Below are 115,343 nucleotides of genomic sequence, written 5' to 3'. Positions count from 1 at the left end.
GGTACGGCAACACAAGTTAGCTTTATACATAAACCCAGTATCCCCTTCAAAAGAAACATTTCGAATTCCAATTTCAATGGATGAAGCTCCGAGTTGACGAAGTTCATTGGCTAGGAGTTCCTCCATTCCAAAAAGGGTTTTTGCTACCATTTTAAAATTCATTGCCATACGATATTACAAGTTTTAAACGCAAAAATACAGTATTTTTGCAGGGCGAAACGATAACTATGCAAAAAGAAACCGAAGCTTGGTACGCGTCGTGGTTTAATACACCATATTACCACCAACTTTACAAGGACAGAGATCATCGAGAGGCTGCCGAGTTTATGAATACGCTAACAAGCTATTTGAAACTAGAAAAAAACAGCACCATCCTTGATCTTGCTTGTGGAAAAGGACGGCACGCCAAATATTTGTCAAGAAAAGGATTTGATGTTACTGGGGTAGACCTTTCGGAGGAGAGCATTGCGTATGCAAAACAATTTGAAAACGATAGGCTACACTTCGAAATCCACGACATGTGTGAACCCTATCCGAAGAAGTTTGACGCCGTTTTCAATCTTTTTACGAGTTACGGATACTTTGAAAATGACATCGATAACCTACGGACAATCCAAGCTATCAATGCCGAATTGAAACCTGATGGCTACGGTGTAATCGACTTTTTAAACGTGAAGCTAGCTATCAAGAATTTAGTTCCTTCGGAAAAAAAGAAGGTTGACGACATCGTTTTCGATATTGAAAAATATGTAGAGAACGGATTTATAGTTAAAAACATTCGCTTTAATGACAAAGGAGAAAACTTTTTCTTTACAGAGCGTGTGAAAGCTTTAACTCTTGATGATTTCAAAGCCTTTTTTAAAGAAGCAAACGTAGAATTAAAGGCAGTTTTTGGAGATTATCACCTAAATGAATTTGACGAAAACACTTCTGAAAGATTGATACTAATATTTCATTGATGAATTATATTTTACTGTTTTTAGCGGTGGTTACCGGATATATTGTAGCCCGCATTCTTCAAAAAAAGGATTTAAAAAACATGGAGGTCTTTATGGCATTTAGCGGTGCTTTTCTACTCTCCATTACAGTCTTCGAACTTTTACCACACGTATTTGAAACGCCTTCAAAAAGCATCGGCGTATACATAATGCTGGGGATTCTATTACAGATTTTTCTTGAATTTTTTAGTAAAGGAGCCGAACACGGCCACATACACCTACATTCAGAAAACAAACATTTTCCTTGGATTTTATTCTTAAGCATAAGTATTCACGCCTTTATGGAAGGCTTTCCTATATCTGAACATAATAATTTATTAGCAGCGATAATAATCCACAAAGTTCCTGTGGCTATAATACTTTCTTTCTTTTTTATTTCTGCAGGTTACAAGCAATCGACAACGCTGTTTTTCTTGTTCTTTTTTGCGCTAATGACGCCTTTAGGAAGTTATATTTCTACCCATTACGACTTGGTCCATCAATACGAAACTCAAATAACCGCGGTTGTTATAGGTATATTCTTACACGTTTCGACCACAATTCTATTTGAAAGCTCAAAGAATCATAAATTCAATCTATCAAAGATGACGGCTGTAATCGTGGCAATTGTAATTGCCTATTTTATCTAATTGGTTTTAGACGAATCTTTTTCCGCCTGAGTTTCTTTCTCATACTGAAGGGTATTAAGAACCATTCGCAAATCGCTATACGAAAACGTATCGTCAATTTTACTCTTTAAGTCGCTGAAACCTTCATAGGGTATGGTTTCTATAATGTTTTTTATTTCTAAGAACTTCTTCTCTGGCATCAATTCTGTTATTTCAATTTCTCCCGAAGCCAAGAAGGATGTGAGATGACCTTCAATAGTTCCAACAGTTAAGTTTCGCTCTAAAGCAATTTCTGAAATGCTTTTTCCTGCTTTGAATAAATCAAACGAAATCTGTTTCGTACCGCTCTTTTTAGGAATTTTCTTTGTCGGTTTTTTAGCCACTATATTATTTTCTTCACAATATTCTCGGATAACTTCAAGTATTTCAGCGCCATACTTTTCAAGTCTAATCTTTCCTATATCTGATATTTTTCGCAATTGGCTGGCATTTGTTGGCAGAACCTCGCACATTTCATACAGTGCTTTTTGGGTGAAAACCTGATAGGGCGGAATGCCTTCTTCTTCGGAAAGAACACTTCGCAGTTCTCTAAGTGTTTCAAACAATACCATATGTTCAGTTGTAGCAACAAAATCTGCTTTATTGCGCCGCGGTTGTTCTTCTTTTTCAAGGGAAGCCTTTGCCCGTAAATCGAGATACTTGAGTGTTTCAAAGCCACTTTTTAGACCTTTAAAACAATAGATCTTAATACCCAGCAAGTCTTCTAAGGTATCAAGATGTTTCGTTATTTCTTGCTTTACAGCTTTGTTGTCTGTGGTAAAACGAAGCTCGTTTAACGGTTTTTTAATATGGTTTAGTGTATGCTTTTCAAAATATGCAATCGCCTTTTTAAAACGCTCTTGAAGTATTGGATTGTTTACCGGAGCTTCTTCTTCACTAAGTTTTTGAAGTTGAAATTTAAAGCTGTGGTTGATTTTTAAGAGTTCGGTTATGCCTCTTTCTTTCAGAAGCGTTAACTGATTTAGGAGATTCCCCTCAACACTTCCTTTGTTATTATAATAGATGTCAATAATACGGCTGACAGGGTGCAGAAAAGCGTAAAAATTAAAAACTTCACCAATCAAGTTAAGCTGATATGCTTTTTGCGAATCATTCAGGACAGTAACATCAGGTTGATTGGCTTCAGCATCTTTGTTAAAGGAAGCGACTTGCTGATTATTAATTATGCTTTTTTGAGAAAGTGGCCCAGTCAAAACAATGCCTTCCAACGTTTTACAACGGCTTAAGGCCACATACGTTTGTCCGTGAGCAAAAGCTTCTTGAGCATCGATAATTACTTTTTCGAAAGTAAGGCCTTGACTTTTATGTATGGTGATAGCCCAAGCCAAGCGCAATGGGATTTGAGAAAATGACCCAATTTCATCTTCTTTAATCTCCTTAGACTCTGGGTTAATTGAGTATTGAATATTTCTCCATATTTCAGGAGTCGTAACAATATTAAAGTTATCACCAGGACATCGCACTAGGACTTCTTTTTTGTCCAAACTGACTATTTTTCCAATTTTACCATTAAAATATCGTTTTTCGGGGGAACTATCATTTTTAACAAACATTACTTGCGCGCCAACTTTTAGCTCTAAATCTAAATGGGTAGGAAATGTGTATTCAGGAAATTTCCCCTCTATTTCCGCTTCATAAATCAAACTTTTTTTCTTTAGCTTTTTCAATTCTGCAGAGTTAATTCTATCTGCCCGATTGTTATGTGTAGTTAGCGTGATATACCCTTCCCCTTGACTTGCAGAAAAACCAGGAACGAATCGTTTATTCAGTGTTTCTGAAGATTCGGGGGTTAAGCAGTCGTTCCTAATTTCGTTTAATATTTTTATGAAATCTTCGCTTTCTTGCCTGTAAATATGTTTCAGCTCAATACAAAGTGCGTTGGAGCTTTGAAAAACTTTACTTCCGAAGAAAAACCCAGTAGTGTAATGTTGCTTTAGAAGTTGCCATTCGTCATCTTTAATAACTGGTGAAAGCTGCTGTAAGTCGCCAATCATTAAAAGTTGCGCCCCGCCAAAGGGTTTAGTTCTATCCCTAAATCTACGCAGCACTTGGTCTATTCCGTCTAACAAGTCGGCACGAACCATACTAACCTCATCAATCACCAACAAGTCCAAAGACTTAATGATATTGATTTTATTTTTACTGAATTTTTTAGAAAACGAATTGCCTTGTGTAGATGTAGTTTCGGGTAAAATTGGACCAAACGGCAATTGAAAAAAGGAGTGGATGGTAACACCTCCAGCATTGATAGCAGCGACACCAGTGGGTGCTACCACGGCCATTCTTTTTAAAGATTCTGCTTTTAATCTATGGAGAAATGTAGTTTTTCCCGTTCCGGCTTTTCCTGTCAAGAAAATATTCCGATCGGTATTATTTACAAATTCCCACGCCAGCTCTAGTTGTGGATTACTATCCATTCTAAATTATTTATTAACTTATTTCAATAAATATAATTAAAACGGAGTAGACGTAGCACCCGTTCTATGAATTTAAAGATAGTATGAAGTAGTTGTAATTTGCAAAGCGGACTTTAAATTTAATAATAACGCTCTTTTCCATTGATTTAAATTAAAACAACCTCAAACAATTTTTAAAACCTGAAGAAGTTTGATTTATGTCGTTTTCTTGAGAGTTGGGATATATTTCCGGCTTATACCGCGCTGTGAATTGCGAAAAATAGGTATTTTTAATTTTTCAAAAAAGAAAAAACAATATGCTACCATGGCACCAATATTTATTAGGAGTACTTTTTGTTTTAGCTGGGATGAACCACTTTTGGAAACCTAAGATATACGAACGGATTATCCCTCCATATATTCCTGCACACGGGAGTATGGTCATTATTACAGGGATTATAGAAATGTTATTGGGGTTTATGTTAATGAACAAAGCCTCTCAAGATGAAGCTGCTTGGGGAATAATTATTTTATTAATTCTTTTTATTCCTGTTCATATCTATATGCTTCAAAATGAAAAGGCGGCTATGAAATTACCAAAGTGGGCTTTAATTATCCGATTGCCATTACAATTTGCCCTGATGTATTGGGCTTACTTGTATACCTAGTTTTTAGGTTTGTCTATTTAATCGAAATTGACACCAAAGGTAGTTTCTTTAAGCTGGTTTAACACTCACAATTGTCACGCTTAAACGAACGGACAGAGTTTTCTGAAGCTAAAACAATAAATTTATCAGCCAAATATTTCATTAAGAAGGTTAGCAAGTCGTATTCCTCCTTTTTGCAACTGAAATCGAACAGTATCCATATATTTATACATATAATTATAGCTTAATTTTTCACCAATCTCGCTGTGTTCATATATGTTTTCACATAAATTACGGCTTTCGTACATCCAATCTATCACAGTGCCTTTTTTTATTTCAGCTACTTCTTCCTCGGATTGGACACGTGCATTTGCGGCTACTTCGGTATAAGACATTTCATAACTATCTAACAAATCAGAGTCCCATACGGCGTGAAGGTTGGTACCTTTGCCAAACCATCGAACTTGAAAATCATTTCCGCCTTTGTCATCTGCTTTCCCAACATGTAAAGGCTGATGAAGGTCGCCAACAAAATGAACCAACATTTTTAAGTAGAAAGCTTTTTCTTCCTTAGTGCTTTTCGCGTCCTTCAAAACTTCAACACACTTAAAAATTCCTTGAACAATATCGCCGTGTTCGTTTTTGGGATGTGTTTCATAAGAATCTCCAAAAGGAAAATTGACATAATGCCAAGGTTTAAACGAATCGTATTTTCTATCGCTTTTTATTTCATCAGCAAAAGGCCCTACAAAAGCAAGCGAATGACCATCTAACAGCGAGTTGATCGTTTTTCTAGCTTTTCGATCTAGATGTTTATCTGCAATCTCACCTACTACCCTATGACCAGTTTTACCCCAATCATCGGCAAACGTATGTAAAGGAATCAATATTAAAAAAGTGAAAAGAAATACGTATTTATACATTTGATACTATTTTTAAATCTAAATTTCAAAGATAGTGTCACTCTTTCATTTTGAATAGTTAATTCTTACAATAAGAATGCTATGAAAATTAATTTTGTTGAAGTATCATATACTAGAACAACATTCTAACAAATTTTCGATTAAATTTGATATAACTGAATTATAATATAAAAGAAGATATTACTATGAAATATACACTTTATATACTCCTGCTATTCTTTGGAATTGGCACCGCACAAAATAGTGATTTCCATTCAGAAGATTTAAGTATTACGTCTCTTATTGATGGCACTTTACTGACTCCTGATATCAACAAAAAAATGCCTTTGGCTATAATTATTGGCGGAAGTGGTCCAACAGATCGTGACGGAAATCAACAAATGATGAAAAACAATTCGCTAAAGTTCCTTGCCGAAGGTCTATATAAAAAAGAAATTGCTTCGTTTAGATACGACAAACGTATTGTTAAGCAAATGAACAACAAGTCAATCGATGAGAAAAACATTCATTTTGGAGATTTTATTGAAGATGCTGTTGCAGTTTTAAATTATTTTAAAAAGGATAAAAGGTTTTCAAAAATCTATATAATTGGGCACAGTCAAGGGTCGTTAGTAGGTATGGTTGCAGCCCAAGAAGGTGCCGATGGCTTTATTTCGATTGCTGGAGCTGGACAAGAAATTGACGATGTTATTATAGACCAACTTGCCAAACAAGCTCCCGGTTTAGTCGATAATGCGCGAATGTCATTCGATGATTTACGAGCAAATGGGGTTTCGTATAATTACAATCCTGGCCTGGCTTCCATTTTTAGAAAAGAAATACAACCATTCATATTTAGTTGGATGCTATACAATCCGCAAGAAGAAATTGTAAAAATTGAGAGTCCTGTTTTGATAATTAATGGCGATAATGACATTCAAGTACAAATTTCGGAAGCAGCCTTACTTCAAGAAGCAAAGCCCAATGCTGAGTACAAAATAATTCCGAATATGAATCATATTTTCAAAGAAGTTGAAGGCAATGACTTGGAAAACAGCAAAACGTATAATCAATTCGATCTCCCTGTGATGCCCGAGCTAATAAATTTAATTGCGGATTTTATCAAAAAATAAATCAGAATAAAAATTAATTGTATTTTGCGATAAAATCAGTTAAAATGCAAGAAACCGCTACAGAAATTATACGGGACACCACTCCTCTATTTACCAACGACACCATTGTTTTTGGAGTTTTAATGATTGCCTTAGGCTTCATTTTTTATACTTCTAATAAAACCTCCGGGTTTTGGAGTAAATTTTACGCAGTTGTTCCCGCATTATTCATGGCGTACTTTATTCCCGCACTGCTCACAACATCTGGAGTTATAAGTCCTGAATGGATTACAATTACTGAAACAGGAGAAGCCAAAGCTGGTAGCACCAGTTTATATTATATGTCGAGCCGTTACTTATTGCCAGCAGCGTTAGTTTTAATGACCTTGAGTATTGATTTGAAAGGAGTCTTCAAGTTAGGCCCTAAAGCCTTAATTATGTTTTTAACAGGAACTGCCGGAATTATCATTGGTGGGCCTATAGCTGTTTTAATCGTTGGGACTATTCATCCCGAAGCTGTGGGTGGCGAAGGAGCCGATGCTGTGTGGCGCGGACTCTCCACCCTCGCTGGAAGCTGGATTGGCGGAGGAGCAAATCAAACGGCAATGCTCGAAATCTATGGTTATAATCAAAAGCTCTACGGAGGGATGGTTTTTGTCGATATCGTCGTTGCAAACATTTGGATGGCAATAATACTTTTCGGAATAGGAAAGTCTGCTAAAATCGACAAGTGGCTTAAGGCAGACACATCTGCCATTGAAAGCCTCAAGGAAAAAGTTTCGGATTATAGCAAAAAAGTAGATAGAAACCCGAGTTTAACCGATTTAATGATGCTGGCTGCCATCGCATTTGGAACAGTTAGTTTTGCTCATTTTGGTGCTAATTATTTAAGTACATTTTTCACCTCAATTGTAGATGGCCTACCAAAGGGAATTGTCCGCAATATTTTCACGTTTTTAGATTCTAGTTTCTTCTGGATGATATCTATAACCACGATCATAGGAATCCTTCTCTCCTTTACCAAAGCAAAAAGTTATGAAGGAGCTGGCGCTAGTAAATTTGGGAGTGTTTTTATATATATCCTTGTAGCAAGTATAGGTATGAAAATGGATCTAACTTTAATCTTTGACAATATGTGGCTTATTGTAATTGGATTAGTTTGGATGGCTACTCACGCTGGTTTGTTGATTTTAGTGGCAAAACTAATTCGAGCGCCGTATTTCTTTCTTGCGGTTGGAAGCCAAGCAAATGTAGGAGGAGCAGCCTCGGCGCCTATTGTTGCTTCAGCATTTCATCCATCATTGGCAACAGTTGGTGTGTTATTGGCGGTCTTTGGATACGCTGTTGGAACGGTTGGCGCAATTTTATGCACCGTCCTCATGCAATTAGCATCCGCAGCATAGATTTTTAAAAAATTTCTACCATATTTGCAGCTTCAAAAATCGAGGTACCATTCTTCTTTGGATGGTCAATAAAAAACAAAAAATGCGTTATTCTATTTCAATCTTAATTGTATTCTTGACCCTCATAGGATGTTCTTCCGATACAGAGATGATGAATATTTCTGGATCTGTTAAAGGTTTAAAAAAGGGAACTTTATTGCTTCAAAAGTTTGAAGACACTGTTCTAGTTACAATAGATTCTTTAATTATAGATGGTAAGTCGGATTTTCACTTTTCTCAAAAAGTTGAAAGTCCAGAGATTTATTATCTCTATGTTCGATTAAAAGATGGAACGTTACGTGATGACAGGATTACATTTTTTGGTGAAACTGGAAATTTAAATATTCAGACAAATTTGGCGAATTTCGGAAATGCAGCTAGAGTTACAGGTTCACGAAACGATAGTATCTTAAAAAGCTATAATAAAATAAAGCAACGATACGTTTCTAAAAACTTAGATCTTATTGAACAAAGATTAAAATCACAAGTATCTAAAAATGAATCTATTATTGCTGATATTGATAAAAAGCAACAGTCATTACTTGTGAATAAATATTTTGCTACGATTAACTTTGCTTTGAATCATAAAGATGCTGAAGTTGCACCTTACCTAGTTTTGAGTGAGGCTTACAATGCCAGTGTAAAATATTTGGATACGGTATATAATGGACTTACTCCAAAAATAAAAGACTCCAAATACGGGAAGGAATTGGAGTCGTTTATTATAGAAAGAAAAAAATTAGATTCAACTAAAGTGAATTAATTTTCTCTATTAGTTTTCTGCCTCTTTCCTCTAACTCGGCATTGATCGCCTTAAAATGTTTCTTTTTATTTTCAACATTTTTTTGGTTCACTTTCGCGATTAGCTCATCAAATGTTGTGATTGCCTCATCGATAATTGCTTCTCCACCTTTTTCTTGTTTAGGATTGGTTAGCTCCCAGATGTAGACGGCTTCAATAATATCGCCCAACACATAGTTGATGTCTTTCTTTAAATCTCTTACGTTTGCCATTGTATTGTAAATGTATTACTTGTTAAATATTAATTATTCAAAATTTTGCGCAAGGTACGAACTATTACGGTATATAGACCTCTAAAAATGAAGCTGTTTGTGTATTAAATTTTATATTTTTTAACTGTGCGGGTATAAGTACTGTTTCCCCCTTACTTACTATTTCTGAAAAACCATTTGCTTCAATAACCGTCTCTCCTTCAAGGCACATATACACAGTAAAGGAAGAAAAATCGTCGAGGTTACGAACCATAGGTTTTGTAAGATTTAATTTATTGACTGCAAAAAATTGAGTTTCACCAAGATGAATTGGGCTGTCATTTTTTGAATGATTTACAATTTTTTTCGAAACTGTAGTATAATCAATCGCGTCCAAAGCTAAATCGGTATGTAGTTGCCGCATTTGGCCATCAGTTCCAGGCCTATCCCAATCGTAAATACGATAGGTAATATCTGATGTTTGTTGAATTTCTGCTAACAATACCCCCGCTCCAATTGCGTGGACCGTTCCTGGTTTTATAATAAAGGTATCTCCTTTTTCGACAGAAACAGAATTCAGGATCTCAGTTATCCGATTTTCTGAAAGTGCTTTTAGATAATCTTTTTGACTGTATTCATCATTGAAACCAACAATTAACCTAGCATTTTCATCTGCTTGAAGAATATACCACATTTCGGTTTTACCAAAGGAGTTATGTCTTTGTTTTGCAAGAACATCTTCTGGATGCACCTGAACCGAAAGATCTTGAGCAGCATCAATAAACTTAAATAACAACGGAAAAGTGTTTCCAAATTTTTGGTAAACCCGTTCCCCAACCAGCTTATTTTTATATTCAGATAAAAGCCAATCTATATTTTTTCCTTTTAAAGAGCCATTGCTTACAACTGAAATATCATCGTCTACTCCAGATAATTCCCAGCTCTCTCCAATGTTTTGGTCGGAATTCTTCTTTAAAAGTGTACGCAGTTTAGAACCTCCCCATACCTTCTTTTTAAGAATAGGAAAAAACTTTAATGGATATAATTCGGGTTTACTATTTTTCATTTTCCAGAATATACCACAAAGTTCCGTGGAGTTTCATATAATTTAACTGAAATTTCAAATTTATCTTCTATTCTATTTCGTAATTTATTCCAAATTACGATGGCAATATTCTCTACTGTAGGATTGAGGTATTTGAACTCAGGCACTTCGATATTCAAATTTTTATGGTCAAACTGATCTTCTATTTCTTCCTCTATAATCTGACTTAAGATTTTAAGGTTTATTAAAAAGCCAGTTTCAGGATCAATTTCGCCAGATATTCCAACTTCGAGTTCGTAGTTATGTCCGTGATAATTCGGATTACTACATTTACCAAACACCTTTAAATTTTTGGCGTCGTCCCATTCTTTTTTATAAAGTCTATGGGCTGCATTAAAATGGGCTTTTCTAAATACGGTTAAACTCATACGGCAAGATGTTGGTAGAATTTATCAAAAATAATTTTAAACCACTCTGTATAAATATCAGGGTTAGCCTTTATATCGGTTTTTACCATGTCGAGAGCCATCCATTTCCAGGCAGCGACTTCATCTGGATTTATTTCTGGAGAACCATCAAAAGTTCCAACCAAAATATGATCAAGTTCGTGCTCAGTCAGACCATTATCGAAAGGTGCTTTATAAATGAAGGTTGTGGTTTCTTTTAAATCGGTTGTAAACCCCATCTCTTCCATCAGTCTACGTTTACCAGCATTTACAGAAGATTCACCATCACGTTGGTGACTACAACAAGTATTAGCCCAAAGTCCAGGTGAGTGGTACTTATCTAACGCTCTTTGCTGTAACATAAGTTCATTTTTATCATTAAAAACAAACACCGAAAAAGCGCGATGCAGAAGTGCTTTTTCATGCGCTTCTTGTTTTCCCATCAAACCAATTTTTTCGTCATTTTCATTAACCAATACAACTTGTTCTTCCTTCATTTTAAATAGAATCTTAACCTTCAAAAATACAAAAAGGTAAGTTGTTATAAAAGCTAAAACCACGATTCTACTGAATATCGCACTTCCTTCGCATAGAATTATTTAGGTCTAATTGAATATGAGTTTTAAATTCTTCAGGATTAAGTTTGCTGTGCAAAAACAAAGAATATCTACTAAGACTCATTTTATTCACGCAAACAAACTTTATCTTTACAACCACAATAATTTTACGAAATGTCTTTACAAAAAGAAATTAAACGCAGACGAACATTTGCGATCATTGCACACCCTGATGCTGGTAAAACAACCTTAACCGAAAAACTTCTACTATTTGGAGGGGCAATTCAAGAGGCGGGAGCTGTAAAAAACAACAAAATCAAGAAAGGCGCTACAAGTGACTTTATGGAAATTGAGCGCCAACGTGGAATTTCTGTGGCGACATCTGTACTTGCATTTGAATATGAAGGCATTAAAATAAATATTCTAGATACACCTGGCCACAAGGATTTTGCCGAAGATACATTTAGAACTCTAACCGCTGTTGATAGTGTTATTGTAGTTATAGATGTTGCTAAAGGAGTGGAAGAGCAAACCGAAAAGCTCGTTGAAGTGTGTAGGATGCGCAATATTCCAATTATTGTATTCGTCAACAAGATGGACCGTGAAGGCCGCGATGCATTTGATCTTTTAGATGAAATAGAACAAAAGTTAAACCTTAGAGTGACTCCATTAAGTTTTCCTATAGGAATGGGATACGACTTTAAAGGAATTTATAATATTTGGGAAAAAAATATTAATCTTTTTAGCGGCGACAGTAGAAGAAATATAGAGGAAACAATTGAAATTGAAGACACTGACAGTCCTGAACTAGATAAGCTTATAGGTGAAAAAGCTGCAAACACCCTCCGTGAAGAACTAGAACTTGTTTACGAAGTATATCCAGATTTTGACAAAGAGGAGTATTTAGATGGAAAGCTGCAACCCGTTTTCTTTGGATCGGCTTTGAATAATTTTGGTGTTCGTGAATTGTTAGATTGTTTTGTTGACATTGCTCCCACGCCAAAACCTAAAGAGAGTGATACACGGCTGGTAAGCGCTGATGAAAAAGAATTTAGTGGATTTGTTTTTAAAATTCACGCAAACATGGATCCTAAGCATCGCGATCGTTTGGCATTTGTGAAAATTGTTTCGGGTATTTTTGAAAGAAATACGCCTTATCTGCACGTTAGACATGGCAAAAAGATGAAATTCTCAAGCCCTAATGCCTTTTTTGCCGAGAAAAAGCAAATTGTTGACACCTCGTACGCTGGTGATATTGTGGGACTTCACGATACAGGCAACTTTAAAATAGGTGATACACTCACGGAAGGAGAAAAAATGAACTATAGAGGAATTCCTAGTTTTTCTCCAGAACACTTTAAATATATCAACAATGCCGATCCGATGAAAAGTAAACAGCTTGAAAAAGGAATCGACCAGCTAATGGATGAAGGAGTTGCTCAGCTATTTACTTTAGAGTTAAACGGTAGAAAAGTTATTGGAACAGTAGGTGCGTTACAGTTTGAAGTTATACAGTATCGCCTTGAACACGAATATGGCGCCCAATGTTCTTATGAAAATTTAAATGTTCATAAGGCATGCTGGATAGACCCTGTAGATCCAAAAAGTGAAGAGTTTGCCGATTTTAAACGTGTAAAATCTAGGTTTCTAGCCAGAGATAAACGCGGCCAATTGGTATTTTTTGCCGACTCGGCGTTTACGTTACAAATGACACAATCTAAATATCCAAATGTGAAGTTACATTTTGTTAGTGAATTTGAGAAAAGCAGTAAAACGAAACGAATTAATCCATAAGCTAAAACAATTGTTTTTAAGCATTCAAAAAATTGCAAAATAACACTAAATCAGTACATCAAGCCTTCAGTAAATTGGGATGAGAACGTTAAAAACGTTTCTCAAAAATTCTCAATAAAAAAGAGCGATTAAAATTCATTTTGGATTTTTTTAATCGCTCTTTCAAATTTTACTCAAAAATGATTTTTGCGAAACGCAGCTTTATTTTGGCCGACAACTCGCTAGAATCTTTACACTATTTTAAAAGTACATTATAAGCTCTCATCATTTTGTTGAGGCACTTATTAATTTCTATTTAATAATGTAATATTTAACGAAGCATCAGATAAACGCGCTGTTTGTCCGTCAGAATAAATATACAATCTTAAAACATCACCTTGATTAAAATATGCTAACCGGGTATACAGCATTGTCCATCTATCTGAACCACTGGCATATACATTGGTTTGCCAAATACCATCTGGAATATCTATGTTTGATGTATGAACTGATTGAAATATATTCCTGGAAATACTGCCATCTACTAATCGAACACTTGACTTAATTAAATATGTTCCACTAATAGGAACTCTATATGTATAATTTGAAGTGTTCCAAGTACCACCACCCAAATTTTTAGTGACATTTGGTAATGGAACTGTATTGAATCCATTAGCGGCGAGCGTAGCATTTGTAGTACCTCCTGCCCCTGTACCTAAGGATGCGGTAAATACTACTTCGGTGAAAGCCCCAGCAACCGTAATTACGTTCCCAGAATTATCTACTCCAAGGGCAGATCCTGAAGATATGGGGGTTGCTGCATTTAATTGAGTAAATTTAAGACCAGAAGTATTCGAAACAGTACTGTTTAAAACCAATTTTGCATCAGGGTTAGTTACTCCAATCCCAACACTCCCATTATCTAGAATAACAAATTCACTACCAGAAGAGCGTTGGGAAACTCCGTTACTTTGCTTACCAAGTAAAATTCTTCCAGTACCATTAATCCACTCATCATTAGTTTTATCGGTACTTTCTACCACAAGGTTATCGGCAAACCTTACCCATCTAGAACCATTATTAAAATAAAATCCAGGAGATACCGAAAAAGTAGAACTACCAGATGTACTTGTATTATAAACCACCATACCATTAACGTGGGCTGATAGTGGCGTAGGATTATTTGTAGCTGTTAACGCTAATCGGGGTAATAAAAGCCCTTGATTTGAAGATGTAATGTCAAGCGCAGCATCAGCATTAGGGTTTGTAGTACCAATACCTACTTGTGAATAAGCAGTGCTAATAGCAATTAGAAAGAATAAAAGAAATTTAAATTTTACGATCATAAATAAATAATTAAGGTGTTAATAATAAGATAAGTTTGTTTTGCGATAATAAAAGTATTTTTTTTTAAGCAGCTTAAATGTTTCATATTTTACTAACAAAAAAAGCATTATTTCAATCGAGGTTTCGATTGAAATAATGCTTTCCCATAATGTAAGTAAATTGAGGGCAGAAACATAAATAAGAAAAAAATGCTTTTATGCTTCCCCAGTAGGACCAAAGTTTAGAGGAATTGGAGGTTGCTCATAGTCTTTAATCTCACCGTGAGCTTTTTCAAATCGGTGTACATTATCTCCCAATGCCTTTAAAAATCGTTTAGCATGTTGCGGTGTAAGAATAATTCTAGACTTAACCTTGCTTTTCGGGATTCCTGGCATTATGGTAACAAAGTCTACTACAAATTCAGAAACCGAGTGATTAATTATAGCCAAATTACTATAAATACCTTGTGCTACAGCTTCATCCAATTCTATATTTATCTGTCCTTGTTTGGGTTGTTGTTTTTTTTGATCTGCCATTATTATGCATTTTTAAACGTCTAAAAATAAAATTTAGACAAAATTAGTTTGTAAATAAAAAAGGGTGCGTATTAACAACGCACCCTTTTTTTATATTCAATAATTAATTGTAATTCACTTCTTGCTTTATACGATTCATTTCCTCTAGTTCTTGTTTAGAACCAACAATTATAGAATCGTATGCGCGCATACCTGTTCCTGCTGGGATTTTGTGTCCAACAATAACATTTTCTTTCAAGCCTTCAAGTGTATCAACTTTACCAGCAACAGCTGCTTCATTTAACACCTTTGTAGTCTCTTGGAAGGAAGCTGCAGAAATAAACGACTTTGTTTGTAACGATGCTCTCGTAATACCCTGAAGAACCGGAGTTGCCGTTGCAGGAACTGCGTCACGCGCTTCAACCAATTCTTTATCGTTTCTTCTCAATAGTGAATTTTCATCTCTAAGAGCACGAGCTGTAAGTATTTGACCCTCTTTCAAGTTAGCTGAATCACCAGAATTGGTAACTACTTTCATTCCGAAGATTTTGTCGTTTTCTTCAATAAAATCGTCTTTATGAGCCAATTGATCTTCCAGGAATGTTGTGTCCCCTGAATCTTCAATTTTTACTTTTCGCATCATCTGTCTAACAACAACCTCAAAGTGCTTGTCGTTAATCTTCACCCCTTGCAGACGGTATACCTCTTGAACTTCGTTTACAAGATATTGCTGTACTGCTGAAGGCCCTTTAATTCTAAGGATGTCTTCTGGAGTAATGGAACCATCAGAAAGTGGCATTCCCGCTCTTACGTAATCGTTTTCTTGAACAAGAATTTGACTTGATAGTTTTACCAAGTACTTCTTCAAATCGCCTAGCTTAGACTCAACGATAATTTCGCGATTACCTCGTTTTATTTTTCCGAAAGAAACTACACCATCAATTTCGCTAACAACAGCAGGATTGGATGGGTTACGTGCTTCGAAAAGTTCAGTCACACGAGGAAGACCTCCAGTAATATCACCCGCTTTTGCAGATTTACGTGGAATTTTTACAAGTACCTTACCAATTTTAATTTTCTCGTTGTCGTCCACCATAATGTGCGCTCCAACAGGCAAGTTATACGAACGAATTACTTCATCTTTCTTACCTAGGATAAGAAGGGTTGGAATTCGTTTTTTATCCCTAGATTCTGAAATAACTTTCTCTTGGAAACCAGTTTGTTCGTCAATTTCGACTTGATAGGTAATCCCTTGAACGATGTTTTCGTATTTAATTTTTCCAGCAAATTCTGAAATAATTACACCGTTATATGGATCCCAAGAACATACTACATCTCCTGCCTTAAGCGTATCGCCATTCTTCACGTTTAAAGTAGATCCGTAAGGAATGTTATTAGTACTTAAGGTAATTTTTGTTTTCTTATCAATCAATTTTAACTCTGAAGTACGCGAGATAACAATATCTACTAGATTTCCTTGAGCATCTTCCCCTTTTACAGTTTTTAGATCATCAATTTCAACTATCCCATCAAATTTAACAGTCAGTTTATTCTGTTCTGAAATGTTACCTGCAATACCCCCTACGTGGAAAGTACGCAGTGTAAGCTGGGTTCCTGGCTCCCCAATTGACTGTGCTGCCACGACACCAACGGCTTCACCTCTTTGAACCATTTTATTGGTTGCTAGGTTACGACCGTAGCACTGCGAACAAATTCCGTGTTTAGCTTCACAAGTAAGCGCTGAACGTACTTCGACAGTATCTAAAGGAGAGGCTTCAATTGCATCTGCTATTTCTTCAGTAATATGATCACCTGAAGCAACTAATAATTCTTTTGTAAGTGGGTTTATTACGTCGTTAAGTGCTGTACGCCCAACTATTCTTGCTCCTAGAGTTTCTACAACCTCTTCGTTTTTCTTTAAAGGAGAAACTTCAATTCCTCTAAGCGTACCACAATCCTCTATATTTATAATAACATCTTGTGACACATCAACCAATCGACGTGTTAGGTAACCAGCATCTGCAGTTTTAAGTGCAGTATCCGCAAGACCTTTACGCGCCCCGTGAGTTGAGATAAAATATTCAAGAATTGAAAGACCTTCCTTAAAGTTAGAAAGAATTGGGTTTTCAATAATCTCACCTCCACCGGCACTCGATTTTTTTGGCTTAGCCATCAGACCACGCATACCTGTTAACTGACGAATTTGCTCTTTAGAACCCCTCGCACCAGAATCAAGCATCATATACACAGAGTTGAAGCCTTGCATATCTTCACGAATACGTCGCATCGATAGCTCTGTTAATTCAGCGTTTGTTGCAGTCCAAATATCAATTACCTGGTTATAACGTTCGTTGTTGGTAATAAGCCCCATATTATAGCTATTGATAATACCATCTACTTGAGAATTAGCGTCATCAATCAGTGCTTTCTTTTCTTCTGGGATAATAATATCACCAAGGCTAAATGAAAGTCCACCTTCAAAAGCGAACTTATATCCTAAGGTTTTAATTTCGTCAAGGAAAGCTGATGTTGTTGGAACATCTGTAACTTTCAAAATCTTTCCGATAATATCACGAAGCGATTTTTTAGTCAATACTTCGTTTATAAAACCTGCCTCTACAGGAACTTTTTCGTTAAAAAGAACTCTTCCTAAAGTAGTAGTGATAATTTGTTTTACCAATTTACCGCTTTGGTCGAAATCGTCTGTACGTATCTTAATTTCAGCATTCAGTTCTACCTGTCCTTCGTTATAAGCTATTATAGCTTCTTCAGCCGAATAGAAAGTTAGACCTTCACCTTTTACTTTAACATCTTCTGTAGATTTTCTTAGTTTGGTCATATAATAAAGACCTAAAACCATATCCTGAGATGGTACAGCAACTGGTGAACCGTTAGCCGGATTCAGAATGTTGTGAGATGCAAGCATCAATAACTGACATTCTAAAATTGCTTCTGGTCCTAATGGAAGGTGAACCGCCATCTGGTCACCATCGAAATCCGCGTTAAACGCAGTACACACTAATGGATGTAACTGAATAGCTTTACCTTCAATTAATTTAGGTTGGAATGCTTGAATACCCAGTCTGTGCAAGGTAGGGGCCCGGTTAAGCATAACTGGGTGACCTTTCAATACGTTTTCAAGAATATCCCAAACTACAGGTTCTTTTTTATCTATAATTTTCTTTGCAGATTTTACAGTTTTTACAATTCCTCTTTCAATCAATTTACGGATTACAAAAGGCTTGTAAAGTTCGGCTGCCATATCTTTAGGGATACCGCATTCGAATAACTTTAATTCTGGTCCAACAACAATTACCGAACGAGCAGAATAATCTACACGTTTACCAAGCAAGTTTTGACGGAAACGACCTTGTTTCCCTTTCAAAGAATCTGAAAGCGATTTTAGCGGACGGTTACTGTCAGTTTTTACTGCTGAAGACTTACGTGTGTTATCGAACAATGAATCAACAGATTCTTGAAGCATACGCTTCTCGTTTCGAAGGATTACTTCTGGAGCTTTAATCTCCATCAATCTTTTTAAACGGTTGTTACGAATAATTACACGACGGTAAAGATCATTCAAATCTGACGTCGCGAATCGACCGCCATCGAGTGGCACCAATGGACGTAATTCTGGTGGAATTACCGGTACAACTTTCATAATCATCCACTCCGCTTTATTTTCGCGAGTTTTGTTTGCATCACGAAGTGCCTCTACAACTTGAAGACGCTTTAACGCTTCAGTTTTACGTTGTTTTGAGGTTTCATTGTTAGCCTTATGACGCAAATCGTAAGACAGTGTATCTAAATCGATTCTTTGTAAAAGATCGATTAAACACTCAGCACCCATTTTAGCTATGAACCTGTTTGGGTCTGTTTCTTCTAGATATTGGTTGTCTTGTGGAAGCGTATCTAGAATAGCCAAATATTCTTCTTCCGTAAGAAAGTCTAATTTCTTTACAGCCTCTCCTCCTTCATATTTTGCTATACCTGGTTGAATTACTACATAACGTTCGTAGTAAATAATCATATCTAGCTTCTTAGAAGGTAATCCAAGAAGGTAACCAATCTTGTTTGGAAGACTTCTAAAGTACCATATATGTGCTACAGGGACAACCAAATTGATATGTCCAACTCTATCACGACGTACTTTCTTTTCAGTTACTTCAACCCCACATCGGTCGCATACAATTCCTTTGTATCGGATTCTTTTATATTTACCGCAGGCACATTCATAATCCTTTACGGGACCAAAAATACGCTCACAGAAGAGTCCGTCGCGCTCTGGCTTATGCGTACGGTAGTTGATTGTTTCGGGCTTTAGCACCTCACCACGAGATTCAGCTAAAATAGATTCAGGGGAAGCCAAGCCAATAGAAATCTTATCGAATTTCGGTACTGTGTTTTCTTTATTTCTATTCATCATGTTGAAAAAATGATTATTTGTGTTATAGACACAATTTCTTATGTCTGTTCAGGTGTGTTTTTAAAACACCTTTTTGCAGAGGCGCAACGCATTGCGCCTCTACGGGGAATAATCCAAAAGATTATTCCTCTAATCTAATGTCTAGTCCTAAACCTTTCAATTCGTGCATTAATACGTTGAAAGATTCTGGTAGTCCTGGTTCAGGCATATTTTCACCTTTTACGATTGCCTCGTAGGTTTTTGCCCTTCCAATAACGTCATCAGATTTCACAGTCAATATTTCTCTAAGGGTACTTGAGGCTCCATACGCTTCTAAAGCCCAAACCTCCATCTCTCCAAATCGCTGACCACCAAACTGTGCTTTACCACCAAGAGGTTGCTGCGTAATAAGTGAGTATGGTCCAATAGATCGTGCGTGCATTTTATCGTCAACCATGTGTCCTAGTTTCAGCATATAGATCACACCCACAGTAGCAGGTTGGTCAAAGCGTTTTCCAGTTCCACCATCAAATAAATACGTATGTCCAAATCTTGGGATTCCCGCTTCATCAGTAAATTCGTTGATTTGGTCTATTTCGGCCCCGTCAAAAATAGGAGTAGCAAATTTGCGACCTAACTTTTGTCCAGCCCACCCAAGCACTGTTTCATAAATCTGCCCAATGTTCATACGAGATGGTACACCAAGCGGATTCAACACGATATCTACAGGAGTTCCGTCCTCTAAGAATGGCATATCTTCATCACGAACAATACGAGCAACAATACCCTTGTTTCCGTGACGTCCCGCCATCTTGTCTCCTACTTTCAGCTTACGTTTTTTAGCAACATAAACCTTAGCAAGTTTTAAAATTCCAGAAGGAAGTTCATCCCCTACAGAAATAGTAAACTTCTCACGACGCAAGTTACCTTGAAGGTCATTTTCCTTGATCTTATAGTTGTGCATCAAGTCGGCAACCAATGTATTGGTTTCTTCGTCTGTTGCCCAAGTTCCTGATGTAAGGTGCGTATAATCATCTACGGAGTTAAGCATTTTTAAGGTGTATTTTTTACCTTTTGGAAAGATTACCTCTCCTAGGTCATTACTTACTCCTTGTGCTGTTTTTCCTCCTACAATAGCGAATAATTTTTCAATTAAAACATCTTGTAGGGCAACGAATTTTGCTTCGTATTTTGCTTCCAGTTCTGCAATATCTTCCTTGTCTTTTGCACGCTTACGCTTATCCTTAACGGCACGCGCGAACAATTTCTTATCGATAACTACACCATGTAATGAAGGTGAAGCTTTAAGGGAAGCATCTTTAACATCTCCTGCTTTGTCACCAAAAATAGCGCGAAGCAGTTTTTCTTCCGGAGTTGGATCGCTTTCTCCTTTTGGTGTGATTTTCCCGATAAGAATATCACCAGGCTTAACCTCTGCACCAATTCGGATCATACCGAATTCATCCAAATCTTTTGTAGCTTCTTCTGAAACGTTTGGAATATCATTTGTTAGTTCCTCGTTACCTAATTTGGTATCACGAACTTCTAATGAATACTCATCAACGTGAATAGATGTGAATATGTCTTCACGTACTACTTTTTCAGAAATAACAATCGCATCCTCGAAGTTGTATCCTTTCCAAGGCATGAAGGCTACCTTCATGTTTCTTCCTAAGGCAAGTTCGCCTTTTTCGGTTGCATATCCTTGACAAAGAACTTGACCTTTTTTAACTCTATCGCCTTTACTCACGATAGGTTTAAGGTTAATAGAAGTTCCTTGGTTTGTTTTTCTAAATTTAACTAATTGATATGTTTTTGAATCACTTTCAAAACTAACCATACGCTCTTCCTCGGTACGGTCATATTTAATTGTAACTTCATTTGCATCAACGTACTCAACCACACCATCTCCTTCAGCATTAATAAGGACACGGCTATCTGAAGCAACTTGTCTTTCCAAACCAGTTCCAACAATTGGTGAATCAGCAATTAATAAAGGTACTGCTTGACGCATCATGTTAGACCCCATCAGTGCACGGTTGGCATCATCATGTTCCAAGAAAGGAATTAGGGATGCCGAAATAGACGCTATCTGGTTTGGTGCAACATCTGCATAATTAAGCGTTGTTGGCTCAACCAAAGGGAAGTCGCCTTCCATTCGCGCAATAACCTTATCGGTGTCTATTTCGCCGTTATCTGCCAATGGAATGTTAGCCTGTGCAATGTGCATATCTTCCTCTTCTTCAGCTGAAAGATAGATAGGCTCATTTTTAAAGTCGATTTTGCCCTCAGTGACCTTACGGTATGGCGTTTCGATAAACCCTAAATTGTTCACTTTTGCATATACCGAAAGTGAAGATATCAAACCAATGTTTGGTCCTTCAGGAGTTTCAATCGGACATAATCTACCGTAATGTGTGTAGTGAACGTCACGAACCTCAAATCCAGCTCTTTCACGTGATAGACCTCCTGGCCCAAGTGCAGATAAACGACGCTTATGCGTAATTTCCGCTAGTGGGTTAGTTTGGTCCATAAACTGAGACAACTGGTTTGTACCGAAGAATGAGTTAATTACCGAAGAAAGTGTCTTCGCATTAATCAAGTCTATTGGCGTAAACACCTCATTATCCCTAACGTTCATTCGTTCGCGAATAGTACGTGCCATACGGGCAAGACCTACTCCGAATTGTTGTGACAACTGTTCTCCTACGGTTCGCACACGTCGGTTACTAAGGTGATCAATATCATCAATTTCAGCTTTCGAGTTGATAAGCTCAATTAGATATTTTACTATAGTAATGATATCTTCCTTGGTAAGCACTTGCTTTTCCATTGGGATATCAAGATTCAGTTTTTTATTCATTCTGTAACGCCCTACTTCCCCAAGGTTATACCTTTGGTCGCTGAAGAAAAGCTTGTGGATAATTCCACGTGCTGTCTCCTCGTCTGGCGGCTCAGCGTTACGTAATTGTCTGTATATATGTTCAACCGCTTCTTTTTCGGAGTTGGTTGGATCTTTTTGCAAAGTATTGTGGATAATAGCGTAATCACCTAACTGATTATCCTCTTTATGCAATAGAATAGCTTTCGTTCCTGAATCTAGGATTTCGTCAATATGTTCTTTTTCAAGCACAGTATCACGATCCAAAACGATTTCGTTACGCTCAATCGAAACAACTTCACCAGTATCTTCATCAACGAAATCTTCGTGCCAAGTTTTCAGGACACGGGCAGCTAATTTGCGGCCAATATATTTTTTAAGACCGGTTTTTGTGGCCTTTACTTCTTCCGCCAGGTCAAATATTTCAAGAATATCTTTATCCCTTTCAAACCCAATAGCACGGAAAAGTGTAGTTACAGGTAACTTTTTCTTACGGTCGATATAGGCGTACATAACGCTGTTAATATCGGTTGCGAATTCAATCCAAGATCCTTTAAAAGGAATTACACGAGCAGAGTACAATTTGGTTCCATTTGCGTGAAATGACTGACCAAAGAAAACTCCAGGTGAACGGTGAAGTTGTGATACAACAACACGCTCGGCTCCGTTAATGCAGAAAGTTCCGCTCGGAGTCATATAAGGAATAGTACCTAAATAAACATCCTGTACAATTGTTTCAAAATCTTCGTGTTCTGCATCTGTACAGTACAGTTTCAATCTTGCTTTAAGAGGAACGCTATAAGTAAGTCCACGCTCAATACATTCTTGGATAGAATATCTTGGTGGATCTACGAAATAGTCTAAAAACTCTAAAACAAATTGGTTCCGGGTATCGGTAATTGGGAAGTTTTCCAAAAAGGTTTTATACAATCCTTCTTGGCCTCTTTCTTCTGATTTGGTTTCCAATTGGAAAAAATCCTGGAAGGATTTTATCTGAATGTCCAAAAAGTCGGGGTAAGCCGGCTTATTTTTTACAGAGGAAAAATTCAATCTTTCAGTTTGCGTTGCTGACATCTATGGACGGAATTTTAATTAAAATGAAATTATAAATCGTATAAAAAGGCATTAACCGTTATATACGCAAAATGGTTTAGGTCTTTCCCGACCATTCGGGAAGACCTAAACCTAAAGGCTTGAGTATTTGTAAAGCTTACTTAAGCTCAACCTCTGCTCCTGCTTCTTCCAATTGTGCTTTTAAAGCCGTAGCTTCATCTTTGGAAATTCCTTCCTTAATTGGAGAAGGAGCGTTGTCTACTAATTCCTTTGCTTCTTTAAGACCAGCACCAGTTAATTCTTTAACTAGTTTTACTACTGCTAATTTAGAACCACCTGCAGCCTTAAGAATTACGTCGAATTCTGATTGCTCTTCAACTTCTTCACCAGCAGCTGCACCACCAGCGGCAACAGCTACAGCTGCAGCAGCAGGCTCGATGCCGTACTCGTCTTTTAATATAGTAGCTAACTCATTAACTTCTTTTACTGTTAGGTTAACTAATTGTTCTGCGAAATCTTTCAAATCTGCCATTTCTATCGTTTTTAAAAATAATTGTGTTTATAAATATTAATTAGTGCAATGTTTGTTTTATCCTTCTCTTTCGGATAAGGTTTTAACAAGTCCTGCAATTGTACTACCACCACTCTTAAGAGCCGAGATAACATTTTTAGCAGGTGATTGTAATAACCCGATAATTTCTCCAACAAGCTCGTCTTTAGATTTAAGCTCTACCAAGCTATCCAATTGATTGTCGCCAACATAAATTGACTCTTGGATATAGGCACCTTTCAAAAGAGGCTTATCAGATTTTTTTCTAAATTCTTTAATTACTTTAGCAGGTGCATTACCTGTTTCTGAGAACATTAAAGAAGTGCTTCCTTTAAGAACTTCTGTCAATTCTCCAAAGTCTTTATCAGAACTTTCCATTGCTTTTTTAAGCAAGGTGTTCTTAACTACCGCTAACTGAACTCCTGCTTTAAAACAAGCACGACGTAAGTTAGTAGTGTTTCCTGCGTTAAGACCTGAAATGTCAGCCAAATAAATATTAGCATTATCAGATAACTGGGCAGTCAACGTTTCAATTACTTGTGATTTTTCTTCTCTAGTCATAATTTCCAGTTTTTACTGCTCAGTAAACCTTTTAGTATCCACTTCAACTCCTGGACTCATTGTGCTAGACATATAAATACTTTTAATGTAAACACCTTTGGCAGCCTGTGGCTTAAGTTTAACGAGGGTTGTTAATAATTCTCTTGCGTTTCCAGCGATTTTTTCGGCATCAAAAGATACTTTTCCAATAGCTGCGTGAACGATACCGGTTTTATCAACTTTAAAGTCAATTTTACCAGCTTTTACATCGGAAACTGCTTTAGCAACATCCATTGTTACTGTACCAGTCTTTGGGTTTGGCATAAGACCACGAGGCCCTAATATACGCCCTAATGGACCTAATTTACCCATTACACTCGGCATAGTTACAATAACGTCAACATCTGTCCATCCTCCCTTAATTTTATCGAGGTACTCATCAAGACCAACGTAATCTGCTCCAGCTTCTTTAGCTTCGGCTTCCTTATCTGGAGTTACCAATGCTAAAACCTTTACATCTTTTCCTGTACCGTGTGGAAGTGTTACTACACCTCTAACCATTTGGTTCGCTTTACGTGGATCCACGTTAAGACGAACTGCAATGTCCACAGAAGCGTCAAATTTTACGCTGGTGATTTCTTTTATTAAAGCAGAAGCTTCAGCTACAGTATAGGTTTTATCCTCTACCTTTAGTTTAGCTTCCTTTTGCTTTTTAGTTAATCGTGCCATTTTCTAGATTCTTTTTTCAGATTAAAAAGGTGCGTCACCTTTTACTTTAACTCCCATGGAACGTGCCGTACCCGCTACCATCTTCATTGCTGATTCGATAGTAAATGCGTTAAGGTCTGGCATTTTGTCTTCGGCAATTGCCCTAACTTGTTCCCAAGAGATTGTGGCTACTTTTTTTGCATGTGGCTCACCGGAACCTTTTTTTGCTTTTGCAAATTCTAGGATTTGAACAGCAGCGGGTGGAGTTTTAATAACGAAATCGAATGATTTGTCTTTAAAAACTGTAATCGCAACTGGCAAAACCTTTCCTTGCTTATCTTGGGTTCTAGCATTAAACTGCTTACAGAACTCCATGATGTTAACTCCGGCAGCACCAAGAGCAGGCCCAACTGGTGGTGATGGGTTAGCAGCACCTCCGCGAACTTGCAACTTAACTACTTTACTGACTTCTTTTGCCATTTTTTAATTTTTAATGTGGTTTTTCAAAAGTGGAAGCCTAAGAAAAAACCTATTAAGCGTAACAATTAAACTTTTTCAACTTGCATATAACTGAGCTCCAATGGTGTTTTTCTACCGAAAATTTTAACCATAACCTCTAGTTTGCGTTTTTCTTCATTTATCTTTTCAACCGTGCCATTAAATCCGTTAAACGGACCATCGATAACTTTTACGGTTTCACCAATTACATAAGGAATACTAACACTGTCATCTTTTACAGATAATTCATCAACTTTACCTAGCATTCTGTTTACTTCAGACTGTCTAAGCGGTACAGGATCACCTCCCTTGGTTTCACCCAAGAAGCCAATTACGCCATTAATAGATTTGATGATGTGAGGGATTTCCCCTCCAAGATTAGCCTGAATCATTATATATCCAGGAAAGTAAACACGTTCTTTATTTACCTTTTTTCCGTTACGAATCTGAATTACTTTTTCAGTAGGTACAAGTACCTGTTCTATATAATCCTCTAACTCTAACCTTTTAATTTCGGTATCGATATAGGATTTAATTTTGTTCTCCTGACCACTGACAGAACGAACAACATACCATTTCTTTGTTTGCGATTTTTCAGTCATTTCTTACGACTTGATCCATTCAAAATACAAACCTACCACTTCACCGAAAACAGTGTCGACTCCCCAAATAGCTAGAGATAGCAAAACAGAAAATACCGCAACAATAACGGTTAATCTTTGTGCCTCTGCCCAAGAAGGCCAGGTAACGTGGTTTCTAAGTTCTTTATAAGATTCTGTAATATAGTTTACCATTTTGTCGCCGTATAATATTTTCGAAAGATCCTATTGGATTTCCAGTGAAGAATATCTATTTTTATATCAAATCAAGCTTGAAGCAAGGTATTTACTTCAATTTCACTAAACATTCCTCGAATTCATCACGTTTATACTAGATAAGCATTCGAGTAATATAAATCTGATTATATTCAAATTCGCTTTTATTTGCACGGGAGGAGAGACTCGAACTCACGACACCTGGTTTTGGAGACCAGTGCTCTACCAACTGAGCTACACCCGTTTTTCAGATTCAGCAATCAAATTGAGAACCCTGAATAAAACACCTTAATTTCAAAATGTTGTTTAAATAAATAAAATCCTTATGGATTTATCATTACAAACAACCAACTTATTTTTTATAAAAGCTCTAGACATTTACCGATAAGTAAACATCTAGAGCTTATAAATTTTAAAATTATTCTATAATCTCAGTAACCTGACCAGCACCTACTGTACGACCACCTTCACGAATAGCGAAACGAAGACCTACATTCATTGCGATTGGTTGAAGCAACTCAACATTAATTGTTAAGTTATCACCAGGCATTACCATTTCAACACCATCAGGAAGCATAATTGTTCCAGTTACGTCAGTTGTACGAACGTAGAACTGCGGACGGTAGTTGTTATGGAATGGAGTGTGACGACCCCCTTCTTCCTTCTTAAGGATATACACCTCAGCTTTAAATTTAGAGTGTGGAGTTACAGATCCTGGCTTCACGATTACCATACCTCTAGATATTTGAGTTTTCTCAATACCTCTTAACAAGATACCAGCGTTATCTCCAGCCTCACCTCTATCAAGGATTTGACGGAACATCTCGATACCAGTAATAGTAGAAGTTAATTTCTCAGCACCCATACCGATGATTTCTACTGGATCTCCAGTTTTTGCAATACCAGTTTCGATACGACCTGTAGCTACAGTTCCACGACCAGTAATAGAGAATACATCTTCGATAGGCATCAAGAAAGGCTTTTCGTTATCACGAACTGGCTCTTCAATCCAAGCATCAACCTCTTCCATTAATTTAAGAAGTGCATCAACCCACTTTTGCTCACCATTAAGTGCACCTAAAGCAGAACCCTGAACAACAGGACCATTATCACCATCATACTCGTAGAAGCTTAGAAGATCACGGATCTCCATTTCAACTAATTCAAGTAATTCTTCATCATCAACTAAGTCAACTTTGTTCATGAAAACAACAATTCTAGGAATACCAACCTGGCGACCTAAAAGGATGTGTTCACGTGTTTGTGGCATAGGACCGTCTGTAGCAGCAACTACAAGAATAGCACCGTCCATTTGAGCAGCACCAGTAACCATGTTTTTAACGTAATCCGCGTGACCAGGACAGTCAACGTGTGCGTAGTGACGGTTAGCAGTTTGATACTCTACGTGAGAAGAGTTAATTGTAATACCCCTTTCTTTTTCTTCTGGCGCATTATCAATTTGATCAAATGATGTCGCTGCAGAGAAACCTGCATCAGCCAAAACTTTAGTAATAGCTGCAGTCGTGGTTGTTTTTCCGTGATCTACGTGTCCAATTGTACCAATATTCAAGTGTGGTTTTGACCGATCGAATTTTTCTTTTGCCATTTTGTATTAATTTTAATCTTAGTTTATATTAGTGTTCTATTGTATTAAAGTATTCAAAATTTAACCTACGAGGGATCTACTATTTTTGGAGAGACTCGCAACCTAATATTAAACATGTTTAAATACAACACAACATATTAGGCTCTGATATTGTTTTGAGCCAATGATGGGAATTGAACCCATGACCTCTTCCTTACCAAGGAAACGCTCTACCCCTGAGCTACATCGGCTTATGACGGTTTCAAGCTTCAGGGCAGTAACTTGCAGCTTTACAACTTGCAACTCATTTTGAACAGGAAGCTAAGCCCACATTGATTACACTAAGCCAACCTTTAACCCTATTCTACATCCTTAAATGAAAACATAGTAAAAACCACACCTTCAATTTCAAAAAGAACTTTAGAGCGGGAGACCGGGTTCGAACCGGCGACATTCAGCTTGGAAGGCTGACGCTCTACCAACTGAGCTACTCCCGCATTTTTAATTATGAATCACTGAGTCATAATTATGGATTTAATTTCAATGTACTAATGAACAAACTCAGATACAAAACAAATCTGAGATTTTCGTTTTCACGAACATTTTTAGTGGGGAGAGCAGGATTCGAACCTGCGAAGACGTAGTCAGCAGATTTACAGTCTGCCCTCGTTGGCCGCTTGAGTATCTCCCCAAACTAGGATTTCTCTAAAAGAAAAATCCAAATTTCAAAATTTCAGAGCCGATAGAGGGACTCGAACCCACGACCTGCTGATTACAAATCAGCTGCTCTAGCCAGCTGAGCTACATCGGCTTTTCAATTCATTTTTAAACCAAATATTAACAAAAAATATCAATATTTATTCGGCTTAAAAAAGCCCGCTATTTCTAACGGACTGCAAATGTAGAAAAAATTATTTTTCCACAAAACTTTTTTAGAGAAATTATTCTATAAATATGCTTTTTCTTTCTCTTTTCTTTTCTTCAACTGACGCTCTAAGGATTTTACACCTTCATCCAAACCCTCTTCAAAAGTCTTTCCTTCCTTCTTCATCATTATATCACCACCAGGCACACTTAATAAAATCTCCACGCTTTTATTCTGTTTCTCACTGGTTTGCAACACTTTTAAAAAAACATCGGCAAAAATTATTCTGTCATAAAACAGCTCCAACTTTGATAGCTTCTTTTCAACAAAAATTAAAAGCTCTTCTTTTGCCGTAAAATTAGGGGTTTGAATATTTACTTTCATACTAAATAAAATTTTTGAGTTAATTATAATAAGTAATTCTAAACCATATAAAATTTTTCGTTTTTAATTCCTAGGATGCGTCTTTTTGTACACCTCTTTCAATTTAGCTATACTATTTTGAGTATACACCTGCGTAGATGCCAAACTTGAATGCCCCAAAAGCTCTTTTACAGAATTAATATCAGCCCCTTCATTTAAAAGATGGGTCGCAAAAGAATGTCGTAAAATATGAGGACTCTTTTTCACCTTTTCAGACACCAGACCAAAATAGGAATTTATAACCCTGTACACAAGAGTTTCATACACTTTAACGCCCTTTAATGTCAAGAAAAGGTATTCAGGCTCCTTTATTTCTACTAATTTCCCTCTACAAAGGAGATAATTCTGAATAGAGCTTAAAACAGTTGGAAGCAATGGAACAATCCGCTCCTTATTTCTTTTACCTAAAACCTTAAGAGTTTTTTGAGCAAGAGAAATATCGCTTATCTTAATGTTAATCAGTTCCGCTCTTCTAATTCCAGTAGAATAAAAAAGCGCTACAATTAATTTATCCCTGCTGCCTTTAAATGAATTATCAACTTTCATCACAGCCAATGCATTATCGATTTCCAGTTTTGAAAATGGCACTTGAATTTTTTTAGATGTTTTTAAAGTTTTGTGCTTAGCCAAAGGATTTTCATCTATTTGACCAATTTTTAAAAGAAATTTATAATAGGTTTTAAGTGAAGAAACCTTACGATTGACAGCTCTATTTGTAATATCTGCATCAACAAGCGAGACTATCCAGCTTCGTATAACAGCATAATTCACATTTACGATATCGACATACTGAAACTCGCGTTTAGCAAACTCTTGAAAATCGCGCAAATCCTTTGCATAGGCCGTTACCGTATTTGCAGAATACTTTTTTTCGAGCTGCAGGTAAGCAACGAAAGATTTAAAAGGCATCGTTTTAGTTTTTACATCATCTTAGAGAAGCAAGAAGACTCACATTAAAAAAATAGTTCAATTATTTCGGAGAGCAGAAGTTTTATATTTATTCAACCTACCAGCTACTAACAAAATAAACAAAATATAAATTAATACTACGCCTTTAGGCATAAAAAAAATCCGTTGGAGTTTATTTCCAACGGATTTCTATTTATGTAATCGCAAGATAACTTAGACTAAATCTCCTCCTGATCCCTAAGATTTTGGATGTATTGAGCCTTTTGCATCTGCGCTCTTTTTCTTACTGAAGGCTTCATAAAAGCTTGTCTTGCTCGAAGCTGGCGCATTGTGCCTGTTCTGTCGAATTTACGCTTAAAACGCTTTAGCGCTCTATCGATATTTTCTCCGTCTTTTACTGGTATTATTAACATAGTGTCATCACCTCCTCTCTTTAAGTCGGCAAAAATAAGTAAAATTAGTATAGTGTCTCAAATTTTTGAAGAAAAAAGTAAAATATTTTTAGATGAGCAAGAGAAAACCTGTTTGCCAAATCTTCAATATCAAATATGAAATGCTAAACAGTTAAACGATTTATTAAAAAAAATAAAAACCTGATATTTATTTCTTTGTTATAGACTTTTTCATTCTTTTCCACAGCGATGGCTTCTTAATAGCTTCGTGATAACCATTGCCGTAAGATTTGTACGAGCTTCCGCCATACCCATAGCCGTAACCATAACCGTAACCTTTCCCAGATTTTTCAACATATTCATTAATAACAATGCTAATATGTTTTACTTCACCTCGCCTAAACTTTTCGTTTACAAAGGTCAACATGTTCTTGTGAGTATAATTTTGACGCACCATATAAAGTGTTGCATCAACGTGCTTAGTAAGAACCAAAGCATCTGAAACTAGCCCCATTGGAGGCGAATCCAAAATAATATAATCATATTGATCCTTAAGTAAACCTAGCAATTGATCAAGCCTCTCACCTAACAGCAATTCTGAAGGGTTTGGAGGGATTGGTCCTGATGTAATTACATCTAAAGTATCAATTTCGGTTTTTTGAATAATACCATCTAGGTCAGCCTCATTGATAAGGTAGTTAACCACTCCCATCGAATTTTGAATATTAAAAGCGGCTCCAACTTTCGGCTTACGCAAGTCCAAATCAATTATAATAGTTTTTTTATCGCTCAAAGCAAAAATTGATGCTAGGTTTATAGAACAAAAAGTCTTACCCTCACCACTTACCGAAGATGTCAATAAAACTGTTTTAGCGCCTGTTATTCCTTGCTGTTTATATAAAAACTGAAGACTAGATCTCAGGCTTCGAAAAGCCTCTGCAATTGCAGATTTAGGCTTACTGAGCACAGCTAAGACAGTTTCGGAATGATTTTTACCAATAACACCAATCATTGGGATTGGAGTAATAGCCTCTAAATCCTTCACACTTTCAACTTTAGTATCAAAAAACGCTCTTACAAAAATTAATAAAATAGGAACAAAAAATCCTATTAAACCAGCCATCATATAATTTAGCTGAGTATTAGGACCAATTTGCCCACCTCCTGTATCTTTAGCTGGATCTATTACTAGAACATCGCTAACATTTGCAGCTTTTACTAACCCCGCTTCACTTCTTTTAGCCAAAAACATATTGTAAGTACCTTCACTTAGGTTGTACCTTCGTTCAATTTTGAGCAGCTCTTGCTGCTCTTTAGGCAACTTTCGAATCTCGGCTTCGTATCTACCTATATCTCTGTTAATAGTGCGAATTTCTTCATTCATCAAACTCTTAGACGACCGAATATTTTCAAGAAGTACTATTTTAACCGCATCAATCTGCCTATCAATATCATTAAAAACAGGTGCATCTTCTTTAAAGGAATACTGAAGTTTATTTCGCTGCTCAGCTAGAGATACAATCTTCCCTACACCTGCTACGACACTACTCTCGGAAATCCCTGCTACTGAAGGTGCTGGCACATCTCGATAGTCTGAACGAGTCACTAAATATTCTTGCAGTGTATTATAATAATCAAGCTCGCGGGCAGCAGCTTCTTTCCTTAGATCTAATGCATTTAATTTCTCATTGAGTTCAGCACCTTCAATATTTAGATCAAAAATTACATTATTTCTTCTAAAATCATTCAATTCATCTTCCACCAAAGACAACTCAATTGACTTCTCTGCCAAACTACTATCAATAAAACGTATGGTTTTTGTCGCAAATAGGTTCTTTCTTTCAAGCATATCCTCGCTTAAAACTTGAACCGACATATTCAGGTAATCTACTAGCTTCGCTTTATTATGACCCGTCATTCGCATTTGTAAAACCGAGGAACCTGAACTTAGTGGCGCTATATTTATATCTAAATATCTTTTAACAGTTGCATCATACTCACTAAAAACAAGATAATAAGGTGTACCCATTTTAGATATAACATCTGGGTTGGGCACAAAAATACCATTAAAAAAAGGAGTGTTTACAGGCTCACCAATTTTGAAATCCTTAGAAAAATCTCCTGCCTCTACGAACAAACTCTTCTTTTCTTTAGAATTATAATTTTGAAGATTTATGTTTTTAGCCTCCTCGAAAGATACAGATAAATTAAATGTCAACGAATCTTTAAAAACGACTTTGATTTGATGATTAAGCATCTGGCTCTTTGCCGTGTCCACTTCAACAAAGAATGGTGTTTGCTTATAAGCATCTTCCTGTTGGTATTCACCATCACGCAAGTATGTTAGGTAATACTGTGTACGCTCTACAACTTTTTCGTTGTGCGATCGAGACCTTAGTGTAATTACAGATGTATTGACTTTGTCACTTGTCCCCCCCCAATTAAATACTAAACTAGTGTTAGAAGTAAAAAAAGGATTTTGATCGTCTCTAATTGAAACTAAGTTTTCAATTAAATATACGGGTAGCTTCCTAACATTTATATAATAGGCAATAGAAAATGTAATCGCCAAAAAGATTAAGAAAAGGGGCCAATTACGTAAAAGTCTAATTAAAAACCCTTTAAAATCAAAAGTTGTACCCGCTTCGTTCGTTTCAAATTCTTCACTCATAGTTGTTTATAATCGCGTGATTAGTAATAGAGTGGTTGATAGCGCTGCAATTATAGTAGCAACTGTAGTTATAGATTGCAACCCCGTCGTTCCAGTTCCCCAAGACTTTTGCGGTAAAGGATTGATTAAAATTAAATCATTTGGTTTCACGTAATAATATGGTGAGTTCATAGCTTCCAGTTGCGTCAAGTCTATATGATGAACTTTTTGACCCGCTGGATATTGCCGGATAATCACGACATCTTTTCGATCTCCCGTAATTGTTATATCACCACTGTTTGCAATAGCCTCCATAATACTTACTTGATCACGATAAATGATTTGCGATCCAGGTTTACCAATTTCACCGTTAATAGTGTATCTAATACCAGCAAGCTTTACTGTAACAAAAACATTCGCTTCTTCCTTAAAATAATCTTTTAATAATCGATCTTCCAACATTTCGCGAACCTCATCTACTGTGTATCCAAGAACATTGACCTCTCCCATACTAGGAATACGAATATTCCCGTGATCATTAACCACAAAGCCATCGTAATATAATCGTTCCTCACCAGTAGCATTTGGATTAGCATCACTAATAGGGTTAAAAATCCCAACAAACTCCTGATCTAGTGTCTTTACACGAATACTCAATAAATCATTAATTTGTAAACGATACGGCTCTTGTCTTTTCTTCATAATGGCCAAAGTATCAGTATCACTGGCATTCTCTTGCAAGTATGTAAGTTGCTTCCTAGAAACACAAGAAGAAACGGTAATTACAACGAAAAGAAACAAAAAGGGGTAGATAAACTTCATTAAATGGTAGTATTGTCAGCCGACAAATATAAAGTAACCTACTTAATAATGAAATATATTTTTGACTTTATACATAAGGCTTCAAAACCAACATCATTATTCGTTCAAATAACCTTTAAAAAAAATATAGAACACTATTTGTTAGAAACCTACATAAGTTTTGTAACCCTATGTAGTCGTTAAAACCCAAACGCAGATTAAACAATTAGCAAAAACACGTAATTAGAAACCGAGGCCTTATTTTTTATAAAACACCATTTAATCATATTCTGGTTTTAGAAATAACATGCTTGCTTTAAAAATTCCTTTTTGATAGAACACCTATCCATTAACTATATTCGCTTACTTTTACAAAAAAAACAATTGTGAATTATCTTTCAGTAGAAAATATATCGAAATCCTTTGGAATGCGAGTGCTTTTTGAAGGTATATCCTTCGGAATTAACGAAGGGCAAAAAATAGGTTTTGTTGCTAAAAACGGGACTGGCAAAACTTCGCTTCTAAACATAATTGCTGGAAATGACCTTCCCGATTCTGGCAACGTAACTTTTCGCAAAGGATTAAAAGTTGCCTATCTCCCTCAAGAACCCAATTTAGACGCTCAATTATCTGTCGAACAAGCAATTTTTTCTGCAGACAACCCAATTCTCAATGTAATAGAAACTTACGAAAAGACACTCGAAAACCCTGATGATAGCGAAGCGTATCAAAAAGCATTTGATGCTATGGATGCACACGACGCCTGGGATTTCGAAACAAAATACAAACAAATACTTTTTAAACTAAAACTTGAAGATTTTGACGCCAAGGTTTCTAGCTTAAGTGGCGGGCAAAAAAAACGCTTGGCATTAGCAAATGCCATCCTAACAACTCCAGACCTATTAATAATGGATGAGCCCACCAACCATTTGGATCTTGAAATGATTGAATGGCTGGAAAATCTATTTGCGAAAGAAAACTTTACCTTATTTATGGTTACTCACGACCGTTACTTTCTAGAGCGGGTCTGTAATGAAATTGTAGAGCTAGATGAAGGCCAACTTTATAATTACAAAGGAAATTATAGCTACTACCTGGAAAAGCGCGATGCCCGAATTGAAAATGAAGCCACAGAAACTGCAAAAGCGAAACACCTTTTCAAAAAAGAATTGGACTGGATGCGCCGACAACCAAAAGCAAGGACCACTAAGAGTAAAAGTCGAATTGACGACTTCCACGAAATAAAAGATCGCGCCAGCAAACGCAGAATTGACCATGAAGTACAATTAGAACTAAACATGGAGCGTATGGGCACTAAAGTGGTTGAATTGCATAACGTTTCTAAATCTTTCGGCGACAAAAAACTACTTGACAAATTTGAATACCATTTTAATCGTGGAGAACGCATTGGTATTATAGGTAAAAACAGTACAGGAAAATCTACATTTCTAAATATTATTACTGGTGCTATTCAGCCTGATTCAGGAAAAGTTGTAATTGGAGAAACCGTACAATTTGGATACTACACCCAAGCAGGAATAAATATCAAGGAAGGACAAAAAGTAATTGATGTAATTCGTGAGCACGGTGAATACATACCTCTGAAAAAAGGCAAGCAAATTTCCGCCAGTCAACTTTTAGAACGCTTTCTTTTCGACCGAAAAAAACAATACGATTTTGTAGAAAAACTGAGTGGAGGAGAACGTAAACGACTATACTTATGCACTGTTTTAATCAAGAATCCAAATTTCTTGATACTTGATGAGCCCACAAACGACCTCGATATTGTAACACTCAATGTTCTAGAAAGTTTTCTCCTAGACTTTCCTGGCTGTCTACTGGTTGTTTCGCACGACAGGTATTTTATGGACAAAATCGTGGACCATTTATTTGTTTTTAGGGGAAATGCGGAGATAGAAGATTTTCCAGGAAATTACAGCGACTTTAGAATCTATGAGGACAGTCAACCCACAGAAAAGAAAGAGGTTGAAATTGGTTCTAAAACTAAAAATGATTGGAAAGAAGAAAAACCGAAAGCAAAATTAACCTACAACGAGCAGAAGGAATACAATAAAATTGAAAAAGAAATTGCTAACCTCGAAGAAAAACGGGAAGCGCTACAAAATAAATTTGCAACAGAAAACTGGGATGGCCCCGAAATTGACAAACAGTCAATAAAATTACAAGAAATAATTGACGCCATTGAAGAGAAAACAGAACGATGGTTTGAATTATCAGCAAAAGCAGAAGAATAAAGAGCCTGATTTTGGATGATAAATACCGATTAGTTTCTTAATTTTGAAAGACAAATTAAGATTAGCTCTACAATGATATTGTTCAGTTAAATCTCGTTATAACCCAAAAAGTAAAACGATGTACTTTAGAATTGCTTCTAGCCTATTATTACTTATTGCTTTCTCATGTTCAAAACCCAACCCAGAGGCTCAAAAACAAAACCTCGAGGGATATTGGGAAATTAAAGCCGTTGAAATGCCTGACGGATCCAAAAAACAATTCGGTGTGAATACAATCGTTGATCATATTGAAGTAAAAGCAGACAGTGGTGTTCGCACTAAAGTATCACCAAAACTAGACGGTTCCTTTACTACAAACGGAGTTTCAGAAAACTTCATATTAAAAATTGAGGATGACAGCTTGCGAATGCATTACAAAACTCCATACGACGAATGGACAGAAACCATACTAGAATCAAAAGACAGTACATTGATTGTGAAAAACAGACAAGACCTAGTTTACACTTACAGAAAGTTTAAGAAATTTGATTTAGTGAATTGACAACAGTAAACTTCTTGTGTTAAGACGAATAAACACATAATTCCAACAATTCAGTAATTTACAAACTCTTTTATAAAATGGCAAAACGACACGCCGAAAACATATCAATAGGTGATGCGCTTAAGGAATTTATCGAGAAGAATCGCTTAGAAAAGGGCCTCGACAAGGTAAATGCCAAAGAAGCTTGGGATAAAGTAATGGGTCCTGCAATTTCAAAATACACTACAGATCTAAAACTAGACAGAGAAACGTTGTTTGTTCAACTATCGTCTTCAGTATTAAGGGAAGAACTTAGTTACGGAACAGAAAAAATAATCAAACTCCTTAACGAAGAACTCAAAAAAGAGCTTATAAAAAAATTAGTATTACGCTAACATACACGATTAACATAAACATAAAAACGCCCTCCAAACGGAAGGCGTTTTATATTTATAATAGTTTTGAAGCGCTTAAAACATCTCGCGACCCGCAAAATGAAAAGCACCTTCAATAGCTGCGTTTTCATCACTATCACTTCCGTGAACAGCATTTTCACCTATAGAAGCTGCATATAATTTACGAATTGTTCCTTCTGCTGCATCTGCAGGATTTGTAGCCCCAATAAGGGTACGGAAATCTTCAACTGCATTTTCCTTTTCAAGAATAGCGGCAACAATTGGCCCGCGAGTCATATATTCAACTAATTCGCCATAAAATGGACGTTCGCTATGTACGGCATAGAATTCTTTTGCGTCAGCAGTAGTCATGTGAGTTAATTTCATGGCCACGATTCTAAACCCTGAAGCGTTAATTTTTTCAAGTATTGCACCAATGTGTCCTTTTTCGACTGCATCGGGTTTCAACATTGTGAATGTTCTGTCTGTTCTCATTGTATTTTTAAAATTTCGGCAAAAATAACTATTTGAAATGTAAAAGACACACATTATTAAAAGTTTAAATTCGGTCTGTAAATCAAGAATTCAACAATAAGTTTTACAAAATCATTCCAAATTAAAGTTAATCAATCAAAAAATATAGATTCTCAACCCAGTCAGACACACTTAACCTTAAACAATTACTAAGCTACATTATTTTTTAAGTTTAAATGCGTTTATTGTATCTTCGCCCACTTATGGATAAAAAAACCACTCAAATAGTAAAAGAATTGCTTGTCAAACCTCAAAATATTGTGGTCGTAGGTCATAAAAATCCTGATGGCGATGCAATTGGTTCTTGTTTAGGGCTCTCTTTTCTGTTAAACAGTTTAGGCCACAAAGCCACTGTTTTAATGCCGAATGACTTCCCTGATTTTTTGAAGTGGATGCCTGGAGTAGATGATATTATCATATACGAAAAAGAGACTCAAAAAAGTCTTGATATCCTTGAGCAAACTGACCTAATTTTCACCCTAGACTTTAACAGTTTAGACCGAGTTGGCGATTTACAGAAACCATTGGAGAACAGTAAAGCTCAATTTGTAATGATTGATCATCACCAGCAACCTGCAGCCTATGCAGTTGCAACTTACAGCGATGTTTCGATGAGTTCCACGGCCGAAATGGTATTTCATTTTATTGAAGCTATTGGTAAGAGCGAAATGCTTTCAAAAGAAATAGCTACTAATTTATATACAGGAATAATGACCGATACTGGCTCATTTCGATTTCCTTCCACTACTCCAACAACGCACCGTATAGTTGCTAGATTAATTGAAGCTGGCGCCGAAAGCGCAACCATTCATCAAAACGTATTCGATACTAACAGTGCAGAAAGATTAAAACTGCTTGGAGTTGCTCTTAACAATTTAAATATTCTTCCAGATTATAACACCGCATACATTACCTTGTCTCAAAAAGAATTGGATGAACATAATTTTAAGAAAGGCGACACAGAAGGGTTTGTTAATTATGCGCTTTCTGTAAGTGGGGTTGTTTTTGCAGTTATTTTTATAGAAAACAAGCACGAAAACATAGTCAAAATGTCGCTAAGAAGTAAAGGCGATTTTTCTGTGAACCACTTTGCTCGCAACCATTACAGCGGTGGAGGTCACAACAATGCAGCCGGCGGAAAAAGTTCGCAATCCCTTAACAAAACCGTAACTGAATTTATTAGTATCTTGCCACGTTATAAAGATGAACTTACACATGCTTCATAAGCTGTTTTACATTACTTTTTTCTCGCTCCTCATTGTTTCGTGCAAAAGCCCTGAGGCTCGTCGACCAGTGCAAAGTCAAAGCGGAACCTTCATAAAGGAATCGGCACAACGAAACAAAGAAATTTACGAGGCAGAAAAAAAATACATTGAAAACATAATTGCAATAGACACTTCAAAAACGTATTATTCTTCCGAAAACGGATTTTGGTATTACTATAACAAACGCGACACAACCCAAGCTCCAAAGCCTAAAACAGGAGATTTGGTTGAGTTTACCTATAGCATTAAAGATTTAAACGGAAACAGCATTTTAACCGAAAAAGAAAATGGTCTTCAACGCTACAAAATAGACCAAAGTAATCAGGAACTTATTTCTGGTGTTAGAGATGGTATAAAACTGATGAACGAAGGAGAAGTGGTAACCTTACTACTACCTTCCTATAAAGCGTATGGATACTACGGAATTGAAGGAAAACTAGGGACCAACATCCCTGTACAAAGCACCATTACCTTACGTTCCATTCAATATATAAATGAAAAATAAATAAGTGCCCAATAACCTAATTCCAACTAAATCAAGGAAGTGCAGGGGCCTTGCATAATCTGGTTTTAAGCCAGTCTTCCTCTAAAAACTAAAAACATATGAAAAAACTAACATTTTTTGTTTTATTTCTAACGCTTGCATTTGCATCTTGTCAAGAAAAATATCCAGATCTCGAAGACGGTGTTTATGCAGAGTTTATAACAAATAAAGGCACGTTTATGGCCAAGCTTTATAACGATACTGCACCTTTAACTGTTTCAAATTTTGTGGCTCTAGCCCAAGGAACAAATGGAATGGTAGATTCTACTTACAAAGGAAAACGCTTCTATGACGGTCTTGTATTCCACCGTGTAATTAAAGATTTTATGATTCAGGGTGGTGACCCAAAAGGAGACGGTTCTGGAAACCCAGGTTACAAATTTCCTGATGAAATTGTAGATTCTATTCAATTTGATAGAAAAGGACTTTTGGCAATGGCGAACGCTGGCCCAGGAACCAATGGAAGCCAATTTTTCGTAACGTTAAAAGAAACACCTTGGTTAAATGGACGACACACTATTTTTGGTGAAGTAATTGAAGGACAAAGCGTAGTTGATTCAATTGGAATTGTAGAAACAGAAAAGCCAGGTGACAAGCCAAAAGAACCAATCATTATCGAAAAAGTGAATATAATTAATAAAGGAAAAGTAAAGGTTCCTTATTTCACGGAAGAGATGGGAAAGATTGAAAAAGAAAAGAAAGAAAAGGAAGAGCGCATCAATAAAGTAGCTGATAAGAAAGCGAAAGAACTTGAAGCTATTCGAACAAAAGCAGATTCTTTACCATCAGGACTTAAAATATTTTTTACTGAAAAAGGTGAAGGTGTTCAACCACAAGAAGGCGACAAAATTTTAATGAACTATGCTGGTTACCTAACTGATGGCCATCTTTTTGATTCAAACATTTTTGAAAATGCCGAAAAGTACGAAATGGTAGACGAAATGAGAAAAGCTGCTGGTCAATACATTCCAATCCCAACAGACTACAGTAAAGACGCACAACTTATTCCAGGTTTTAGAGAAGGATTATTGAATATGAAAGTTGGTGATAAAGCCACTTTATTCATTCCAGCTCATTTGGCGTATGGAGCAAGAGGAATTCCTGGTGTAATCCCACCAAATTCAGAGTTAGTTTTCGAACTTGAGCTTGTCGATATGGCCAAGTAATCACAGAATGGCTTTATTAAAAATAGGAATTAGCGTAAAAACTAATTCCTTTTTTTATTAAAAGTGTTTTCTAAAAAACAAGTGCCATTTATAAAACTAACAATAGTACTATTAGAGATTCATATTGACAGTTTCTGACAAAACCTCAATATTGAAAAAGTACTTTTAATGCTACCTATTTGTTTGGATGGAAACTATCGTATAAAAACCGGCTCATTTTCTTTCTCTGTAAAATCTTCACTAAACCTATAACCATCATAATCAAACGCTTTTACCTCATCTAAGGTCTTAACCTCCTGATCTATCGCAAAACGAGCCATGCTGCCGCGGGCTTTTTTTGCAAAAAATGAAATGATTTTCAGTTTCCCATTTTTAAAATCCTTGAAAACTGGTGCTATCACAGGAACTTTCAACTTTTTCTTATCAATAGCATTAAAATATTCTACACTAGCGAGGTTTAAGAAAAGTTCGTCATCTTTCAATTCATCATTCAAGGTTTCGGTAAGTGTCTTTTTCCAAAACGCATACAAATCCTTCTTTCTGTCAACGGCCAGCTTCGTGCCCATTTCCAAGCGGTATGGCTGCATCAAATCTAATGGTCGTAGCATTCCATACATTCCCGAAAGTATGCGTAACGAATCCTGCAAAAAATCTAATTTTTCTGAAGGAATTGTATACGCATCCAAACCAGTATAAACATCGCCAGCAAAAGCATAAACCGCTGGGCGGGCATTTTCTTTAGTAAACGGCGTGCTAAATTCCTTATAACGCTGATAATTCAATTCTGCCAGTTTATCACTAATACTCATCAAATCAGAAATCGCCTTTTTACTTTTGCGTTCTAGTTTGTTGTTGATTAGTTCAGCTTCCTTTAAAAACTGGGGTTGAGTGGCACGGCTGGTAGGAAGTTTAGACTTTAAATCCAGTGTCTTTGCTGGAGAAACAACTATTTTCATTTTGTTACTTTTTGTTCAAAAATAACGAAAAGAAACAGAAATAAAGTTTCAAATCTGGTATTCACAATTTCGAAATACTAAATCCTTAATGAGTTTATTTAAGCACGTGAGTTTCTTTAATATGAACTTAAAAGAAGAAGAAAATTACGCTGCAGAAAACTCCCGAATATTTAAGGCTTTAAAGACTTTTTTAATGCCTTTTTCATTTTCAGAAAGAACTATGAGTAAATCATCCGCTTCGATAACAGTGCTGCCGTTGGGTGCAATATACTTATTGCCCCTTTTTATCATTGCGATTATTGCAGTTTTTGGGAATTCTAAATCGACAATCTGTTGACCTACCACCTTGCTTCCTCTGGCAATACCTATTTCGCGCATCTCGGTTTTTGGATGCTCTTCTAAAAATTTTTCTGAAGGAGTAAGAATTTTTTCACTACTCGGAATACTAACGTTTAACCATTTTGCCACAACAGAGAGCGTAGTTCCTTGGATTAAAATAGAAGTAAGCGATATAAAAAATACAATATTAAATATCATATTTGCTTTATCTATTCCCGCTAACAACGGATAGGTTGCAAATACGATTGGAACAGCGCCACGCAAACCAACCCACGAAATATAGAACCGTCTGCGCAACTTCATTTTAAACGGAATCAGACTTAAAAAAACCGCTACTGGCCGTGCGACGAATATTAAGAAGAGTGATATAACCAACCCAATACCTATTACAGGAACAATTTGTGAAGGAAACACCAAAAGGCCTAAAGTTAGAAAAAGTACAATCTGCATTAGCCAGGCCAGCCCATCGTACATTTTTAAAATAGTTTTCTTGTGAATTAAATACTGGTTACCCAAAAAGACAGCACAGATATAAATGGCTAAAAATCCGTTTCCGCCCACAAAATCGGTGACTGAAAAGGTTATAAACATCAAAGCTATAACAAGCACAGGGTAAAGCCCTTCAAAGTCTAATTTTATTTTATTGATAATTATCTTACTTAATTTTCCAAATCCAAATCCCGCAATCGTACCAAGAACCATTTGCTGCAAAAACAACGGAATCATGGAAGCTATTCCTTGATCTTGATTAATAACCAATCCTAAAAAAGCAATAGTGAGCACATACGCCATGGGGTCGTTACTCCCGCTTTCTAACTCTAGCGTTGGTCGTAAATTTGCCCGTAATGCAAGGTTTTTCGCACGAAGAATCGAGAAAACCGCAGCAGCATCTGTAGAAGAAACAATACTTCCTAAGAGTAAACTTTCATAAATTGTAAAGTCGGTAACGTAATAAACGAAAGTACCTAATCCTATTGCAGTTAGAAAGACCCCAATAGTAGAAAGCGCGAAACCTTCTTTCATTATAGGTTTTACAGACTTCCAATCGGTGTCGAGGCCACCAGAAAACAAAATGAAATTTAACGAAATCACCCCAATTAATTGAGCAATTTGCGGATTGTTAAAACTAATTCCGATACCATCTTCACCAGCTAACATTCCAATTCCCAAGAAAAGAACTAATGTAGGAACGCCAAATTTGTACGAAGTTTTTCCCGCTACAATGCTTATAAAAAGCAACAGCGAGCCAACTAGCAGTATGTTTTCAATGGTTAAATTCAATAACTGAAAGTTTAAATATTCTAAACTTGCGCAAATTACAAATTAAAACGTTTTAAATATAGTGCTAAACCGTTTATATGCCTATTAGTCGTGTCCGATTAAGATGGAAGACCGCTTCGCTGAAAGACGTAGGACATAAGACTTGCTTCTTAATGGGTTAACAGTTAAGTTAAATGGATTAAGTATACTTTTTAGTTGTTACATTTTAGTGGCGAGCTTAGTAGCAAGCTATCGCTTTAATAAAAATTCTTTTAGTGCCTGTCAGCTTTTGCTGAACGGAATTTTGAAATATTTTAATCGGACACTAATGTATGCCTATCAAACATGTGCTCTAAATAGGATTGCATATTGGCAAATAACCCTAATTTTACAAACAAATAGCTTTTAAGCAATGACAACTAACAAAATAGAACTCCGCACAGTAAATGTTACGCGATACATTACTCCACTACGAGAAGGCGGATCTCTTCCCGCATTGGCAGAAGCGAACGACGATTTTAAATATGTTTTAAAATTTCGTGGGGCTGGACACGGTGTAAAAGCACTAATTGCCGAATTATTAGGCGGAGAAATAGCGAGAACTTTAGGATTAAAAATTCCTGAATTAGTTTTTGCCAATCTCGACAAAGCGTTTGGCCAAAGTGAAGGCGACGAAGAAATTCAAGATCTTTTAAAAGGAAGCCAAGGCCTAAACCTTGCACTTCATTTTCTTTCGGGAGCCCTAACTTTCGACCCTGTTGTTACTCAAGTTGATGAAAAATTAGCTTCAAAAATTGTATGGTTAGATGCCTACACCACAAACATTGACCGCACGGTGAAAAACACCAATATGCTTATCTGGCATAAGGAATTATGGCTAATCGATCACGGTGCAACTTTCTATTTTCACCATTCGTGGGACAATTGGGAAAAAGCAGCAGTAAGTTCTTTTCCGTATATAAAAGACCATGTTTTATTGCCGCAAGCTTCTTTAATTGAAGAAATAAATGATGAAATGATTGCGCTTCTCCACGATGAAAAACTAAAGGAAATAACCAACCTCATCCCTGCCGAATGGATGGAATGGGAAGGCACTGATATGAAGCCTGACGAAATTCGTGAAGTATATTATCAATTTTTGGTAAAGCGCAGAAATAGTTCAAACAACTTCGTAAAACAGATTCAAGATGCCAGGAAAACACTTATATGAATACGCCGTAATCCGATTGGTGCCACGCGTAGAACGTGAAGAGTTTTTAAATGTTGGCATTATATTATTCAGTAAAGGCGCCAAATATTTAAACTGTAAATATCATATCAACACCGAAAAATTAAGCCATTTTTCTTCTGAACTCGAAGCTGAAGAAATAGAAAAAAACCTCAAAGCATTTACCAAAATCTGTACTGGTTCAAAGAATGGCGGCCCCGTTTCTGAATGGGAAATTCCCGACAGGTTTAGATGGTTAACCGCGCAACGAAGTTCTTCTATTCAAACATCGCGTCCGCACAACGGATTTAGCGATGACTTGGACGCAACTTTAAATCGGCTTTTCGAGGAGTTGGTTTTGTGATTAATGAAGTTTAAGTGTTTAATAATTTATACGTTTAGATAGTGTTAATTTTAGAATATAAACTTTGTCGATCGGTTTTTAGTAATTCCCAAATCTTTCCCAAGTTGATTTATATTTTTAAAGCATGAAAATTTTAATAATTGAAGACGAAAAAGAGTTGCGAGAAACGTTGGTAGCATCTCTCCAAAAAGAGCAGTATGTGGTAGAAATTGCAGCGAACTATGGCGATGCAATTGAAAAAATTGGTTTGTATGAATACGATTGCATTTTGCTAGATATTACTTTACCAGATGGTAGCGGTTTGAACATTCTCTCGAAACTAAAGGTTATGGATAAATCTGAAAATGTGATTATCATATCGGCCAAAAACTCATTAGACGACAAACTAAAAGGCTTAGATCTGGGCGCCGATGATTACCTCACAAAACCTTTTCACATAGCCGAACTAAATGCACGAATTAAAGCAGTACTACGCCGAAAAAACTTGGATGGCAAAAACACCATCGAAATTGGCAACTTAATTTTCGATATAGATGAACGAACACTCTTCGTTAACCAACAGAGCGTACATTTAAACAGAAAAGAATTTGATGTCCTCAATTATTTTTTAGTCAACAAAAACCGACTTATCACCAAAACCGCTTTGGCAGAATACGTTTGGGGCGACCAAATAGATCAAGCCGACGATTTCGATTTTATTTACTACCAAATAAAAAACCTTCGTAAAAAATTACAAGAATCAACAGCCGATATAAGCATCGAATCTGTATACGGTGTAGGTTATAAATTAGTTGAAAAATGAAACTCCTAAACCGTTCCCTAATTTATCTTTCATGTGCCTTCTTTTTCATTATCGGCATTTGGTCGGTGATATTCTATTACAATTTAAAAGACGAAATTAGGGATAGCATAGACGACGGACTCGAAAACAACAAGCTATTACTCATACACCAATCCAAGATAGATTCCACTTTACTAAAGCAATCGGAATTTGGAGGGAATAATTTTGAAATACATCCAGTATCAAAAGAGAAAGCGGTACTAATTAAAGAAGTTTATAAAGACACTTTAATGTATCGTTTAAATGAAGACGACCTCGAGCCTGTTCGTATTTTACATTCTGCTTTTCAGCATAACAAAAATTTTTACAGAATTAAAGTTATTTCGTCATTGGTAGAAGAAGACGATTTGGTAGAAGACTCATTTTGGAGTGTGGTAACGTTGTTCTTAATCTTGGTAGGCAGCATCATTATTGTAAACAACGTTATCCTGCGCAGGGTTTGGACTCCGTTTTATGTAATATTAGATAGATTGAAAACGTATCGGCTAGATCAAGACGATAATCCAATAGACATAACAACAAAAACAACCGAATTTTTAGAATTGCAAAAAGCTTCGAATGCCTTAATTAAACATTCAAAAGAAGCTTATTCTTCGCAAAAGCAATTCACCGAAAACGCATCGCATGAACTTCAAACACCTTTGGCAATAATCATAAATAAGCTAGAATTGCTTTTAGAATCTGAAAACCTGAAAGAGGAGGATGCACAAACCATAGCCAATGTTATAAAAATGGTAGAGCGACTAACGCAGTTAAATAAATCGTTATTACTATTGGCGAAAATTGAAAATAAGCAGTTTCCGAATCAAGAACTCGTCTCGATCAATAAATTAGCGAAAGAAATTATTGACAATTTTGAAGACTTTGCTGATTTCAAGAATATACAAATATTGGTTGAAGAAGACAGCAACTTAAACGTAACGATAGATCCTTCTTTAGCTTTAATCCTAATTTCAAATTTAGTTAAAAACGCAATTTTTCATAATACGAACGGAGGAAGAATAACTGTGAAATTTGAAAAAGACGGATTTGAAATTTGTAATTCGGCCAATAACGTTCCGCTTGTTGAAGAAAACATCTTTGTTCGCTTTCACAAAAACACTTCCAAATCGCAAGGTACTGGATTAGGATTAGCGGTTTGCAAGGCGATCTGCGACTTTTATGGTTTAGGTATTTCTTATAAGTTTAAAGAAAACAACCACTGTTTTACTGTAGATTTCAAAAAAATTATCAGTTTGGAATAAATTCCAAATTCTTTCCAGAATTGCCCTTTACATTTGTTGTATAATTTAAAATTAAACAGATGAAAGCAATAACATTTTTAACAGCAGTCCTTATCGGAACCACCTCACTATTCGCACAAGACGTGCCCGAAAACCAAGTGCCATCGGTAATACTAAATACCTTTAAAAAGGAATTCCCCAAAGCTAGTGATATAGAATGGGAACGCGAAGGCGAACTTTACAACGTAGATTTTGAAATAGGATACTTTACAGATTACGAAGCATGGTTTGATGCTTCTGGAAAATTGATTAAATACTCAGAAGAAATTTCTGAAAAAGACCTTCCTCAAGCAGTAAAAGATACCGTTAAGAAACAATTTGACGGGTATCGAATTGACGATGTAGAGAAAATTACAGAGAATAATATAGAAACGTATCGCGTTGAAATAGAAAAAGGAAATGATGAACGATATGTAACTTTTTCTAAAAACGGAAAATTAATTTAAACCTTTTAAACCACAATAATTCTTAACCTATGAAAAAATTAGCATTCATAATCCTTACACTTTCACTCACTTTGGTCTCTTGTAGTAAAGAAGATTCAATGACTGAAGAAACTACGCTAACCGAAGCAGAAATTCCTGTAGAAATAAAAAGCTACATTATCGACCATTTCCCTTCAAATTCGATTAATAGCGCAGAAAAAAACACCGTACAAAACGAAACTTTCTACACCGTATTTTTAAGCGGAAACCTGAATTTAGAATTTAATAGCCAATTCGACATAACAGATATCGATGCTGAAACTGAACTCCCAGATTCGGTTATTCCGCAACCAATACGAGATTATGTGTCTCAAAATTATCCCAATAATTTTATAACCGAATGGGAAATAGAAGACGGCTATCAGGAAGTAGAACTTGATAATGGAATTGAGCTTGAGTTTACGTTAGACGGTATATTTATTCGTATGGACGATAACAATGACGATGATGATGACAACGAAATAGTGCTAACAGCTAGTGAAATTCCTGCTGAAATAAGCACATATATTACAACGCATTTTCCAGATAGTTCCATTATAAGAGCTATTAAAGAAACTGATGACAATATTATTTCTTATGAAGTGTATTTAAGCGATAATTTTGAGTTAACATTCAATTCAGATTTTGAAATTATTGAAATTGAAGGAGACACACAGCTTCCAAACTCAGTAATTCCACAGGCAATTTTAGATTATGTTGCTCAAAATTATGCAACCAACTTTATAACCGATTGGGAATTAAAAACCAATTATCAAGAAATAGAGCTTAACAATGGGCTAGAACTAGAATTCACCCTAGAAGGAGTTTTTATTCGTGTAGATGAAGATAACAACGATGGCGACGAGAATGAAGTGGTGCTAACAGAAAATGAAATACCTACTGAAATTAGAACCTACGTTACCACCCACTTTCCAAATAGTACGATTGTACGGGCAATTAAAGAAACAGATGAAAATGTGATTACTTATGAATTGTATTTAAGTGAAAACGTTGAATTAACCTTCAATAATACTTTTCAAATTATTGAAATCGACGGAACCACACAACTTCCTGATTCGGTTATTCCTGCGGCAATCTTAGATTATGTGGCTCAAAATTATCCTAATAATGTTATAACCAACTGGGAGTTAGAAGACAACCACCAACAAGTTGAGTTGAACGATGAAACAGAGCTTGAATTCACTTTAGATGGAGTATTTATACGAGTTGATAATGACTAACAGAAGATTTTCTTCCTAATTGTTTAAAAACACAGCGGCCTAAGTATTGTACTTAGACCGCTGTTCTTCTTTTAAATACAGTTTTAATTTACCTAGAAACCTTAGCAATTTCTCCCTGGTAATTTATAGTACCTCGAGCATTGCTGGTAACAGTAAGTGTAGCATACCCCGATTTACTAACCGAAAGTACTATTTCATAAACCTCGTCATCATTTACCGTAGTGCTTATTTGGTATCCTTTTGCGTTTTCGATGCTAAAATTTTCAGGTTTTCCTTGAAATTTTAAGCCCTTATCTTTTCCTAATTTCATGCCGCTATAAGCTCTTCCGTAAAAAGGAAGATTACTAATAACCTCTTCTGGAGAAAAGATAACGGAATAGCCACTTCCAACTAAATTCTTAGGCGTTCCGTTTGCTGGAGTTACCGTGCTAGCTTTAAATTCAAAGTTTTTTGATTGTAATAAACTTTCGACCCGACCCATATCGGTTTCGACTGTTTCTTGTGATTTCTTGGCTTTTTCCTGTGCCGAAACGTTTCCGAGAATAAAACAAAAAAGTGCAGTCAATAAAAATGTGTGTATTTTCATAATTCTATCATTTTAAAAGAAGAGAAAAAGCAATTATTATACCGAAATTAAATTTTCAACAACCAATTCCCATACTTTAAACTCCTCCACTTATAACTTATGCCTTCAAGTCAATCTCCTTCAAATTCTCAATTCTATTGCGAAGAAGAAAATCGTCGATGGTTTCAAAATGCTCAATAACACGTTTGTCTTTAAATTCAAATACTTTTTCTGAAAGTCCCTGAAGGAAGTCACGGTCGTGGGAAACAAGAATTAAAGTACCGTCAAACTGAAGAAGCGCCTCTTTTAAAACATCCTTCGATTTTAAATCTAAGTGGTTTGTTGGCTCATCGAGAATCAAAACATTTACTGGTTCCAACAACAATTTCACCATTGCCAAACGGGTTTTTTCACCACCGGAAAGCAAACCTACTTTTTTATCAATATCATCGCCGCTAAACATAAAACGACCGAGAATGTTTTTTATCTGTGTTCTTATTTCGCCTTTGGCAACCTCATCTACCGTTTGAAAAACTGTGAGGTCTTTATCTAAAAGTGCGGCTTGGTTTTGGGCAAAATATCCTACTTTGGCATTGTGACCCAAGGCGCAAGTTCCCTCAAAATCAATTTCGCCCATTATGGCTTTAATCATTGTTGATTTCCCTTCGCCATTTCGTCCCACAAAACTAACTTTCTGACCGCGAGAGATACTCATATTCGCATCGTTAAAAACCACGTGGTCGCCGTATTTCTTGGTAAGTCCTTCCGCAATAACAGGATAATCGCCACTACGTTGCGCTGGCGGAAACCGAAGTGCCAAGGCGGAAGTGTCTATTTCATCAATCTCAATGATTTGAAGTTTTTCCAACATTCGCTCGCGAGAGTTTACTTGGTTGGTCTTTGAATAAGTTCCTTTAAAACGCTCAATAAACTGTTGGGTTTCAGCGATGAATTTATGCTGCTCTTCGTAAGCTTTTATTTGGTGTGCTCTTCTATCGGCCCGCAATTGCAAATAGTGACTGTAATTGGCTTTGTAATCGTATATACGCCCCATTGTTACCTCAATGGTTCGGTTGGTGATGTTATCGATAAAAGCTCTGTCGTGCGAGATTACGATTACGGCTTTTGCTTTGTTCAGCAAGAAATCTTCCAACCAGATTACCGATTCAATATCAACGTGGTTTGTTGGTTCATCCAGCAAAATTAAATCAGGTTTTTTAAGAAGCAATTTTGCCAATTCAATCCGCATGCGCCATCCACCACTAAACTCATTGGTTTGTCTGTGAAGATCACTTCTTTTAAAGCCAAGTCCGCGCAATGCCTTTTCTACTTCAGCTTCGTAGTTTATTTCTTCAAGGGAATAATACTTTTCACCTAGTTCTGCCACTTTGGTAATGATGTTCATATAGGCATCACTTTCGTAATCGGTTCTAGTTTCCAGCTCTTTGTTAAGGCGATCCATTTCGTCACGCATCTCAAAAATTTGCTTAAAAGCTTTAGAAGCTTCTTCAAAAACAGTACAATCATCATCTGTCAATAAATGTTGGGGAAGGTATGCAATTACGGCATCTTTTGGTGCACGTACATTCCCACGAGTAGGTTTTTGAACGCCAGCGATTATCTTCATCATCGTACTTTTTCCTGCGCCATTCTTTCCCATTAAAGCGATTTTGTCGTTTTCGTTTACCACGAAAGAGACATCACTAAAAAGTGTATCACCACTGAATTCTACTACTAGGTTATCTATTGAAATCATGTTGTTATATGTGTTTTTTATGACGTAGGACTGCTAGGACATAGGACGTAAGACTAATTCTCTTAACGACTGAGCATCAAAAAAAAAACTACTGCCAACTGCCACTGAAAACTGCTACTTTTTTAAATCCCTTTTAAAAAGCTGCAAAATTATTAAAAAGAAGTTGATGGGAAACACTTCAAGGAATAACGTCTGAAAAATTTATGATTATCTGTGACAAGACTTTGGACGAAATATAATAATATGAAGAATTTCTCTCCTTTAAAAATGAGCAGTTAATGCCAAGATAAAATTTCTTCCAGCCCCTGAAATACCTGAAGCAAAAGGTCGGTAGCGTTGATCGGTTAGGTTTTCGATTCCTCCACTTACATCAATCGTTTTACTCAGTTTATAAAGACTTTTAAAATTAAGCGTGTACCATGCTGGGGAATAAATGTTTCCGTTTTCGTCGAGGGCGTAGATTTCCTTTTTACTCTTTTCACCATCAGGCATATCTTCAAAATCCTTTTTCCCATTGAATACGACATTGAACTCCATACTCAACTTATCCTTTCTATAATTTAAACGAGAGGTGCCAAAAAATGGTGCTGCGTGACGCATTCGACTGGTCTCGCCATTTTCAAGTTCTTCTTCTCCCTTTTGGAAATTGAAGTCGGTATGAAACCCAAAGCCTTTTGGCAATTTTAGTTCAAGACCAAACTGCACTCCATAAATATTGGCAACCGCAGAATTCTGAATGGCTTGCACCTTACTCATTTCGCCTTGAAACATAATGCTGTCCTGACCGTTGAGTTGATAGTCGCGACGCAACATCGAATTTTTTAAATGCGTATAATAACCCGTTATATCTATTTTCACTACATCTCCAAATACCTTCGCAACACCTAAATCGACATTGTAAGCGTATTCGGGTTTAAGATCTGGATTGGGAACTACCACTTGTCCCGGGGCAGAATCGAACACTTTTCCTACATCATCTACATTGGGCGCGCGAAATGCGGTGCCTAGATTGGTGCTGAAAACCCAAGAACCACTGGGACGGTAAACACATCCCAAACTTCCCGTTAACGCACCATTGTTAAGTTTTGCTTCAGTAAAGGGAAAGGGATAAAAGGTTGTATCAAATTCAGAATCCAATAAAATTTGGTTGTAACGAGCTCCCGCGCTTAACGTAAACCGATCGGTCATTTTGAATTCATCCGTTACATAGGCGGCTATTGATTGCCAAGTGCTTTTTGGGTAGCGCGCTGGCCCTGCTTCAGTTATTCCTGTTGTAATATCGGTTATTTCGCCAACGGATTTAACATCGTTTAAAACGTATTCCAGTCCGTAGAAAACTGTATTCCTGTTGCTCGTTGCTTTTATGAAATCAGCATTTATTGAATATGCGCTTACTTCTTCTTCAGAAATGTTTCGGTCTGGTTGGTTGAAACCTCTGTCTATTCGGCTTTCTTCAAACCATTGGTGTGCTAAACGAATGTTCATCTGATCAAAAATAAAATTCGATTCATTATAACCAATTCCTAGATTGTTCATCATCCAAATTTGCGGGCCGTAATCCCATTCGGCGTAACGGGCTGTTCCATTTTTAACACGTTGATGTCTGTCGTAACGCCCATAAGGTGAAGTTTCTGAATAATGAAACCCGAATTGAAAATCCCACTTTTCATTGGGTTGAAACCGAATTTTCTGCATCATGTTAAGCTGTGAATATGCCGTAGGAATCTGCAGTAATTCATCTTCTTGAGTAATTACCACGTCAACGTTATTTTGCCGCTGCACGTAATAATCTTTTATATAATCGTCTAGGCCGTGGCTTCCTTGACGCAGGTTGTCGTAATCCCACGCACTAATACTTGTTAAAAAACTCCATTTTTTAAAGCCCACATTCACATCAAAATGTCCAGTTTTCTCATTGTTTGCAGAAGAATAGCGCGTGTTTGCCTTCCCGCGTATCAAAGGCGAATCGGTCAATGAAAATTGGGGTGTTAGCGTTTGGAAACTCATCACACCACCAACGGCATCACTACCATAAACCACCGAACCTGGGCCAAAGACCACTTCGGTGTTTTCTATAGCGAATGGATCTAGACTGATAACATTCTGCAAATTGCCCGAACGGAAAATCGCGGTATTCATCCGCACACCATCTACTGAATAAAGCAATCGACTAGTGGAAAACCCTCGAATCATTGGGCTACCTCCGCCCTGCTGACTTTTCTGAATAAATACCTTCCCTGAAATCGCCAATAAATCGGCAGCGGTTTGGGTGTTTTGTATGGCAACTTCTCTTGGACTTATAGAAATGACCTTCGCGGGCACATCATCACTACTTCTTCTCCATTTTGAAGCAGAAATCACTACTTCATCCAGATTTAGATTGCTTGGTTTTAGAAGTAGTAAGAAAGAATCGGTTGTCAATTCATGAAAACTTTTGACAATGGTTTTGTATCCAAGGCTTCGGATTTCGATGATTTCTGCATCTTTAAATTTTGAGACGTCTGCCTGCCCTTCACTATTTGTAGTAGTATAAAGTTTTGTCCCGCTAGTTAAAGTTACCAACTCAATGGGCACATTGGTTTCTTCATCGATTATAGTTACAGTTTGGGCATAAATACCAAAGTTGCATATTAAAAATAAACAAAATAAAAAACGATGTTGCATTTTTAAAATATAAGTTCAGCGTTAAGAACTATGGATTTTCAATAGGTTGCTAGTAGTATTTCAACTTAGAAACTTTTGCACTATCTACTCAAGAAACTTCTTTATCAAGTTTTGGGTTGATTCATTTTCCATCAAGCCTGAATCCTTGTTTTCAATGGCACTTAAAGTATCTTTTGCTACCGTTTTACCAAGTTCCACGCCCCATTGGTCGTAGCTAAAAATATTCCAAATAATTCCTTGAGCAAAAAGCTTATGTTCGTAGAGAGCAATTAGACTTCCGAGGTTTTTGGGCGTTAATTTTTTAATGAGAAGTGTATTGGTTGGCTTACAACCATCAAAAGTTTTGAAAGAATTTTGAACATCTTGATTATAAGTTCCTGCCCAAAGTGCTTCGGTTTGTGCGAAGAAATTTGCCATTAAAATATTGTGATTTCCAATATTTCCGTTTAAGGACTCCGAAAAACCAATAAAATCTGTAGGAATTAATTTCGTTCCTTGATGCAAAAGCTGAAAATAAGCATGTTGCGAATTTGTTCCCACATTACCCCAAACAATTGTACCTGTTTGGTAATTAATTTTATTGCCATTTCGGTCAGTACTCTTACCGTTGCTTTCCATAATTGCTTGCTGAAGGTATGGCACTAACTTATTTAGGTATTGCGAATAGGCTACAATAGCTTCGGTTTCGGCCTCAAAAAAATTGTTATACCAAACAGAAATCAAAGCAAGAATGACAGGTAGGTTTTGATCAAATTCTGCACTTTTGAAATGCTTATCCATTTCGAAAGCTCCTTGTAATAGTTCTTCGAAATTTTGATACCCAACGGCACAGCATATCGAAAGTCCTACCGAACTCCAAAGTGAAAACCTTCCCCCAACCCAATCTTGCATTGGAAAAATATTCTTTTCTGATATACCGAATGCTTCCGCTGCAGCAATATTTACAGAAACAGCAACAAAATGCTTTTGAACGTCTTGGGGTTCAGCTTTAGTTAAAAACCAATCCTTCAAAACCTTAGCATTAACAAGGGTTTCTTGTGTGGTAAAGCTTTTAGAAACAACAATGAAAAGAGTTGTCTCTGGATTTAGGGATTTTAAGGTTTCAGAAACATGGTCGCCATCAACGTTGGCAATAAAATGAATTTTTAAATGATTACCATAGAATTTAAGGGCATCAACAACCATATCGGGTCCAAGATGACTACCTCCAATTCCAATATTTACGATATCTGTAATGGGTTTTCCTGTGAAGCCTTTGTGAGTACCATCAATAACTTCTTCGGAAAAAAGTTTCATTTTGTGAAGTGTCGATTTCACTTCAGGTTTCATAGTGTCAAAATCGCGAAGAGCGGTGTGAAGAACTGCCCTGCCTTCTGTTTCATTTATTTTTTTACCTTCAAATTGTTGTTCGATAGCTTCTTTCAACTTTACCTCTTCTGCAAGATCTAGCAACAGTTTTCTAGTTTCACCAGTCAAACGGTTTTTAGAATAATCCAAATAAAAATCCTGCCATTCTACAGTAAAGTTTAAAGCACGATTAGATTCTTTTGTAAAAACATCCTGCACGGCAAGGTTTTTTATTTCCTTGTAATGGTTAAGTAAAAGCTTCCAAGATTCGGTATTCGTAGGATTAATCGAAGGTAAAGACATTTTGATTTTAAGCTAGAATATTTCTTTTATAATGTTCAACCAGTCCGTCTATTGGGCGCTGCACTATATTTCCGAGGATTAAATTATTATCTTTAAAACAGTCTGCAATTATATCTTTGGAAAAATGAGCAATAGAACCAATAAAATGAACTGGCACTTGATGTGCATTTTCAAAACTAAGAATTCGGCATTCCATGAAATTTAAAATTCCGTCCTTAATCAACTGGTAAAAGTATGGGTTTATTTGTTCTTGAGAGAAAATAAATTGCGCAAAAGAAGCTAAATATGCTGTGGGATTTGGCTCGGTATAAAGTTTCATTTTAATGCTATCTGCTTTCAAATTATGCTGCAATGAAAATTCAGACGCAATATTTGCAGGCATTCGATTGTAATAATAATCCCGGATTAATCTTTTTCCGAAGTAGTTTCCGCTGGCCTCATCCATAAGTGCATACCCTAAAGCTGGAATTGGAGCGTGAATTTCTTTGCCATCGAAATAACAGCTATTACTGCCCGTGCCAAGAATACAGACTATTCCCGGTTCATTGGTTACAGCAAAAACTGCTGCGGCCAAATCTTCAGAAACAGTTACTTCTGCAAAAGGAAATAAACTGCTCAAAACGATTTTTAGAATATTTCTTGGAGTCACAGTTCCACAACCTGCACCATAAAAATCGAGTGTTTTTATTTTATGAAAAACCTCTTTTAAAGATTTGTTTTGGAGAATTCGTGAATGCAATTCCTCCTTATTAACCACTGTGGGGTTCAATCCAGGCGTAGTGGTTTTGAAAATTACCTCACCCATTGCGTCGAGCAGCACCCAATCGCATTTTGTTGATCCCCCATCAGTAATTAAAGTCATTTTTACATTTTTGAGAAGTAAGCAGCTAAATCAACCAGTTTTGCTGAATACCCATACTCATTATCGTACCAGCCTACTAACTTAAAAAAATTCTGATTAAGTTCAATTCCAGCATTGGCATCAAAGGTGCATATATGTGTATCGGAAATAAAATCCTGTGAAACTACGGCGTCTTCTGTATAATTTACAATTCCTTTATATTCATTTTCAGAAGCTTTTTTGAAAAGTGCTTTAATTTCTTCATAAGAAGTAGCTTTTTCGGTGCGAAGGGTTAAATCGACTACTGAAATATTAGCGGTAGGAACCCTAAAAGCCATTCCTGTTATTTTTCCTTTAAGTTCAGGAATTACCTTTGTAACCGCAATTGCTGCGCCTGTTGTTGTTGGAATAATATTGTTTAAAGCACTTCTACCAATACGATAATTCTTTTTTGATGGTTGATCTACTGTAGATTGTGAAGCAGTAACTGCATGAACTGTCGTCATTAAAGCTTCTTCTATACCATATTCGTCGTGTATTATTTTTGCCATTGGCGCTAAACAGTTTGTGGTACACGAAGATGCCGAAATAATTGTATCGGAAGGTTTGATTGATGTATGATTTACGCCCATTACGTACATTGGAGCTGTTTTTGACGGTGCAGAAAGCACAACTTTTTTAGCTCCAGCTTTTAAATGCGCAGAGGCCGAATCTACATCTTTAAAAACTCCCGTACAATCGATAACCAAGCTCGCTTCTACTTCATCCCATTTTAATAATTCTGGGTCTTTTTGCGCAGAGACCCTTATTTTTTTACCATCTACCATTAAATAGCCGTCTTTCACTTCGACTTTACCTGGATACTTTCCATGAACGGAGTCATATTGCAACAGATAAGCAAGGTGGTCTACTTCTAACAAATCGTTAACCGCCACTATTTCCATATCTTTTCGTTGCGCTGCTATTCTGAACGCTAATCGTCCAATTCGGCCAAAACCGTTTATTGCTACTTTTATCATTATATCTTATTGTTTTTTATTGTTAATGTACCAAACCCTAAAAACATCATTTCTTAAAAGTTCGTCCTAATGTTTAGAGTTTATTGCTTTAAATTGAAATAATATCGGCCACTCGAATTAAGTCTCGATCAAAATCATTATCGCCTTTGTTTGCCTCGGAGAATGAAACGGAAATTACTTTATTGTGAACTATGCCCATCATCACACTGCTTTCACCTCGAAGAAGGGCATCTATTGCGCCAACACCTAAACGGCTTGCGAGTACGCGATCATAACAACTTGGTGATCCACCGCGCTGAATGTGCCCTAAAACCGTAACCCTAACTTCGTATTCGGTTAAATTGGTTTCTATAAAGCTCGCTAGGTCAAAGATGTTTTTACCTATTTGGTCACCTTCGGAAACTACAACTATGCTTGATGTTTTACCTGATTCTTTACTTCGGCTTAACGATTCTAACAAACGCTCTCGCCCCATGTCTTGTTCAGGGATCAATATTTCTTCGGCACCTGCGCCAATACCAGCATTTAGAGCAATATCGCCGGCATCACGCCCCATAACCTCGACTAAGAACAACCGATTGTGAGAGTTTGCGGTATCACGAATTTTATCTACAGCTTCAACTACCGTATTTAAAGCGGTATCGTAGCCAATTGTATAATCGGTTCCATTAATATCGTTGTCGATAGTTGCAGGAATACCGACAACCGGAAACCCAAATTCTTTAACAAAAGTTGAGGCTCCCGCAAAAGAACCATCTCCCCCAATGACCACTAAGGCATCAATGCTTTCTTTTTTAAGGTTTTGGAATGCTTTTAATCGACCTTCGGCTGTTCTAAATTCTTTTGACCGCGCAGATTTTAAAAAAGTCCCGCCACGATTTACCAAGTTTTTTACGGATCTAGCATCTAAATCTTTAAAATCGGCTTCAATTAGCCCTGCAAATCCTCGATAAACGCCAACACATTTTAAACCATTGTAGGCACAAGCGCGAACAACTGCTCGTATAGCGGCATTCATTCCAGGAGCATCACCACCGCTAGTGAGTACTGCGACTTTATTTATATCCTTCATATTTCAAAATTACGACAATTTTAATTGTCTTAAAATGATTTTGATCACTTAAAAATAAGTGTTTACACGTATAGCGCAATTCTAGATAAGCACTACATTTGTAGTATAGAATTAGTGGATTGATGTCTTAAAGATTATTTTTTGTGGGGATAATAAATAATCTTAATGCATTATAAGGTTTACTAAGTTAGGTTTGTTAAGGAATCCTGGTCGCATGACTGGGATTCTTTTTTTTATCCAGTAAATTTATTGTGAATGCCCTATAAAGGTGATTTTAGTTATACTTTGTGTGTCTTCATTTACTCTAAAACGATTGTCCATTCGGTGACCTATTACCCAAACAATTTTATCTTCATTTAGCAGCAACCAGGTTTTATTTTTCTGCAAAATAGACATTTTTTCATCTTTGAAGAATTTGCTCAATTTCTTCCTTCCGTTTAGCCCAAAAGGATGAAAACTATCTCCTTCTTGCCACTTTCGAATTTTCAAAGGAAAGTTTAATTTTTCAGAATCCAAATATATCAGGTTTTTTGTTGTTTCATCCATGGAATCTGCTAGTTCTATCTTCAACTTTATAGGTGAATCAATTCCGATTTCAGAAACAAAAAATTCCTTCATTTGACTATTAAAATCAATTTTCGACAGTAAAAGTTCATCGCGATTTTTAAGAAGTTGATGGGTTTTTGAAAAAAGCTGTTTTCCTGTTTGAGCATTGAGCAAGGCCGAAACATCATTCCATTCTGTAAAACCAAAACCGTTTAATAGTTCATAAAGCAAGTCTTTAGTATTCGGAAGTTCTTTTAATTTTTGAATATTAATTCTATAGAAATCTTCATCTTCTGAAACTGCCAGCTTATAAATTAAAGCCATATAATCTTCAATTAATTTTTTTGAAGACTGCAGATTATTTTGGGTGGTCTTGAAATTATTTAACAGTGAATCGTGCGTTTCCTTAAAAAGCGGAAGGACTTCTAATCTGAGTTTATTCCGAAGATAATCCGCTTTTTGATTGCTGCTGTCTTCTCGCCATTTTAAGTTGTTTTTCTTGGCGTACGTAACGATTTCTTCACGTGAAAAAACGAGCAATGGCCTAATTATATTTCCGTTTACTGACGGAATTCCGGTAAGTCCGTTTATTCCAGTGCCTCTTGACAGGTTTATAAAAAAGGTTTCCAAGTCGTCATCTAAATGGTGCGCGGTTAACAAATGGTCGTATTTAAAATTGGCAAGGATTTGTTCAAACCATTCGTATCGCAATGTTCGTGCTGCCATTTGAGTAGAAACCTTATGCTCGTCTGCGAATTTATGCGTGTTAAATGTTTCGGCGAAAACCGGAATATTCATTTGTTCTGCCAAGCCAATTACAAACATTTCGTCGCCATCACTCTCTTTATTTCGTAACGAAAAATTGCAATGAGCCAATGCAATTTCAAAATTAAGTTTGTTCATTAAGTGAGTCAACACGACACTGTCCAATCCTCCACTACAGGCTATGAGTAATTTCTTTCCATCCAAAAATGGGAAATGTTGATTGATATGTTTTTTAAATTTTTGAATCAATTGAAACGTGTTTTAAAACCAAAAAGTTATTCATCGGTTATCCCCTTACTAAATATAAATATACGTTAAAACGCGAATAAGGCAGAAAGGATAAATTATCTATTCAAAACCTGTCGCATAGCTTTTGCTTTCAACATACATTCTTCATATTCTTTTTCAGGAATTGAGTTTGTTGTGATGGCTCCCCCAACCGAAAAACTCACATATTCTATAAGCGAATTATATAGAATACTCCGAATAACAACGTTGAAATCGAAATCGCCATTGGGTGAAAAATAACCAATGGCACCACTGTAAAGCCCTCTTTTTGCATCTTCTATTTCTTCAATAATTTTCATTGCTGAAACTTTTGGTGCGCCAGTCATACTGCCCATTGGAAAGGTATTTCTTATTATATCCACACTTTCAGAACTTGGAGATACTTCGCAGATTATTGTAGAAATTAACTGATGCACTTGTTTAAAACTATATACGCCACAGAGTTCTTCTACTTGAACACTTCCTTTTTCTGCAAATTTGGAAAGGTCATTTCGTACCAAATCGGTAATCATTATATTTTCACTACGTTCCTTTGGGTCGTTGGCTAATTGTTTTGCCAATTCTAAATCTTCCTCATTATTTTTTGATCGTTTCGCAGTTCCTTTAATTGGTTGCGAAATGACGCGTGTTCCAGTTTTTTTTATATAACGTTCTGGCGATGCCGAAAGGGCGAAAAATTCATTCAATTTCAGAAATGCCGAAAAAGGTGGTTTAGAAATTTCATTCAACTGTAAAAATGTTGGTAGAGGGTCTATGGTAGTAGTTTCTGCATAAAATTCCTGGCACAAGTTCACTTCATAAATATCTCCTCGTTTTATGTATTCAAGTGCTTTATTGACCTTTTCAATATACTCTTTTTTTGATGTACGATTCTGAATTTCAATTTTGTTTTCAAAAGAATTATTTTCAAAAGAATTGTTTTCAAAAGAATTGTTTTCTAAAATAGATACCCAGTCCGATTCTATTTCATCGGCAACCATATTCAGGTATTGCACCTCAACGAAATCTTCTGAAAACAGAAACACTTTTTTGGGTTGGAAAAAGTATAAATCTGGAAAATCAAGTTCATCACTATTTTGTGAATTAAGATTTTCGACATCATTTTTAAGGTCGTAAGTGAGATAACCGAAAACCCAATCTTTGGCTGTGCTTTGATATTCCCTTAGTTTATCGAAGCCTTTATAAGCATCGGTCTTTAGAGCAGTAAAAGCATCAATCGCCAAAACGGCACGATAGTTCTGTTCTTTTTGAGGATAATCATTTCCATCTAACCAAATTACTTCTTCATATTGTTGCGCCCAATTTAAAATTTTGGGTTTCAACATTTCGAGGTCGGAAAGTGAATGTTTTTTTATTGTTCGCATTCTATATTTGTTAGAAAAGCAATTCTCGTTTCAAAAGTATTGAAATATGAGCTAAAAAAAACCCGTATCAAAATGTTTGATGCGGGTTTAAAAAATATTATTTTTTTGTGATTAATGCTTCACGATGTTTTTTACAACACTTGTAGTTTCAGAATTTATTTCAACAAAATACATTCCAGAAGCCAAATTTTCTAGTGATATAGTTGAATCTTCGCCCACTTTCGAAAGATCGATTACTTTTATTGTCCTTCCATTTACATCAGTAATCCTCGCACTTTGTAAGTTGGCCGTTGAGTTGTTTTTTATATTAACAACACCAGTCGTTGGGTTTGGATACAATAGGATGTTATTATAAAATTCGTTTTCACTTATTCCCAGCAAATCATCGACTGTTACAGTAAAAGTGCAGCTAGCTGAATTATTTGCAGCATCGGTTACTGTTAGCGTAATTGTTGTAGCTCCCAAACCAACTTGCGTTCCTATCACGGGAGATTGTGAAACCACAAAATTTGGACAATTGTCGGTGGCAGTTGCAGTACCGGTATAATCTGGAATTGTAAATTGTTCTCCTGTACGAATTGAAACAGACATATCTGAAGGGCAAGTGATTACTGGCGATTCAGTTTCGGCTATTACCTGAGCTTCGGAACGATCTGCTATACAACCCTCTGGCCCGATATAAAGATCGGTATTAGGAATACCAAAATCGGATGGTTCACAAATCCCATTCCAATCAGCTGCTGAATGGGTATTGCCATGCCTTCTATACGATTCGTTGTCGCAGCCCAAAACAAGATTGGCTCCCCCGCCTGTCCAATCAAGATCGGCGGCAGTAATATTAAAACCATCTATTGTAACGTTAAAATCGGCTATTTCCGTGGCACTATAATTCCAAAAAACAGAATCGACAACATTCCCAGAGATGTCTATTATTAAAATCCAACCTGGGAAGGAAGTATCCCACCAGAAATTATTTCCCCAATATCCGTCACCCTCACCGTCGTTATAATTGATAACCGAATCGGCGCTCATATTGTCTAGGGTTTGCACAATATTGTTCATGAAATTAATTCCAAATAACGGAAATCCGTTTACAGCAACTTTATAGCCCGTGTAATCTGTAGCAACTCCAACGTTTTGTATTTCCAGCTGATTCGGGAAACCGAAGCCAATCTCAGAAATCAATAGGGATGAAAGTGGTCCTGGAGGAGTTTCTAACGCATATACATTTGTAGAACCTGTAGGTATAAACGTGTAAGAATTTCCTTCAGAAAGGAAGTTTCCTCCTATTGGTGCATCATACCATCTAATTACATTAGACGAATCTTGTGGCGTTGCCGAAACGGTTATAGGCTCTCCAACACAAAAGTTAGTTACCCCTGTCGTGGTAGGGCCATCAGGTATTTCTAAAACTTCTACTGTATCTGTGGCAGAAGACGCTCCGGAACAAGGTCCGGCAGCTACACTATAGGTAATGGTATGCGTCCCAACGCCAGCAACCGCTGGATCGAAGGTAAAGCTTGAACCGTTGCCGCTATCTGTAACACCTGGCCCACTGTATACTCCTCCAAACGGAAATCCTCCTGTCAACCCGCTTATGGCATCTGAGGATTCACAAACTTCTTCAAGTACATTTAAAGAAGCTAAATCAGACGGTGTGTCAAAAGCTTCTACCCCGTCATTGGGATTATTCGACGAACCTTGACTAGCACTAGCTCCTAAACCTCTTTTTGCGAACGCATCCCAGATTAAACACTGATTTGCACCACCATAAATAGCTTGATCGGCAGCAAGTATAGCATCTCGACCATCAATAAAGCCAGGGCTGCATGGCTGAAGTTTGAGGCCTTCCGTTACTAACGCCAAAGCTTGCGTGTTTCCTTTATCAATATTTACGTTTCCAGTAAAATTATAAGGATTTGCATCAAAACCATGTTGGTCTATCAACGCCCAAGTCATCTCCCATAACATTTGTGCCCAAACTGAGCCAACTCCATGCGGAATAGCCGCCGTTTTAATAAAATCGTAAGTTTGCGGGTTAACAGCCATATCGGTGCTGTACGGATAGTCGCGAATTCCATTACCCCCCATACCTTGACCTACAAGGTATGTTCCAACGCCTCTTGGAGTTGTTCCAACATCGCTGGGCTTAATAGTAAGAATGGTGGCGAAGAAGTCACTCCAACCCTCACCCATTTGTTCCAAATTGTCCAGACATCCTGATGAGCTTGCACCCCCTGTTAATCTTACCGACACTCCGTGACCGTATTCGTGGATAACTACCAGTGCATCAAAATCTCCATCTTTATCATCGCATATATACATTTGCATGGTTGGAATTTCACCATCGGGACCGGTTCCAAAGTTTGCATTGCAGGTTCCAGAACCATCTTGGGCTTCGGCATTTACGGCATCATTGCCCAAACCGCCATTTCCGTAATTGTTTTCTTGAAAATTACCGCTCACTTCATCAAAACCATACTGATACATAATATCGTGAAACACATTGTTTAAATAAAAAAGATTGGTTATTGCTGCTTCTTCATATTGATTAGAACTAGAGTAGGTTTGACTAAATGGAAAACCGCTAAAGTCTAAGTTCGCACCACCATCGGGTTGATACCCTGGATTATCACCATCTTCATACGCATTAACGTTATTTCCTCGAGTAACTGTATATTCTGCACCGGCTACACCATTGGTATCATGCCATCCAAAAGGTGACGCAATGGGATCGGCTACTTGGGTTACAATAGAACGATTGCCATAATATGGGCTTTCTAAAGGAAGGGCAAAAACTTCATAACATTCTGTACAATTTGCTTGAGTAGCATCCTCGATTTCGCGGTAATTCGGAATATCGTATAAGTTAGCATTGAAATCTAAGTTAACAACATCATTACTATGGTCATGATCAAAATTGCAGCTGGACATCCAATTTGCTTTGTTGACGATTGCCCCTGTTGTAGCATCAATTCGAAGACTCCACCAATTAGTCTCAGAAATAGATTCAATCGAAATATCCCAAGCAAGCACTAATTCGCCACTTTCGGCCAACGCATACATCAACTTTGCGGGAATGGGTCTTTTAGAAATTCCACCATCGCTCAAAAGGGTTTCCGACGACACTCCTCGATTAGGTGTTATAGTTTGAAGCGGTTCAGAGATTCGATAATTCAGTCGGTTTGCCGCTGCGTGAACCGCCTGAGCTGCAGATAATGTTGGCGTAGTAGTTCCAACAAGTTTCTGAGCTGTATTTTTTATGAAATGATTGTTTTGTGAAATGAGTTTCCCCTCTCTTGAAATATGAACACTAGATTCTGTTCCATACACATCAAGACCGTTGAGCGATTGCCTAAAATAAATGTGCTGAATTCCACTAGTACGACTCAAGCTTTCACTCGTTATGCGCCATTCAGAATCTTGTTTAAGGAGCTTGTTTTTTTCGACTAAGTCGTTTAACTGTTGTGCGATTGTGTTAGAAAAATCTTGTGCAGTTAAGGAAGGTGTAACAAGAAAACTTAGTGCAAGAAGCAGAAGTATTGTAAATTTCTTCATTTTGATGAATGTTTTTGATGGAAATAGTTAGTTTACTATCATTTTGGTAAATCTAGAGAAAATTTATTTTCCAAGAGAATTTATTTTTTGAAGAAATCAATATCGCTGTGATTTTTTCAATGAGACCGATTGATGATATTTTACAAGAGATTTAAAATTTTAAGTATTTTTAGATTCTAAAATAAACAGATGAAACAACCTGAAACTACGCCAGTAAAAACTCAAGAAAGTAACAAAAAAAACAGTCCAAACTGGCTATTACTAATTGGATGGGGATTATCCATTCTGTTTCTGGCAGCAACGCTGTGGATGCAAAAACAAAATGAAGAACTAGAAACCGCAATTAAAGCGAGTGCTTCACAAAATGAAATATTGAAAGGTGAATTGGCCAATTTGGAAAATCAATTAATCGAAAGCAGTACAATTTCGAATATCGTGAGGTCTAAGGAATTTCAAGCTTCTACCTTAATAGGAAATCAAGCAGTTGCTCCACAAGCTTTTGCAAAAGTGTATTTGAATAAAAAAGAGAAGTTCGCGTATATTGATATAAAAGGACTTCCTGCCCCTCCAGAAGGAAAAGTTTATCAGCTGTGGTCATTAAAAATGGATCCTTTTTCAGCTACAAATATTGATGTTTTAACTGAATCGAACCGAAGTGGAACCGAAATTCATAAAATTGAAAACTTCCTAAGCACAGAACCGCTATGCATTACCTTAGAACCTTTGGGAGGTAGTGAAATGCCTACAATGTCTCAAATTTATGTCCTGAATGCGATGTAGCGAAATTCTGGATTATACTCTTTCGAATTTTAAAAATAAATCTTGTGTAACAAACAAAATTATTTTTTAATTAACTGCGGCAATTTTTCAATACAAAAAGCACCCTATAAAATGAAGAGTGCTTTTTAAAAAGATATGAAACTCGTAGAGTAGATTAAGACAAACTAGTGTTTTGGAATTGTTTGTTTAAAACCTAATTCAACTAGAAGGGCGGTGCCAAATACGGAAATGTATTTAAAAAAGGTACGTCGTTTGTAGGCACTCCATCTTGAATTAGCAATGGATCGTTGTTGTTTTTAGTACCACCTGGACCGCCAAAAATCCACAATAGGTTTGCATCCATTACATCTTCACCGAGGGCGCGACCAGTCATAATCGTCGATCCGTTATAATAATTGGTAGGACCGTTTTCAGCCACCCACAGTACGTCTTTAGAAAAAAGAGTAGCCAAAGCTTCAGCGTCAAGCCCAAGCACGTTTGTTGTGTACGTCGTATCCAATATCATTATTTTATTTTTAAAAACCTGCTGAAATTTGGCATGCATTTTAGACGGCACTGTTAAATTTAAACTATCGCGACGACCTTCAACATTCAACAAAAGGTTTACCGCAGGGCGCCCCATTTGGTCTACTTGTCTATATGTGCCGGCAAATTCAGATTCAACAGAACAAGGTTTGCACTCACTACCACCGCAATCAATACCTGTTTCATCTCCATTTTGGATTCCGTCAAAACATCTTTCCTGAAAAATTGGAGTTCCGAATTTATCTTCATTATAACATTGTACCAAAAGAACCGAAATGCAGACTAACGACACTATTTTAAAATACTTTATATTATTCATAATACCCTGATAGTTCATTATTGTATTTTTCTTTTTGTTTCTACCCACATATTGTAGGTTGGCGTATTGGGTGCAAAAGGATTCACATTTGCCACTGGCGTCCCGAGCATTGATTTTGGAAGCTCTACTACTATTGAAAGCGTATTTTTTCCGGCATAGGTATCAATTCCAGGATCTGTAAAACCGCCGTTAGCATTTCCCGCCATATACATATCAAACTGAATTCTATCAAAGAAAAAGGAATCATCTCGTGGGCCGGCAAAAAACTTCATTCCATCTTCTTCAGAAATATGAACATCATCTTTACTGGAAATTTTCACCTTGTGCATAATATCTGTATTAATGGTGCTTTCCAATCCTGTTTCTAAAGTAGGGAATGGTCCAAAAAAGAACATCGAATCTCTACGTTTTATAGCCTGAATTAGAACATCTTCCTTTAAATCGTTGTTCAGGTCAATGTTAAATTCCATTAATACATGTTCATCAAACTCAGCAAATTCTGTTGGAGCTCCTGCAGGAATCAATCCTTGCAAGTTCATAATCAGCACTAAATTGTCTGAATCGGGAGCTTCAAAAGCATAAAAATCAGCGATATCTGCTGAAGTACCTGTTAGAGTTGGCGCATCATTATGATCTCCGCTCATTAATACAATGGCCAGTATTACAAGTCCTACGGAACTTATTCTGGCAAATAACTTAGATTTAATCATTGTTAGTTTTTATTAATTATTTTTGCTGCAGCTATTCGTGTTAAAAGTACGGATATGATTTAAGAAGAAAATCGACCAACCAAAAACTTAGCTTCATTGCGGTAAAAATAATCATTCTGAAAGATATGAACCCCTCGGCACCTGACTGGATTTTGAAATTTTTGAATCTTTTTGATAGAACAGAGCTTGTAGGTCGTTTTAAGAATGAGGAAGAGTTTTATAAGGCATTAAAAAAGGCTGGTTTTATCTATGGTTTATCAAATTCATTTTTACCTACACAAAACATACTTACTTTAAAGCTGACGAAAGAAGAACTCACCAAAGTCAATCTATTTCATGCACTGATTTATCAATTTTTTCAAAACAATCCCGAAGCTTCAGACCAGGATGCCATCCAGAATATTCTTTCTTTTTATAGAGAATTGGAGAAAGGCAAAACAGGATTTTTTCATAAGTTTTCCCTTTCACACAGCCCTTCTCACAGCTTAGAAAACATACTTTCGGCTAGATTGCAAGATGCAAATGCCTTGCTGAAAAAAAATTCTCTTTCCTTATTAACGTATGCGCTTTTATTTTTAGATGTTTTGGCCTACAAGCACTGGCTTAATGAGCCTAAAACAATTAAGGAAGTATATCGACACTTAGAAGATGGCGTGTTGAATTATTGTTTTTTCACATTAAAATCTAAACAAAACAAGTCGAAATACGATAATTTATTAATTGAACTTTATGAATCTTCAAGTGGTTATGTTTTAGATAATACGCCAGATGGAAGCGCTACCTTTTTAGAAAAAACGAAATATCTTAAACAGGCAAATGCCGCAGAAAAAAAATACATCCTCGATATGTGTTGTTTAACCATTTGGGAAGATTTTAAAATGGACGAGTCTGAATATGAGTATTTGCTCCAAATAATTACAATTCTAGATTTTCCTGAAAAAGAACTCGATGCAAGTCTTACCGATTTGCGAAGATTTTCGGAAAACTATACTGCTAAAATAGTGCTGTTTGAATACACCAATCCTGTAAAACAATTTTACAAACAATCCTCTGCTACTGTAAAGTTGTTGATTATTCGCAATAAGGATCGATTAGCTCGGGAATTAGAAGAAAGTGGTGAATTGGTAGTGCTTTTAGGACAATCTACACTTAGGGACTTGTCGGCTGAAGAAAAAACAAAAGTAAAGGACCAACTGCTTGATATTTGCAAAACCATCCCGAGTCTTACAATTTTCTTATTGCCTGGCGGAAGTGTATTGATGCCACTATTAGTGAAATTTATACCAAAAATGTTGCCTTCAGCTTTTCAAGATAACAGAATAAATCCTCCGAAGAAATAACGCTGAAACGGATTGATTTTACAAGTTTTATCCTCTCGCCAAAGCGAAGGCTTTTAGTTTCGAATTCATCTTTAACTTCATTTTCCCTTCCCTACCTACTCCAACCAAAGTTTAAAATCTTTTACTCGTTCCCGAGCGACAATTACTTCTTGGTCTTTGTAGCTATTCATCTTTAATTGTAAGCGTGAATTGGTATAGGAGATGATATCTTTTATTGAATTGATATTCACATAAAATTTTCTACTAATCCTAAAGAAGAATTCTGGAGATAGTTCCGATTCTAATTGTTCTAAGGTCGTTTCTAACAAATAGTCGCGACCTTCTGTAGTGTGCGCATAAGTACCTTTATTTTCGGAATAAAAACACTCAATGTCATCTACAGCAATCATTTTGATATGCTGACCGATTTTGGTTGTAAACCGCTTTTTATATTCTTGAGCAACAGGGTTTACAAGCAGCTTTTTAATATCTTCAAAATCAAATTGCACGTTTTGCGAAGTAGGCTGAAATGTTTTGTATTTAGTAACCGCTGTATGTAGATCGTCTTGGTCTATAGGTTTCAATAAATAATCAATGCTATTAAGTTTAAATGCTTGAAGGGCGTACTCATCAAAAGCAGTTGTGAAAATGATTGCGCTCTTTATTTGTATCACATCAAAAATCTCAAAAGAAAGTCCGTCGCTTAATTGAATGTCCAAGAAAATTAAATCAGGATGCGGATTGTTTTGAAACCACGCAATGGCTTCACCAACACTGTGCAACATTTGGTGTACAGTTACATTTTCCTTTTCAAGCATTCGCTTTAAATAGCGAGCAGAAGGCTTTTCATCTTCAATGATAATGACGTTCATGTGGTCTTGTTTCAGGTTTTAGGTTTCAAGTTACAGGTCTATGCTTACCATTAGGTTTGTTATTTGGAATTTAGCCCTTTCTGGAATTTACCTTCCTGCCGGTAGGCAGGTTTGACATTTATTAAATTCAGAGCACTGCGAACTAATACTGGATACTTTTTTAAAAATCTTCTTCCAGAAACTGTTTGATTTTCTTTTCTTCCCAACGTTTTAGGAAATTATTTCTCACATAAATTTCGAAGAATACATAAATGGCGTGTGCAACCAAACCAATGCCCCAAAATAAAGCAGTAGCATAAATTCCCCAACCTGAAAAGTCTGCTTTGCCTTTGCCAAAAACATTTGCTGAGATAAGGATAATTACAATATTAACAATTATATAAGCTGATAAATGTCCGTAAAATCCTTTAAGTGTTTCTACTTTTTTCTCTGCCCTGAGATAACTTAAACTTTTTTCGATTTCCATAATTATGCTATTTTCAGAAGTTTCTACTATTTTGTTTTTCCTCTTCCATAAACTTTTTCAGCTTCTTCTCTTCCCAATCTTTTCCGAAGAAAGAAAACCATTGAAACGCTTTCATTCCTTGAAATAAAAGCCCAATTCCCCAACCAAAAGCGGCCCACAAAAACCATGGATGCCTAAATTCATTTACATAATAATTTAAAGCTGCAAGAAAAGCGATAAAGACCACATAGGAAATTAGACTGGTATAAAACTTTTTAATTTCGGCTACACGTTTCTTAGCTTTTAAATATCTATTTTCCTTTTCAGAAAGTTCCATATTAATTGTTTTTTAGGTTGCATATAAAAATAAGAATGAAAGGCTTACATAAATAATAAAGTCTCCCGAACCGTTGATTTTATAGGCTGAACTGTTATTAATCTTCCTTATCCATTAATTCGCGGATCTTACGTTCTTCCCAGTTTTTTCCAAAAAACGGATTGTAATTGAAAGTTTCTGCTGCGTGACTGACAACACCAAATCCCCAACCAAAAATTGGAAATAATGCCCACGGAAATCCTGCATTTGAAATAATATTAAGGTATATAAAAATTGGAATAAATAGCAGGTAAATAACAAAGTGAACATAAAACACTTTTATTTCTTCAACACGTTTTTTGGCTTGTTTGTATCGTTTTTCAGATATGTATGTTTCTTGTGTATTCATTATTTTAATATTCTCTGTTAAAATTGGAATGGCGACGCTAAATTCCTTTCTGTTTTCGTCTATACAAACTGAGCGGTCAGTAAGTAATCCGTAGCGATCGCGAATGTTTTTTAGTCCCACTCCCGTACTCTCTCGTAAAGCTCGTTTAGGCTGAAGATTATTCGTTATTATCAACATATCATCCGTTTCAGAAATGGTGATGTATAGTTTTTTTGAAGACGAAACACGATTGTGTTTTACAGCATTTTCCAGCAACAACTGAAGCGATAATGGCACTACTTTTCCCAAGGGATTTTTTAATTGCTCGGGTGCACTGAAAACAATGCTATCTTCAAACCGAACGCTAAGGAGCGACATATAAAGTTGCGCGAATTTCATTTCTTCTTCAAGAGTTACTAACTCTTTGCTTTTCTGCTCTAATACATAACGATATACTTTTGAAAGTGCAGTAGTAAAACGGGTTGCAGCCTCCGGGTTTTCTTCGATTAAGCTAGTGAGTACATTTAAACTGTTAAATAGGAAATGTGGATCTAACTGGTTTTTAAGCGCATCAAATTGTGCGGAAGCGGTACCAGCTATTATTTTCTGTTGGGTAACTTTAGTTTCCTGCTTATTTTTATAGTAATAAACTGTATAAAAAATTGCTGTAACAACGATAGAGATTATAAAACTAATGTAGTAATTACCCAAATGTTCATTTGATATAAAATCCACAAAACTTCTTCCTCCAATTAAAGTTTCAGTAAAAACCCGAATTAGAAACAATGTAAGCACCGTAAGAAAAACTCCGCCAAAAGCTCCTTTCAGCAAGTTTTTAGATTTAAAAACTTCATCAGAAAACCTACTAAGCAAAAAATGAAAATAGTAGGCGTTGACCATATATAAAGTAACAGCGTATAATTGATTATATGCAAACCAAATTGTAGCTTCCCGAATACTCGAAAACACATATCCGTTGACGTACTGTACAATTGTTAGTATAACAAATACCAAAACACCAACAAAAAATGCTTTTATAATATGTTTTATAAGATCCATGATTGTGTTGTTGGAATGTTAAAAAATGTGTTTTTAATCTTCGTCAGTTTTAAAAACGAGTGCAAGAAACTAAAGATTAATGACAGTTTTCAGCAAGTACTTTTTTAGCTCTGTCTAGGTTAAATGAAGGATAGAATTTTCCTTTAGTTGGAAAATTGTGTGAAAGTTCGATTGCATATTCCACATTCTTACAATGCGATTCAATAGACTGTCCAAAATACTTAGCACTTCCCATATCCCATTCGGCTTTTGCAAATATTACCCGTGGGTTTTCGGGTTCAATTGCCAATGCTTTTTCATAAAGTCCAGAAGCTTTTTGGGAATATTGCATTCCAAATTGCTGACCGTCAAAAACAATCCAAGCCGTATATAATTGCGCCTGCAGCACCATAATATCGGGGTTATCTTTAGAAATTGTAGTCGCATCATTAATAAAGTCCTGCGCTTTGGCTAATTGTTCAGACAACTTAGATTTATCTTTTTCACCAAAGCTGTAAATTACGTTTATTTGTGCTGCATAGTAGGCTGGCAACCAATTATCAGGTTCGGCACTCGCAATACGTTCAAACATATTGGCGGCGTCCCATTGTTTGCCTTCTTCCCACAAACGAAACGCTTCGACCATTCCTTTTTCGTATTTTGTTGGAGTAGCACTGGTTTCATCTGAGGCTGTTTTAGTCTGGGCTTGCATTACCAATACGGTAAAGAAAATAGTGAGATAAGTGAATACGGTTTGCATTTTTTTGATGTTTTATTGGTTATTATTATTTGTTAAGTGTTACTTGATATGTGTAAGGTTGATTCAAATTTCGTAAAAAACTTGGGAGCAGCTTACTTAAATTCACTCAACTGTTGAAATTTTAGGTTGAATTGTGCTTTCTCCCGAAATTTGGCAGGGAAGCACCGCATTAGACCTACAAGGAGCCCCGCTGAAAAAGTGGGGGAATACCTTGCAGGTCGAGTACTCAGCTACAGATTATCCAACTGATTGTCCTTTCCGTCGTCGCTAATAGTCCAAAAGAAGCCAATCATAAAAAATTGATCTGCCGATGGCCGCAGTTCCCTTCTGGCGAAATTTCCGTTTGCGTCTGGAGTACTTGCGTATTGGTAACCATTTACATTTTTAAAAGCGAAAACATTGTTTACAGAAGCGTATACTATTTTTTGTGGTGAAATTAAATACGCCCAGTTCAAACTCACGCTGTTATAGCTTTTCGTTTTACTTTGAAGGAATCCTGGAGAATTCAAATCTGTGTAATGACGCCCACTAGCAAGTTGATAACTAATTCCAACCTGGCTTTTCCAGTCATTAATCCAATATTTACCAACTACCGAAACATTATGCGTATTTACAAAGGAAGGCGTGGTTTGGATTGGGTAATTCTTGTATTTTCTTTCGGTATCCAAATAGGAATAACTCACCCAATAGTCCACATTTCTGATGCTTTCATTATCACGCCAAAACAAGTCTAATCCCTGGGCATATCCTGTTCCATTACTTGAAAACTCGGTATCAACATTTGGTTGCGAATCATTATACATCACAAGGTTACTATAGTTTTTCCGATATGCTTCGGCTCGGAAAATTCTGTTGTTTGCAGCATATTGATAGTTCACTATATAATGTTGCGCGTGTTGCACCTCCAAATGGTCGCTGAACTTAAGGATTTCATTTTCTGCCTGCTGGAAGAAATCGCCATAAGCCACAGAAATCTGACTGTTTTTTCCTGTTTTATAAGCAAGGGAAGTCCTTGGCGATATTGTAAATTCATCTGTCATTTCGCTATATTCTCCTCGAACGCCCACTTTCAATGCTAATTTTCGCGAAAAGATAATATCGGCTTCGGTAAATGCAGATGTGATGTTATTGTTGAAGCCAAGATTAGCATTAAGTAATGGTTCAGTATAGTCTTCATCAAAATCAGTTATCAACTGTTCCGCTCCAAAATTAAGCTTGAAGCGATTACTGAAACGCTTTGTGAGTTTTAATTTAAGATGTGCTGAATTTTCAACATCTTTACTATCGGCTTCATCAATCCCAACCTTTGTTTTTCCGTATGTATAACTTCCACCGGCAAAGACGCTCCATCCGTTGTTAAGCATTTCGCTGAAACTGGCATTGGTGTAAAAATTTTGATTGTTCAACTTAAAATGAACTCCTTCAGGTTGGTTGATGTCTTCCTGATTTAATTCGAAATCGGAAGTATCAAAAGCTCCATAAATTTTCAGAAGACCATCTCCAATTTTCTGGCGAAAAACTGCTTCACCCGCCATCGTTTCAAAAGGTTTTATCCAATCGTTTCTATCGGGAAACAATGCGATGTAAGGCGCTAGGTTTATATACGTAGCGTTTACACTCAAGGAACTTTTCTCCCATTTTTTGGTATGACCCAATCCCCCACCAACGCTCATAATCGAAATATCTGTTTTGTTTTGAACGGGTTCATCTATGGTATTCAATAATAAAACAGATGATAAAGCTTGCCCGTATTCCGCCGAATAGCCGCCTGTAGAAAATGTAATTCCATCAAACAAAAACGGACTGTATCGCCCACGAGTTGGAACGTTGTTGGCTGTGGGTGAATAAGGCGTAAATACCCGAATGCCATCGATAAAAATCTGGGTTTCGCTTGCCTCGCCACCTCTTACGAATAGTCGACCATCCTCGGCAACCGTTGTCGTTCCAGGCAATGTTTGCAAAGCACCAACAAAATCGCCCATCGCACTTGCCGTGGTTACTATATCTAAAGGTTTTAAGACCGAAATCTTGCTGTTATCGCCCGCTGAGAAACTTCCTGCGGAAAGGGTTACGGTTTCTAAGGAGTTAACATCTTCACGAAGAATAATTTTTAAATCTTTCATTTCTGAAACATTTTTCACCAAATTGAAGGGCTCAAAAGAAACGTACGAAACCATCAATATTTGAGAACCGACTTCCGAAGTTTCAAAGGAAAACTTCCCGAACTCATCGGTACTTGCGCCATCGTAAGTTCCATCCAGATAAACATTGGCGCCAATTAACGGAATGCCTTTAGGGTCTGTAACTGTGCCAGAGATTATAGTTTGCGACGTGAGCAAGGAAGGGACAAAGCTCAATAAAAAAGAAATGACTAAAATTTTCATATTGTTCGATGTTAATTTACGATTCAAAGATGAAATTTTGAGTAATTCTTTCAGAAAAAATTAAACTGAGTTGTAAAATATTATGGGTGAAATGTATTTTCAGGGCTTCGGTACAAATTTGAAATGGGCTGTCGCAATTTTCAAATTCACTCAGTTATTTTTGATTAAGATTATCCATTGAATATTAGGAATAAGGACTGTTATAAAAATTAGAGATTTATGAATTGGAATTAAAAAGGCAGTGTTTGTTCATAACTCCAGAATAGTGTAAATTCATACGAACTTTAAACTTTTTAATTATGAAAACAGATAAATACACGAAAATCGTGTTAACGGTAATTGCAGTTTGCTTAACGATAAATGTTGTAAAAGAATTCAATTTTCTGCCAGCAGCTTATGCGAATGAAGCAACGAATGACGCCTCGGTTCCAGAAGGATTTAAGTTGGTTCCTATTAATAGTTCCATAATGGATGTGCGAATTGTCGATGTGAACACTTATAAGGAGTTGAATGTAAATTTAAAAAGCGTGAGCACTTACGACCCCATTAAGGTGAATTTAAAAAAGATTGAAACTTCTGATAAATTGGATGTAAACCTAAAGGAATTGGGCGGGCGTTGGCTTTCGTATGGAGCGCTTCCCGTGAAGATTGAATAAGAATTTCGGTTTCAGATTCTCATTTCTGGCTAAGGTTAAGAAATACTCAATATCTCTTAAATTCTTTTAAACGGTCTAATTATCAATCGTGCGGCTTTGTCGAAATTGATATAATTGTAGGTCCAATTAAAGAAGGTTACCACTCTATTTCGGAAGCCCACCAAAAACCAAAGGTGAACAAACATCCACATAAACCAAGCTATTGCGCCTCCAAAATGTAGGTTTCCAAGGTCTACGACTGCTTTGTTGCGACCCACTGTGGCCATGGAGCCTTTATCAAAATATTTAAAGGGTTCCATTTTTTCACCCTTCAACATTTTTTTAAAATTCTTACCGAGACGATCCCCTTGCTGAATGGCAGGTTGAGCAACTTGAGGATGGCCTTTGGGGAAATCTTTAGTGCTCATTAAAGCTATATCACCCAAGGCATAAATATTGTCAAAACCTTCAATTTTATTGAACTGATCTACTTTGTACCGATTTGCTCTTTCTACTAAAGCTTCTGCTTTTATACCAGAAATAGGAGCTCCTGTTACTCCCGCCGCCCAAATAAATGTCGCGGTCTTGTATGTTTTTCCGTCTTTGGTAGTGACCGTTGTGCCGTCGTAATCGCTAATCAGCGTATTTAAATGAATTTGAACACCAAGTTTTTCCAAAAAGCGATGTGCTTTTTTGGAAACCTGCTCACTCATTGGGGGCAAAACACGGTCTTGACCTTCAATCAAGTGTACTTCCATATCCTCTTCTTCCAGTTCGGGATAGTCATTTTCTAGGATTCCCTTTCTGAATTCCGCCAAAGCACCAGCCAGTTCAACACCAGTGGGACCAGCGCCAGCAATCACAAAGTTTAGATAACGCAGTCGTTCACTTTCAGTCGTGGCCCTATCTGCATCTTCAATATTCTGCAAAATCAAACTCCGAATATTTAAAGCTTGCGGTACCGTTTTCATCGGCATACTATTATTGGCAATGTTTTCATTTCCAAAATAATTGGTTCGGGTGCCTGTGGCAATAACCAAATAATCATAAGGTAAACTTCCTACAGTAGTCGAAATAATATTTTCTTTTGTATTAATATGTTCCACTTCCGCCATTCTAAAATGGAAGTCTGTATGCTTTCTGAAAATTTTCCGAAGTGGATATGCTATAGAATCAGGTTCTAACCCACCAGTAGATACCTGATAAAGCAAAGGCTGAAACGTGTGGTAGTTATGACGATCAAAAAGCACTATTTGTACATTTACGCCTTTGAGTTTCTTAATAAAAGAAATTCCGGCAAAACCGCCACCTATGACAATAATTCGAGGCAATTTGGTGTCTGGTATATTCATAGCTAGAAAATATTATACAAAAATAGTTTAGTTTAACTAGTTCGCATGGATTTTTCTGACTTTTGTAACAAAGTAGTCCATAGCGATACTAACCTATTGCCAATCAAAACCAACCCTTGGAGAAGCACCTCGAACATAAGTTTGTAAAAGAGCTGGAAGACAACCAAAACATCGTTCACAAAATCTGTCGTTTATACACCAATGACCAAGATTCACACAACGATTTGTTTCAGGAAATCACCATTCAGTTGTGGAAAGCCTACCCGAAATTCCGGGGAGATTCAAAGTTTAGCACTTGGATGTACCGGGTGGCGCTTAACACTGCTATTACATTATACAGAAAATCAAAGCGCAGCATCAAGACCCAAGATTTTGAAGGGGTAAGCTTTAAGATTGCTTCGGAAGAGTATGACAATACTGAGGAAAAGCAGCTTTCGCTTATGTACAGTGCGGTTAAGGAATTGAACGATATTGATAAGGCTTTAGTCTTCCTTTATTTGGAAGACAAAAATTATAAAGAAATATCCGAAACATTAGGAATTAGTGAAGTGAATGCACGCGTGAAAATGAACAGGATAAAAGACAAAATACGAAAGATTTTAAATCCGTGACCTATTATGGATGAACTGGAATTATTAAAAAGTCAATGGCATAGCCGAGACGAAGAACTGCCCCGTTTGACGTATGGGGAGATTTATAAGATGCTTTTGAAAAAATCTTCTTCCATAGTGAAGTGGATACTTTTTATAAGCATTGCAGAGATTGTTTTCTGGACGATTCTTGCTTTTTCACTACCTGATTCGAGCCACGAATTTACTGATGATCTCGGTTTACACGACATAATGTTTACAGCCAATATATTGTATTATATAGTGTTCGTTTTCTTTATAATTATCTTTTATAGGAATTACAAGAAAATCTCTACTACAGATTCAATAAAGGATTTAATGGGCAACATCATCCGAACCCGGAAGACTGTAAAATACTTTATAATCTACAACATTGCAGGTGCTAGTGTAATGATGTTAGCTATAAACATCTTCTACTACACAAATCAAGATCTTGTATTCGATTTAATGGTAGCGGATTATGGTGTGCTATCCACTATGGATAAACAACAGTTTATAACTATATTCTTCTGGACTCAAGCCATTATAGGTTTGGTATTTATTGCGCTAATAGTCCTCTTTTATCGTTTAGTTTATGGAATATTACTTCGAAGATTAAAGCGAAATTATGAAGAACTTGAAAAGATAGAAGCTTAGTGTGGACGATGGAGCAATAGAACTTCATCTTTTTTAACAAGCCCTCTTTTCTTTGCCAACCTCAGCGGCTCAGCGGTGAATTTTCCCACAAAGGCGCAGAGAACACAGAGAATTGAGAATTTTGCTCGTATTTATCTAGAAAATAGTACTGTTGTTAGCATTAACACAAATGTTTTGGGAATAACTTGATATTAATGTTTGCAAAATTGACGAAAGCTCTTCGCTCGAACCCGCCAGATACAACGAGCTTTATCTAACTTGAAATGTGAATGTTGGATTTGTGCTTTTAATCCTGATGGATTTTCAAAATACTGATTGATAATTTTTACGAAAACATTAAGTGAAGGGAATTTGGCTAAAGCCAAAGACCGCTTTCATTATTTCCTCGAGCTAAACCTGCCCGTTTCGTCAGGAGGGGCATGGGGCTATTTAAAGCACGGCATTGAATTGAATAACAACGGGCTTTAGCCCGTGGGTAAATGCTGACCGAAAACCCGGCTTTAGCCGAACCTTTTCATTTAACTGAAAACTCCGATTCCTATTTTGATGATTTTTTGTCAATTTAAAAAAGAAGTTAGATGATAGTCCTTTATCCTGCAAGGTGTTCCCGTTTTTCGGCGAGGCTCCTTGTAGGTATCATTCAAGCAATCCCAACGTGCAAGGCCATACGAACATTCTGAACTAAAAAATCTACTAATCCATAATTTATTGGGTTACTCAGCTATTTGGCCGAAGTGCTATATTAATCCAATAAGTGTTTGTCGATTTATTCCTTAAACAGAGTCGCACGTTTGCTTAGGTCCAAAATAAGTTTTTCTTCCTCTTGACTTTCTAAAAGTACGTTGTAGTTTTTCCAGAATTCGGCATTATACGGTTTAGGTGAAAAGATATCGGCTGTCCATTGATTGTCGCGCAATTCTTCTTTAATAAGCTCTGGATCTTGGATGATATCGGAAAAGAGAATTTCCTGAATTGTGAAGTAATACTGTTCGTCTTTATCAAATCCTGGCTCCGACTCAGTTTTGGCTCTATCTGAAGATCGGTCGCCTGTATTTACCAGTTTCGGGGTTTCATAATAAATGTAGTTAGGATACATTTTGTCATTGTACTCACGATAGGTTACTACTAGCTTATGAATATTCTGAGTTGCGAAAAGGCTTTTACTTCTTCTTTTTTGAATATCGGATGATGCTATTAGCTCATATTCAACTTTTTTAATAGCATAATTATCGTAATAAACATACACCCATCCTTGAGGCTCAAAGCCCTCGTTATAGATACCTGGCGTGCTTAGCCCAACATAATCAGCACCTTTTGTTATTTTTAATTTATAAAGCTTTCTACCATCGTCCACCAGAATAGTATCTAAATTGAATTGGTGTCGCTCTAGCATGTTCTTTCCAAATAAAGCGCCCACAGCACCAGCATTTCTCACTAAATTGAGCTTTCCTTTAAAGAGGTTATCAAGTCCATTTACCCTACTATCATTCCATTTTATTGCATCGACTAACGCTGAAGTTTTAACCGAATTCCTGCTAATAACTCCGCTTTTTGGACCGCGGCCTATACTTTTTAAATATGCTGAAAACGTAAACAGACTATCAACATCCCTAAGGTCGTAGCTCTTTCTGGTTTCATCTACATTAATTTTTAAGTTATTCTTTGCCCCTGCCGCATAGTCGGAGTCATAAATGGTAATTGCAGCTTCAATAAGCCACTTGTACTCTTTCTTGTTTCGTTCCTTATGGCGTAAAAATCCTTTTTGTAAATAAGGTTCTTCGGGAAAGTTATTTGGCAATCGTTCTATGGTTCGCACCATAATATCGTTTCCTGTTTTGGGACGATTGTCGGCCACTAGAACGACTTCATCTAGCGATGCTACATCTTCTTCTAAATAGATATCAGTTCCATTTTCATAATCGTTAATTGCTGTTTCATAACTCCTAAATCCGATAGAAGAAATAACCAAAGTATCAGATATATTTTTCTCTGGAACCATTAAAGCAAATTTCCCATCGGCATTTGTAATGGTTCCCACAGTGGTATTTTTTATGTAAACACTTGCGTTTTCAATTGGCATAAACGTCATAAAATCCGCTACTGTACCTTTAAGTTCTGTTTGTGCAAAAGTGGTTGCGGAGACGAAAAAGATTAATACTCTTAAAAGGTTCTTTAAACGGAAAGTAGTCATTATAGCTTTTGATTTTGTAAAATATTCTGAACTTATATAATTTGAGCAACAGATTTGCTTAGAAATCGAGTCAATACTTCCTATCATCTTTCAATTTTAAAAAAATTTTCAGGCGTATACACCCCAATTTCAGATTTTTTTATGGAATGTCATCAATCCTTAACGCTGTTGCATAATGTATTGAATCTTCAAAGTCACTAAATCCATTTTTTAGCGCTTGCACTATTTCATCACGAGTCGTCTGGACAATATGGGCTATTACGTTTAAACCACTTGAATTTTAAAAATACGAGTTTGCTACTAAATATGCAAGACATACAAAGTTAGACGGTTTTAACGACAAGTTTTATTTCCCTAAATTAGGTAGCTGGCTTGTATGAAACTCCTTCAATTACCATTTTAGAGATAATCTCGCGAAGAATTTCGGAAGTTCCTCCTCCAATTGGCCCAAGTCTACTATCGCGTAAAAGTCTTGCCAACGGATACTCTTCCATATAACCGTATCCGCCTAAAAACTGAAGACATTCGGTCATCACCTCATCCGCTACTTTTGTGGAAATAAGTTTACTCATTGTAGCTTCCTTTACCACGTATTCGCCATCGTTAAGACGTTTTGCGGTAACGTAATTAAAGGTCTTGCTTACTTCAATTTCGCTTGCTAGTTGTGCAACACGGTGACGTAATGCCTGGAATTTTGAAATACTCTTTCCAAATGCAAAACGATCTTTCATATACTGAATGGTGTATTCCAACGCAAATTCACTTCTAGCGTGGGCGTTAATCCCCATTATCAAGCGTTCTAGCGCAAAATGTTGCATAATGTAAGGGAAGCCCATATTTTCTTCACCCATTAAGCTTGAGGCAGGGATTTCAACATTATCGAATGCAATTTCGCCGGTATCACTAGCTCTCCAGCCTAATTTATTCAGTTTTGTAGCAGAAATTCCTTTAATATCACGATCCATAACAAAGATGCTAATCCCTTTGTTTCCTAATTCTGGTGCAGTTTTAGCCGCAACGACTAAGTAATCGCTATAAATTCCGTTAGTTATAAAAGTTTTTGAACCATTAATAACATACTTATCCCCTTTTTTAACAGCTGTGGTTCGCATACCAGAAACATCGCTTCCTCCAAAAGGTTCGGTAATACATAAGCATCCAATTTTTTCGCCAGTGATACTTGGCGCCAAATACTTTTCTTTTTGTTCGTGATTGGCTTCTTTCTTTAAATGAGTCATAGCCAAATACGCATGTGCCCACATTGCGGCCGCAAATCCTCCAGAGTTCACTTTTTGAAGCTCTTCTAAAAAAATTACAGTATAGAAAAGGTCAAGGTCCATACCGCCATACGCTTCAGGTTGATAGATTCCGAAGTAGCCCATTTCGCCAAATTTTTCCCAAATAAATCGTTCGATTTGACCTGTTTTTTCCCATTTATCAATATGTGGCACTACTTCTTTTTGAAGAAAATCTTGAAAACTCTTTCTGAAAAAATCGTGCTCTTCTGTAAAATACATTTTATCCATACTTCTCTTGAAACTATTATTTATAAGCCTTTTGGCGATCTATTTATGTTAATCAATTGACAAATATAGCTGAATTAGCTTTAATTTACTTTCGCTGATTCCTTCAATTTTTTTTAGCTCCTCAAAGTTTGTGATTTTTTCGCGTAGTCTTCGATATTCCCAAATCTTCTTAGCCAAATCAAAAGAGATTCCCGGTATGGTTGAAATATCAGAAGCTGATGCAATATTCACATTCATTTTTACTATTTCTTTGGGTTCTTTAACTGTAAATAAATTTAAGGTTCGTTTTATAACTACACTATCCAAGCCATAGACTGCATACAATTGCTTGTCGTTTGAAAAGCCGTTGAGTTTTTCGCGGTACAAAACTATTCGCTTGCTAAGTGTCTTCCCTATTCCACTAACTTGCTGCAGTTGCGCTTCTGTGGCTATATTTAAATCAATTTTTTGATTGAATGGTTTTTCTACAAACCCTTTATTACTTTTTTGATTGTTGAAATTATTTTTGGGTTTTGGATTAGTCACCCATTCAGGAAATTTGAAATATGGACTAATTTTGTTTAAAAGTGAATCTGAAACGTTGGTTACATTTTTAAATTCGGCTGCAGAGTTTATCCACTTTCCTTCTTCTCTAAACTTGAGTAATCGGTCTATCTCCTCGTTAGACATTCCTAACGTATATCCTTTATAATCGGTTATGAAATTAGGATTGAATGGAAATATTTTCGGCTTTCGCTTTTCTACTTCGGCTAATCGGAGGGAATCTAATTGTTTTTGTATAGTTACAATTTCTTCGGACGAGGTGTCTAATGTATCTTCATTAGAAAAATCGACAAAACAGTAGACGCAGAGTAAAGCAGTGATGAGTAGCAGCAAAAGCAAAATCCCACTTCGCTGCTCTTTATTGAACGTGAAGTGGGATTTGATATTCATAATAGTGGTATCTACAAATGTTTCGACATATCTTCTAAGCCTTCATCTAGGGCTTCGTGCTTGGTGCGTATGGCGCTCATATATCGTTTCAATTCTTTGCGAATAATTGGAGTTAGGATTATAACGCCAATTATATTCGGTACTACCATAGCAAAAATCATGGCATCGGAGAAATCGATAACTGAACCGAGACTTATTACAGAACCAATCCAGATAAAGATACAAAATATGGTTTTATAAACGAGCTCTACAACTTTCCCTCTTCCAAAAAGAAAAATCCATCCTTGTAAGCCATAATATGACCAAGAAATCATTGTTGATACCGCAAATAATATTACAGCAATTGTCAATATAATTGAAAAGTGAGGGATTACCGTATCAAATGCCACAGCGGTTATTTCTACTCCTTCATTTACTGGCACGCCATATTGTAAAATATTATTATCGAAGTTGGTAATGATAATTACCAGCGCAGTCATTGTACAAATAATAACAGTATCAATAAAAGGCTCTAAAAGCGCCACAATTCCTTCGGAAGCAGGATATTTAGTACGAACTGCAGAGTGTGCAATTGCTGCAGATCCAACTCCGGCTTCGTTTGAAAAAGCACCACGACGAATACCTTGAATCATAACCCCTACCAATCCACCAGCAATACCCAGTCCTGAAAAAGCACCTTCAAAAATTAAAGCAAAAGCGTCCCCAATATGGTGATAATTTACCGCTAAAACGATTAATCCCCCAACTACGTAAGTTCCTGCCATAAACGGAACAATTTTCTCTGTAACCTTGGCAATTCTTTTAATTCCACCAATAATTACGAAGGCCACAACTATAGCCATTACAGCTCCAAACCACATTGCACCGCTAGTACCTTGTAGTTCGAATAGTTGTACAAATTGTGCAGAAGCTTGATTGGCTTGAAACATATTTCCACCACCAAAGGAACCTCCAATTACGAAGACAGCAAAAACAATTGCTAGAAGCTTTCCGAGCTTCCCCATACCTTTTGAGGCTAAACCTTTCTTTAAATAATACATTGGGCCACCATATACTGTACCGTCCGGTCCTACATCGCGATATTTTACACCAAGTGTACATTCAGCAAACTTAGAGGCCATACCCAATAAACCAGCAACAATCATCCAAAAAGTAGCTCCTGGCCCACCGATGGACAATGCCACAGCAACTCCCGCAATATTCCCTAAACCTACCGTTGCAGAAAGCGCTGCGGTAAGAGCTTGAAAGTGTGAAACTTCACCATCGGCGCTATCGTCACGAATAGTTTCAATTAAATCTTCTTGTTCATTTGGGGTCATATCCCCATAAAGCGTATCGGCCCCGTGTTTTTCAATGTCTTCGTATTTTCCACGAACAACACGAAATGCGGTTCTAAAACCAGTGAAGTTTATAAATTTAAAGTAAATAGTAAAATAAGTAGCACCTCCAATTAGCACAATGAGAACCCAAGGAATTTGGAATGACTCAGAAAACGGAATTTCATAAAATATACCTTCAACAAACCAACCAGTATAATCTCTAAAGATTGTATCAATTTTATCTGAGGCCGTTTGCTCTTGAGCGAAAGTTAAAATTGGAATTAGGAATGCTAAAAGCGAAAGAAGATATTTCTTCATAAAAGATTTTTTGATGAAACTTCAGTAATTAAGGCGTAGCAAGATGCCGAAAAAAAATAAGAATTTCAAAGAATTGAGAAGAAACTTGTTAACGCTACGTTAAACCCCATACTCTCTTTTAAGGCTTTCAATCTGATCCGGACGACCTATCAAAATCAAATTTGATTTTCTACGAAGTACAAGCGATGCTCCGGGATTAACAATATATTCTCCTGTTTCGGAACGGTAGCCAATAATTGAGCAACCTGTTTTTTTACGTATGTCCAAATCTTTTATAGCTAATTCTTGCCCAGACGGACAAATTTTCTCGAACGGTATTTGCTCTACATTAATACTGTCCTGCTCGCCAGACACGGTAAGGTTTCCTAAAAATTCCACTAAATCTGGAACTACTACTAATGAAGCCATGTGATCGCCACCAATTTTCTCTGGCATTATTACATCGTCAGCCCCAGCTAATTTCATTTTTTTATAACTTGTCTCTTCACTGGCACGACTTATAATTTTAAGTTTTTTGTTCAATTGTCTAGCCGAAAGCACTACAAATAAATTATCGGCATCATTGGGTGTAGCGCAAATTAAAGTAGAAGCCTTTTTAATTCCTGCTTTCAGCAAAATCTCATCTTCCGTAGCATCTCCCAAAACAAATAGCGTTTCATTATTAGAGGAACGTTCAACCACCTCTTCGTTTTTCTCGATAATTACAAATGGTTGGTTATAAGCTAGTAATTTTTGCGATGCTTGCTTTCCATTTCTTCCGTAACCACAAACTATTACATGATTTTGCATAAATTTCATTTTTTTCTGCACTACACTATCTCTTGATTCGCCCAATTTTTTACTTAAAATATACTCGGTTATTACAGAGATAGCATAAGCTAAAATAAAGATACTGGAAATAATAAGAAGCGAAACAAAAACTTTTTCCTGAGGGCTTAGTGGCTTAACTTCTCCAAAACCAACGGTTGCCACAGTTATAACCGTCATATAGAATGCATCTATCCAACTGTAGTCTGAAAAAAAATAAAATCCAAAAACACCTATCAAGAAAACAATAAATAGCAAAAGCAGTGCGATGAATATTTTTGAACCGAAAAGATTTTTCATAAATCAAAAACAGAGCTGCGTTTAGTATTCACAAGGTCTTTTAATTTGAGAAGAAAAGCCATCGTAAGATAAATGGCAAACCCTACACCCAAAGTGGCGAAGGATACATAAATAAAAAACAAACGAACACTTTTGGCTCGCATTCCTAATCTATCTGCAAAGCGGGAAGAAACATAAAAGCCGCGCTTCTCAAGGTAATGACGTAAAGAATAAACAGCTTGTAACATACACGCAAATTACGGCTTTTACTTTTAAAAAGCTAAAACCACTTCGCGAAAAAAAATGATTTTAGGTAACATTGTTGTCTATTGATTTAATTCCAGAACCTACGATAGCGTTTCCTATGGCACATTGCAAACAGCGGTGTTTATCGCAGTACTCACTTTTTAACTGAAGCAAGGCTTGGCTTTGATAAGCAGCTTTTGAAATACTTTTTAATGAATTAAACTTATCGACAATTCCATTTTTTTCAGAAGGAATTTCGGAAGCTATTTTCAATATTTCTTCGGAAGCATCTTGACCTTGTTGAACCGCGTAGCAGAACTTTATAGGAAGCACTGTATTAATTATTAACAAGTTTATGAAGCTCTTTGTAATGCGCTTTTTACTGTCTTTTGAAGCCACTCCAAAATTATAATGTGTATTCCAATATTCACTAGCCGTAATATCTAAAAGTGTATAAAAATCTGAAGTGTTTTTAAGGGAAATTATTTTCGAAAACAAATTATCTTGTTGATTGTAAAGTGCTGCTAACTGAGCAAGCCGAATGGTCGGAAAGTTTGGTGGGCGCAATCTGAAAAACAATGGAGTGATAATGCCTTCATTTTGAAGATTGAATTTTCGTTTTAAATATTCGTAATCCTTTTTCAATAAGTGAAAATAGCCATCTTCTTTTTCTCCATCGAGCAATCCAGCTTGTCCCAACAACAAAGCTTCTAAATTCTGATGATTTGGACTAGACTTTTTCACAACAGAAAAATCAACCGATTTCGCAATACTAAAGAAAGATTCGCCATTAATATTCAGGCCAAAATTTTTACATAACATTCGAAACAAAAGAGCTTCCCAATGGTTTTGTGTTTCTTCCAATTCCTGAAGCAGCACTTTACCCTTCTTTTGCAATCTTTCAATATAAAGTCGCTCCAACCAGTTTTCAATTATAAAAGAATTTACATCGGCAAAATCGTTTTCACAATTAATCCATTTCTTCTCTTTTGAAAATAGTTTTTGATAGCGAACTAGAGTAAATTTTGGGACAAGTTCTTTTAAAACTAACGTGGGAACAACAGAGCCATCTTTTCTAAAAATTTCGGCGTCGTGTTCCCAGACTACGTGCAGAATTACATTGTCATAAGCAGCGTCTGTTTCGTGGCCGTGCGCATACCAATCTGAAGACTTTATATGAATTTCGACATTCCCAGCCCATAATTGACCATCGAGTTCGATTTGGGCATTGAAAAAGTCGGGACCTGAATTTAAGTTGTGTGCCCCTTGATTTTTAATATGGAGATTTTCGCCATCCGAAGTTTTAAAATTAGATGCTTCAAACTTTTGAAATTTCCATACATAATGAAGAAAATCCTCTTTCATAGCAATCCATAATATTTATGACATAAGACTATAAGATATAGAACGTAAGACATCGATTTTCACGAAATAAGCGGCTATTTTGAAGCTATTTACTACGATGCCTAACGCCTAACTGCTTTGAGCCCTTTTAGGTTTCTTGACAGATAAACTTAAAATAGTATTCTAGGGAGGTGTAAATAAAGATTACGTAAATATATGAAAAAGAATCCTTCTCACAACTCTTTAATCATTCGCTTTATCCTGAGCATCAGCTTGTTTACTGACTTTTTCTGAAATAGTATCTACAAAAAGTATCCGATTCCATTTGTAAAGCCTTCGCATTAAAAGCATATATCGAAAAATGCCAACAGTTAAAAATATTACACAAACGCCGAGTGACAAATAACCCAGCCATTTTATACTTTCAAAATCTTTTAGTTGTAAAATTCCTATTCCGCCAATTAGCAAGTAAAGTGAAGACCGGATATAAGAAAGCAAGGTGCGTTCATTGGCTAATTTTGTACGCTCCAGAGCCAAAATTTCGTTAGTATTTGCAGGCACAGGTTTCGTACGCAGAAAACGAAAAAGTTTTTTGGCTTCTTTTTTCATGATAATTGCTAAAAGTAATTTGTTGTTACGTATTCAAGCTCGAAATGCAATAAAAATTTCCAGAGCGTGAATTACTTAATATACAAATATAAAGCGAATTGGCTGAATCTTTAAGCCAAAGTAAAGGCTTTTACGCTTCTTCTTCAACAAAGCCTTGCTCGCGCATCCACTCGTCGTTGTACATTTTACCAACATAGCGACTTCCGTGATCGTGGAAGAGAACCACAACTACGTCGTCTTTGGTGAAGTGTTCTTTTAATTGCAACAAGCCTTTTATCGCGGCTCCAGCGGAATTTCCTAAAAAGAAGCCTTCCATTTTGGCAAGCTTTTGCGTGTAGATAGCAGCGTCTTTATCGGTTACTTTCGTGAAACCATCAATTATACTAAAATCAACATTTTTAGGCAGAATATCTTCACCAATACCTTCAGTGATATAAGGATATATTTCATTTTCGTCAAAAATTCCCGTTTCGTGGTATTTTTTGAAAACACTTCCGTAGGTATCAATACCCCAAATTTTCACATTTGGATTTTGTTCTTTCAGATATTTTCCAACGCCGCTTATGGTTCCGCCAGTACCTACTCCTACCACAAAATGCGTTACTTTTCCGTCGGTCTGTTTCCAGATTTCAGGACCTGTGCTTTCGTAGTGTGCTTTGGCGTTACTCGGATTGTCATATTGGTTCACATACCAACTATTTGGCGTTTCTTCCGCTAATCTTTTAGAAACGGAATAATAACTACGTGGATCTTCGGGAGCAACATCGGTTGGGCAAACAACTACTTCACTTCCAACAGCTCTAAGTATATCAACTTTTTCTTTACTTTGTTTGTCGCTAATTACGCAGACCATTTTATAGCCTTTTACAATAGCAGCAAGTGCTAAGCCCATTCCTGTATTTCCAGATGTCCCTTCAATAATAGTACCTCCGGGTTTAAGTCTTCCATCGGCTTCTGCATCTTCAATCATCTTTACCGCCATACGATCTTTAACCGAATTTCCTGGGTTAAAAGTTTCATATTTGGCAAGTACCAAAGCAGGAATGTCGCCTATAATTTTGTTGATTTTCACCATTGGCGTGTTACCAATAGTTCCTAAGATGTTTTCTGCGTAGTCCATAGTATATTTTGAAGCGGCAAAGGTACAATTTATTGATGAAAATAAAAGATTTAGATAGGTTTCCATTACACTCCTTAAAAGCATCAAAAAAAACAGAAGTCTTTAAATTTTGAAATCCTTATTCAAACCGAATCGCCTTCACTGGGGATATTTTGGAAATAATAAACGAAGGAATTAAAAGCATTAAGAGGCAGAGCACAAAGGTCCCTGCATTTAAAATTAAAATATAATCCAAACTCAGGTATACAGGGGCTTCGTTTACGTAATACGTGTCTGGATTTAGCTTAAAGACCTTTCCATATTTTTGAATTAACAACAATCCAATTCCTATTAAATTGCCCCAAAACAAACCAACAGCTATAAGGTACATTGCATTGTAAATAAAAATCTTCCGAACGCTGCCATCGCTACTTCCCATTGCTTTTAGGATTCCTATCATTTGCGTGCGTTCCAAAATCAAAACCAAAAGCGCGGTAATCATATTGATACCTGCCACCAAAATCATAATCCCGATAATTGCCAAAATATTAAAGTCGAATAAATCCAACCATTCAAAAATGGAAGCGTATTTGTAGCGAATGGTTTGGGTGTCGAGTGTACTTCCTGTTTCGTTGTAAACCGCCTCTCCGATGGGAACAATTTCATCAAAATCGTTTACAAAAACTTCAAACGCCCCAATTTGGTTTTCATCCCATTTGTTCAATCTTTGAATATGCCTAATATCAGCAATGATAAACTGTTCATCAAACTGTTGAAAGCCGCTATTATAAATTCCAACAATTTTAAGTCCCAATGGTCTTGGAACTTTTGAAACTTCATCGTTTAAAAAAAACGTAGCAATCTTGTCGTCTAGTTTTAGATGAAGCCTATTTGCAAGATATTCTGAAATTAAAATGTCTGCATTTAAATCGTTTTTAAAATCGGGAAGTTTTCCTTTAACAAGATAATCTTGAAAATAATCCCAGTTGTAATCGTGGCCCACACCTTTTACGACCACGCCTTCAAAATCAGTTTCAGTGCGGATTACACCACCTTTGGAAGCCGTTACCTGCACGTGCTTTATACCATCAACATTTTTAAATTTAGGGTAAAAAGGTTGTTCTTTTGAAATGGGGTTTTGAGAATCGTTGGAAAAGTTGGTATCAAAATTGGTTATGATGATATCGCCATTAAAAGCCGAAACCTTTTCGCGAATCTTTTGTTGAAGTCCAATGCCAGTTGCAATGGAGATCAACATCATAATTACCCCAATAGCAATAGCAGTAATCGCAATTTTTATTATCGGTGCCGAAATACTACTTTTATAGTCCTTAGAAGCAATGATGCGCCGAGCGATGAAAAATTCGAAATTCACTTAAATCTTATGAAGTTAACTTTTTTCAAAAATACAGTTTTATTGATTGTTCTGACTATTTTTTCATGTGGAAGTTCTGTGGAGAAAAAAGAACAAAGAGAAGAGAATGAAGAGCAAAGAATAGAGAATAGAGAACAGGAAATAGAGATAAAAGAGATTCAGGCCTCCAAAATTATTGTGGGAGCCGAGCGGTTTGAGGTTTATTCCAAATTGTTGAAAGGAAAAAATGTGGGCGTTGTGGCGAATCAGACCTCGATGGTTGAAGATATCGCTGAAGAAGAATATCAAACCTCACCTCAACATACTTTTTATATGGAATTTCATTTAGTAGATTATCTAATAAAAAATGGAATTTCAGTGAAAAAAGTATTTGCACCCGAACATGGCTTTCGCGGAACTGCCGATGCAGGCGAGCATGTAAAAGACGGAATTGACTCCAAAACGGGCGTTCCATTAATATCGCTTTACGGAAGCAATAAAAAACCATCTCCAGAACAGCTAAAAGGAATTGATGTAGTGGTTTTTGATATTCAAGATGTTGGCGCTCGGTTTTACACCTATATATCGACGTTGCATTATGTAATGGAAGCTTGTGCAGAGTTGGGGATTTCTGTAATCGTTCTGGACCGTCCAAACCCCAACGGACATTATATTGACGGCCCTATTTTGGAAAAAGAACATCAAAGTTTTGTGGGAATGCACCCAATTCCGATAGTTCACGGAATGACGATTGGTGAATATGCAAAAATGATAAATGGAGAAGGATGGCTTAACAACAGGTTGAAATGTGATTTGAGCGTAATTGAAATGGAGAATTATACACGCAAAACTCTATACTCACTTCCGATAAAACCATCACCAAATTTACCAAACGACCAATCCATAAACTTGTATCCAAGTCTTTGTTTTTTTGAGGGTACTTTTATAAATGCGGGTCGCGGAACGGAAATGCAATTTCAGGTTTTTGGTGCTCCGAGTTTACCTGCTTCCAAATATTCTTTTCAATATACTCCTCAACCCAATGAAGGTTCGAAAGAACCAAAATTCAAAGGGCAACTTTGTTATGGAAAAGACCTTCGGAAAGAACCACGCTTAAATAAAATCAACTTGGAATGGCTGATTGATGCTTATAACGCCAATGGCAAAAAGAAAGATTTCTTCAATTCGTTTTTTGTGAAATTGGCAGGAACCAAACAACTACAGCAGCAAATTGAACAAGGATTATCCGCCGAAGAAATTCGGGATTCTTGGAAGGAAGGACTGGGGAAGTTTGAGAAGGTACGGGGGAAGTATTTGCTATATAATTAAGTTCCTAATGACAAATTCCAAATAAAACTCAAAATTCAAAAATTCAATTTTCAAAGCCCGTGCGCGCTCTAAAAAAGAGGATTTGAAATTTGTATTATCGTTAATTGAAGATTAGGGTTTATATTTCTTTTGCCCTTTCTAGCTTGTAATTTGTGATTTATTTGAGATTTGGATACTGAGATTTGGAATTTGCCTTATTGTTATTTGGATTTTTAACGCCCAAGCGTTTCTTCATTTCCTCTACAATATTATAAGCCGCTGGGCAAATAGCGACATTCTTCATTGTAAGATTCGAGATTTGTTGGAACTTTTTTCGGTCGGTATGGGGGAATTCGCGGCAGGCTTTTGGGCGAACATCGTAAATACTGCAATAATTATCCGCTCCTAAAAAAGTGCAAGGCACACTTTGTAAAACATAATCCTTATCCTCATCAATCCGCAAATAGGTTTCAATAAACTGCTGCGGCTTCATCCTGAAATGTTTTGAAATACGTTCAACATCTTTGTCTGTAAACAAAGGCCCTGTTGTTTTGCAGCAATTGGCGCAAGTAAGACAATCGATACGTTCAAATTCTTCCTCGTGAAGTTCTTGCATCAAAGTATCTAAATGCTTTGGCGGCTTTTTCTTCAGCGTTGCGAAAAACTTTTTGTTTTCCTTTTCGGCTTCTTTTGCTTTTTGGGGAAGTTCGTTTAAAATCTTTTCCATTTAAATCGTATTTCTCTGTGAGCCTCAGCATACCTCTGGGAAACTCAGCGAAATAGTTGTTACACAGAGTTGCGCTGAGAAATCGCAGAGATACACAGAGACCATTTTAATTTTAAAATACAAATCTACTACCTCTCAGTCGCATCTTCTTATTCTCAACTGAATAATTATCAAGAATGTCAACAAATAACAATACTTTCGTGATGAGAAATTAAATTGAAAAGCAACTTCTCAACTTACAAACTTATGGAAGACATAATCGGCACAGCGTTATTGGATTACTACAACGGAAACTATTCCGAAGATATTATTACGGAAACGAATATTTCAGAAGAAGATGAATTACCGCTGCCTTATCTTTTCAGAGATTTCAATGAAATGCCTGAAATAGAGCAAAAAGCATTAAAATTTGCCAAAGGAAAAGTTTTGGATGTGGGTTGTGGCGCTGGTGGTCATGCGCTTTATCTTCAAGAAAAAGGTTTTGATGTTTTGGGAATTGACACTTCTGAAGGTGCGATAGAAGTTTGTAAATTACGAGGACTTAAAAACGCAAAACATATCGATTTGCTTCAGTTGAAAAATGAAAAATTCGACTCTATATTAATGCTGATGAATGGAACTGGGATTTTTCAGAATTTGGAAACCACCTCCAAATATCTTCAGCATTTAAAATCGCTATTACATCCGAAAGGGCAGATTCTGATTGATTCAAGCGATTTGCAATATATGTACGATGCTACCGAAGAAGGCGGAATTTTAGTTCCTGCAGACCGCTATTATGGCGAATTGGAATTCACAATGCGCTATAAAGAAATGGAAAGCGAGCCTTTTGAATGGCTTTATCTTGATGAGAAGTTGTTTGAAGCATTATGCGTTGAAAACAACCTCCATTTTGAAGTGATTGAACGCGGAGAGAATTTTGATTACTTAGCGAGGATTAGACCCCAAAGGTCTTAGAGACCTTTGGGGTTTAACTACTCCGCTTCAAAAACTAGCTCTCCATTTATAAAGGTCGCTACCACTTTCGTATTTGGGATTTCATCTTCATCAACTTCCATTATGTTTTTATCAAGAATGGTGAAATCGGCAAATTTTCCAACTTCAATGCTTCCTTTTTCATTTTCTTCAAAATTGGCAAAGGCTGCCCAAATCGTCATTCCACGCAAGGCTTCTTTACGAGTTAGCGCATCTTTCATTTGAAAACCGTTTTCAGGGAAATTTTCTAAATCCTTTCGCGCAACAGCTGCGTAAAATGTGTACATCGGATTTACGTTTTCCACTGGGAAATCTGTACCTAAGGCAATTACTCCTGCTTTATCCAGCAATGTTTTATACGCATAAGCCCCTTTCATTCTTTTGGGGCCTACCCTATCTTGTGCCCAATACATATCGCTTGTAGCGTGTGTTGGTTGCACAGAAGGAATTATGTTATGATTCGCTGAAAAATAATTAAAATCTTCTGGTGAAATTATTTGAGCGTGTTCCACTCGCCAACGTCGGTCGTTTTTACCTTTTAATGCTTTGTCATAAGCGCGTAAAACAGCAACATTAGCAGAATCGCCAATTGCGTGGCTGTTCATCTGAAATTCTGAGTTAGCAAGTTTCTGAGCCAAGGTATCTAAACTGGCTTGGGTTGTAATCATAGCACCGTGATGATGCGGCTTATCACTGTATGGCTCGCGCATTGCCGCACCTCGCGACCCCAAAGCGCCGTCTGAATACACTTTGAAAGAGCGTACGTTCAGCCTGTCTGTTTTATAAGTCCCATTTTGTAAATAATAAGCTACATTTTCAGGACTATTACTCACCATTGCATACATCCTCAGCTTGAATTTTTCTTCCTTTTGAAGGGAATCAATAAGCTCGATTATGTTTCTGTCTAAACCAGCATCGCTAACAGTTGTTAAGCCATATTGTAAACTTATTTTTTCAGCTTCTAACAAGGCGTTAATAGAAACTTCTCGAGTAATCTTAGGAAAGGTTTTGTTTACCAATTCCATTGGACTATCGATAATAATTCCTGTAAGTTCTCCGTCTTCAACGTGAATTTCGCCACCTTCAACTTTGGTTTTTGTAGTAATACCAGCAAGTTCGAGCGCTTTTGAATTCACCAATAAAGCATGTCCATCTACCCTTCGCAGGGCAACTGGTGTATTAGGAAACAAGGAATCGAGCATTTTTTTATTTGGAAAAGTCTTGTTTTCCCATTTGTTTTGATCCCATCCACGACCGATTATATACGGAAGTTGTTTTTCTTCCTGAAAGGCAACCAATCTTCCCAAGACCTCATCAAAACTTGTTGTTCCAATCAAGTCCACATTTTGAAGTCCAAGCCCCAGGCCATACAAATGTGCGTGGGCATCAATTAATCCAGGAATAACAGTGTTTCCTTTGACATCGTAAGTTTCCTTAATTTTATATTTTAACTCAAGTTCGGGCTTTAAACCTATTTCGAGAATCTTTCCGTCTTTAACTACAAGAGAATTGGCGGTGTTGAATTCTTTGTCAACCAGGTAAATTGTAGCATTCTTAATAAGTAAGTCAGCAGGAATTTTATCTGGGGCACAGGAAAAAACTGAAATTGCTAATAAAGCGAATAGTATGTTTCTCATTATCTGTATAATTGATTTGTAAAAATAGAAAACATCTGCTTTCTAAAAGCAACTAACACAATTATGTTAATCAGGAACACACCTAAATCAATCAAAATCAGCCTTATTTAGACTTACCAATCAAACTTATAAGTAGCTCCCACTAATGCTTGGATTCCTTGCACAGGATAGTTCATCCATTTCTGGTAGTTGTCGCTTAAAAGATTGCTTCCTTTTACAAAAGCTGAAAGTCGGTCGGTAAATCGGTAGCCAAAATGCACATTGGCATCTAAATAACCGTCCAACGTAACAACTTCTGGAGTAGGAATGTCTCCGAAGAAAAGATCCTTGCGTTCGCCTACAAAGAAAATGGAAGCGCCTCCATAAAATTGTTCTGTGATGTTAAAAGTTGAAAACACAGATGCTTTTAAACTTGGCAAGTTCCACGCTTCACTTTGAATGTCTGTACTATAATTAAAATAATCTGCATTAATTCCCAATGAGATATCACTAGAGATAGCCACTTGTAATTCGGCAAAAACTGATAAGGTGTTTACTTCGTCATAAACAACATTGAACGAATTTCCGTGTTCATACCCTTCTTGTGCATTAGATTTTCTAGGATTCGCTAAAAACAACGCTCTGTTTTTGTCTTGTCCGTAAGCCGCTCTAAAATTATAGGCCACTGTACTTGTCAACTTTCCTTTAAGACCTCCAAAACCTTCATAAATATTCTTAGTTGGCGCAATGTATAAGGTTGGGGAAACAAAAGGGTTCACCTCCTTAAAGTCGTAATATGAATTCTGTTGAATTCCGCCTTCTACTCCTCCATACACAACAACAGTTTCATCCATTAAGCGATACGAAGCATTCAATCTTGGATAAAGTGAAAAATCGGTATCGCTGTTTTCTGAATCCATCACCAAATACCCTGCTACTCCTAAAGTAACTGATAAATCTTCATTTGTAAAAGCAATAGATGGCGCAACGCCTACATTTAAAAAGCTGTACTTCATATCGGAAGTATTCGCATAGTTTTTGTCGAAACTTCCGCTTAAATAATCAATATCTCCTTCTACTCGCAAATTTAGATTTTCTATAGGAAATGAAAATTCTGGAGTAAGCTTCACATTAAATTCTGAAGACGAAAAAGCATCGCCTAAATAGCGGATAGTAAGCCCGCTTTTCTCAAAATACGAATCGGCCAAAGTTAAATTGCCGCCAATATAGCCACTGAAATATGTTTGTTTCGCATCGATATCAGACAAAACGTGAGGTGCAAATACCCCCGTTGGCACACCATACCAATTGTACATTTGATGCTCAAATCCTGTTTCGATTGTGTAGGTCAAATCTTTTTCACGATTGGTGTAATTAGCATCTAAACTGGTGTCATAATATTGATTGTCCAATTCTACACCTTTAATGTTGCCCTGTGAAGAATTATGGCGAAAGAAAAAACCAGCACTTTCTGTACGGCTGATTTCAAAATTGCTGTACAATTCGCCTAAAATGGTTGTGTAATTTCCAAAACCTAAGGTAGCGTAGTTGTTATATAACTTTTCACGCTTTACTTTTTCCACATCTGTTGCCTTTCCCTTTGCTGGCGTGAATGTAGATGCAACGGGAACTGAAAATATGTTGTATTTCACTTCCTTTTTCTGGGTGGTCGTGGAATCGGTTAAACTTGGAGTTTCCTTTACTTTAAAGGCATCGGAAATTGTGGGAGTATATGGTCTTACAATATTTACCACTTCTGTACCTAGTTCTTTTTCTTGGGAAAACATTGAAAGATTGAACAACAAGGTTGTCGCGAACGAGAGCAATACTATTCCTTTATTTGACATACTTATTATAAGATTTTTAATGTGGTGTTTTTGTTTGAAGAAACCTCACAGGTCTCAGAGACCTGTGAGGTTTGATTCCTAATTTCCGGTTTCTACAGATGAATTTGTTTTTGCTTCGGCAGCTTTTATACTTGCCAATTCTGCTTTCGCTTCTTCAACAACTTCAGGGAAATCTGTGAAGTTTTTAATAACGCTATCCAGAATATAAGTAGCTTGATATGCATCTTTTAACGCGTAAAAGTTCTTCGCCATAATTACCAAACCTTTGGCTCCGTATATTTTATATCCTGAGTAATCTTTAGCTAATTTCTGAACAGACGCGTTAGATTCTGCAAACTTACCTTCCTTATTTTTAAAATAAGCATCGTAATAAAGTGCTTCGGCAGCAAGTTTTCCTGTCGCGGTTTTTTGAACTTCGGCATAGGCAGATCTTGCTTTTGCCTCATTATTCGTTTCCATTGCGGCACGTGCGATGATTACCTGTGCGTCGCTCTTAATAGCGTTGTCAATTTTTGGATTCTGAAGTACTTTTTCAGCATAACCAACTGCTTCAGAATACTTCTTCAATTCATACGAAGCCTTCATCATATTGGTCTGAGCGAAAATTATATTCTGTGGGAAATCTGCTTCGTTTTCCAATCGACTTAAATATGAAAGCGCGTTTTGATATTCCTTCTTGCCTAAATACAATTCTGAAATCCGTGCCAAGGCTTGTTCGGTGAACTCATTTCTTTCACGTTCCACAACAAATTTGAAATGCGGAATCGCTTTGTCTGACTTTTCATTTGAGAAGAAAATCTGACCAAGATAGAAATGCGCTTTCATAGCGTTTTTTCCTTCGGGAAATTGCTTCAAATAACCTTCGAAACGGGTTTGTGCCTGAGATTGGTTGTTTTCTAAGTACGGTTTTTCGGCAGCCAAATAAGTTGCGTTGTCCAATTCCGAATCTTCAACTTCTACGTAATTTAATGTTTTTACCCAAGTGGCGTATTCGCTTACTTTTCCTTCGTCTATATAAATTATTTTTGCCGATGCCACCGCTTGCAAGGCTTCTGGAGTTGAAGGAAAATCTTTTGCAACTCGTTTAAAAACAGCGAGTGCTTCGTTACTTCTGCCTGTGTTGTCGTAAATCAACGCTTTTTTCATCAATGCTTTTGGCACGAAGCTACTATTAGGAATGTCTCGAACCAATTGGTCGTACGCCGAAATTCCCTCTGCGGTTTTATTTTGTGCTACATAGGTATTACCTAATTCGTATAAGGCATCGTCGCGATATACAGAGTTCTGATGCTTCTTTACAAATGCAATAAGCTCTTCCAACTTCTTTTCGGTTCTATCTACAAAGCCGTAACTAATTGCTTTTTGAAACTCGGCATAATCATTTGCGCCATCCATTTTAATAGCTTCATTGTAATTTTCCATTGCTGGCCAATATTGACTGGTCACGAAATAGCTATCGCCCAATCTCATAAATGCATCTTTTTTTCGAACCTTATCTGAAGCCGATGCGCCTGCAAAGGCTTTAAAATTGGAAATTGCTTCTGCGTATTTTTTTAACTTAAACTGAGCGTATCCCAAATTATAGTTTAGATTTTGAAATTCGGGAGAAGATTTCGCTTCGGGCATTTGCTGAAATTGCTTGTATCCACTTAAAGCACTTTCAAAGTCAGAGAGTTCATAATTGCTCTCGGCCTTCCAATAAATGGCACGTGCTGTAAATTTTGAATCCTTCGGTTCTTTTAAACTCTTATCCAAAATAACAATCGCTTCGTTGTAGTTTCCTTCATTATAAAGCGCTACGCCATGGAAAAAAGCAACCTTCTGATAGGCTTCCTTATCTTGAAAATTCTTGTTGTTTTCCAATAAATTTAAAGCCTCTTTATAGTTTTTTGAAGTTATGTAGCTATCAATCAAAAGCCCTTTCAATTCAGTATTATTAGGGTTTTTAGGATATGCTTCCATAAAATCAATCAAAACCTGCGGAGTGCTTTTGTAGCTGTTCCCAATTTCATAACTCAATTTCGCATAGTTGTAATATGCGTCTTCCTGAATTTCTAAACTGAAATCCATTTCGGAAGCATTTTTAAAAGCGTTAAGGGCTTCTTGTTTTTTATTCAGTTCTAAGTAACTTTCAGCTAAATGATAGTAGGCGTTTTGTGCAACATCATTCTTTCCATCGATAATTTTATTAAACTCGCCAATGGCTTTTTCAAAATCGCCTTGTTTGTAATATGCGTAACCCAATTGGTAATAATCGGTATTGTTCCATTTGCCACGAGTGCCTTTATATTCTTTTAAATACGGAACCGCCTCGGCATATTGACCAAGGTTGAAATAGCTTTCACCAATTATTTTTGAGAGTTGACTTTTTTCTTGGGGACTCGATTTATCGTATTGTTGCTTCCCCATTTCGATAGCTTTATCAAACTTTCCGAGTTTGAAATTCATATCTGCTTGGTAATACGAAAGGTCTTCGGAATAACGGGATTCGCCTTTTACCTCTTCAAACATTTGGTTGGCTTCTTCGTAATCGTCGCCTTCATACGCGATGAAACCTAAATAATATTTTGCTTGCGAACCATACTTTTGCGACGTGGAAACGCTGTTAAAATAATTCTTTGCCGTGTCGAATTGTTTTGCCTGAAAATAAACGTATCCGTTATTAAATTCGAACTGTTCCTGTTCACTTCGGCTTAAATTACTCGTATCTACCTTCTCGTACCATTTTTGGGCTTGCGGATATTTTCGGTTGTCGAAATAGTAATTTGCTACATCTAAATAGGCCGAATTTCGCTTTAAGCTCGTAGGGTTTTTAGCTACAAACGTTTCCATTAATTGATCTGCATTCCGCTGATTAAGCCGTACCGCAGCATTGGCGATATAATATTCGCAGTCACTTTGAATGGTTTGGTCGTCAGTGCTATTTTTGATTTTGTCGAATAGCGTCTGTGCTGCCAGATACTGTTTATTGTTATACAGCTCAAGCGCCTGATTAAAATCGACTAAATCGTTGGTATATACCGCAGTTTGTTGCGAATATGAAGAGATTGAAAGGAAGAGAAAAAGCGAAAAAACAACAAAGTTCTTTATCATTATTTACAGTTTTTGATTGCGTAAAGATATTTAATCTTAAATGTAACTTTCGGCTATACTGTAAATTTTTAGAGTTTATTAACGAATAAATTTTTAGGTTGTTTTTGTTTGAATATAACGCTAGAAATTAGGATTAAGTATAACGCTGGATCTTAATTTTATCTTCAGATTCAAACCTCAAAGGATTTAAAACCTTTGGGACTTAGAATACAATCCACTTATTTAAAAATCCGTATTTTTAAATTTTGATAATTCACAAAGACATAACTATGAAAAGATTATTGATTTTCGGTTTACTTATATTTTCAATTTCCGCCACTGCCCAGCGGAATTCATTTAAAAATATTACCGAAAAGGACGGTAAAATTGGTATTGGAACCGACACACCCGATGAACTTTTGACGGTTAAAGGTACAATTCACACCCAAGAAGTGAAAGTAGATTTAGATGGCGCAGTTGCACCCGACTATGTTTTTGAGAAATATTATAACGGTTTTTCCGAAACTTTGCCGGAATACAAATTGATTTCTTTGGAAGAACTCGAAACATTTTTGAAGATGAACCTTCATTTGCCACAAGTTCCATCCGCAGCACAAATGGAAGAAGATGGAATATCATTAAAAGAAATGAATTTACTACTGCTTCAGAAAATTGAAGAACTAACGCTTTATACACTTCAGCAACAAAAAGAAATTGATGCATTGAAAGAAAAATTTTTGAATAGTAAATAAGTAGCAGTATTCAGTTGCAGTTCGCAGTAATTCAACTTATTTTTGACAGATGTTTGAGAGAACTCTGAACTCATAACACGAGAAAACGAAACTGAAACTGAAATCGAAAACAATTGTATAATTCAACATCAATACAGTCTTCTTTAAGGTTGGCCAGTTGACCAGAATATGAAAGATTCATCTGGATAAAAAGTAATTATCATTCTAAAATCTAACTTCTAAAATCTAAAATTCCAATGTCCAATCACGTTCTATACCTAAATGATGCTTCCATTTTTCAAGGCGACAATCTCGTACTTTCAGACGTTTCGGTCTCGATAGAAAAAGGGGAATTTGTGTATTTAATTGGAAAAACTGGAACTGGAAAAAGTAGTTTTATGAAAACCCTCTATGGTGACCTACCGTTACAAAAAGGTCAGGGCCATATTGTAGGTTACGACTTGGCGACATTAAAAGAGCGGGACATTCCGTTTTTAAGACGCAAACTTGGCGTGGTATTTCAGGACTTTAAGTTATTGAACGATCGCACCGTTCATAGCAACCTCGACTTTGTATTAAAAGCAACGGGCTGGAAAGATAAAGTAGCGAAAGAAAACAGAATCAACGAAGTGCTTGCCAAAGTAGATATGAAAACCAAAGCGTTTAAATATCCGTACCAACTTTCGGGTGGAGAACAACAGCGTATTGCAATTGCCAGAGCCTTGCTAAACGACCCAGAGTTGATTCTCGCAGATGAACCTACCGGAAATTTAGACCCACAAACAAGCGTGGAAGTTATGGAGGTTTTGCGGGAAATCAATAAAAACGGAAACACCATCTTGATGGCAACACACGATTACGCCCTCCTTTTAAAATATCCTTCAAAAACATTGAAATGCGAGGATAGTCAGATTTTTGAAGTCGTTCAGAAAACAGTTTAGAGAAGCAGCGATTTTAGATTTACGATATACGATTTTTGATTGTAGATTAATCACGGCTCTATTTTAATTTTGCCCTGATATTACTGTTTACATTTTGAAATCGTCTTATTTATCGTTGGGACTTGTTGTGATTTAATTCCGATAACTCCCTTCCCTCGATAAAGGCTTAGGCCTGCCAAAGCGCAGCAGACAGGGATGAGATTTATAGAAGGTTTAAAAGGTCAAGTTCCCAAGTAGCCGTGATTCAAAATGTCGTGATTCGTGTTTCCCTTTAGTCGTGTTTCCAACGTTTTAATCTTCCAAAATACTAGGATCGCGAAGACGCAATTCACATTCCTTTTCAAGTAAAGGGTCAATTTTTAAGTGAATTTTACCTGTTTCATTTGGCTTTAGAACCGTGTTTTGTGAAATGGTAATTCCTTTCTTTGAAGTGAGTTCTAAAGTAGCGTTTTCTGTGAATTCTTGATTTTGAATTACAACATCCGAAATAGAAGTGAGTATAAATTCCCAACGACTAAATTTCTGATTTTCGATTCTAACTGCTTCTTTTTCAGCAAACATATCAAAAACCATTTTTACTGCTTTTCCAGTATTCAACATTCCAGCGCCATACAATCCTTTATAGGGTTTGTTAGGCTCTACATCATCAATATTAGTAGAGGTTAACTTTATAATACTTTCAACTTCCTCAGCCGGAAGACACGGATAAACTGAGTACATAAGTCCTATAGTCCCTGATATTAAAGGCGCAACACCCGAAGTTTGATTAAACTGGCTGACATCCACTTTGCCGTTAAGTGCCAATTCGCCATATCGAAAAATTCCTACCGATGGCCCAAGGATATCTATTTCGTCATTCAAATTCTTAATACTTTGATCGTAGAGATAAGGGGTTTGCGTTGTGTCATTATCTTTAAAACCCGCAGTTCGACTTACATAATACCGCACATTTTCGACGTAGTATTTATTGTTATCGCTAATCTTTATATTCTCCCGAAAGTCTTCATAACGGTGCGTAACAGACGACACAGCAATAACTTTGTCATACGAAGCGGGATAGTAATAAACCTTGCCTTTTCCTTTTGAAAAGCTTCTGTTATGGCCTATTGCAACTACAACAGTTCCATTTTCTAACATTTCATAAATTGCCTCTTGCGCAGTTTCATAGAAAGTCGTGGTGCCCCAACTACAATTAATAACTTTCACACCCATTCTTGAAAGTTCGACCAATTGTTCGAGCGAATGAAAATGTGAATAATTGGTGGTATAAATACTGCAATCATAACACACACCAGGGATTCCATAAGCATTATCGCCTTGGCCAGCCGCCGTTTCTGCAACAGAATACCCGTGACCTTTTGAAAGTGGTGAAGTACGAACAACTTTGGTTTTTCCTGCAAATTCGATGTCTAAAGTATCAATTCCGCCGTCTGAAATCCCGATAATTACATCACGCGAACCTGTGGTATAATACCAAGCTTTGGGCACGTCTAACACATCGAGATAATCCAAATTTACTTGTGCGCCTAGATTTTCGCCAATCGTGCTAGTAAGTCCGTAATCGTTGGGCTCAAATATTTTTTTATCGGCTTCGGCAATTATTTCACCAAACTCAAACAAATGTGATGCGTTTTTAAGCAAATCGTTCATCAAACTATCAGAATCAGAAATCACGAAAAATGTCTTTTTAAGATTTTGTTTCTTCGCGTGTTTCCAGGTTTTTTTAAAAGTCTTGACCTTATATTTATCCAAAACTGACTTTAATTTTGAATCAGTTCCTGTATAAACCAAATACTCACTTTTTTTCGCAAAGGAAGGAATATAAGCCGTATCGTGAGCGCGGAGATAGAACCAAGCATCTTCTTGGGCTTCCAAAGAAAGAGAAGCAAAAATTAGTAATAAAAACAAGAGTAGTTTGCGCACGAATAATACTTTTTCACAAGGTACTTATTTTTTCAAAAATGAAGAAAACTATAATTCGCAATCACATCGAATTCTACTTATATATTCCGCAACCCAAAAAAGATTGCTGTATTTTAGCAGATTGAATTTCGAGTGTCAAAAATGATTTCAATTCTTATTCCGACATATAATTATAAGGTTCTCTCTTTGGTTTCAGCGATTCACAAACAGCTGGAAATAACCAATATTGAATATGAAATCCGAGTTTATGATGACGGTTCGCCAAATCCTGAACCTGAAAATGACGGTATAAATAATTTTAAAAATTCGGTTTATAAGAAGCTGGAAAAGAACATTGGGCGCACAGCAATTCGAAATTTAATGGCTTCTGAAGCAAAATACGATTGGGTTTTGTTTTTGGATGCAGATGTACTTCCTAAGAATTCAAATTTTATTGAAAGCTACGTAAAAGCTATAAGCAACAATAATTGCGATGTAATTTTTGGAGGTATTAGTTATGAGGAAGTCAGACCAATTCGTGAAAAAATCCTACGTTGGAAATACGGTCGGGCACGAGAAGCAAAATCGGTTACGCTTAGACAAAAAGAGCCGTTTTTTATAATTTCGCAGAATTTATGCATTAAAAGAAGTGTTTTTTTACAGGCCAACACATTACTTGAAAATCATTATGGGCTGGATAACTTCTTCTCTAATCAATTAAAAAAGATGAATACTAAGGTCGTTCATATTGACAATCCTGTGATTCACTTTGGACTGGAGGAAAATGACAAATTCATTAAAAAAGCTTTAAAAGCAGTTGAATCCACAGTGATTTTAGAGAAAAAAGAGTTGATGGATGACGATATGCGCCCCATTCAAAAAAGCTATTTGAAATTAAAAAAGCTGCATTTATCAAGTGTTTTTAGCTTAATAATTTCTACGTTTAAAACAACGATGGAGCGGAATTTCAATTCTAAAAACCCAAATCTATTCTGGTTTGATTTGTACCGCTTAAACTATTATATCAAATTAAAAAAACAGCACAATGCCTAAGTTTTCGGTTATAATCCCTTTATACAATAAGGAAAAGGACATAGAAAAAACTATGGCAAGTCTTTTCGCACAGCGCTTTTCCGATTTCGAAGTGATTATTGTTAACGATGGTTCTACGGACCAAAGTGAAAGAGTTATTAAGTCACTTACCGATTCTCGGATAAAGCTGTTCAACAAAAAAAATGAAGGCGTTGCTCTTACACGAAATTTCGCCGTAAAACAAGCAACTTCCAAACACATTGCTTTTCTAGATGCTGATGATTATTGGCATCCGCACCATTTGGAAAACCTCAATAATCTTATTGAAAAGTTACCTGAAGCACAGTGGTATGCAACGGCCTACGAAAAAAAGCACAATCAAAAATTGATTACTTCCATGATTTCACCAATTCTAGAAAAGAAGGGATGGAGTGGAATTGTGGACGATTATTTCAAAAATAGCTTAATTGATGCGCTGGCTTGGACATCGGCGGTTTGTATGAAAAAGAGTTTTTTTCAGCAATTAAAGGGTTTTGACGCAACAATTACAAATGGAGCTGGAGAAGACACCGACCTTTGGATAAGGGCGGCCCTTGCTTCACCGATGGTTTTCTCTACTCAGATTTCAGCGCGACACAATTTAGATGGCAGCAACCGAATATCGCATACACCAACAAAAAACAGGGTGTTTTTCAATCCCGACAAGTACGAGGAAGTTGCTAGAGAAAATCTATATCTAAAAAAGTATCTCGACATTAATAGGTATTCATTTGCCATCCAGCATAAATTGGCCAAAGACCTAGATTCATTCCATGAATACGTGCGTAAAATTGATATAAACAACCTCAACTCAAAACAGCGTTTTCTGTTGAAGCAACCACGGAGCGTTTTGATGCTCTTTATTCGGATTAAGGTTATGTTTGAATCCTTTGGAACGCGATTAACGGCCTACAAATCGTAGATATTCATCATATTCCCGAATGTAATCGTGCTCATTATACTCTGCACTTACCAAGGAAAGACACACGGCTCCAGACGAAAAATTCTCCAATTCACGCCATACTCCGTTTGGAATTAAAAGGCCTCGATCGGGTCGGTTTAAGGTTATGGTTCTTCTTTGAGTTCCATTGTCCAGCACCACGTCGAAACTTCCGCTCAAGGCAATCAAAAATTGTTGCAATTGTTTGTGGGCGTGGCCTCCTCGGGTTGAAGAACTTGGAACATCATAAAGATAATACACCCGCTTTATCACAAAGGGCAACAAATCCTTTTCTACTACCGAAAGATTTCCGCGACCATCAGGGTCACTGATTTTTGGAATTTCTAACAGTTCAATTTTATCGAGCTCGGTACTTTTCATCTGACTGTACTATTTGTTTTTTAAAGGACATACGGAATATCCAAATAATCATTCTCTCGTTGCTTACAAATTAATCGAGGATATTTCATTTTTCAATAATTTATCCCAATCTTCTGCTATATTTTCTATGCTCAAATGGGCTATGCTTTCTACACTGTTATTTTTACATCTCTCGTACAATTCCTTATCCAAAACCATACGATTCATAGCTTCGGCTAAGGCTTCGACATTGAAGTTTTCAATCAAAAGTCCATTCTTTTCGTTTACAATAATTTCATTTGGACCACTTACACAATCTACGGAAACTACTGGAGTTCCAACAGCCAACGATTCTACTAAAGCACGCGGAAAACCTTCATATCTGCTAGTAAGAACGGTGAATAGCGCATTTTTGAGATACGGATTAACATCAGGTTTGAAAGATACAAATTCAACAGTATCTGAAAGTCGAAGCGTTTTTGCCTTTTGGATTAATTTATCACGATCCTCTCCGTTTCCCAAAATCTTTAGCCGAATGTTTTTCTGAGGCAACTCCGATTGACCATATCCTTCCAATAAAAGACTTATGTTTTTAACGCTATCTTTAAGCCTACCTACAAATATGATGTATTTCTCATCATTAATATTGTTTTCGATGGTTGAAATTTCCATTACCGGATTGTAAATAGCAATAGCTTTATCCGTTGAAAACCGTGAATTGATTTCCTTCGCAATATGTTTTGAAACCCCAACAATCTTATGGGATTTTTTAATCATCTGTTGAGAAATCCATTTTTCCTTTGGAAGATACTGGTCTAAATTAGCACTTCGGATAACGTAGATTATTCTAAAACCTTTGTATAAATAATTTAAATAATACCATTCTTTTCCAGCAGAAACTCGGGTTCGGTTATCAATTATATAATCAAAGTTTTCCTCTTTAAAATAAGCCCGAAGTTTTTTAAAGCGTTTCACCCTTTTCGCTAAAGAATCGTTTTCGTCTTTAATTTCGCCCAAATTGAAAAGCTTTCCAGCATACGGATAATCAATCAAATTATTCAAAATTACGATATGAACGTCATAGCCTTTCTTATCCAACATTTGAGAAAGAAGTGCAGTAGATCGTTCTGCACCACCCTTTCCCAAAGAAATTGCAACCAGGCACACTTTCATTCTATTTTCTGTAGGCATCGTAGATTTTATAGTATTTTTGGAAAACCACAGACAAAGATAAGTTATTTCCAAAATGAGCCACCGCAAACGTCACTTCAATCCTTCAAGTGTAGGAATAAATCTTCCATTTAATCATAAATAGGTATAGATGAAAATTCTCTTGGTAGGCGAATACAGTAGATTGCACAACTCTTTAAAAGAAGGGTTGCAGGCGCTTGGGCACGAAGTTATATTGGTTTCTACTGGCGACCATTTCAAAAAATTTCCTTCAGATATTCTTCTGAAACGACGATTCAATTCGGGAATAACGAAAAAATTCAAGGTTGGGATTTATAAGATATTCGGTATTGACATCACTTCGATAGTTTTAAAAAAGCAATTTTTCAGCCATAAAGAAAAATTCAAAAACTTCGATGTGGTGCAATTAATCAATGAAAGCCCATTTTCTATTGCAGCAAATGAAGAAAAGGAAATCATTTCTTTTTTAAGAAAGCACAACAAAAAGCTGTTTCTCCTTTCCTGTGGCGCGGACTACAGCAGTATAAAATTCGCTTTTGAGAAAAAGTTGCGATATTCCATTTTCAACCCTTTGTTTGATGGTAAGGTTTCTGAAAAGGACTTTGCTCCTGCCTTAAAGTATTTAAATCCTGATTTTAAAGCGTTACACAATTTTATTTTCAAAAAAATGGACGGCGTAATTGCATCCGATTTGGATTATCACATCCCGCTTAAAGGTCAAGAAAAATATCGCGGATTGATTCCAAACCCTATAAACACTTCACTTTTAGAACAACCTCCATTTTCTATCGATGAGAAAATCATCATCTTTCACGGCATTAACAGAGTGAATTATTTCAAAAAAGGAAATGATTATTTTGAAGCTGCACTCAGCAAAATAGAAAAAAAATATGCTTCAAAAGTTGAAATAATCACCGTTGAAAGTTTGCCTTATTCAGAATACATTTCGGCTTATAATTCTGCTCACATACTTTTAGACCAGGTCTTTTCTTACGACCAAGGATATAATGCTTTAGAGGCAATGGCGAAAGGAAAAGTAGTTTTTACCGGAGCCGAAACTGAGTTTTTGGAATGTTATAATTTAAAAGAAAACGAAGTCTGCATAAACGCCCTTCCAGATTTGGAATATTTATTCCAAAAACTTGAAGAACTTATTTTAAATCCGAAGCAGCTTATCGAAATCTCAAACAATGCTCGGAAATTTATTGAAAGGGAACATAACTATATTTCGGTTGCTGAGAAATATTTGGAGACTTGGAAATTGTAAGGATAAAAATCTAAACACGGGGTTGATGAAATACCTACAAGGTCTTGGAGACCTTGCAGGAAGTCTTGGAGACCTTGCAGGAAGTCTTGGAGACCTTGCAGGAAGTCTTGGAGACCTTGCAGGAAAGTCTTGGAGACCTTGCAGGAAAGTCTTTGTGACCTTGCAGGAGATAACACTACACGAATCTACTTCAATATTATTCATGTACCTGCCTGCCGGTAGGCAGGTTCGTGGTGAGAATTCTATTATCACAAGGAGAAAATTGAATTGTACGGATTATTACTTTATATTTGTACGTATAATACAAATAAACTATGGACACTAAGTTGACTTTAAAGCTCAATCAAAACGTTATTGAAAAAGCCAAGGAATATGCTTCCAATAGAAAAATGAGTTTATCACGACTTGTTGAGGCTTATTTACAATCCCTGACTTCCGAAAACGACACCTCTGATTTTGAGATTTCACCATTTGTAAAAAGCATTGCAACAGGAAATGAAATCCCAACCGATTTGGACTATAAAAAAGAGTATTCTGATTATTTAACTGAGAAATACAAATGAGTAAAAGGATATTTATAGATACCAATATAATGTTGGATTTGTTAGGCGAACGAAATCCTTTTTATTTACCAATTGCGAAAATTGCAACCTTAGCAGAAAAACAAAAATTAACAATGGTTGTTTCGCCTATTTCATTTGCAACCGTAAACTATTTTCTTGCAAAATTTGAGAGTCCGAAAATTGCCAGGGAAAAACTGCGAAAATTCAAAATCATTAGTGAAATATGTTCCTTAAACGAACAAACGATTGAAAAAGGACTTAATTCTTCAATAGCCGATTTTGAAGATGCTTTACAATATTTTAGTGCAACCGAATCGGACTGTGAAATTATAATAACAAGAAACGGCAAGGATTTTAAAAAATCATTATTACCTGTCATGACAGCTGACGAATTTTTAAAATCTTTGAATACAACTCAATAGACTCCAGGCTATTAAATAAGCCTGGAGTTCCAAAAACTCAGCATAGATTTTTGAAAAAGCAAGCCACAAATCTACTTCAATATTATTCGTGTACCTGCCTGCCGGCAGGCAGGTTCGTGGTGAGATCCCTATTAATGTGGAGGAAAGGTTAAGTCAATTCGGAAGCGAAAATTACACCTACAAAATATTCCTCCTCCGGCGGACAGGTGGAGAACATGCCGGAAAAAAGAATTAAAACGGCAGTTCAATAGATTCTGGATTTATGAAATCTTTAGTATAAGGATGCTCCAGATAACTCAGAGGAGGCCTTTGAAATTGTAGAATATCCTCCCTTTCAATTCCATAAACAGACCAGTAATTGGCTTTCAGCTGTGCAAACATATCATCACTCCAATCCCCAAAAAGAGGTCGGTTTGGAACGAGTTTGGTTGGCAGCGCTTCTATTGAAATTTCATTATCGTTTTCTTCAATTTTATATTCTGGCTTATACTGCAATAGGTAATCTGAATAATGGAAACGGGCATACAACTCCTCAAATTGAACTGGATGCAAGGTGTGACCTTTCATTTTTTCGAGAATGTCTTTTTCCTTTTCTGCTATAACCCCATTATCTCGAAAACACACGATTATTCCAAACCCATTGACTCCCATTGAGAACAGTAAATTGACGGTATCATCGCGATAACTAAAAATATCTGCAGAATATTTAAGTGGAAAAAGCACCATACTCCAAGGCTTTCTGCCAACAAATTTTACTGGAGCAATCAAAGATTGAAGCATTAAATGAAAATGACCGAAGCGTTCTTTTAAATAGGGTGAAATCGCGAAATCCTTTCCTTGTCTTAGCAAACGTTGCTTTTCATACACCATTTCGTAGTATAGCAATCCGTACACTATTCTCCCAGTCCATTGAAATATTTCTACCTCTTCAAGCGCTTCCATTCCTTCAAATCCATCCTTAAATGCACTCTGGACTTTCACATCTAATGCTTCATAGGCTTTTATAACCTCTGGAGAACAAGGTAACCTTAAGTCTGAATATTTGTAGGCCTTTGTTTTATCCATCATTTCAATTCGTTCATCGCCAAATTTAAAATGAGTTAGCAGCCATTCGGGAAATACAGAAATTGTATCATTTGTCAATGCTCCCGAGAGAAAGCAAAAATGCTCGTCAAAAATTAAGTCGTCAAAAGGGTTAAACAGTGATTGGGTCATAGAAATAACAGAAAATAAAATTCGATAAAAATTCTGGCAAAGATAATGATAAACTTGCGTCCTTACAGTTGAATTTCGTAGAGATAGGATTATAAGTACAATAAAAAGTTATTCAAAAAACTCTTTGTTTTAAAATCTATTCAGCAGTCTTTTGTTGCTTTTTAAAATAACGGAATACCAGAAATAATACCACAAAAAAGTAAACTACATAGCGCAAGAAATGTGCTATGACCACGCCTTCTACTCCATATATATCTGTAAGAAAATAGGCGAAAAAATAAAACAAGCCCAAAGATATTATCTCAGAAAATATAAAGTTTTTCACCATCTTTTTCGCCAAAAATTGATACCCTAAAACTAAAGAAGCCAAGCGAACAAAATCGCCCATCAGTTGCCATTTAAATAAGGGAGACATTCCGTGGAAATCGGGATAAATAATTAAGATTACGTATTCTCTCAGGAAGTAAATCAACAACATTCCTACGCCAAAAAGAGGCAATAACGTTTTATATATATTTAGAAGTTCAGCTTTGAAATCAGTTTTATTGTGAATGCCAGCGAACTTCGGAAGTACATATAAGGTAAAAATAGCACCTGAAAAAACCATATAATTTTTGGAAATATTGGTCATTGCTGTCCAAGTCCCAGCGTCGTTTATGTTAATACGGTTTTGAATCATCACCCGAATGTCGATTTCAACATAATTGAGCAGTACGGTTGAAAAGAAGGACATTAGCGAAAAGGCTAATAAGCTCTTTGCCATCGGAATTTTAAAAGTCAGCTTAGAGAATTGTATGTACTCACGAAGGACTTTTATAAAAATAAATAGTAACACAAAAAACTGAAGCGCTGGAGTGATCGCGATGGCGATAAGTGCCCCATCAAGATTGTGGGTAAGCAACAAAACAACCGTTAGTGCAGCACTCAATAGATAGCTAACGAAATCTATGCCCGCTAGCTTTTTATAGCGCGAAAGTCCATTTACAACAGCATTAAAGATTCGATACAGACTGATAAAGGGAACGATTACTGCCAGAAGCTTTATTAGATAAACATAATCAGGTGAGTCAAATATGGTTTCACTTAAATAGCCCGAGCCGAAGAATAAAATCAAGAAGACGGTTAGTGACCCAAAGGCGGTAAAGACAAAAGTTGTGGAAAACAATTTCTGAAGTTGCTCTTTATCGTCCTTGTGTTCTGCTACATATTTTACAACTCCGCTGAAAATGCCAATGGAAGCAAACGAGCTAAGCATTTCCAAAAGGTTACGGAGCGAACCGATTTTTGCAATCCCCGCCTCCCCGACAATTTCGGCCAACAATCGTTGAATAAAAAGTGAAATAACCAACCGAACGCCAATAACCCCTGCATTTAAAGAAGTCATTTTTAAAAGGAGATTGTTTTTTATGAAGGCTGGAATTTTCAAGTTTCGGGTTTATAGGTTGCGGGTTTCAAGTTCCAAGTTTCAGGTTTCAGTAATGAACATGTCTGAATATTAAAACTAGTATTGTCTTTGTTCTCTATTCTCTGTTCTTTATACTACTTTCTAACATCTAATATTTATTCAAAACCCCAATCACTCTTTCCACATCCACTTCAGATAAAACAGGACTCATCGGGATACTGATTACTTCATTGTGCAACTTTTCGGTATTCGGGAAACTCAAATTTGAAAATTCAGAAAGTGCTTTTTGATGGTGTGGCGGAATGGGATAATGTATTAAATGCCCTACACTGTTTCTGTCCAAATAATCTATAAATTCATTCCTATTTTCAACGCGAACAACAAAAAGATGGAACACGTGGTTTTCGCTTTCGTCATAAGTTGGAAGCGTTATTTTTTTATTCTTAATCTCTGAAACATATCTTTTGGCAATCTCCCGACGACGGTTATTATCCATATCCAACGCAGGCAATTTACAATTCAAAAATGCTGCTTGCAATTCGTCAAGTCTCGAATTGAAACCTACAAGCTCATTCACATATTTGATGGAAGTGCCGTAGTTTCTGAGTTTTGAAACCACTTCGGCCAAAGCATCGTCATTTGTCGTAATGGCTCCTCCATCTCCTAGGGCTCCAAGGTTCTTAGTTGGATAAAAGCTAAAACCTGCAGCATCTCCAAGATTTCCCGCTCGTTTTCTGTCGCTGTTTTCTGCGCCGTGAGCTTGGGCGGCATCTTCAATTACCAAGAGATTATTAGCCTTTGAAAACTCAAGAATTTCTTTCATTGGGGAAAGTTGTCCATACAGATGTACGGGCATTATAGCCTTGGTGTTTTTTGTAATTGAGTTTTTCAGGGAAGTCAGGTCGAAGTTATAGTTATCCAATTCAGATTCGACTAAAACTGGCTTTAAACCCGCTTGTTTTATTGCCAAAATGGTAGCGATATACGTATTTGACGCAACTAAAACCGCATCGTTTTCTTTTAATTTTCCCAGCGCCTTATATCCTTCCAAAATTAAACGAAGCGCATCCAAACCATTTCCGACACCGATGCAATGTTTTGCGCCGCAATATCTAGCGAAATTTGCTTCAAACAACTTCACTTGATTTCCAAGGACGTAATAACCAGATTCTAAAAACTGCTGAAAGCTCTCGTGAAATGAAGGTTCAAAACGTTCATTTATTGCTTTTAAATCTAAAAACGGAATCATATAAAAATATCGTTTAAAAGGTGATGGTTCTCGGTTTTAATTTCATAAAAATCGTGTGCAATTCCTCTTCCCCCGAAACTTTCCTTCCAATTCAAAAGGCCTTTGTTGACCTTCATTCCTTGAGCCTCGTTGGAAATCCCAAAATCAAAATACTTTTTATGAGAGAAATGCTGCAGTAAATGATTGAACAAAAAATCCAGACCGCCCGTTTTTCGTCCAAGTTCATTTGCTGAAATATACTGGGCGTGTGCTACTGCCGATGTTTCGAATATAGTGGTTCCTGCGACAATTTTTTCGTCTTTATAAACATTGAACTGTCGGATATTATCTGGGAAATACGATTTCAATAAATTTATTTCATCCAAGGAATGGACAGGCTTTTGATTGTGAACTTGTTTTAGATTTGGCTCTAAGACCTCTTTCCAAAAAGAATCAAAAGCAGACTCTTCCCGAACCTCTAATTCATTTTTTACCCCTTTTTTAATTCCTCGCAATCGGTTTGAGGATTCAATTTTCAACCGATTTTCATTAAAAACACAACTGCTTAAATCCCGTCGCCTGAGTTGCGCCTTTGTAAGAAAGAGCAAATAATCCATCTCGTCACTTGGCAATAGATTATACATTTTTGGAAGCAACTTCAAATTCAAAGTTTCTATTCCTTCAGCTTCAAGAAAGCTTAACAAGCTTCGGAAAATAATCAGAACTTCTTGAAATGTAGTTTTAGTATTCAATATTAATCCGCCATAACTTAAACCTTGATGGGAATGTAATATTCCTTCAACTAAGTTCGCAGGAAGTGTGGCAACGAGTTTTTTGTCATTATAAACAAGTAACGAATGGTCTTCAAATCGATTGGAATGATAGTCCATAAAATCCCGCTGAAACAGAAAAGTGGCGTTTTTCGCCATCTTCACAAAGTTGTCCCAGGCAATTTTATCTTCTGGTTGATATTTTCTTATTTCGTATGTATCCAATTTGATTGATTTCATTTTTAATCTTTCAACACATTTCCCGAATCGTCAATTGCTGCTCTAACAGATTTGAAAAAAGTACCATTCTGAAGGTTATAACTGGAATTGTCCTCCATATATTTCAAATATTCTGGATTTTCACTCAATACAGAAAACAACACGCGAAAAACATTGACATTACTTCGCAGCTCTTCATCGAATCCATCTATTAAATTCCCGTTCCATTTAATGGCCGCCAAGGTGGAATAAATCGTTTTTATCTGATTGGAATCTCTCGTGGAAAACATTTCGGGATAACTACCAAGTCCCACCCAACCACCGTGATCGGCAAGGATGATGATAATCGCCGAAGGATCGTTTTCCGAAATATGAACCGTTGTGTTTTTCAACCAATTGTTGACTTCCTTAATTTTTTCGATATAGGTATTTCGCTCTTCTTCTTTCGAGGCAGCAAAGTGAACGTGGTGAGGCAATAGCTTTTCAACAAAAAAGAACCGTAGCCCTTCTGTTTTTACTGTATCAATTGCAGCTTTTAAATCGTCAAAAACTACTGCCTCTAGGTTTTTACCATTGCTGAAATACGGAATTCTATTCGCATTAACATTGTAATAATCGTAGTGCTGTACTGGTAAACTCTGCTGAAAGTAATCGTCTTGAACAATGAAAAAGTTTGAATAACCATTTCGTTTTAAAATCTGAATGGCATTGTTGTTTCCAGCAATAAAATCACGGGCAAGTGGCATTTCAATAGATGGGAAAAGAGTCTTCCCAAAATGGTGTTGCCGCATTGACAACATTGAAGAGTTGGAGGTTAGGCTCGCAGGATAATTACTTCGGAAATTGTCGTAAACGGTAAACCCTTCACCCTTTAGCCAATCGTACATAGGATTGTCAAAATGATACAATTCGCTCTCCATCATATCCTGCGCGGCATACCCATCGGGTTGAATCATATAGATATTTGGAGTTTTCTTGAACTTCGCTTCGCCAATGGAATCGGGCAAATTGGCCCAATCTTGAGGTTGTTGCTGCTCAATTAATTTTATAGCGCAATTCACGGTCGGAATAATGCTCATTATAAGAATAAGGACTAGAAGCTTCTTATAATGTAAATGTAATTTCCAGGCCGCGATAATAGAAACAACAAACAAAGCCAGCAACATTTTCTTTTTAAAATCGAGATACATCGCCCAGGACATCAACGTGCCAACGGTCATAATAATTGTAACAAAAAGAATCTGCGATTTGTATCTGGAGATTTTTGTCGACATTTTAAAAACCAATGAAAGCACTGCAAAAATAGCGACGGGAATCCCTATCAAACTCATCAGAAAAAATCCGAGATGCTGCCACGAATTGACCGCCCAGAAGTTATTGGAACAATAAAAAACCAGCGGATAAAAACCACAGACAAATCCCGTAAGCAGCGGATTCAAGTTTCCTTTATAATATCCAGTAAAAAAGCTGCCCATAATTCTTAATATTATATTTTGGTTTTAAAACCACCAAGAACTTCGAGATTTATGATAAAAACACTAATTAAAATAAGTCTAAAGTCTATTGCGAAAAGCCAAGGCGGATGGCTGCGACAAATATAACATTAAAATTGTTGAACCGTGGGTAACACTGCTTCAAAGGACAGTATCGTTCAATTAAAAGAAAGCCTTCCTTGATTCCTCGGGAAGCCTTCCGAAGCACGACGGCAAGCCTTCTGTTAATCGGTTGAAGCCTTATCTATGCAAGGCGAGTAATTACAGGGGTTTTAGAGGGTGATTTTTAGGATAGTAAAAACCTTCTTTAGCGAAAAGTAAAATGCAAAAA

General features: G+C 36.6%; 101 protein-coding genes and 5 tRNA genes (1 of these 106 only partly in view). 34 read left to right on the top strand and 72 right to left on the bottom strand.

The features are described from left to right. Window positions 1-168, bottom strand: partial view of a THUMP domain-containing class I SAM-dependent RNA methyltransferase gene (locus tag BLW28_RS03600; RefSeq protein WP_073214509.1) — the start only. Its footprint begins 990 nt before the window's first position; only the first 168 of its 1,158 coding nucleotides appear in the window; the start codon lies at window positions 166-168; its stop codon lies off the left edge, out of view. 59 nt (window positions 169-227) lie between these two features. Here BLW28_RS03600 and BLW28_RS03595 point away from each other — a divergent pair, with 59 nt between their 5' ends. After that, window positions 228-959 carry a class I SAM-dependent methyltransferase gene (locus tag BLW28_RS03595; protein WP_073214506.1) on the top strand — a complete coding sequence of 244 codons (732 nt, stop codon included), beginning with the start codon at window positions 228-230 and terminating at the stop codon, window positions 957-959. Continuing rightward, window positions 959-1,627, top strand: a complete 669-nt coding sequence (locus BLW28_RS03590; RefSeq protein ID WP_073214503.1) for a ZIP family metal transporter — start codon at window positions 959-961, stop codon at window positions 1,625-1,627. Before BLW28_RS03595 ends, BLW28_RS03590 begins: the two co-directional genes overlap by 1 nt. On the opposite strand, the gene BLW28_RS03585 is transcribed toward BLW28_RS03590, so the two are convergent. Next, a complete protein-coding gene (locus BLW28_RS03585) occupies window positions 1,624-4,083 on the bottom strand; it encodes a helix-turn-helix domain-containing protein (protein ID WP_073214500.1) in 2,460 nt (819 codons plus the stop codon). The two genes, BLW28_RS03590 and BLW28_RS03585, sit on opposite strands and share 4 nt — an antisense overlap. 296 nt (window positions 4,084-4,379) lie before the next feature. On the opposite strand from BLW28_RS03585, the gene BLW28_RS03580 reads away from it, so the two are divergent. Next, window positions 4,380-4,730, top strand: coding sequence for a DoxX family protein (locus BLW28_RS03580; RefSeq protein ID WP_073214498.1), 351 nt, complete (start codon window positions 4,380-4,382; stop codon window positions 4,728-4,730). 125 nt (window positions 4,731-4,855) lie between these two features. Here BLW28_RS03580 and BLW28_RS03575 read toward each other — a convergent pair whose 3' ends face one another. Beyond that, window positions 4,856-5,632, bottom strand: coding sequence for a S1/P1 nuclease (locus BLW28_RS03575; RefSeq protein WP_073214495.1), 777 nt, complete (start codon window positions 5,630-5,632; stop codon window positions 4,856-4,858). A gap of 185 nt (window positions 5,633-5,817) precedes the next feature. On the opposite strand from BLW28_RS03575, the gene BLW28_RS03570 reads away from it, so the two are divergent. The 3 genes from BLW28_RS03570 to BLW28_RS03560 all read left to right on the top strand — a co-directional run bounded on the left by BLW28_RS03570 (window position 5,818) and on the right by BLW28_RS03560 (window position 8,928). Beyond that, on the top strand, window positions 5,818-6,744 hold the full coding sequence (locus BLW28_RS03570) for an alpha/beta hydrolase family protein (protein WP_073214486.1): 927 nt from the start codon (window positions 5,818-5,820) through the stop codon (window positions 6,742-6,744). Between the two features lie 44 nt (window positions 6,745-6,788). Continuing rightward, the gene (locus BLW28_RS03565) at window positions 6,789-8,126 is read left to right on the top strand and encodes a DUF819 family protein (protein WP_073214483.1); all 1,338 of its coding nucleotides are present in this window, start codon (window positions 6,789-6,791) and stop codon (window positions 8,124-8,126) included. Window positions 8,127-8,208: 82 nt separating this feature from the next. Further along, window positions 8,209-8,928 carry a DUF4369 domain-containing protein gene (locus BLW28_RS03560; RefSeq protein WP_073214591.1) on the top strand — a complete coding sequence of 240 codons (720 nt, stop codon included), beginning with the start codon at window positions 8,209-8,211 and terminating at the stop codon, window positions 8,926-8,928. Here BLW28_RS03560 and BLW28_RS03555 read toward each other — a convergent pair. The 4 genes from BLW28_RS03555 to idi form a co-directional block, all read right to left on the bottom strand. Next, a complete protein-coding gene (locus BLW28_RS03555) occupies window positions 8,915-9,178 on the bottom strand; it encodes a hypothetical protein (RefSeq protein WP_073214478.1) in 264 nt (87 codons plus the stop codon). The two genes, BLW28_RS03560 and BLW28_RS03555, sit on opposite strands and share 14 nt — an antisense overlap. 64 nt (window positions 9,179-9,242) lie before the next feature. After that, a complete protein-coding gene (locus BLW28_RS03550) occupies window positions 9,243-10,223 on the bottom strand; it encodes a type I phosphomannose isomerase catalytic subunit (RefSeq protein ID WP_073214475.1) in 981 nt (326 codons plus the stop codon). Then, complete coding sequence (locus BLW28_RS03545) at window positions 10,220-10,630, bottom strand: 6-pyruvoyl trahydropterin synthase family protein (protein ID WP_073214471.1); 411 nt, start codon at window positions 10,628-10,630, stop codon at window positions 10,220-10,222. Before BLW28_RS03545 ends, BLW28_RS03550 begins: the two co-directional genes overlap by 4 nt. After that, window positions 10,627-11,145 (bottom strand): isopentenyl-diphosphate Delta-isomerase, encoded by a 519-nt coding sequence (gene idi / locus BLW28_RS03540; protein WP_073214467.1) that lies wholly within the window; start codon window positions 11,143-11,145, stop codon window positions 10,627-10,629. The genes BLW28_RS03545 and idi overlap by 4 nt, the downstream gene beginning before the upstream one ends. A 234-nt stretch (window positions 11,146-11,379) precedes the next feature. Here idi and BLW28_RS03535 point away from each other — a divergent pair, with 234 nt between their 5' ends. Beyond that, the gene (locus BLW28_RS03535; RefSeq protein WP_073214462.1) at window positions 11,380-12,999 is read left to right on the top strand and encodes a peptide chain release factor 3; all 1,620 of its coding nucleotides are present in this window, start codon (window positions 11,380-11,382) and stop codon (window positions 12,997-12,999) included. Between the two features lie 284 nt (window positions 13,000-13,283). Here BLW28_RS03535 and BLW28_RS15685 read toward each other — a convergent pair whose 3' ends face one another. The 21 genes from BLW28_RS15685 to BLW28_RS03430 all read right to left on the bottom strand — a co-directional run bounded on the left by BLW28_RS15685 (window position 13,284) and on the right by BLW28_RS03430 (window position 33,915). Beyond that, window positions 13,284-14,324: a hypothetical protein gene (locus BLW28_RS15685; RefSeq protein WP_073214458.1), complete on the bottom strand. Its 1,041-nt coding sequence runs from the start codon at window positions 14,322-14,324 to the stop codon at window positions 13,284-13,286. Window positions 14,325-14,519: 195 nt separating this feature from the next. Beyond that, window positions 14,520-14,840 carry a DUF3467 domain-containing protein gene (locus BLW28_RS03525; protein ID WP_073214454.1) on the bottom strand — a complete coding sequence of 107 codons (321 nt, stop codon included), beginning with the start codon at window positions 14,838-14,840 and terminating at the stop codon, window positions 14,520-14,522. Window positions 14,841-14,943: 103 nt separating this feature from the next. Beyond that, entirely contained in the window at window positions 14,944-19,242 is a 4,299-nt protein-coding gene (gene rpoC / locus BLW28_RS03520; protein WP_177165875.1) for a DNA-directed RNA polymerase subunit beta', read from the bottom strand. A 124-nt stretch (window positions 19,243-19,366) separates the two neighbouring features. Then, the gene (gene rpoB / locus BLW28_RS03515) at window positions 19,367-23,179 is read right to left on the bottom strand and encodes a DNA-directed RNA polymerase subunit beta (protein ID WP_073214446.1); all 3,813 of its coding nucleotides are present in this window, start codon (window positions 23,177-23,179) and stop codon (window positions 19,367-19,369) included. Between the two features lie 136 nt (window positions 23,180-23,315). Then, the gene (gene rplL / locus BLW28_RS03510; RefSeq protein ID WP_073214442.1) at window positions 23,316-23,690 is read right to left on the bottom strand and encodes a 50S ribosomal protein L7/L12; all 375 of its coding nucleotides are present in this window, start codon (window positions 23,688-23,690) and stop codon (window positions 23,316-23,318) included. 57 nt (window positions 23,691-23,747) lie between these two features. Next, on the bottom strand, window positions 23,748-24,269 hold the full coding sequence (gene rplJ, locus BLW28_RS03505) for a 50S ribosomal protein L10 (RefSeq protein ID WP_073214440.1): 522 nt from the start codon (window positions 24,267-24,269) through the stop codon (window positions 23,748-23,750). 12 nt (window positions 24,270-24,281) lie between these two features. Next, window positions 24,282-24,977, bottom strand: coding sequence for a 50S ribosomal protein L1 (gene rplA / locus BLW28_RS03500; RefSeq protein WP_073214436.1), 696 nt, complete (start codon window positions 24,975-24,977; stop codon window positions 24,282-24,284). A gap of 21 nt (window positions 24,978-24,998) precedes the next feature. After that, complete coding sequence (rplK, locus tag BLW28_RS03495) at window positions 24,999-25,436, bottom strand: 50S ribosomal protein L11 (RefSeq protein ID WP_073214433.1); 438 nt, start codon at window positions 25,434-25,436, stop codon at window positions 24,999-25,001. Between the two features lie 65 nt (window positions 25,437-25,501). After that, window positions 25,502-26,056: a transcription termination/antitermination protein NusG gene (nusG, locus tag BLW28_RS03490; RefSeq protein WP_073214430.1), complete on the bottom strand. Its 555-nt coding sequence runs from the start codon at window positions 26,054-26,056 to the stop codon at window positions 25,502-25,504. Window positions 26,057-26,059: 3 nt separating this feature from the next. Continuing rightward, window positions 26,060-26,248, bottom strand: a complete 189-nt coding sequence (gene secE, locus BLW28_RS03485; protein ID WP_073214427.1) for a preprotein translocase subunit SecE — start codon at window positions 26,246-26,248, stop codon at window positions 26,060-26,062. 192 nt (window positions 26,249-26,440) lie between these two features. After that, window positions 26,441-26,513, bottom strand: a tRNA-Trp gene (locus tag BLW28_RS03480). Window positions 26,514-26,687: 174 nt separating this feature from the next. Continuing rightward, complete coding sequence (tuf, locus tag BLW28_RS03475) at window positions 26,688-27,875, bottom strand: elongation factor Tu (RefSeq protein WP_073214424.1); 1,188 nt, start codon at window positions 27,873-27,875, stop codon at window positions 26,688-26,690. 158 nt (window positions 27,876-28,033) lie between these two features. Next, window positions 28,034-28,105 (bottom strand) — tRNA-Thr (locus BLW28_RS03470). Window positions 28,106-28,278: 173 nt separating this feature from the next. Then, window positions 28,279-28,351: transfer RNA gene (locus BLW28_RS03465), tRNA-Gly, on the bottom strand. 112 nt (window positions 28,352-28,463) lie between these two features. After that, window positions 28,464-28,545 (bottom strand) — tRNA-Tyr (locus tag BLW28_RS03460). Window positions 28,546-28,591: 46 nt separating this feature from the next. After that, a tRNA-Thr gene (locus BLW28_RS03455) sits at window positions 28,592-28,665 on the bottom strand. Between the two features lie 135 nt (window positions 28,666-28,800). Continuing rightward, window positions 28,801-29,103, bottom strand: coding sequence for a ribosome hibernation-promoting factor, HPF/YfiA family (gene hpf / locus BLW28_RS03450; protein ID WP_073214421.1), 303 nt, complete (start codon window positions 29,101-29,103; stop codon window positions 28,801-28,803). A gap of 63 nt (window positions 29,104-29,166) precedes the next feature. Next, a complete protein-coding gene (locus BLW28_RS03445) occupies window positions 29,167-30,051 on the bottom strand; it encodes a tyrosine-type recombinase/integrase (protein ID WP_073214418.1) in 885 nt (294 codons plus the stop codon). A 218-nt stretch (window positions 30,052-30,269) separates the two neighbouring features. Further along, window positions 30,270-30,464: a 30S ribosomal protein S21 gene (gene rpsU / locus BLW28_RS03440; RefSeq protein ID WP_073214415.1), complete on the bottom strand. Its 195-nt coding sequence runs from the start codon at window positions 30,462-30,464 to the stop codon at window positions 30,270-30,272. Window positions 30,465-30,651: 187 nt separating this feature from the next. Next, window positions 30,652-33,114, bottom strand: coding sequence for a polysaccharide biosynthesis tyrosine autokinase (locus tag BLW28_RS03435; RefSeq protein ID WP_073214413.1), 2,463 nt, complete (start codon window positions 33,112-33,114; stop codon window positions 30,652-30,654). Window positions 33,115-33,120: 6 nt separating this feature from the next. After that, window positions 33,121-33,915 carry a polysaccharide biosynthesis/export family protein gene (locus tag BLW28_RS03430; RefSeq protein WP_073214409.1) on the bottom strand — a complete coding sequence of 265 codons (795 nt, stop codon included), beginning with the start codon at window positions 33,913-33,915 and terminating at the stop codon, window positions 33,121-33,123. A 365-nt stretch (window positions 33,916-34,280) separates the two neighbouring features. Between BLW28_RS03430 and BLW28_RS03425 the strand changes: the two genes are divergently transcribed. From BLW28_RS03425 to BLW28_RS03415, 3 genes are all read left to right on the top strand, one after another. Continuing rightward, window positions 34,281-36,149 carry an ABC-F family ATP-binding cassette domain-containing protein gene (locus BLW28_RS03425; protein ID WP_073214406.1) on the top strand — a complete coding sequence of 623 codons (1,869 nt, stop codon included), beginning with the start codon at window positions 34,281-34,283 and terminating at the stop codon, window positions 36,147-36,149. Window positions 36,150-36,267: 118 nt separating this feature from the next. Next, on the top strand, window positions 36,268-36,690 hold the full coding sequence (locus BLW28_RS03420; protein WP_073214402.1) for a lipocalin family protein: 423 nt from the start codon (window positions 36,268-36,270) through the stop codon (window positions 36,688-36,690). Window positions 36,691-36,767: 77 nt separating this feature from the next. Further along, window positions 36,768-37,064: a DciA family protein gene (locus tag BLW28_RS03415; RefSeq protein WP_073214397.1), complete on the top strand. Its 297-nt coding sequence runs from the start codon at window positions 36,768-36,770 to the stop codon at window positions 37,062-37,064. A 75-nt stretch (window positions 37,065-37,139) separates the two neighbouring features. Here BLW28_RS03415 and BLW28_RS03410 read toward each other — a convergent pair whose 3' ends face one another. After that, window positions 37,140-37,559 (bottom strand): nucleoside-diphosphate kinase, encoded by a 420-nt coding sequence (locus BLW28_RS03410; RefSeq protein WP_073214393.1) that lies wholly within the window; start codon window positions 37,557-37,559, stop codon window positions 37,140-37,142. A 242-nt stretch (window positions 37,560-37,801) separates the two neighbouring features. On the opposite strand from BLW28_RS03410, the gene BLW28_RS03405 reads away from it, so the two are divergent. From BLW28_RS03405 to BLW28_RS03395, 3 genes are all read left to right on the top strand, one after another. Then, the gene (locus BLW28_RS03405; RefSeq protein WP_073214390.1) at window positions 37,802-38,824 is read left to right on the top strand and encodes a DHH family phosphoesterase; all 1,023 of its coding nucleotides are present in this window, start codon (window positions 37,802-37,804) and stop codon (window positions 38,822-38,824) included. After that, complete coding sequence (gene gldI / locus BLW28_RS03400; protein WP_234946428.1) at window positions 38,802-39,368, top strand: gliding motility-associated peptidyl-prolyl isomerase GldI; 567 nt, start codon at window positions 38,802-38,804, stop codon at window positions 39,366-39,368. The genes BLW28_RS03405 and gldI overlap by 23 nt, the downstream gene beginning before the upstream one ends. Before the next feature lie 98 nt (window positions 39,369-39,466). Next, window positions 39,467-40,573, top strand: coding sequence for a peptidylprolyl isomerase (locus tag BLW28_RS03395; protein ID WP_073214387.1), 1,107 nt, complete (start codon window positions 39,467-39,469; stop codon window positions 40,571-40,573). 194 nt (window positions 40,574-40,767) lie between these two features. Here the strand turns inward: BLW28_RS03395 and yaaA are convergent, their stop codons facing one another. Then, on the bottom strand, window positions 40,768-41,529 hold the full coding sequence (yaaA, locus tag BLW28_RS03390) for a peroxide stress protein YaaA (RefSeq protein ID WP_073214384.1): 762 nt from the start codon (window positions 41,527-41,529) through the stop codon (window positions 40,768-40,770). 144 nt (window positions 41,530-41,673) lie between these two features. Then, the gene (locus BLW28_RS03385) at window positions 41,674-43,149 is read right to left on the bottom strand and encodes a potassium/proton antiporter (RefSeq protein ID WP_073214381.1); all 1,476 of its coding nucleotides are present in this window, start codon (window positions 43,147-43,149) and stop codon (window positions 41,674-41,676) included. Between the two features lie 391 nt (window positions 43,150-43,540). Between BLW28_RS03385 and BLW28_RS03380 the strand changes: the two genes are divergently transcribed. From BLW28_RS03380 to BLW28_RS03355, 6 genes are all read left to right on the top strand, one after another. Beyond that, the gene (locus tag BLW28_RS03380; RefSeq protein WP_073214378.1) at window positions 43,541-44,338 is read left to right on the top strand and encodes a HipA family kinase; all 798 of its coding nucleotides are present in this window, start codon (window positions 43,541-43,543) and stop codon (window positions 44,336-44,338) included. Next, a complete protein-coding gene (locus BLW28_RS03375; protein WP_073214374.1) occupies window positions 44,316-44,699 on the top strand; it encodes a DUF3037 domain-containing protein in 384 nt (127 codons plus the stop codon). Before BLW28_RS03380 ends, BLW28_RS03375 begins: the two co-directional genes overlap by 23 nt. Window positions 44,700-44,823: 124 nt before the next feature. Then, a complete protein-coding gene (locus BLW28_RS03370) occupies window positions 44,824-45,501 on the top strand; it encodes a response regulator transcription factor (RefSeq protein WP_073214371.1) in 678 nt (225 codons plus the stop codon). Beyond that, window positions 45,498-46,784, top strand: a complete 1,287-nt coding sequence (locus tag BLW28_RS03365; protein WP_073214368.1) for a sensor histidine kinase — start codon at window positions 45,498-45,500, stop codon at window positions 46,782-46,784. The genes BLW28_RS03370 and BLW28_RS03365 overlap by 4 nt, the downstream gene beginning before the upstream one ends. A gap of 59 nt (window positions 46,785-46,843) precedes the next feature. Continuing rightward, a complete protein-coding gene (locus BLW28_RS03360) occupies window positions 46,844-47,269 on the top strand; it encodes a PepSY-like domain-containing protein (protein WP_073214365.1) in 426 nt (141 codons plus the stop codon). A 29-nt stretch (window positions 47,270-47,298) separates the two neighbouring features. Then, window positions 47,299-48,528, top strand: a complete 1,230-nt coding sequence (locus BLW28_RS03355; protein ID WP_073214362.1) for a PepSY-like domain-containing protein — start codon at window positions 47,299-47,301, stop codon at window positions 48,526-48,528. An 88-nt stretch (window positions 48,529-48,616) separates the two neighbouring features. Here the strand turns inward: BLW28_RS03355 and BLW28_RS03350 are convergent, their stop codons facing one another. From BLW28_RS03350 to BLW28_RS03305, 10 genes are all read right to left on the bottom strand, one after another. Then, window positions 48,617-49,114, bottom strand: coding sequence for a DUF4251 domain-containing protein (locus tag BLW28_RS03350; protein ID WP_073214360.1), 498 nt, complete (start codon window positions 49,112-49,114; stop codon window positions 48,617-48,619). A 97-nt stretch (window positions 49,115-49,211) separates the two neighbouring features. Then, a complete protein-coding gene (locus tag BLW28_RS03345) occupies window positions 49,212-50,849 on the bottom strand; it encodes an ABC-F family ATP-binding cassette domain-containing protein (RefSeq protein WP_073214357.1) in 1,638 nt (545 codons plus the stop codon). Window positions 50,850-51,110: 261 nt separating this feature from the next. Then, entirely contained in the window at window positions 51,111-53,513 is a 2,403-nt protein-coding gene (locus BLW28_RS03340; protein ID WP_073214354.1) for a TonB-dependent receptor, read from the bottom strand. 84 nt (window positions 53,514-53,597) lie between these two features. Continuing rightward, the gene (pgi, locus tag BLW28_RS03335; protein ID WP_073214351.1) at window positions 53,598-55,163 is read right to left on the bottom strand and encodes a glucose-6-phosphate isomerase; all 1,566 of its coding nucleotides are present in this window, start codon (window positions 55,161-55,163) and stop codon (window positions 53,598-53,600) included. 7 nt (window positions 55,164-55,170) lie between these two features. After that, window positions 55,171-56,025, bottom strand: a complete 855-nt coding sequence (locus BLW28_RS03330; RefSeq protein ID WP_073214348.1) for an N-acetylglucosamine kinase — start codon at window positions 56,023-56,025, stop codon at window positions 55,171-55,173. 2 nt (window positions 56,026-56,027) lie between these two features. Continuing rightward, on the bottom strand, window positions 56,028-57,023 hold the full coding sequence (gap, locus tag BLW28_RS03325; RefSeq protein WP_073214344.1) for a type I glyceraldehyde-3-phosphate dehydrogenase: 996 nt from the start codon (window positions 57,021-57,023) through the stop codon (window positions 56,028-56,030). An 88-nt stretch (window positions 57,024-57,111) separates the two neighbouring features. Then, window positions 57,112-58,095, bottom strand: a complete 984-nt coding sequence (pfkA, locus tag BLW28_RS03320) for a 6-phosphofructokinase (RefSeq protein ID WP_073214341.1) — start codon at window positions 58,093-58,095, stop codon at window positions 57,112-57,114. A gap of 246 nt (window positions 58,096-58,341) precedes the next feature. Further along, window positions 58,342-59,655, bottom strand: coding sequence for a tRNA lysidine(34) synthetase TilS (tilS, locus tag BLW28_RS03315; protein WP_073214338.1), 1,314 nt, complete (start codon window positions 59,653-59,655; stop codon window positions 58,342-58,344). Window positions 59,656-59,750: 95 nt separating this feature from the next. Continuing rightward, on the bottom strand, window positions 59,751-61,058 hold the full coding sequence (locus BLW28_RS03310) for an anthranilate synthase component I family protein (RefSeq protein WP_073214335.1): 1,308 nt from the start codon (window positions 61,056-61,058) through the stop codon (window positions 59,751-59,753). A 111-nt stretch (window positions 61,059-61,169) separates the two neighbouring features. Continuing rightward, window positions 61,170-64,616: a M36 family metallopeptidase gene (locus tag BLW28_RS03305; protein WP_073214332.1), complete on the bottom strand. Its 3,447-nt coding sequence runs from the start codon at window positions 64,614-64,616 to the stop codon at window positions 61,170-61,172. A 189-nt stretch (window positions 64,617-64,805) separates the two neighbouring features. Here BLW28_RS03305 and BLW28_RS03300 point away from each other — a divergent pair, with 189 nt between their 5' ends. Next, window positions 64,806-65,396: an anti-sigma factor gene (locus tag BLW28_RS03300; RefSeq protein ID WP_073214329.1), complete on the top strand. Its 591-nt coding sequence runs from the start codon at window positions 64,806-64,808 to the stop codon at window positions 65,394-65,396. A 202-nt stretch (window positions 65,397-65,598) separates the two neighbouring features. Here the strand turns inward: BLW28_RS03300 and BLW28_RS03295 are convergent, their stop codons facing one another. Both BLW28_RS03295 and BLW28_RS03290 read right to left on the bottom strand, forming a co-directional pair. Next, on the bottom strand, window positions 65,599-66,258 hold the full coding sequence (locus BLW28_RS03295) for a DUF4331 family protein (protein ID WP_143036831.1): 660 nt from the start codon (window positions 66,256-66,258) through the stop codon (window positions 65,599-65,601). Continuing rightward, window positions 66,258-66,950 carry a DUF4331 family protein gene (locus tag BLW28_RS03290; RefSeq protein WP_073214325.1) on the bottom strand — a complete coding sequence of 231 codons (693 nt, stop codon included), beginning with the start codon at window positions 66,948-66,950 and terminating at the stop codon, window positions 66,258-66,260. The genes BLW28_RS03295 and BLW28_RS03290 overlap by 1 nt, the downstream gene beginning before the upstream one ends. 125 nt (window positions 66,951-67,075) lie before the next feature. On the opposite strand from BLW28_RS03290, the gene BLW28_RS03285 reads away from it, so the two are divergent. Beyond that, window positions 67,076-68,290, top strand: coding sequence for an LETM1-related biofilm-associated protein (locus tag BLW28_RS03285; protein ID WP_073214322.1), 1,215 nt, complete (start codon window positions 67,076-67,078; stop codon window positions 68,288-68,290). Between the two features lie 95 nt (window positions 68,291-68,385). Here the strand turns inward: BLW28_RS03285 and BLW28_RS03280 are convergent, their stop codons facing one another. The 6 genes from BLW28_RS03280 to BLW28_RS03255 all read right to left on the bottom strand — a co-directional run bounded on the left by BLW28_RS03280 (window position 68,386) and on the right by BLW28_RS03255 (window position 74,472). Then, a complete protein-coding gene (locus BLW28_RS03280; protein WP_073214319.1) occupies window positions 68,386-69,141 on the bottom strand; it encodes a LytR/AlgR family response regulator transcription factor in 756 nt (251 codons plus the stop codon). A 160-nt stretch (window positions 69,142-69,301) separates the two neighbouring features. Further along, window positions 69,302-69,607: a 2TM domain-containing protein gene (locus tag BLW28_RS03275; RefSeq protein WP_073214316.1), complete on the bottom strand. Its 306-nt coding sequence runs from the start codon at window positions 69,605-69,607 to the stop codon at window positions 69,302-69,304. A 13-nt stretch (window positions 69,608-69,620) separates the two neighbouring features. Then, window positions 69,621-69,923, bottom strand: coding sequence for a 2TM domain-containing protein (locus BLW28_RS03270; RefSeq protein WP_073214314.1), 303 nt, complete (start codon window positions 69,921-69,923; stop codon window positions 69,621-69,623). 97 nt (window positions 69,924-70,020) lie between these two features. Next, window positions 70,021-71,349, bottom strand: coding sequence for a 2TM domain-containing protein (locus tag BLW28_RS03265; protein WP_073214312.1), 1,329 nt, complete (start codon window positions 71,347-71,349; stop codon window positions 70,021-70,023). Between the two features lie 76 nt (window positions 71,350-71,425). Next, window positions 71,426-72,088 carry a tetratricopeptide repeat protein gene (locus BLW28_RS03260; RefSeq protein WP_083540648.1) on the bottom strand — a complete coding sequence of 221 codons (663 nt, stop codon included), beginning with the start codon at window positions 72,086-72,088 and terminating at the stop codon, window positions 71,426-71,428. A gap of 230 nt (window positions 72,089-72,318) precedes the next feature. After that, window positions 72,319-74,472: a TonB-dependent receptor gene (locus tag BLW28_RS03255; protein ID WP_073214304.1), complete on the bottom strand. Its 2,154-nt coding sequence runs from the start codon at window positions 74,470-74,472 to the stop codon at window positions 72,319-72,321. A 299-nt stretch (window positions 74,473-74,771) separates the two neighbouring features. Here BLW28_RS03255 and BLW28_RS03250 point away from each other — a divergent pair, with 299 nt between their 5' ends. Continuing rightward, entirely contained in the window at window positions 74,772-75,128 is a 357-nt protein-coding gene (locus tag BLW28_RS03250) for a hypothetical protein (protein WP_073214299.1), read from the top strand. A 56-nt stretch (window positions 75,129-75,184) separates the two neighbouring features. On the opposite strand, the gene BLW28_RS03245 is transcribed toward BLW28_RS03250, so the two are convergent. Next, complete coding sequence (locus tag BLW28_RS03245) at window positions 75,185-76,459, bottom strand: NAD(P)/FAD-dependent oxidoreductase (protein ID WP_073214295.1); 1,275 nt, start codon at window positions 76,457-76,459, stop codon at window positions 75,185-75,187. A gap of 116 nt (window positions 76,460-76,575) precedes the next feature. Here BLW28_RS03245 and BLW28_RS03240 point away from each other — a divergent pair, with 116 nt between their 5' ends. Beyond that, entirely contained in the window at window positions 76,576-77,070 is a 495-nt protein-coding gene (locus BLW28_RS03240; RefSeq protein ID WP_073214292.1) for an RNA polymerase sigma factor, read from the top strand. 6 nt (window positions 77,071-77,076) lie between these two features. After that, window positions 77,077-77,724 carry a hypothetical protein gene (locus BLW28_RS03235; RefSeq protein WP_073214289.1) on the top strand — a complete coding sequence of 216 codons (648 nt, stop codon included), beginning with the start codon at window positions 77,077-77,079 and terminating at the stop codon, window positions 77,722-77,724. 766 nt (window positions 77,725-78,490) lie between these two features. On the opposite strand, the gene BLW28_RS03230 is transcribed toward BLW28_RS03235, so the two are convergent. From BLW28_RS03230 to BLW28_RS03185, 10 genes are all read right to left on the bottom strand, one after another. Continuing rightward, window positions 78,491-79,915, bottom strand: coding sequence for a carboxypeptidase-like regulatory domain-containing protein (locus BLW28_RS03230; protein WP_073214582.1), 1,425 nt, complete (start codon window positions 79,913-79,915; stop codon window positions 78,491-78,493). A gap of 359 nt (window positions 79,916-80,274) precedes the next feature. Further along, on the bottom strand, window positions 80,275-81,441 hold the full coding sequence (locus BLW28_RS03225; RefSeq protein ID WP_073214286.1) for an acyl-CoA dehydrogenase family protein: 1,167 nt from the start codon (window positions 81,439-81,441) through the stop codon (window positions 80,275-80,277). Window positions 81,442-81,489: 48 nt separating this feature from the next. Further along, window positions 81,490-82,374 carry a ComEA family DNA-binding protein gene (locus tag BLW28_RS03220; RefSeq protein WP_073214283.1) on the bottom strand — a complete coding sequence of 295 codons (885 nt, stop codon included), beginning with the start codon at window positions 82,372-82,374 and terminating at the stop codon, window positions 81,490-81,492. Between the two features lie 11 nt (window positions 82,375-82,385). Next, the gene (locus BLW28_RS03215) at window positions 82,386-84,011 is read right to left on the bottom strand and encodes an alanine/glycine:cation symporter family protein (RefSeq protein WP_073214280.1); all 1,626 of its coding nucleotides are present in this window, start codon (window positions 84,009-84,011) and stop codon (window positions 82,386-82,388) included. A gap of 99 nt (window positions 84,012-84,110) precedes the next feature. Beyond that, entirely contained in the window at window positions 84,111-85,118 is a 1,008-nt protein-coding gene (locus tag BLW28_RS03210; RefSeq protein ID WP_073214277.1) for a potassium channel family protein, read from the bottom strand. Further along, window positions 85,115-85,345, bottom strand: a complete 231-nt coding sequence (locus BLW28_RS15960) for a PspC family transcriptional regulator (protein ID WP_073214274.1) — start codon at window positions 85,343-85,345, stop codon at window positions 85,115-85,117. The genes BLW28_RS03210 and BLW28_RS15960 overlap by 4 nt, the downstream gene beginning before the upstream one ends. A 61-nt stretch (window positions 85,346-85,406) precedes the next feature. Further along, complete coding sequence (locus BLW28_RS03200) at window positions 85,407-86,708, bottom strand: DUF2851 family protein (RefSeq protein WP_073214270.1); 1,302 nt, start codon at window positions 86,706-86,708, stop codon at window positions 85,407-85,409. 222 nt (window positions 86,709-86,930) lie between these two features. Beyond that, a complete protein-coding gene (locus tag BLW28_RS03195; RefSeq protein ID WP_073214265.1) occupies window positions 86,931-87,296 on the bottom strand; it encodes a DUF202 domain-containing protein in 366 nt (121 codons plus the stop codon). A 130-nt stretch (window positions 87,297-87,426) separates the two neighbouring features. Next, window positions 87,427-88,416, bottom strand: coding sequence for a PLP-dependent cysteine synthase family protein (locus BLW28_RS03190; RefSeq protein WP_073214578.1), 990 nt, complete (start codon window positions 88,414-88,416; stop codon window positions 87,427-87,429). A 118-nt stretch (window positions 88,417-88,534) separates the two neighbouring features. Further along, on the bottom strand, window positions 88,535-89,770 hold the full coding sequence (locus BLW28_RS03185) for an ABC transporter permease (RefSeq protein ID WP_073214262.1): 1,236 nt from the start codon (window positions 89,768-89,770) through the stop codon (window positions 88,535-88,537). Between the two features lie 9 nt (window positions 89,771-89,779). Here BLW28_RS03185 and BLW28_RS03180 point away from each other — a divergent pair, with 9 nt between their 5' ends. Then, the gene (locus BLW28_RS03180) at window positions 89,780-91,078 is read left to right on the top strand and encodes an exo-beta-N-acetylmuramidase NamZ family protein (protein WP_073214259.1); all 1,299 of its coding nucleotides are present in this window, start codon (window positions 89,780-89,782) and stop codon (window positions 91,076-91,078) included. A gap of 157 nt (window positions 91,079-91,235) precedes the next feature. On the opposite strand, the gene BLW28_RS03175 is transcribed toward BLW28_RS03180, so the two are convergent. Next, window positions 91,236-91,784, bottom strand: coding sequence for a YkgJ family cysteine cluster protein (locus tag BLW28_RS03175; protein WP_073214257.1), 549 nt, complete (start codon window positions 91,782-91,784; stop codon window positions 91,236-91,238). Window positions 91,785-92,030: 246 nt separating this feature from the next. Here BLW28_RS03175 and BLW28_RS03170 point away from each other — a divergent pair, with 246 nt between their 5' ends. Beyond that, window positions 92,031-92,741: a class I SAM-dependent methyltransferase gene (locus tag BLW28_RS03170; RefSeq protein WP_073214575.1), complete on the top strand. Its 711-nt coding sequence runs from the start codon at window positions 92,031-92,033 to the stop codon at window positions 92,739-92,741. 17 nt (window positions 92,742-92,758) lie between these two features. Here the strand turns inward: BLW28_RS03170 and BLW28_RS03165 are convergent, their stop codons facing one another. The 3 genes from BLW28_RS03165 to BLW28_RS03155 all read right to left on the bottom strand — a co-directional run bounded on the left by BLW28_RS03165 (window position 92,759) and on the right by BLW28_RS03155 (window position 99,315). Next, entirely contained in the window at window positions 92,759-94,396 is a 1,638-nt protein-coding gene (locus BLW28_RS03165; protein WP_073214253.1) for an amidohydrolase, read from the bottom strand. A gap of 113 nt (window positions 94,397-94,509) precedes the next feature. Continuing rightward, the gene (locus BLW28_RS03160) at window positions 94,510-96,222 is read right to left on the bottom strand and encodes a TonB-dependent receptor (RefSeq protein WP_073214250.1); all 1,713 of its coding nucleotides are present in this window, start codon (window positions 96,220-96,222) and stop codon (window positions 94,510-94,512) included. 78 nt (window positions 96,223-96,300) lie between these two features. Beyond that, complete coding sequence (locus BLW28_RS03155) at window positions 96,301-99,315, bottom strand: tetratricopeptide repeat protein (protein ID WP_073214247.1); 3,015 nt, start codon at window positions 99,313-99,315, stop codon at window positions 96,301-96,303. A 269-nt stretch (window positions 99,316-99,584) separates the two neighbouring features. On the opposite strand from BLW28_RS03155, the gene BLW28_RS03150 reads away from it, so the two are divergent. Together BLW28_RS03150 and BLW28_RS03145 are read left to right on the top strand one after the other, a co-directional pair. Beyond that, window positions 99,585-100,046, top strand: a complete 462-nt coding sequence (locus BLW28_RS03150; protein WP_073214243.1) for a tail fiber protein — start codon at window positions 99,585-99,587, stop codon at window positions 100,044-100,046. A 236-nt stretch (window positions 100,047-100,282) separates the two neighbouring features. Then, on the top strand, window positions 100,283-100,966 hold the full coding sequence (locus BLW28_RS03145; RefSeq protein ID WP_073214238.1) for a cell division ATP-binding protein FtsE: 684 nt from the start codon (window positions 100,283-100,285) through the stop codon (window positions 100,964-100,966). A 291-nt stretch (window positions 100,967-101,257) separates the two neighbouring features. Here BLW28_RS03145 and BLW28_RS03140 read toward each other — a convergent pair whose 3' ends face one another. Next, window positions 101,258-102,889, bottom strand: a complete 1,632-nt coding sequence (locus BLW28_RS03140) for a S8 family peptidase (RefSeq protein ID WP_073214233.1) — start codon at window positions 102,887-102,889, stop codon at window positions 101,258-101,260. Between the two features lie 141 nt (window positions 102,890-103,030). Here BLW28_RS03140 and BLW28_RS03135 point away from each other — a divergent pair, with 141 nt between their 5' ends. Both BLW28_RS03135 and BLW28_RS03130 read left to right on the top strand, forming a co-directional pair. Next, the gene (locus BLW28_RS03135; protein WP_073214230.1) at window positions 103,031-103,921 is read left to right on the top strand and encodes a glycosyltransferase family 2 protein; all 891 of its coding nucleotides are present in this window, start codon (window positions 103,031-103,033) and stop codon (window positions 103,919-103,921) included. Further along, complete coding sequence (locus BLW28_RS03130; protein WP_073214227.1) at window positions 103,914-104,861, top strand: glycosyltransferase family 2 protein; 948 nt, start codon at window positions 103,914-103,916, stop codon at window positions 104,859-104,861. The genes BLW28_RS03135 and BLW28_RS03130 overlap by 8 nt, the downstream gene beginning before the upstream one ends. On the opposite strand, the gene BLW28_RS03125 is transcribed toward BLW28_RS03130, so the two are convergent. Both BLW28_RS03125 and BLW28_RS03120 read right to left on the bottom strand, forming a co-directional pair. Beyond that, window positions 104,841-105,260, bottom strand: coding sequence for a sugar 3,4-ketoisomerase (locus tag BLW28_RS03125; protein WP_073214223.1), 420 nt, complete (start codon window positions 105,258-105,260; stop codon window positions 104,841-104,843). The genes BLW28_RS03130 and BLW28_RS03125 overlap by 21 nt on opposite strands. A 63-nt stretch (window positions 105,261-105,323) precedes the next feature. Beyond that, the gene (locus BLW28_RS03120) at window positions 105,324-106,430 is read right to left on the bottom strand and encodes a glycosyltransferase (RefSeq protein ID WP_073214220.1); all 1,107 of its coding nucleotides are present in this window, start codon (window positions 106,428-106,430) and stop codon (window positions 105,324-105,326) included. A 130-nt stretch (window positions 106,431-106,560) separates the two neighbouring features. Between BLW28_RS03120 and BLW28_RS03115 the strand changes: the two genes are divergently transcribed. From BLW28_RS03115 to BLW28_RS03100, 4 genes are read left to right on the top strand one after another with little or no spacing between them, the layout of a single operon-like run. Further along, window positions 106,561-107,697 carry a glycosyltransferase family protein gene (locus BLW28_RS03115; RefSeq protein ID WP_073214217.1) on the top strand — a complete coding sequence of 379 codons (1,137 nt, stop codon included), beginning with the start codon at window positions 106,561-106,563 and terminating at the stop codon, window positions 107,695-107,697. A gap of 25 nt (window positions 107,698-107,722) precedes the next feature. Next, complete coding sequence (locus tag BLW28_RS03110; protein ID WP_092842530.1) at window positions 107,723-108,022, top strand: hypothetical protein; 300 nt, start codon at window positions 107,723-107,725, stop codon at window positions 108,020-108,022. Continuing rightward, complete coding sequence (locus BLW28_RS03105) at window positions 108,012-108,260, top strand: DUF6364 family protein (protein WP_073214210.1); 249 nt, start codon at window positions 108,012-108,014, stop codon at window positions 108,258-108,260. The genes BLW28_RS03110 and BLW28_RS03105 overlap by 11 nt, the downstream gene beginning before the upstream one ends. After that, on the top strand, window positions 108,257-108,682 hold the full coding sequence (locus BLW28_RS03100) for a type II toxin-antitoxin system VapC family toxin (protein WP_073214206.1): 426 nt from the start codon (window positions 108,257-108,259) through the stop codon (window positions 108,680-108,682). Before BLW28_RS03105 ends, BLW28_RS03100 begins: the two co-directional genes overlap by 4 nt. A 231-nt stretch (window positions 108,683-108,913) precedes the next feature. Here the strand turns inward: BLW28_RS03100 and BLW28_RS03095 are convergent, their stop codons facing one another. The 5 genes from BLW28_RS03095 to BLW28_RS03075 all read right to left on the bottom strand — a co-directional run bounded on the left by BLW28_RS03095 (window position 108,914) and on the right by BLW28_RS03075 (window position 114,994). Beyond that, window positions 108,914-109,897 carry a hypothetical protein gene (locus BLW28_RS03095; RefSeq protein WP_073214202.1) on the bottom strand — a complete coding sequence of 328 codons (984 nt, stop codon included), beginning with the start codon at window positions 109,895-109,897 and terminating at the stop codon, window positions 108,914-108,916. A 136-nt stretch (window positions 109,898-110,033) separates the two neighbouring features. Further along, window positions 110,034-111,281 (bottom strand): O-antigen translocase, encoded by a 1,248-nt coding sequence (locus BLW28_RS03090; protein ID WP_234946427.1) that lies wholly within the window; start codon window positions 111,279-111,281, stop codon window positions 110,034-110,036. A 169-nt stretch (window positions 111,282-111,450) separates the two neighbouring features. Further along, window positions 111,451-112,551, bottom strand: coding sequence for a DegT/DnrJ/EryC1/StrS family aminotransferase (locus tag BLW28_RS03085; protein WP_073214195.1), 1,101 nt, complete (start codon window positions 112,549-112,551; stop codon window positions 111,451-111,453). Continuing rightward, a complete protein-coding gene (locus BLW28_RS03080) occupies window positions 112,548-113,540 on the bottom strand; it encodes a GNAT family N-acetyltransferase (RefSeq protein WP_073214192.1) in 993 nt (330 codons plus the stop codon). Before BLW28_RS03080 ends, BLW28_RS03085 begins: the two co-directional genes overlap by 4 nt. A 2-nt stretch (window positions 113,541-113,542) precedes the next feature. After that, the gene (locus tag BLW28_RS03075; protein ID WP_073214188.1) at window positions 113,543-114,994 is read right to left on the bottom strand and encodes an alkaline phosphatase family protein; all 1,452 of its coding nucleotides are present in this window, start codon (window positions 114,992-114,994) and stop codon (window positions 113,543-113,545) included. Between the last annotated feature and the right edge of the window lie 349 nt (window positions 114,995-115,343).

This window comes from Aequorivita viscosa (assembly GCF_900106795.1).
GTDB classification, from domain to species: Bacteria; Bacteroidota; Bacteroidia; order Flavobacteriales; family Flavobacteriaceae; genus Aequorivita; species Aequorivita viscosa.
The sequence above is the reverse complement of the archived record's forward strand: the minus strand, read 5'-3'. Positions and strand labels throughout refer to the sequence as shown.

Coding starts and splice junctions, on each gene's coding strand:
- BLW28_RS03595 (WP_073214506.1), top strand. CDS start 228: ATGCAAAAAGAAACCGAAGCTTGGTACGCGTCGTGGTTTAATACACCA.
- BLW28_RS03590 (WP_073214503.1), top strand. CDS start 959: ATGAATTATATTTTACTGTTTTTAGCGGTGGTTACCGGATATATTGTA.
- BLW28_RS03585 (WP_073214500.1), bottom strand. CDS start 4,083: ATGGATAGTAATCCACAACTAGAGCTGGCGTGGGAATTTGTAAATAAT.
- BLW28_RS03580 (WP_073214498.1), top strand. CDS start 4,380: ATGCTACCATGGCACCAATATTTATTAGGAGTACTTTTTGTTTTAGCT.
- BLW28_RS03575 (WP_073214495.1), bottom strand. CDS start 5,632: ATGTATAAATACGTATTTCTTTTCACTTTTTTAATATTGATTCCTTTA.
- BLW28_RS03570 (WP_073214486.1), top strand. CDS start 5,818: ATGAAATATACACTTTATATACTCCTGCTATTCTTTGGAATTGGCACC.
- BLW28_RS03565 (WP_073214483.1), top strand. CDS start 6,789: ATGCAAGAAACCGCTACAGAAATTATACGGGACACCACTCCTCTATTT.
- BLW28_RS03560 (WP_073214591.1), top strand. CDS start 8,209: ATGCGTTATTCTATTTCAATCTTAATTGTATTCTTGACCCTCATAGGA.
- BLW28_RS03555 (WP_073214478.1), bottom strand. CDS start 9,178: ATGGCAAACGTAAGAGATTTAAAGAAAGACATCAACTATGTGTTGGGC.
- BLW28_RS03550 (WP_073214475.1), bottom strand. CDS start 10,223: ATGAAAAATAGTAAACCCGAATTATATCCATTAAAGTTTTTTCCTATT.
- BLW28_RS03545 (WP_073214471.1), bottom strand. CDS start 10,630: ATGAGTTTAACCGTATTTAGAAAAGCCCATTTTAATGCAGCCCATAGA.
- idi (WP_073214467.1), bottom strand. CDS start 11,145: ATGAAGGAAGAACAAGTTGTATTGGTTAATGAAAATGACGAAAAAATT.
- BLW28_RS03535 (WP_073214462.1), top strand. CDS start 11,380: ATGTCTTTACAAAAAGAAATTAAACGCAGACGAACATTTGCGATCATT.
- BLW28_RS15685 (WP_073214458.1), bottom strand. CDS start 14,324: ATGATCGTAAAATTTAAATTTCTTTTATTCTTTCTAATTGCTATTAGC.
- BLW28_RS03525 (WP_073214454.1), bottom strand. CDS start 14,840: ATGGCAGATCAAAAAAAACAACAACCCAAACAAGGACAGATAAATATA.
- rpoC (WP_177165875.1), bottom strand. CDS start 19,242: ATGAATAGAAATAAAGAAAACACAGTACCGAAATTCGATAAGATTTCT.
- rpoB (WP_073214446.1), bottom strand. CDS start 23,179: ATGTCAGCAACGCAAACTGAAAGATTGAATTTTTCCTCTGTAAAAAAT.
- rplL (WP_073214442.1), bottom strand. CDS start 23,690: ATGGCAGATTTGAAAGATTTCGCAGAACAATTAGTTAACCTAACAGTA.
- rplJ (WP_073214440.1), bottom strand. CDS start 24,269: ATGACTAGAGAAGAAAAATCACAAGTAATTGAAACGTTGACTGCCCAG.
- rplA (WP_073214436.1), bottom strand. CDS start 24,977: ATGGCACGATTAACTAAAAAGCAAAAGGAAGCTAAACTAAAGGTAGAG.
- rplK (WP_073214433.1), bottom strand. CDS start 25,436: ATGGCAAAAGAAGTCAGTAAAGTAGTTAAGTTGCAAGTTCGCGGAGGT.
- nusG (WP_073214430.1), bottom strand. CDS start 26,056: ATGACTGAAAAATCGCAAACAAAGAAATGGTATGTTGTTCGTTCTGTC.
- secE (WP_073214427.1), bottom strand. CDS start 26,248: ATGGTAAACTATATTACAGAATCTTATAAAGAACTTAGAAACCACGTT.
- tuf (WP_073214424.1), bottom strand. CDS start 27,875: ATGGCAAAAGAAAAATTCGATCGGTCAAAACCACACTTGAATATTGGT.
- hpf (WP_073214421.1), bottom strand. CDS start 29,103: ATGAAAGTAAATATTCAAACCCCTAATTTTACGGCAAAAGAAGAGCTT.
- BLW28_RS03445 (WP_073214418.1), bottom strand. CDS start 30,051: ATGCCTTTTAAATCTTTCGTTGCTTACCTGCAGCTCGAAAAAAAGTAT.
- rpsU (WP_073214415.1), bottom strand. CDS start 30,464: ATGTTAATAATACCAGTAAAAGACGGAGAAAATATCGATAGAGCGCTA.
- BLW28_RS03435 (WP_073214413.1), bottom strand. CDS start 33,114: ATGAGTGAAGAATTTGAAACGAACGAAGCGGGTACAACTTTTGATTTT.
- BLW28_RS03430 (WP_073214409.1), bottom strand. CDS start 33,915: ATGAAGTTTATCTACCCCTTTTTGTTTCTTTTCGTTGTAATTACCGTT.
- BLW28_RS03420 (WP_073214402.1), top strand. CDS start 36,268: ATGTACTTTAGAATTGCTTCTAGCCTATTATTACTTATTGCTTTCTCA.
- BLW28_RS03415 (WP_073214397.1), top strand. CDS start 36,768: ATGGCAAAACGACACGCCGAAAACATATCAATAGGTGATGCGCTTAAG.
- BLW28_RS03410 (WP_073214393.1), bottom strand. CDS start 37,559: ATGAGAACAGACAGAACATTCACAATGTTGAAACCCGATGCAGTCGAA.
- BLW28_RS03405 (WP_073214390.1), top strand. CDS start 37,802: ATGGATAAAAAAACCACTCAAATAGTAAAAGAATTGCTTGTCAAACCT.
- gldI (WP_234946428.1), top strand. CDS start 38,802: ATGAACTTACACATGCTTCATAAGCTGTTTTACATTACTTTTTTCTCG.
- BLW28_RS03395 (WP_073214387.1), top strand. CDS start 39,467: ATGAAAAAACTAACATTTTTTGTTTTATTTCTAACGCTTGCATTTGCA.
- yaaA (WP_073214384.1), bottom strand. CDS start 41,529: ATGAAAATAGTTGTTTCTCCAGCAAAGACACTGGATTTAAAGTCTAAA.
- BLW28_RS03380 (WP_073214378.1), top strand. CDS start 43,541: ATGACAACTAACAAAATAGAACTCCGCACAGTAAATGTTACGCGATAC.
- BLW28_RS03375 (WP_073214374.1), top strand. CDS start 44,316: ATGCCAGGAAAACACTTATATGAATACGCCGTAATCCGATTGGTGCCA.
- BLW28_RS03370 (WP_073214371.1), top strand. CDS start 44,824: ATGAAAATTTTAATAATTGAAGACGAAAAAGAGTTGCGAGAAACGTTG.
- BLW28_RS03365 (WP_073214368.1), top strand. CDS start 45,498: ATGAAACTCCTAAACCGTTCCCTAATTTATCTTTCATGTGCCTTCTTT.
- BLW28_RS03360 (WP_073214365.1), top strand. CDS start 46,844: ATGAAAGCAATAACATTTTTAACAGCAGTCCTTATCGGAACCACCTCA.
- BLW28_RS03355 (WP_073214362.1), top strand. CDS start 47,299: ATGAAAAAATTAGCATTCATAATCCTTACACTTTCACTCACTTTGGTC.
- BLW28_RS03350 (WP_073214360.1), bottom strand. CDS start 49,114: ATGAAAATACACACATTTTTATTGACTGCACTTTTTTGTTTTATTCTC.
- BLW28_RS03345 (WP_073214357.1), bottom strand. CDS start 50,849: ATGATTTCAATAGATAACCTAGTAGTAGAATTCAGTGGTGATACACTT.
- BLW28_RS03340 (WP_073214354.1), bottom strand. CDS start 53,513: ATGCAACATCGTTTTTTATTTTGTTTATTTTTAATATGCAACTTTGGT.
- pgi (WP_073214351.1), bottom strand. CDS start 55,163: ATGTCTTTACCTTCGATTAATCCTACGAATACCGAATCTTGGAAGCTT.
- BLW28_RS03330 (WP_073214348.1), bottom strand. CDS start 56,025: ATGACTTTAATTACTGATGGGGGATCAACAAAATGCGATTGGGTGCTG.
- gap (WP_073214344.1), bottom strand. CDS start 57,023: ATGATAAAAGTAGCAATAAACGGTTTTGGCCGAATTGGACGATTAGCG.
- pfkA (WP_073214341.1), bottom strand. CDS start 58,095: ATGAAGGATATAAATAAAGTCGCAGTACTCACTAGCGGTGGTGATGCT.
- BLW28_RS03310 (WP_073214335.1), bottom strand. CDS start 61,058: ATGCGAACAATAAAAAAACATTCACTTTCCGACCTCGAAATGTTGAAA.
- BLW28_RS03305 (WP_073214332.1), bottom strand. CDS start 64,616: ATGAAGAAATTTACAATACTTCTGCTTCTTGCACTAAGTTTTCTTGTT.
- BLW28_RS03300 (WP_073214329.1), top strand. CDS start 64,806: ATGAAACAACCTGAAACTACGCCAGTAAAAACTCAAGAAAGTAACAAA.
- BLW28_RS03295 (WP_143036831.1), bottom strand. CDS start 66,258: ATGAACTATCAGGGTATTATGAATAATATAAAGTATTTTAAAATAGTG.
- BLW28_RS03290 (WP_073214325.1), bottom strand. CDS start 66,950: ATGATTAAATCTAAGTTATTTGCCAGAATAAGTTCCGTAGGACTTGTA.
- BLW28_RS03285 (WP_073214322.1), top strand. CDS start 67,076: ATGAACCCCTCGGCACCTGACTGGATTTTGAAATTTTTGAATCTTTTT.
- BLW28_RS03280 (WP_073214319.1), bottom strand. CDS start 69,141: ATGAACGTCATTATCATTGAAGATGAAAAGCCTTCTGCTCGCTATTTA.
- BLW28_RS03275 (WP_073214316.1), bottom strand. CDS start 69,607: ATGGAAATCGAAAAAAGTTTAAGTTATCTCAGGGCAGAGAAAAAAGTA.
- BLW28_RS03270 (WP_073214314.1), bottom strand. CDS start 69,923: ATGGAACTTTCTGAAAAGGAAAATAGATATTTAAAAGCTAAGAAACGT.
- BLW28_RS03265 (WP_073214312.1), bottom strand. CDS start 71,349: ATGGATCTTATAAAACATATTATAAAAGCATTTTTTGTTGGTGTTTTG.
- BLW28_RS03260 (WP_083540648.1), bottom strand. CDS start 72,088: ATGCAAACCGTATTCACTTATCTCACTATTTTCTTTACCGTATTGGTA.
- BLW28_RS03255 (WP_073214304.1), bottom strand. CDS start 74,472: ATGAAAATTTTAGTCATTTCTTTTTTATTGAGCTTTGTCCCTTCCTTG.
- BLW28_RS03250 (WP_073214299.1), top strand. CDS start 74,772: ATGAAAACAGATAAATACACGAAAATCGTGTTAACGGTAATTGCAGTT.
- BLW28_RS03245 (WP_073214295.1), bottom strand. CDS start 76,459: ATGAATATACCAGACACCAAATTGCCTCGAATTATTGTCATAGGTGGC.
- BLW28_RS03235 (WP_073214289.1), top strand. CDS start 77,077: ATGGATGAACTGGAATTATTAAAAAGTCAATGGCATAGCCGAGACGAA.
- BLW28_RS03230 (WP_073214582.1), bottom strand. CDS start 79,915: ATGACTACTTTCCGTTTAAAGAACCTTTTAAGAGTATTAATCTTTTTC.
- BLW28_RS03225 (WP_073214286.1), bottom strand. CDS start 81,441: ATGGATAAAATGTATTTTACAGAAGAGCACGATTTTTTCAGAAAGAGT.
- BLW28_RS03220 (WP_073214283.1), bottom strand. CDS start 82,374: ATGAATATCAAATCCCACTTCACGTTCAATAAAGAGCAGCGAAGTGGG.
- BLW28_RS03215 (WP_073214280.1), bottom strand. CDS start 84,011: ATGAAGAAATATCTTCTTTCGCTTTTAGCATTCCTAATTCCAATTTTA.
- BLW28_RS03210 (WP_073214277.1), bottom strand. CDS start 85,118: ATGAAAAATCTTTTCGGTTCAAAAATATTCATCGCACTGCTTTTGCTA.
- BLW28_RS15960 (WP_073214274.1), bottom strand. CDS start 85,345: ATGTTACAAGCTGTTTATTCTTTACGTCATTACCTTGAGAAGCGCGGC.
- BLW28_RS03200 (WP_073214270.1), bottom strand. CDS start 86,708: ATGAAAGAGGATTTTCTTCATTATGTATGGAAATTTCAAAAGTTTGAA.
- BLW28_RS03195 (WP_073214265.1), bottom strand. CDS start 87,296: ATGAAAAAAGAAGCCAAAAAACTTTTTCGTTTTCTGCGTACGAAACCT.
- BLW28_RS03190 (WP_073214578.1), bottom strand. CDS start 88,416: ATGGACTACGCAGAAAACATCTTAGGAACTATTGGTAACACGCCAATG.
- BLW28_RS03180 (WP_073214259.1), top strand. CDS start 89,780: ATGAAGTTAACTTTTTTCAAAAATACAGTTTTATTGATTGTTCTGACT.
- BLW28_RS03175 (WP_073214257.1), bottom strand. CDS start 91,784: ATGGAAAAGATTTTAAACGAACTTCCCCAAAAAGCAAAAGAAGCCGAA.
- BLW28_RS03170 (WP_073214575.1), top strand. CDS start 92,031: ATGGAAGACATAATCGGCACAGCGTTATTGGATTACTACAACGGAAAC.
- BLW28_RS03165 (WP_073214253.1), bottom strand. CDS start 94,396: ATGAGAAACATACTATTCGCTTTATTAGCAATTTCAGTTTTTTCCTGT.
- BLW28_RS03160 (WP_073214250.1), bottom strand. CDS start 96,222: ATGTCAAATAAAGGAATAGTATTGCTCTCGTTCGCGACAACCTTGTTG.
- BLW28_RS03155 (WP_073214247.1), bottom strand. CDS start 99,315: ATGATAAAGAACTTTGTTGTTTTTTCGCTTTTTCTCTTCCTTTCAATC.
- BLW28_RS03150 (WP_073214243.1), top strand. CDS start 99,585: ATGAAAAGATTATTGATTTTCGGTTTACTTATATTTTCAATTTCCGCC.
- BLW28_RS03145 (WP_073214238.1), top strand. CDS start 100,283: ATGTCCAATCACGTTCTATACCTAAATGATGCTTCCATTTTTCAAGGC.
- BLW28_RS03135 (WP_073214230.1), top strand. CDS start 103,031: ATGATTTCAATTCTTATTCCGACATATAATTATAAGGTTCTCTCTTTG.
- BLW28_RS03130 (WP_073214227.1), top strand. CDS start 103,914: ATGCCTAAGTTTTCGGTTATAATCCCTTTATACAATAAGGAAAAGGAC.
- BLW28_RS03125 (WP_073214223.1), bottom strand. CDS start 105,260: ATGAAAAGTACCGAGCTCGATAAAATTGAACTGTTAGAAATTCCAAAA.
- BLW28_RS03120 (WP_073214220.1), bottom strand. CDS start 106,430: ATGCCTACAGAAAATAGAATGAAAGTGTGCCTGGTTGCAATTTCTTTG.
- BLW28_RS03115 (WP_073214217.1), top strand. CDS start 106,561: ATGAAAATTCTCTTGGTAGGCGAATACAGTAGATTGCACAACTCTTTA.
- BLW28_RS03110 (WP_092842530.1), top strand. CDS start 107,723: ATGAAATACCTACAAGGTCTTGGAGACCTTGCAGGAAGTCTTGGAGAC.
- BLW28_RS03105 (WP_073214210.1), top strand. CDS start 108,012: ATGGACACTAAGTTGACTTTAAAGCTCAATCAAAACGTTATTGAAAAA.
- BLW28_RS03100 (WP_073214206.1), top strand. CDS start 108,257: ATGAGTAAAAGGATATTTATAGATACCAATATAATGTTGGATTTGTTA.
- BLW28_RS03095 (WP_073214202.1), bottom strand. CDS start 109,897: ATGACCCAATCACTGTTTAACCCTTTTGACGACTTAATTTTTGACGAG.
- BLW28_RS03090 (WP_234946427.1), bottom strand. CDS start 111,281: ATGACTTCTTTAAATGCAGGGGTTATTGGCGTTCGGTTGGTTATTTCA.
- BLW28_RS03085 (WP_073214195.1), bottom strand. CDS start 112,551: ATGATTCCGTTTTTAGATTTAAAAGCAATAAATGAACGTTTTGAACCT.
- BLW28_RS03080 (WP_073214192.1), bottom strand. CDS start 113,540: ATGAAATCAATCAAATTGGATACATACGAAATAAGAAAATATCAACCA.
- BLW28_RS03075 (WP_073214188.1), bottom strand. CDS start 114,994: ATGGGCAGCTTTTTTACTGGATATTATAAAGGAAACTTGAATCCGCTG.